Origin of the sequence: Embleya scabrispora DSM 41855 (assembly GCF_000372745.1) — a bacterium.
In the GTDB taxonomy this organism is placed as follows: Bacteria; Actinomycetota; Actinomycetes; order Streptomycetales; family Streptomycetaceae; genus Embleya; species Embleya scabrispora.
The window spans coordinates 1-115,343 of the sequence record NZ_KB889607.1 but is presented as its reverse complement, the minus strand read 5'-3'; the positions used below and the strand labels follow the sequence as shown (position 1 = coordinate 115,343).

The 115,343-nt window shown below is 71.2% G+C and carries 86 protein-coding genes, 1 tRNA gene and 1 pseudogene (1 of these 88 running past the window's edge); 52 read left to right on the top strand and 36 right to left on the bottom strand.

The annotated features are described in order from the left end of the window. The 3 genes from A3IC_RS0111480 to A3IC_RS0111470 all read right to left on the bottom strand — a co-directional run. Nucleotides 1-391, bottom strand: the 5' portion of a protein-coding gene (locus A3IC_RS0111480) for an MFS transporter (protein ID WP_158695911.1). Its footprint begins 29 nt before the window's first position; the window shows 391 of its 420 coding nt (coding positions 1-391); it begins with the start codon at nt 389-391; its stop codon lies off the left edge, out of view. Between the two features lie 61 nt (nt 392-452). Next, entirely contained in the window at nt 453-1,133 is a 681-nt protein-coding gene (locus A3IC_RS0111475) for a 4'-phosphopantetheinyl transferase superfamily protein (RefSeq protein ID WP_020550193.1), read from the bottom strand. Beyond that, nucleotides 1,130-2,029, bottom strand: a complete 900-nt coding sequence (locus tag A3IC_RS0111470) for a metallophosphoesterase family protein (protein ID WP_052173407.1) — start codon at nt 2,027-2,029, stop codon at nt 1,130-1,132. Before A3IC_RS0111470 ends, A3IC_RS0111475 begins: the two co-directional genes overlap by 4 nt. A 196-nt stretch (nt 2,030-2,225) precedes the next feature. On the opposite strand from A3IC_RS0111470, the gene A3IC_RS0111465 reads away from it, so the two are divergent. The 7 genes from A3IC_RS0111465 to A3IC_RS0111435 all read left to right on the top strand — a co-directional run bounded on the left by A3IC_RS0111465 (nt 2,226) and on the right by A3IC_RS0111435 (nt 7,147). Then, a complete protein-coding gene (locus A3IC_RS0111465) occupies nt 2,226-3,008 on the top strand; it encodes an AfsR/SARP family transcriptional regulator (protein ID WP_020550191.1) in 783 nt (260 codons plus the stop codon). Between the two features lie 130 nt (nt 3,009-3,138). Beyond that, nucleotides 3,139-3,909: a thioesterase II family protein gene (locus tag A3IC_RS0111460; protein ID WP_020550190.1), complete on the top strand. Its 771-nt coding sequence runs from the start codon at nt 3,139-3,141 to the stop codon at nt 3,907-3,909. 167 nt (nt 3,910-4,076) lie between these two features. Beyond that, complete coding sequence (gene ligD / locus A3IC_RS0111455; protein WP_020550189.1) at nt 4,077-5,045, top strand: non-homologous end-joining DNA ligase; 969 nt, start codon at nt 4,077-4,079, stop codon at nt 5,043-5,045. Between the two features lie 49 nt (nt 5,046-5,094). Then, nucleotides 5,095-5,433: a hypothetical protein gene (locus tag A3IC_RS0111450; protein ID WP_020550188.1), complete on the top strand. Its 339-nt coding sequence runs from the start codon at nt 5,095-5,097 to the stop codon at nt 5,431-5,433. Between the two features lie 219 nt (nt 5,434-5,652). Continuing rightward, nucleotides 5,653-6,462 (top strand): SGNH/GDSL hydrolase family protein, encoded by an 810-nt coding sequence (locus tag A3IC_RS0111445; RefSeq protein ID WP_020550187.1) that lies wholly within the window; start codon nt 5,653-5,655, stop codon nt 6,460-6,462. Nucleotides 6,463-6,614: 152 nt separating this feature from the next. Further along, nucleotides 6,615-6,908 (top strand): hypothetical protein, encoded by a 294-nt coding sequence (locus A3IC_RS0111440; protein WP_020550186.1) that lies wholly within the window; start codon nt 6,615-6,617, stop codon nt 6,906-6,908. Next, nucleotides 6,905-7,147 (top strand): hypothetical protein, encoded by a 243-nt coding sequence (locus tag A3IC_RS0111435; protein WP_020550185.1) that lies wholly within the window; start codon nt 6,905-6,907, stop codon nt 7,145-7,147. The genes A3IC_RS0111440 and A3IC_RS0111435 overlap by 4 nt, the downstream gene beginning before the upstream one ends. Nucleotides 7,148-7,195: 48 nt before the next feature. Here A3IC_RS0111435 and A3IC_RS0111430 read toward each other — a convergent pair whose 3' ends face one another. Continuing rightward, the gene (locus A3IC_RS0111430; protein ID WP_020550184.1) at nt 7,196-8,335 is read right to left on the bottom strand and encodes an acyl-CoA dehydrogenase family protein; all 1,140 of its coding nucleotides are present in this window, start codon (nt 8,333-8,335) and stop codon (nt 7,196-7,198) included. A gap of 103 nt (nt 8,336-8,438) precedes the next feature. Beyond that, on the bottom strand, nt 8,439-11,945 hold the full coding sequence (locus A3IC_RS53790; protein ID WP_020550183.1) for an indolepyruvate ferredoxin oxidoreductase family protein: 3,507 nt from the start codon (nt 11,943-11,945) through the stop codon (nt 8,439-8,441). 375 nt (nt 11,946-12,320) lie between these two features. Between A3IC_RS53790 and A3IC_RS0111420 the strand changes: the two genes are divergently transcribed. Together A3IC_RS0111420 and A3IC_RS62160 are read left to right on the top strand one after the other, a co-directional pair. Beyond that, a complete protein-coding gene (locus tag A3IC_RS0111420) occupies nt 12,321-13,229 on the top strand; it encodes a GNAT family N-acetyltransferase (protein WP_205353502.1) in 909 nt (302 codons plus the stop codon). Beyond that, on the top strand, nt 13,217-13,759 hold the full coding sequence (locus A3IC_RS62160; protein ID WP_321184043.1) for a GNAT family N-acetyltransferase: 543 nt from the start codon (nt 13,217-13,219) through the stop codon (nt 13,757-13,759). Before A3IC_RS0111420 ends, A3IC_RS62160 begins: the two co-directional genes overlap by 13 nt. Nucleotides 13,760-13,767: 8 nt before the next feature. Here A3IC_RS62160 and A3IC_RS0111410 read toward each other — a convergent pair whose 3' ends face one another. Further along, nucleotides 13,768-14,328, bottom strand: coding sequence for a hypothetical protein (locus A3IC_RS0111410; protein WP_020550180.1), 561 nt, complete (start codon nt 14,326-14,328; stop codon nt 13,768-13,770). 67 nt (nt 14,329-14,395) lie between these two features. Further along, entirely contained in the window at nt 14,396-14,710 is a 315-nt protein-coding gene (locus A3IC_RS53780) for a Rossmann-fold NAD(P)-binding domain-containing protein (RefSeq protein ID WP_020550179.1), read from the bottom strand. Between the two features lie 199 nt (nt 14,711-14,909). Here A3IC_RS53780 and A3IC_RS0111400 point away from each other — a divergent pair, with 199 nt between their 5' ends. The 14 genes from A3IC_RS0111400 to A3IC_RS0111330 all read left to right on the top strand — a co-directional run bounded on the left by A3IC_RS0111400 (nt 14,910) and on the right by A3IC_RS0111330 (nt 32,468). Beyond that, the gene (locus A3IC_RS0111400; protein WP_020550178.1) at nt 14,910-15,170 is read left to right on the top strand and encodes an HU family DNA-binding protein; all 261 of its coding nucleotides are present in this window, start codon (nt 14,910-14,912) and stop codon (nt 15,168-15,170) included. 181 nt (nt 15,171-15,351) lie between these two features. Next, a complete protein-coding gene (gene glmS, locus A3IC_RS0111390) occupies nt 15,352-17,175 on the top strand; it encodes a glutamine--fructose-6-phosphate transaminase (isomerizing) (protein ID WP_020550176.1) in 1,824 nt (607 codons plus the stop codon). A 298-nt stretch (nt 17,176-17,473) separates the two neighbouring features. Continuing rightward, nucleotides 17,474-19,162, top strand: a complete 1,689-nt coding sequence (locus tag A3IC_RS0111385; RefSeq protein ID WP_040876456.1) for an AMP-binding protein — start codon at nt 17,474-17,476, stop codon at nt 19,160-19,162. Next, nucleotides 19,159-19,653 carry an acyl-CoA thioesterase gene (locus A3IC_RS0111380; RefSeq protein WP_020550174.1) on the top strand — a complete coding sequence of 165 codons (495 nt, stop codon included), beginning with the start codon at nt 19,159-19,161 and terminating at the stop codon, nt 19,651-19,653. Before A3IC_RS0111385 ends, A3IC_RS0111380 begins: the two co-directional genes overlap by 4 nt. A gap of 128 nt (nt 19,654-19,781) precedes the next feature. Next, nucleotides 19,782-22,172 carry an oxidoreductase gene (locus A3IC_RS0111375; RefSeq protein WP_052173415.1) on the top strand — a complete coding sequence of 797 codons (2,391 nt, stop codon included), beginning with the start codon at nt 19,782-19,784 and terminating at the stop codon, nt 22,170-22,172. Between the two features lie 22 nt (nt 22,173-22,194). Further along, nucleotides 22,195-23,244, top strand: a complete 1,050-nt coding sequence (locus A3IC_RS0111370) for a carbon-nitrogen hydrolase family protein (protein WP_020550172.1) — start codon at nt 22,195-22,197, stop codon at nt 23,242-23,244. Next, the gene (locus A3IC_RS0111365) at nt 23,241-24,350 is read left to right on the top strand and encodes a cupin domain-containing protein (protein ID WP_020550171.1); all 1,110 of its coding nucleotides are present in this window, start codon (nt 23,241-23,243) and stop codon (nt 24,348-24,350) included. Before A3IC_RS0111370 ends, A3IC_RS0111365 begins: the two co-directional genes overlap by 4 nt. Nucleotides 24,351-24,462: 112 nt before the next feature. After that, nucleotides 24,463-25,368 (top strand): fumarylacetoacetate hydrolase family protein, encoded by a 906-nt coding sequence (locus tag A3IC_RS0111360; protein ID WP_020550170.1) that lies wholly within the window; start codon nt 24,463-24,465, stop codon nt 25,366-25,368. Between the two features lie 104 nt (nt 25,369-25,472). Next, nucleotides 25,473-26,234 carry a maleate cis-trans isomerase family protein gene (locus A3IC_RS0111355; protein ID WP_052173413.1) on the top strand — a complete coding sequence of 254 codons (762 nt, stop codon included), beginning with the start codon at nt 25,473-25,475 and terminating at the stop codon, nt 26,232-26,234. A gap of 26 nt (nt 26,235-26,260) precedes the next feature. Beyond that, nucleotides 26,261-26,647: a carboxylesterase family protein gene (locus tag A3IC_RS72480; RefSeq protein WP_158695909.1), complete on the top strand. Its 387-nt coding sequence runs from the start codon at nt 26,261-26,263 to the stop codon at nt 26,645-26,647. Next, entirely contained in the window at nt 26,548-27,417 is an 870-nt protein-coding gene (locus tag A3IC_RS62150) for a carboxylesterase family protein (RefSeq protein ID WP_321184045.1), read from the top strand. The genes A3IC_RS72480 and A3IC_RS62150 overlap by 100 nt, the downstream gene beginning before the upstream one ends. Before the next feature lie 150 nt (nt 27,418-27,567). Then, a complete protein-coding gene (locus A3IC_RS53770) occupies nt 27,568-29,148 on the top strand; it encodes a helix-turn-helix transcriptional regulator (RefSeq protein ID WP_052173405.1) in 1,581 nt (526 codons plus the stop codon). A 158-nt stretch (nt 29,149-29,306) separates the two neighbouring features. Next, nucleotides 29,307-30,638, top strand: a complete 1,332-nt coding sequence (locus tag A3IC_RS0111335; RefSeq protein WP_020550167.1) for a serine hydrolase domain-containing protein — start codon at nt 29,307-29,309, stop codon at nt 30,636-30,638. Between the two features lie 282 nt (nt 30,639-30,920). Then, complete coding sequence (locus A3IC_RS0111330) at nt 30,921-32,468, top strand: MFS transporter (RefSeq protein WP_026218137.1); 1,548 nt, start codon at nt 30,921-30,923, stop codon at nt 32,466-32,468. Between the two features lie 21 nt (nt 32,469-32,489). Here the strand turns inward: A3IC_RS0111330 and A3IC_RS72475 are convergent, their stop codons facing one another. Both A3IC_RS72475 and A3IC_RS0111320 read right to left on the bottom strand, forming a co-directional pair. Next, entirely contained in the window at nt 32,490-32,702 is a 213-nt protein-coding gene (locus A3IC_RS72475; RefSeq protein ID WP_040876455.1) for a CDGSH iron-sulfur domain-containing protein, read from the bottom strand. 381 nt (nt 32,703-33,083) lie between these two features. Then, on the bottom strand, nt 33,084-33,833 hold the full coding sequence (locus A3IC_RS0111320; RefSeq protein WP_020550164.1) for an SDR family oxidoreductase: 750 nt from the start codon (nt 33,831-33,833) through the stop codon (nt 33,084-33,086). A 128-nt stretch (nt 33,834-33,961) separates the two neighbouring features. On the opposite strand from A3IC_RS0111320, the pseudogene A3IC_RS70815 reads away from it, so the two are divergent. Then, nucleotides 33,962-34,258: pseudogene (locus tag A3IC_RS70815) on the top strand (low temperature requirement protein A); the annotation flags it as partial. Between the two features lie 169 nt (nt 34,259-34,427). Then, nucleotides 34,428-34,655 carry a hypothetical protein gene (locus tag A3IC_RS70810; protein WP_020550163.1) on the top strand — a complete coding sequence of 76 codons (228 nt, stop codon included), beginning with the start codon at nt 34,428-34,430 and terminating at the stop codon, nt 34,653-34,655. Between the two features lie 142 nt (nt 34,656-34,797). Here A3IC_RS70810 and A3IC_RS70805 read toward each other — a convergent pair whose 3' ends face one another. The 4 genes from A3IC_RS70805 to A3IC_RS0111290 form a co-directional block, all read right to left on the bottom strand. Next, complete coding sequence (locus tag A3IC_RS70805) at nt 34,798-36,909, bottom strand: serine/threonine-protein kinase (protein WP_052173403.1); 2,112 nt, start codon at nt 36,907-36,909, stop codon at nt 34,798-34,800. Nucleotides 36,910-37,010: 101 nt separating this feature from the next. Next, nucleotides 37,011-37,271, bottom strand: coding sequence for a hypothetical protein (locus tag A3IC_RS0111305; protein WP_020550162.1), 261 nt, complete (start codon nt 37,269-37,271; stop codon nt 37,011-37,013). 555 nt (nt 37,272-37,826) lie between these two features. After that, nucleotides 37,827-37,910, bottom strand: a tRNA-Leu gene (locus A3IC_RS0111295). 66 nt (nt 37,911-37,976) lie between these two features. After that, nucleotides 37,977-38,594, bottom strand: a complete 618-nt coding sequence (locus A3IC_RS0111290) for a TetR family transcriptional regulator (RefSeq protein WP_020550160.1) — start codon at nt 38,592-38,594, stop codon at nt 37,977-37,979. A gap of 244 nt (nt 38,595-38,838) precedes the next feature. On the opposite strand from A3IC_RS0111290, the gene A3IC_RS0111285 reads away from it, so the two are divergent. Together A3IC_RS0111285 and A3IC_RS0111280 are read left to right on the top strand one after the other, a co-directional pair. Further along, a complete protein-coding gene (locus A3IC_RS0111285) occupies nt 38,839-40,395 on the top strand; it encodes an APC family permease (RefSeq protein ID WP_079026381.1) in 1,557 nt (518 codons plus the stop codon). Between the two features lie 149 nt (nt 40,396-40,544). Further along, nucleotides 40,545-41,417, top strand: a complete 873-nt coding sequence (locus A3IC_RS0111280; protein ID WP_020550158.1) for a carbon-nitrogen hydrolase family protein — start codon at nt 40,545-40,547, stop codon at nt 41,415-41,417. 159 nt (nt 41,418-41,576) lie between these two features. Here A3IC_RS0111280 and A3IC_RS0111275 read toward each other — a convergent pair whose 3' ends face one another. Then, nucleotides 41,577-42,533, bottom strand: coding sequence for an NAD-dependent epimerase/dehydratase family protein (locus A3IC_RS0111275; RefSeq protein ID WP_020550157.1), 957 nt, complete (start codon nt 42,531-42,533; stop codon nt 41,577-41,579). Between the two features lie 118 nt (nt 42,534-42,651). On the opposite strand from A3IC_RS0111275, the gene A3IC_RS0111270 reads away from it, so the two are divergent. Further along, nucleotides 42,652-42,861 carry an RNA polymerase sigma factor sigma-70 region 4 domain-containing protein gene (locus A3IC_RS0111270; RefSeq protein ID WP_026218136.1) on the top strand — a complete coding sequence of 70 codons (210 nt, stop codon included), beginning with the start codon at nt 42,652-42,654 and terminating at the stop codon, nt 42,859-42,861. Further along, nucleotides 42,861-43,433, top strand: coding sequence for a Clp protease N-terminal domain-containing protein (locus A3IC_RS0111265; RefSeq protein WP_020550155.1), 573 nt, complete (start codon nt 42,861-42,863; stop codon nt 43,431-43,433). Before A3IC_RS0111270 ends, A3IC_RS0111265 begins: the two co-directional genes overlap by 1 nt. A gap of 299 nt (nt 43,434-43,732) precedes the next feature. Here A3IC_RS0111265 and A3IC_RS0111260 read toward each other — a convergent pair whose 3' ends face one another. Together A3IC_RS0111260 and A3IC_RS0111255 are read right to left on the bottom strand one after the other, a co-directional pair. Beyond that, a complete protein-coding gene (locus A3IC_RS0111260) occupies nt 43,733-46,255 on the bottom strand; it encodes a Tex family protein (protein WP_052173412.1) in 2,523 nt (840 codons plus the stop codon). Between the two features lie 202 nt (nt 46,256-46,457). Continuing rightward, nucleotides 46,458-46,991 (bottom strand): Lrp/AsnC family transcriptional regulator, encoded by a 534-nt coding sequence (locus A3IC_RS0111255; RefSeq protein ID WP_020550153.1) that lies wholly within the window; start codon nt 46,989-46,991, stop codon nt 46,458-46,460. Nucleotides 46,992-47,191: 200 nt separating this feature from the next. Here A3IC_RS0111255 and hppD point away from each other — a divergent pair, with 200 nt between their 5' ends. The 4 genes from hppD to fahA all read left to right on the top strand — a co-directional run bounded on the left by hppD (nt 47,192) and on the right by fahA (nt 51,698). Beyond that, a complete protein-coding gene (gene hppD / locus A3IC_RS0111250; protein ID WP_245599223.1) occupies nt 47,192-48,271 on the top strand; it encodes a 4-hydroxyphenylpyruvate dioxygenase in 1,080 nt (359 codons plus the stop codon). Between the two features lie 112 nt (nt 48,272-48,383). Then, the gene (locus A3IC_RS0111245; RefSeq protein ID WP_020550151.1) at nt 48,384-49,586 is read left to right on the top strand and encodes a homogentisate 1,2-dioxygenase; all 1,203 of its coding nucleotides are present in this window, start codon (nt 48,384-48,386) and stop codon (nt 49,584-49,586) included. After that, nucleotides 49,583-50,455: a hypothetical protein gene (locus tag A3IC_RS0111240; protein ID WP_063744825.1), complete on the top strand. Its 873-nt coding sequence runs from the start codon at nt 49,583-49,585 to the stop codon at nt 50,453-50,455. Before A3IC_RS0111245 ends, A3IC_RS0111240 begins: the two co-directional genes overlap by 4 nt. A gap of 22 nt (nt 50,456-50,477) precedes the next feature. After that, the gene (gene fahA, locus A3IC_RS0111235; RefSeq protein ID WP_020550149.1) at nt 50,478-51,698 is read left to right on the top strand and encodes a fumarylacetoacetase; all 1,221 of its coding nucleotides are present in this window, start codon (nt 50,478-50,480) and stop codon (nt 51,696-51,698) included. Nucleotides 51,699-51,838: 140 nt separating this feature from the next. Here the strand turns inward: fahA and A3IC_RS0111230 are convergent, their stop codons facing one another. The 3 genes from A3IC_RS0111230 to A3IC_RS0111220 all read right to left on the bottom strand — a co-directional run bounded on the left by A3IC_RS0111230 (nt 51,839) and on the right by A3IC_RS0111220 (nt 55,083). After that, nucleotides 51,839-52,330 (bottom strand): hypothetical protein, encoded by a 492-nt coding sequence (locus tag A3IC_RS0111230; protein WP_026218133.1) that lies wholly within the window; start codon nt 52,328-52,330, stop codon nt 51,839-51,841. A 205-nt stretch (nt 52,331-52,535) separates the two neighbouring features. After that, on the bottom strand, nt 52,536-53,423 hold the full coding sequence (locus tag A3IC_RS0111225) for a CAP domain-containing protein (RefSeq protein ID WP_020550146.1): 888 nt from the start codon (nt 53,421-53,423) through the stop codon (nt 52,536-52,538). 22 nt (nt 53,424-53,445) lie between these two features. Then, a complete protein-coding gene (locus A3IC_RS0111220) occupies nt 53,446-55,083 on the bottom strand; it encodes an ABC-F family ATP-binding cassette domain-containing protein (RefSeq protein WP_020550145.1) in 1,638 nt (545 codons plus the stop codon). Nucleotides 55,084-55,168: 85 nt separating this feature from the next. Between A3IC_RS0111220 and A3IC_RS0111215 the strand changes: the two genes are divergently transcribed. Together A3IC_RS0111215 and A3IC_RS0111210 are read left to right on the top strand one after the other, a co-directional pair. Continuing rightward, nucleotides 55,169-55,915, top strand: a complete 747-nt coding sequence (locus A3IC_RS0111215) for a PIG-L deacetylase family protein (protein ID WP_020550144.1) — start codon at nt 55,169-55,171, stop codon at nt 55,913-55,915. Nucleotides 55,916-55,949: 34 nt separating this feature from the next. After that, nucleotides 55,950-56,621: a hypothetical protein gene (locus tag A3IC_RS0111210; protein WP_158695908.1), complete on the top strand. Its 672-nt coding sequence runs from the start codon at nt 55,950-55,952 to the stop codon at nt 56,619-56,621. A 23-nt stretch (nt 56,622-56,644) separates the two neighbouring features. On the opposite strand, the gene A3IC_RS0111205 is transcribed toward A3IC_RS0111210, so the two are convergent. The 7 genes from A3IC_RS0111205 to A3IC_RS0111175 form a co-directional block, all read right to left on the bottom strand. After that, nucleotides 56,645-58,837 (bottom strand): phosphoinositide-specific phospholipase C-related protein, encoded by a 2,193-nt coding sequence (locus A3IC_RS0111205; protein WP_020550142.1) that lies wholly within the window; start codon nt 58,835-58,837, stop codon nt 56,645-56,647. Between the two features lie 130 nt (nt 58,838-58,967). Continuing rightward, nucleotides 58,968-60,149: a DegT/DnrJ/EryC1/StrS family aminotransferase gene (locus A3IC_RS0111200; RefSeq protein WP_020550141.1), complete on the bottom strand. Its 1,182-nt coding sequence runs from the start codon at nt 60,147-60,149 to the stop codon at nt 58,968-58,970. Further along, nucleotides 60,140-61,630, bottom strand: a complete 1,491-nt coding sequence (locus A3IC_RS53755) for a hypothetical protein (protein ID WP_052173401.1) — start codon at nt 61,628-61,630, stop codon at nt 60,140-60,142. The genes A3IC_RS0111200 and A3IC_RS53755 overlap by 10 nt, the downstream gene beginning before the upstream one ends. 94 nt (nt 61,631-61,724) lie before the next feature. Beyond that, nucleotides 61,725-62,810: a GNAT family N-acetyltransferase gene (locus A3IC_RS0111190; protein WP_020550139.1), complete on the bottom strand. Its 1,086-nt coding sequence runs from the start codon at nt 62,808-62,810 to the stop codon at nt 61,725-61,727. Beyond that, nucleotides 62,807-63,910, bottom strand: a complete 1,104-nt coding sequence (locus A3IC_RS0111185) for a glycosyltransferase (protein ID WP_020550138.1) — start codon at nt 63,908-63,910, stop codon at nt 62,807-62,809. The genes A3IC_RS0111190 and A3IC_RS0111185 overlap by 4 nt, the downstream gene beginning before the upstream one ends. After that, nucleotides 63,910-65,832: a CpsD/CapB family tyrosine-protein kinase gene (locus A3IC_RS62135; RefSeq protein WP_052173399.1), complete on the bottom strand. Its 1,923-nt coding sequence runs from the start codon at nt 65,830-65,832 to the stop codon at nt 63,910-63,912. The genes A3IC_RS0111185 and A3IC_RS62135 overlap by 1 nt, the downstream gene beginning before the upstream one ends. Nucleotides 65,833-65,979: 147 nt before the next feature. Then, entirely contained in the window at nt 65,980-67,176 is a 1,197-nt protein-coding gene (locus A3IC_RS0111175; RefSeq protein WP_020550136.1) for a glycosyltransferase, read from the bottom strand. Between the two features lie 129 nt (nt 67,177-67,305). On the opposite strand from A3IC_RS0111175, the gene A3IC_RS62130 reads away from it, so the two are divergent. The 6 genes from A3IC_RS62130 to A3IC_RS0111145 all read left to right on the top strand — a co-directional run bounded on the left by A3IC_RS62130 (nt 67,306) and on the right by A3IC_RS0111145 (nt 73,718). Then, on the top strand, nt 67,306-68,430 hold the full coding sequence (locus A3IC_RS62130) for a glycosyltransferase (protein ID WP_020550135.1): 1,125 nt from the start codon (nt 67,306-67,308) through the stop codon (nt 68,428-68,430). Between the two features lie 122 nt (nt 68,431-68,552). After that, nucleotides 68,553-69,674 carry an ABC transporter permease gene (locus A3IC_RS0111165; protein WP_158695907.1) on the top strand — a complete coding sequence of 374 codons (1,122 nt, stop codon included), beginning with the start codon at nt 68,553-68,555 and terminating at the stop codon, nt 69,672-69,674. Further along, nucleotides 69,664-70,884 (top strand): ABC transporter ATP-binding protein, encoded by a 1,221-nt coding sequence (locus A3IC_RS0111160; protein WP_020550133.1) that lies wholly within the window; start codon nt 69,664-69,666, stop codon nt 70,882-70,884. Before A3IC_RS0111165 ends, A3IC_RS0111160 begins: the two co-directional genes overlap by 11 nt. A 6-nt stretch (nt 70,885-70,890) precedes the next feature. Continuing rightward, nucleotides 70,891-72,162, top strand: a complete 1,272-nt coding sequence (locus A3IC_RS53740) for a glycosyltransferase family 4 protein (RefSeq protein WP_020550132.1) — start codon at nt 70,891-70,893, stop codon at nt 72,160-72,162. Further along, a complete protein-coding gene (locus tag A3IC_RS62125; protein WP_020550131.1) occupies nt 72,159-73,238 on the top strand; it encodes a glycosyltransferase family 4 protein in 1,080 nt (359 codons plus the stop codon). Before A3IC_RS53740 ends, A3IC_RS62125 begins: the two co-directional genes overlap by 4 nt. A gap of 33 nt (nt 73,239-73,271) precedes the next feature. Continuing rightward, nucleotides 73,272-73,718 carry a group II truncated hemoglobin gene (locus A3IC_RS0111145; RefSeq protein WP_020550130.1) on the top strand — a complete coding sequence of 149 codons (447 nt, stop codon included), beginning with the start codon at nt 73,272-73,274 and terminating at the stop codon, nt 73,716-73,718. A 108-nt stretch (nt 73,719-73,826) separates the two neighbouring features. Here the strand turns inward: A3IC_RS0111145 and A3IC_RS62120 are convergent, their stop codons facing one another. The 3 genes from A3IC_RS62120 to A3IC_RS0111130 form a co-directional block, all read right to left on the bottom strand. Then, entirely contained in the window at nt 73,827-74,972 is a 1,146-nt protein-coding gene (locus tag A3IC_RS62120) for a glycosyltransferase family 4 protein (RefSeq protein ID WP_020550129.1), read from the bottom strand. Further along, nucleotides 74,969-76,045, bottom strand: coding sequence for a GNAT family N-acetyltransferase (locus tag A3IC_RS0111135; protein ID WP_020550128.1), 1,077 nt, complete (start codon nt 76,043-76,045; stop codon nt 74,969-74,971). The genes A3IC_RS62120 and A3IC_RS0111135 overlap by 4 nt, the downstream gene beginning before the upstream one ends. 78 nt (nt 76,046-76,123) lie before the next feature. Then, nucleotides 76,124-77,050 carry a polysaccharide deacetylase family protein gene (locus A3IC_RS0111130; RefSeq protein ID WP_245599216.1) on the bottom strand — a complete coding sequence of 309 codons (927 nt, stop codon included), beginning with the start codon at nt 77,048-77,050 and terminating at the stop codon, nt 76,124-76,126. 337 nt (nt 77,051-77,387) lie between these two features. On the opposite strand from A3IC_RS0111130, the gene A3IC_RS0111125 reads away from it, so the two are divergent. The 5 genes from A3IC_RS0111125 to A3IC_RS53720 all read left to right on the top strand — a co-directional run bounded on the left by A3IC_RS0111125 (nt 77,388) and on the right by A3IC_RS53720 (nt 83,386). Next, nucleotides 77,388-78,986, top strand: coding sequence for a GNAT family N-acetyltransferase (locus tag A3IC_RS0111125; RefSeq protein ID WP_020550126.1), 1,599 nt, complete (start codon nt 77,388-77,390; stop codon nt 78,984-78,986). After that, on the top strand, nt 78,986-80,563 hold the full coding sequence (locus tag A3IC_RS53725) for a GNAT family N-acetyltransferase (protein ID WP_020550125.1): 1,578 nt from the start codon (nt 78,986-78,988) through the stop codon (nt 80,561-80,563). Before A3IC_RS0111125 ends, A3IC_RS53725 begins: the two co-directional genes overlap by 1 nt. Further along, nucleotides 80,560-81,375, top strand: a complete 816-nt coding sequence (locus A3IC_RS0111115) for a polysaccharide deacetylase family protein (protein WP_020550124.1) — start codon at nt 80,560-80,562, stop codon at nt 81,373-81,375. Before A3IC_RS53725 ends, A3IC_RS0111115 begins: the two co-directional genes overlap by 4 nt. Continuing rightward, nucleotides 81,368-82,525: a glycosyltransferase gene (locus A3IC_RS0111110; RefSeq protein ID WP_026218130.1), complete on the top strand. Its 1,158-nt coding sequence runs from the start codon at nt 81,368-81,370 to the stop codon at nt 82,523-82,525. Before A3IC_RS0111115 ends, A3IC_RS0111110 begins: the two co-directional genes overlap by 8 nt. 87 nt (nt 82,526-82,612) lie before the next feature. Continuing rightward, complete coding sequence (locus tag A3IC_RS53720; protein ID WP_020550122.1) at nt 82,613-83,386, top strand: sugar transferase; 774 nt, start codon at nt 82,613-82,615, stop codon at nt 83,384-83,386. A gap of 146 nt (nt 83,387-83,532) precedes the next feature. Here A3IC_RS53720 and A3IC_RS62115 read toward each other — a convergent pair whose 3' ends face one another. From A3IC_RS62115 to A3IC_RS0111090, 3 genes are read right to left on the bottom strand one after another with little or no spacing between them, the layout of a single operon-like run. After that, on the bottom strand, nt 83,533-84,681 hold the full coding sequence (locus tag A3IC_RS62115; RefSeq protein ID WP_020550121.1) for a hypothetical protein: 1,149 nt from the start codon (nt 84,679-84,681) through the stop codon (nt 83,533-83,535). Nucleotides 84,682-84,709: 28 nt separating this feature from the next. Further along, nucleotides 84,710-87,286 carry a right-handed parallel beta-helix repeat-containing protein gene (locus A3IC_RS67355; RefSeq protein WP_020550120.1) on the bottom strand — a complete coding sequence of 859 codons (2,577 nt, stop codon included), beginning with the start codon at nt 87,284-87,286 and terminating at the stop codon, nt 84,710-84,712. After that, nucleotides 87,283-94,800: an RHS repeat domain-containing protein gene (locus tag A3IC_RS0111090; RefSeq protein WP_158695906.1), complete on the bottom strand. Its 7,518-nt coding sequence runs from the start codon at nt 94,798-94,800 to the stop codon at nt 87,283-87,285. The genes A3IC_RS67355 and A3IC_RS0111090 overlap by 4 nt, the downstream gene beginning before the upstream one ends. Before the next feature lie 192 nt (nt 94,801-94,992). On the opposite strand from A3IC_RS0111090, the gene A3IC_RS0111085 reads away from it, so the two are divergent. From A3IC_RS0111085 to A3IC_RS53710, 3 genes are read left to right on the top strand one after another with little or no spacing between them, the layout of a single operon-like run. Next, nucleotides 94,993-95,799, top strand: a complete 807-nt coding sequence (locus A3IC_RS0111085) for a hypothetical protein (protein WP_158695905.1) — start codon at nt 94,993-94,995, stop codon at nt 95,797-95,799. 52 nt (nt 95,800-95,851) lie between these two features. Continuing rightward, nucleotides 95,852-96,163: a hypothetical protein gene (locus tag A3IC_RS0111080; protein WP_158695904.1), complete on the top strand. Its 312-nt coding sequence runs from the start codon at nt 95,852-95,854 to the stop codon at nt 96,161-96,163. A gap of 41 nt (nt 96,164-96,204) precedes the next feature. Beyond that, on the top strand, nt 96,205-96,531 hold the full coding sequence (locus A3IC_RS53710) for a hypothetical protein (protein ID WP_020550116.1): 327 nt from the start codon (nt 96,205-96,207) through the stop codon (nt 96,529-96,531). Between the two features lie 74 nt (nt 96,532-96,605). Here A3IC_RS53710 and A3IC_RS0111070 read toward each other — a convergent pair whose 3' ends face one another. The 3 genes from A3IC_RS0111070 to A3IC_RS53705 all read right to left on the bottom strand — a co-directional run bounded on the left by A3IC_RS0111070 (nt 96,606) and on the right by A3IC_RS53705 (nt 104,778). Continuing rightward, a complete protein-coding gene (locus A3IC_RS0111070) occupies nt 96,606-101,168 on the bottom strand; it encodes an FtsK/SpoIIIE domain-containing protein (protein ID WP_020550115.1) in 4,563 nt (1,520 codons plus the stop codon). A 31-nt stretch (nt 101,169-101,199) separates the two neighbouring features. After that, the gene (locus A3IC_RS72470) at nt 101,200-103,113 is read right to left on the bottom strand and encodes a hypothetical protein (RefSeq protein ID WP_026218129.1); all 1,914 of its coding nucleotides are present in this window, start codon (nt 103,111-103,113) and stop codon (nt 101,200-101,202) included. A gap of 609 nt (nt 103,114-103,722) precedes the next feature. Then, complete coding sequence (locus tag A3IC_RS53705) at nt 103,723-104,778, bottom strand: O-antigen ligase family protein (protein WP_020550114.1); 1,056 nt, start codon at nt 104,776-104,778, stop codon at nt 103,723-103,725. 99 nt (nt 104,779-104,877) lie between these two features. On the opposite strand from A3IC_RS53705, the gene A3IC_RS0111055 reads away from it, so the two are divergent. Continuing rightward, complete coding sequence (locus A3IC_RS0111055) at nt 104,878-105,495, top strand: NeuD/PglB/VioB family sugar acetyltransferase (RefSeq protein WP_106668858.1); 618 nt, start codon at nt 104,878-104,880, stop codon at nt 105,493-105,495. On the opposite strand, the gene A3IC_RS0111050 is transcribed toward A3IC_RS0111055, so the two are convergent. Next, on the bottom strand, nt 105,488-106,423 hold the full coding sequence (locus A3IC_RS0111050; protein WP_026218128.1) for an NAD-dependent epimerase/dehydratase family protein: 936 nt from the start codon (nt 106,421-106,423) through the stop codon (nt 105,488-105,490). The genes A3IC_RS0111055 and A3IC_RS0111050 overlap by 8 nt on opposite strands. A 230-nt stretch (nt 106,424-106,653) precedes the next feature. Between A3IC_RS0111050 and A3IC_RS0111045 the strand changes: the two genes are divergently transcribed. Continuing rightward, nucleotides 106,654-109,881: a N,N-dimethylformamidase beta subunit family domain-containing protein gene (locus A3IC_RS0111045; protein WP_040876461.1), complete on the top strand. Its 3,228-nt coding sequence runs from the start codon at nt 106,654-106,656 to the stop codon at nt 109,879-109,881. Nucleotides 109,882-110,105: 224 nt separating this feature from the next. Then, nucleotides 110,106-114,854 (top strand): DUF4082 domain-containing protein, encoded by a 4,749-nt coding sequence (locus A3IC_RS62110; RefSeq protein WP_026218127.1) that lies wholly within the window; start codon nt 110,106-110,108, stop codon nt 114,852-114,854. The last annotated feature ends 489 nt before the right edge of the window (nt 114,855-115,343 follow it).

The following is a 115,343-nucleotide window of genomic DNA, read 5'->3' as shown; positions in this document are numbered from 1 at the left end:
GCAGCCTGCCCTCCGCCGGCAACGCGTCCGCGTCCGGCTCGGCGGGCGTGGACGCGGCCGGTGCTCGGCGCAGCAGCAGGCCGACCGCGCCGACCACCACCGCGATGGCGATCAGGTAGCCGAAGGTGCCTTGGAAGGCGGGAACCACGGCGTGGCTCTCGGTGCGGTTCTGCAGGACCAGTGCGGTGATCGCGATGCCGAGGGTGCCGCCGATCTGGTTGCCGAGGTAGACCGCCGCTGTCGCGCTGGGTACCGACTCCGGGGCCACCGAGCCGAAGACGGAGGACATCGCGGGCGCGCCGACGAAGCCCAGGCCCGCGCCGGTCACCAGCGAATAGCCCACCAGGATCGGGGCGTTCGGGCGGCCCCGACCAACGGATGCGGACGGCACCGACCGCCGTGTCCGGGTGGGGCCGGCGGGCACGCCTCGGGCCGAGCCCCACCCGATCGGCTCAGTCCCGGCGGGCCACCGCGATCGTGGTCAGGGCGATGCCCGCGTCGACCTGCCAGCGCCCGGCGAACCCGTCCAGCGGGCGGTCCTCGATCAACAGCCGGGCGGCGAACGTGCCGGCCGCCGGGTCGAACTCGATCTCCGCCTCGGCGAAGTCCAACCAGCGTTCGGTGAGCGGGAACCACGCCTTGTAGACCGACTCCTTGGCGCTGAACAGCAGCCGGTCCCAGGCGATTTCGGGTCGGCCCGCGGCCAGGTCGGCCAGGTGCTTGCGCTCGGTCTCCGAGGAGACGGTCGTCAATACCCCTTCGGGCAGCGGCAACGCGGGTTCGGCGTCGATGCCCAGAGTCAGCAGCACGGCCCGGTCCGCGACGGCCGCGGCACGGTATCCGGCGCAGTGCGTCATGCTGCCGACCACGCCGGCAGGCCAGCCGGGCGCTCCGCGCAGCCCCGGCAGCAGCGGCGCGGCCGGCACCCCCATCCGGGCCAACGCGCGTCGCGCGCACCTGCGTACGGTGGTGAACTCGCGGCGTCGCTTGTCCACCGCCTTGGTCAGCAGCGCCTCCTCGGCCGGGAACAGCGGCGGCCCGTCGGGGTCGTCGAAGCTTTCCTCGGCGAAGACCTCGGGCGGCAGCACACGGGCGATCATCGAACCTCCGGCGTCGGCTTTCGAGGTGGTCATCGGGCGCCCGCCTGCCGGCCCGGGCGGGCGGTCCCGGCGGACCCGTCGGTCTCGGGGGGCACGATCCGGCGCGGGATCGGCCGCCGCAGCCCGTTCTTGCGCTCGCGCGGGTATCCGAGGGAGACCTCCTCGAAGCGCACCCCGTCGTACCACGTGGTCCGCGGGATGTGCAGGTGGCCGTACACCACGGCGGCGGTGGGGAAGCGGCGATGCCAGTCCGCGGTGAGGTCGGTGCCGCACCACTGGACGAACTCCGGGTACCACATCACGTCCGTGGGCTGCCGGACCAGCGGGAAGTGGTTGACCATCAGCAACGGTGCGGCCGGATCGACGGCCGCCGCGAGCCGGCCCTCGCTGTACGCCACCCGTGCCCGGCACCACTCGCCGCGGCTCGAATAGGGGTCGGGGTGCAGCATGAACTCGTCGCTGCACACCACGCCGGCCTCGTATGCGGCGTCCAGCGCCTCCTGCTGGGTGGCCGCGCCCGGTGGGCGCCAGCTGTAGTCGTAGAGCACGAACAGCGGTGCCACGGTGACCCAACCGCCCGGCCCGTCCCAGACCGCGAACGGATCCTCGGGGGTGAGCACGCCCAACTCCCGGCACATCGCCACCAGATGCCGGTACCTGCGCTCGCCGCGCAGTTGCACCGGGTCGTCCGGCGCCGACCACAACTCGTGGTTGCCGGGCACCCACACCACCTGCGCGAAGCGGTCGGCGAGCATCCGAAGGGTAGCCCGGGTGTCCTCGACGTGCTCGGCCACGTCACCCGCGACGATGATCCAGTCGTCGTCGGTGCCGGGCCGGATGCCGTCGACGAGTGCGCGGTTGGACGGGATCGCGGCGTGGAGGTCGCTGACGGCGTACAACGCGCGCTCGGGCGAACGGGCAGTGCTCATCGATCGACCATAAGCGCGTCGAGGGGTGCTGGGAAGGCAGACGCGGCCGAGAGCGGTTACCGCGTAATTCCCGTGCAAGGTCACGTAGGGGTTGGTGAGGGGTACGCGACGCGCTCGCCATATGCCACCGTCGTCAGTGAGCAAGACCGGACTGCCGGTGAGCATGACCCCGACTGCCAGAGAGAGGGAAGAGCCGTTGCGGTACGAGATTCTCGGCCCCGTGCGGATCGTCGACGGCGCCGAGCCGCGGACGATCGCGGCGCCCAAGCCGGAGACCCTCCTGGCCGCCCTGCTCGCGCGCCGGGGCCAGTTGTTGACGGTCGACCAGATCGTCGCCGAGATCTGGCCCGGTGCCCGACCGCAGCGGGCCAAGTCCACGGTGCACGTGTACGTGTCCCGCCTGCGGGCGATGCTCGGTGCCTCGGGGCCCGCGCGCAGCGGCCCGTTGGCCACGTGTGCCGGCGGGTACGTCCTGCACACGGGACCGGACCGGTTGGACGCGGACGCCTTCCACGGCTTGGTCGACCGGGGCCGGGCCGGTCTGCGGGCCGGGCGTCAGCACGAGGCGGCGGAGACCCTCACGAGCGCGCTGGACCTGTGGCGGGGGCCTGCCTACGCGGGTGTCGCGCACGGCCCGATCGTGCGGGCGCACGCCGCGCGCCTGGAGGCGTCCCGGCTGGAGTGTCTGGAACTGGTGGTCGAGGCCGACCTCGCCCTGGGCCGCTATCGGGAGAGCGTCGCCCGGCTGTACGCGCTGACCGCCGAGTATCCGCTGCACGAGAACTTCGCCCGGCACCTGATGGTCGCGCTGTACCACTGCGGCCGCCGCGGCGACGCGCTCGCGGTGTACCACGGCACCCGCGGCGCACTCCGCGAACTGCTCGGCCTGGAACCCTCCCGGGCGCTGCGCGAGGTCCAGCACGCGGTGCTCACCGGCGTGGAACCACTGGGCGCGCGTACGGACTCGCTGGCCGGCTGAGCACGGTCGCTTCGCCGGCGACGACAGCGGCGACGACAGCGCCGACCAGGACAGCGACCACAGCCACGACCACGGCAGCCACGACCACGGCAGCCACGACCACGGCAGCCAAGATCAAGAAGGGCTCGTCATGACGACCGTCTCCGCCGTATCGGACGCCTGGATCCGCCGATTCCACCCGGCGCCCGATCCGCTCCCGCGCCTGGTCGCCCTGCCGCACGCGGGCGGCTCGGCGAGCTTCTGGTTCCCGCTGTCGGCGGCGCTCAGGGGACGGGCCGAGGTGCTGGGTGTGCAGTATCCCGGCCGCCAGGATCGACGCGCCGAACCGCTGATCGACGACATCGGCACGCTCGCGGACCACATCACCGCCGCCCTGGACCCATGGCTGGACGAGGAGCGCCCGCTGGTCCTGTTCGGTCACAGCATGGGCGCGATCATCGGCTTCGAGGTGGCCCGTCGGCTGCGTGTGCGGCCGGCCGCGCTGATTGCCTCCGGCCGGCGGGCCCCCGACCGGCGGCGCGACGAGCGGCTGCACCTGCTGGACGACGCGGGGCTGGCCGCGGAGCTGCGCTCGATGAGCGGCACGGACGCGAGCCTGCTCGGGAACGAGGAGGTGTTGCAGATGGTGCTGCCCGCGCTGCGTGCCGACTACCGCGCGATCGAGACGTACACCTGCACGCCCGCCGCGCCGTTGCAGTGCCCGATCACCGTCCTGACCGGCGACACCGATCCGAAGGTCACCCTGGACGAGGCGATGTCCTGGCGCGACCACACGAACGGCACGTTCGCCCTGCACAGCTTTTCCGGTGGCCACTTCTATCTGACCGACCACCAGGCGGCGGTCACGGCACGCATCGCCGAGGTGATCTCGGCGACCGCGGACCGGCCGCGGACCCGCTGAGCGGCCGGGCGCCGGGTACGACGGCGCCGCGCTCGCTCGAATGGCTCCCGGCGTCGGCGGGGCGTCGGTCCGGGACGAGCGGGTCGCGAGCTTCGGATCGAACAGGCGTACGAATCCCGGCGGGGGCTCCGCCGGCGGCTCCGGGATGCCCCGCCGATGATCGAGGCATGGCCGGTCAGGATCAAGTTCACGCGGTGTTGCCCGAGATCGAGCCGATGCTGGCCACCGAGGCGCCGTTGCCGGGCGAGGGATACGACCTCGACTGGGGTTTCGAGATCCAGTGGGACGGCGCCCGTACCGTGGCGTACTGTGCGGGCGACCGGACCGTACGGCTGGTGTCCGGCGAGGGTACCGACGTCACCCGCACCTACCCCGAGCTGGCCGGGCTGGGCGAACAGCACGGGCAGCGGCAGGCGGTGCTCGACGGCGAGCTCGTGGTCCTCGACGACCGGGGACGGCCCGACGGCGAACTGCTCCGGCAGCGGATGGGCGTGGTCAACCCGCGCAAGGTGGCCCGGCTGACCATGGACGCGCCGGTACACCTGATGCTCTTCGACGTGATGTATCTGGACGGCCGGTCGCTGCTGTCGACCCCCTACCGCGAGCGCCGGATGTTGCTGGCCGGCCTCGACCTCGCCGGTCCCCGGTGGTCGACGCCCGAGTGGACCGATGGCGACATGCAACTCGCCTGGGCGACGAGCCTGCGCAACGGCTACGAGGGCATCGTCGCCAAGCGCCTGTCCTCGGACTATCAGCCCGGACGGCGCTCACCGGACTGGATCAAGGCCAAGCACATCGAGACGCACGACGTGGTCATCGGCGGCTGGGTCGAGGGCCGAGGCGAGTTGCGCGGTCTCCCGGGCAGCCTGCTCGTGGGTGTCGACGCACCGGACGGGCTGCGCTTCGCCGGCACCGTGGAGTACGGCCTGACCGCCGCCGAACGCGGCGAACTCGGCGAATACCTGGGCGCGCTCTCCCGTCCCGACACACCCTTCGCCGACTTCGTGGACGTCCCCGGCGCCCAGTGGGTCCACCCCCGCCTGGTCGCCGAGGTCACCGTCTCCGGCCGGACCACGACCGGACGACTCCGCAACCCCACCTGGCAACGCCTGCGCCCGGACCTGACGCGCCGCTGAGCAGCCCCGCGGCCGGGTCGCCGCAGGGGTTCGACGGACCGTGGAAGTAGTGGCCCTCGTCGAGGTCGTCGACCAGGCCGGGGCCGGTCGGCCGCCGGTTCGGCGGTTCGCGGGTGAGCGCGCTGGAAGTGGGGACGTCGGCCGCGAAGAAGGCGCTCAGCCGGCCGAAGTGCTCGGCGGCCCGCTCGGGCGCGATGGCCGCCGTCGGGACGTCGAGGTGTCGGCCGATCAGCTCGGCGATGCGCCGGATCGGGACACCCCCCTCGGCGACCCCGTGCAGGATCGAGCCCGCCGGGGCCTGTTCCGGCGCCGATCCGGCGAGCGCGACCCGGCGGCGGTCGTCCGGGAGTCGCTCGCCGAACTCAAGGCCGTGATCGCGGGCGGGTGATCGTCCGCCGCCAGGCTGAAACCCGCCTATACAGCGGTGATTCGGGCGCGGGACGATGAGTCTCCACATCGAGTGCCAAGGGCGACGACTGCGGAAGAGCCGGACGTCCAACGGGCGTTCCGCCTCGTGCGGTTCGACGGGTCAACGGATTCGGGTGCAGCAGCGCAATGCCCGTCGACGCCTCCGACGACGTCCCCACGTCCGCCGAGGAGACCATTCGTGTTCTCGCTGCCCCGCACCCTGTCCGCGACAGCCGTCGCCGTCACCGTCATCGCCGGCACCGCGCTCGTCGCGCCGACCGCCCGCGCCGCCTCCGCCACGAACTACGCGGCGCTGGGCGACTCGTACAGCGCCGGCGTCGGCGCCGGCAACTACCTCTCCGACAGCGGCGCCTGCAAGCGCAGCGCCAACGCCTATCCGGCCCTGTGGAACCGCAGCCACCCCGGCGGCTTCGCCTTCGTGGCCTGTTCCGGAGCCAAGACCGCCGACGTGCGCGCCGGCCAACTCTCCGTGCTGAACTCCGCGACCTCGCTGGTGACCATCAGCATCGGCGGCAACGACGCCGGTTTCGTCGACACCATCAAGACCTGCGTACTCGCCTCCGACAACGACTGCTCGATCGCCGTCGCCAAGGCCAAGACCTACGCCACCGACAAACTTCCCGCCGACCTCGACGCCACCTACACGCAGATCCGCAACCGCGCGCCCAACGCCCGCCTGGTCGTGCTCGGTTACCCACGCCTGTTCGAACTCGGCTCGTGCTTCCTGGGCCTGAGCAAGTTCAAGCGCACCATCCTCGACCAGGCCGCCGACACGCTGGCCGACATCACCAGGCAGCGCGCCGGCGCCGCGCACGCCGACTTCGCCGACGTCCGCACCCGCTTCGCCGGACACGGCGTCTGCGCGTCCAACGCCTGGATCCACGGCGTCACGCTGCCCGTGGACGAGTCGTACCACCCCACGAGCAGCGGACAGAGCCAGGGCTACCTCCCCGAACTCCAAGCCGTCACCGGGATCCGGGTCGGCTGACCGGAAGTCCTCAGGACCGCCGCGACCTCCCCCGATCGTCGATGCGATCGGGGGAGGCTTGCGCCCGAAAGCGGGCGGCGCACACCCGGTCGCGTACGCCGCCCGTGTGCGCCGGCTACCGGTCGCCGGTGCCGTGGTGCCACGCTGTCGGCATGGACGACGACCTTCGCGACCCCGACCGGCCCACGATCACGACCACGATCGACGGCCGACCTGCCGAGCTCCCCGGCACTCTCAACGACATCCGCGCCGCCCTCCCCGAGGACCAGCGCGCCGAGTTCGATCGCGAGATCGGCGACGCGCCCCTGCGACTGGTCGCCGCCATCGCCGTGCACTGGGCAATCCCTCCCGAGGAGCGCGCCCGTATCGAAGCCGACGCCGACCGCATCCGGTCCGGCGACCTCACCGGCGTCGTGGACGTTCACGGAAACCCGGTGCAGCCATGAGCAGCTACTACGTGCAGTACTCCGACCGCGCCCGCAACGAGTACAACGCCATGCCCGCCGCGCTACGTCGTAGCTTCGATGCCGCCGTCAACGACATGGCCCGCGACCCCTATGCCCACGGCGCCCCCATCCGAGGCGACAAGGACCGCCGCTCGGCGAGCCTCGCGGGCGTGATCACCGAATACGAGGTCAGCAGCGGCGTGTTGGTGGTGACCATGCTCAAAGTCGTCGCGCTCTGACCCGGACCACGTGATCGCCGGCCGCGCCCGGTGACCCGCAGACTCCGCTCAGCGAGCGAACTGGCGGGCGATCACCATGCGTTGGATCTGGTTGGTGCCCTCGAAGATCTGCATGACCTTGGCCTCGCGCATGTAGCGCTCGACCGGGAATTCACGGGTGTAGCCGCAACCGCCGAAGACCTGGACCGCGTCCGTGGTGACCTTCATCGCCGCATCGGTGGCGATCAACTTCGCCACGCTGGCCTGCCGGCTGTACGGCCGGCCCAGGTCGCGGCGGCGGGCCGCGTCCAGGTAGGTGGCGCGTGCGGAGTCGACGGCGGCGGCCATGTCCGCCAACAGGAAGCCCAGGCCCTGGTGGTCCACGATCCGGCGGCCGAACGCGGTGCGTTCGTTCGCGTACTCCACCGCCGCGTCCAACGCGGCCTGGGCCAGGCCCGTCGCACACGCCGCGATGCCCAGCCGGCCCGAGTCCAGCGCGCTCAACGCGATGGCCAGACCCTGCCCCTCCGCGCCGATCAGCCGATCCTGCTCCAGGACCGCGCCGTCCCAGAACGCGCTGGTCGTGGGCACCGCGTTGAGGCCCATCTTCTCCTCGGGCCGGCCGAAGGCCAGCCCCTCGGCAGCACCGGGCGCCAGGAAGCACGAGATGCCCCGACTGCCCTCGCCGGTACGGGCGAACAGGGCGTAGAAGTCCGCCTTGCCGCCGTGCGTGATCCACGCCTTGGTGCCGTTGATCCGGTAGCCGTCGGCGACCGGGCGCGCCTTGCAGATGATCGCCGCCGCGTCCGAGCCCGCGTGCGGTTCGGACAGGCTGTAGCCGCCGATCAGCCGACCCTCCAGCATCCGCGGCAACCACCGCTCGCGCTGGGCGGGCGAACCGTAGGTGGCCACCGGGAAGCAGGCCAGCGTGTGCACGCTGGTGGCGACCGCCACCGCCGCCCAGCGCGCCGCGAGTTCCTCCAGCACCTGGAGGTAGACCTCGTACGGCTGACCGCCGCCGCCGTCCTCCTCCGGATACGGCAGACCCAGCAGGCCCACCTCGCCCAGGACGCCGAACAACCCTTCCGGGTAGGACTCCGCGCGTTCGTGTCGGGCGGCCACGGGCGCGAGTTCGCGGTCGGCGACGGTACGGGTGAGATCGAGCAGGTCCTCGGCGTCCCGAGTGGGCAGGAGGCGGTCGACGGTCACGGCTGCTCCGGAGGTCGGGGGCGGCGGGGGGATGAGGGGGTGTGAGAAGTCGGCCGGCCCGGCCCGGATCGGGCGGGCCGGCCGGAGCGAACGAGCCGGCGGGTCAGCCGGCCGCGACGAGCTCGGTGTCCGAGGCGTCCGAGGAGCCCGAGGTGTCCGCGACCGCCGCGGGTGCGGTCAACGCGGCCAGCGCGGTCCGCGCCGCCGTGCGGTATTCGGCGACCCGGGCGAGCTTGATCTCCTCGTAGCCGCGGATCGTCTCCGGCAGCGCCACCAATTCGACCACCGCGTCGACGTTGGTCGCGGACAGCTCGCGCAGCGCCGTGCGGACCAGGCCCCGGTACTGCGGCACCAGTTCGCGCTCCACCCGACGCACCTCGGCGTAGCCGAACAGGTCCCAGCGGGTCCCGCGCAGGCCGCGCGCCGCGCGCAGCGCCCGAAAGGCCGGACCGGCCGTGCGGCGCAGTCGGATCTTGCGGTTCACTCCCAGGTAGCGCAGCACCGGCGGGTGCAGCAGCACCGAGACCGCCGCGTCCGGACCGAACTCCGCGTCTCGCCGGGCCTGTTCCACCGGGTCCAGGTGCAGGCGGGCCACCTCGTACTCGTCCTTGTACGCCATCAGGTGGTGCAGCGCCTTCGCATAGGCCACCGCGACCCGCTCGCCGGCCGCCGCGCCCGCCCGCTCGACCGCCAGGGTCCGGATGGCGCGCACGTCGTCGGCGTACCGGCGGGCGTAGGTCGTGTCCTGGTAGCCGGTCAGGTCGGCGATCCGAGTGCCCAGCACCTCGCGCAGCTCCGCGTCGCCGCCCGTGCCGTCGGCCAGCGCGATCGAGGCCGCGTCGACCTCGACCACCGCGCGCGGCGGCGCCGCGACGGCGGCGGCCAGTACCGCGGCCGGGTCCACGGCCATCGCCCGACCCCAGCGGAACGCCGCCAGGTTCTTGGCCACGGCCGCGCCGTTGAGGGTGATCGCCTGCTCGATCGCGTCCGCGCTCAGCGGCAGGCAGCCGTGCTGGAACGCGGCGCCGATCAGGATCATGTTGGCCGGCATGTGGTCGGCGAACAGCGCCTCGGACAGGCCCAGGGCGTCCAGGTACAGGTTGTCGGCCCGCCGGGTGGCCGCGTCGATCCGCTCCAGCGTCTCGGTCGGCGAACCGGGCAGCGCGATCTGGTTGGTGACCATCGCGGCGGTCGGCACGATCGCGGTGTTGACCACGGCGATCGTGCGCTCCGGGTCGGCGGTGGCCAGGTTGCTCGCCGCCGCGGTGCCGAGCAGGTCGAAGCCGATCAGCACGTCGGCGCCGGCCCGCGAGGCGCGCAGGGCGCCGTCGATCGGCCGGTTCGAGATGCGCAGGTCGGACACCACCGGGCCGCCCTTCTGGGCCAGACCGGTCTGCTCCAGGCCGGCCGCGTGCAGCCCGTCCAGGTGCGCGGCCATCTGGAGGATCGAGGACACCGTCACCACGCCGGTGCCGCCGATGCCGGGCATCCGCACAAGCAGGTCGGCGTCGGCGAACCGGGGTTGCGGCAGGCCCGGTTCGAGGGGCAGGTCGGGTATCTCCCGGGCCTTGCGGGTGCCCGGCTCGACCAGCAGGAAGGACGGGCAGTCACCCTTCAGGCAGCTGAAGTCCGAGTTGCACGAGCCCTGGTGGATGTGCGTCTTGCGGCCGAACTCGGTGTCCACGGGCTGCACCGACAGGCACGTGGACTTGTCGCCGCAGTCCCCGCAGCCCTCGCAGACCCGCTCGTTGATCACCACCTTCTCGGCCGGCGTCGGCAACTGCCCACGCTTGCGCAGTCGGCGCTCCTCGGCCGCGCAGCGGTCGTCGTGGATCAGCACGGTGACCCCGTCGAGCGCGGCCAACTCGACCTCGGCCGCCGAGAGTTCGTCGCGGTGTCGGACACTGGCGATCGGGTCGAGCCGAACCCCGCGGTAGCTGCGCGGGTCGTCGGTGGTGACCACCACCCGGCGCACCCCCTCGACCGCGAGCAAGCGGGTCAACGCCGGTACGTCCAGGCGCCCTTCGGCCTTTTGGCCGCCGGTCATCGCGACCGCGTCGTTGTACAGCAGCTTGTAGGTCATCTTGGCGCCGGCCGCGACGGCGGCCCGGATCGCCAGCGAGCCCGAGTGATGGAAGGTGCCGTCGCCGAGGTTCTGTACGAAGTGTTTGTCGTCGGTGAACGGCATCAGGCCGATCCACTGCGCGCCCTCGCCGCCCATCTGGGTCAGTCCGAGCTGATGCCCTCGGCCCTTGCCGTCCAGTGCGATCATCACGTGGCAGCCGATGCCGACGCCGACCAGGGTGTCGTCGGCGGTGCGGGTGGACGCGTTGTGCGGACAGCCGGAACAAAAGTACGGGGTCCGCGAGGCCAGCATCGGCAGCGCGATCCGCGACGGGCGCTTGGGCGCGAGCGTGGCCAGGTACGCGGTCGCGGACGCGGGCAGGTTGTCGGTGCCGATCCGGGCGGCGACGGCGCGGGCCACGTCGTCCGCGCCGAGTGTGCCGCGCGCGGTGAGCAGCGGGCGGCCGGTGTCGTCACGGCGACCGACGACGCGCGGCGCGTCCGGCCGGCGGTACAGCGCCTCCTTGAGGCGGGCCTCCAGGAACGGAACCTTGTCCTCGACCACCAGGACCTCGTCCAAGCCGGCGGTGAGTTCGGCCAGTTCGGCGTCGTCCAGCGGGAACGGCATGCCGATGCGGATCAACCGCACGCCGAGCGCGTCGTCGGAGTCCAGGCCGAGGTCGGCGAGTGCGCGGCGGACCACCGAGAACGACACGCCCGCGGCGAGGATGCCCAGGCGGGCGCCCGGGGCGTCGTGCACGATCCGGTTGAGGCGGTGCTCGCGGGCGTACGCGCGGGCCAGGTCGAGCCGCCGGGTGATCAGGTCGTGCTCGGCGTCGAGCGCCGCCGGGCCGACCAGCGTGGGCAGCGTGCCGCGCTTGGTCGCCACCGGGACCGGGATGTCCTTGCCCCACTCGGACACGTCCACCGTGGTCGACGCGTCGGCGATGTCGGCGACGATCTTCAGGCCGGTCCACAGGCCGCAGGCGCGAGACATGGCGACCGCGTGCAGGCCGAACTCGACGATCTCGCCGACCGTTCCGGGCGCGAGCAGCGGCATCGACAGGCTTTCCATCATCGGCTCGCACGAGCTGGGCACGGTCGACGACTTGCTGCCCGGGTCGTCGCCGATCCACGCGACCGCGCCGCCGAGCGGGGCGGTACCGGCCATCGTCGCGTGCCGGATGGCGTCCGCGGCCCGGTCCAGGCCCGGGTTCTTGCCGTACCAGAAGCCGGTCACCCCGGCGTACCGCGCGCCCGGGGTCTGGTCCACCAACTGGGTCCCGGCGACGGCGGTCGCGGCCAGTTCCTCGTTCAGCCCCGCCTGGAACACCACACCGGCCGGGTCCAGGAATCGCTTGGCGCGGCCCATCTCCAGGTCCACACCACCGAGCGGCGAACCCTGGTACCCGCTGACGAAGATTCGGGTGTTCAGTCCGCGCTCGGTGTCCAGCCGGCGCTGCTCCAGGGTCAGCCGGATCAGCGCCTGCACACCCGAGATCAGCACGCGGCCCTGCTCGGCGGCGTACTTGTCGTCCAAGGACACGGAGGCCGCGGCGGGCGATGCGGGGGGCGGCGATGCGGGAGCCGGAAGCGAAGGCGAAGCCTGATCTGTGCGCACGGAAGCCTCCGTCGAAGCCCCATGGGGTGGGGGCGGATGGGTGGGGGCGGGGTTCGGCAAGCACACCAACGGCGCCGTCAGGACGCAAGTACCTTGCGAGATATCGGGGAAAAGACGCAAAGATCTTGCTGATGCACGCGACAGAGGTGACTTAGTTTGCGCGCAAAGTGGTTACCGATGAGTTGTGTATCGGTGCGCGTCGTTCGGACCGGGTGCTCTCGGGGTAGCCGAGGCCCCGGTGGGCCCGGCGAGAATCGCACACATCGTGGGGCGGGCCGAGTGAAGGGCGGTGCGGACGAAATGGACGATTCGAAGGCACGAGGGCGGGGCGACACGCAGGCACGGGCGCGGACCACGCGGCCGCAGCCGGATACCCAGCCGGAGACGCAGCCGGATACGCAGACACCCGCGCGGGCACGCGCGCAGGACGTGGAGGTGCGGGAACTGCGTACGCTCGGCGAGTTTCGCGACGTCGAGCACCTGTACGGCGGTATCTGGCCACCCGTGCCGGGCCAGGGGCCGCCGGTGGGCATCGAACTGCTGCGGGCCTTCGCGCATGCCGGGAACTACGTCGCCGGGGCCTATCGGGACGGCGTGCTGGTCGGCGCGGCGGTCGCGTTCTTCGGCGCGCCGATCGGCGAGACGTTGCACTCGCATGTCACCGGTGCGCTGACCGGGAGCGGGGTGGGCTTCGCGCTCAAGACGCACCAGCGGGAGTGGGCGCTCGCACGCGGGCTGCGCCGGATCACCTGGACGTACGATCCGCTGGTCCGCCGCAACGCCCACTTCAACCTGGCCAAGCTGGGCGCGCGACCCGTGGAGTACCTGCCGAATTTCTACGGCGACATGGTGGACACCGTCAACAGCGGGGATGCGAGTGACCGGGTCCTGGTGGTCTGGGAGTTGAACGACCCGAGGGTACGGGCGGCCGTGCGGCGCGAGTGGATGCCGATCGAGCCGCCCGCGGATGCCGTGTCGGCGCTGACGGTGCGGGACGGGTGGCCGGTGGTCGGGGACACCCGGGCCGACGTCGTGCTGGTCGCGGTGCCGGCTGACATCGAGGCCATGCGCCGTACGGACCCCGAGGCGGCCCGATCCTGGCGGGCGGCAGCGCGCGAGGTGCTGGGCGGTCTGCTCGACGAGGGCGCCACGGTCCTGGGCTTCGACCGGGAGGCGGGATACCTGGTGTCGCGGGGGTGGGTCGGGTGAGGCCACCGCGAACCCTCGTCGTTCGGAGCGTGCGGGCCACCGATCTCGACGCGTGCGCGGCGTTGCTCGCGCTGCACGACGGTGGTCCCGCGGGCGCCGAACCCGACCTTCGGGCGCGCGTCAGGGCATGGTTCGACCGTCCGGACGGCTGCTTTCTGGTCGCGACGCAGACCTCGGACCCCGCCGACCCGGTGGTCGGCTACGCCCGCGCGGTACACCTCGATCCGTCACCGACGGCCCCCATCGGCTACTACCTGGCCGGAATAGTGGTCGCCCCCACCGCCCGCCGCACCGGCCTGGGCCTGTGCCTGACCCGGGCCCGCCTCGCCTGGATCGCCGAACGTGCGGATTCCGCCTGGTACTTCACCAACGCCCACAACACCGCCTCGCTGCGCCTGCACGAATCCCTGGGCTTCCACGAGGAATCCCGCGACTTCGCCATCCCGGGCGTCACCTTCGCCGGCGGTCGAGGCGTCCTGGCTCACCTCACCCTCGACGACTCCACGTGCCCGACCGCGAACCGACGGTAGCCCGCGCGTCATGCGCCGGGTGCGGGTCCGAGGACCGGGGCGAAGGTCCAGGCCGGGTGTTGTTTGGTGAGGTAGGGGAGGTGGGTGGTCCAGTCGGTGGGGGTGAGGGGTCGGGCCGGGGGTATGGCGACGGTCTCGGTGCGGTCGATGGAGAAGCCCCAGGAGAAGCCGACGAGTGGGATGACGTGCGGTTCGATGCTCTCGGCCATCGGAGTCCAGGCCAGGAAGGTGTGGGCGAGCCAGGTCATCGGGACGCGGGTGTGCCGGGCCGGCGAGTCGAAGAGGGTTGGTGTGACGCCGAAGTAGCAGTAGGGCGACCCGGTGTCGGTGAAGAGCGAGAAGGGGTCCATCTCGAACTCCGCGCCCGCCGACGCGCCGTCGGTGGAGCGGACCAGTTGCACCCACCCGAACAGCGCGCCGTAGCCGCGGGCGGGGTAGTCGATCCGCGCGGTGAGACACGGGAAGTCCCGGGCCTCGGCGGTCTGTCCGATCGCCGACGGGTCTTCGACGCGCTCGACGATCACCTGGATCGAACCGGTCTTACCTTCGCGTACGAACGGGAGGATCATCCCCTCAACCTGCCCGCGCGCCCGCCCCGCGACAAGGTCGGAAGTGGCCGGCGTGTGGCCGTGGCGCTCAGCGTGTGAGCGTGACGGCGATCGTCTCCGCGAGGGGAGTGGTCGGGCGGCCGAGCAGGCGGGACAAGTGGCCTGTGGTGGTGCCGAGTTCGCCGCGTCCGATGGCTGCCTCGGTGTCCTCGAATACGGGGACCATGAACTCGGGCAGGCCGCCGGCGAGGAGGGCTCGGCCGTACTCGGCGGCGGGCAGCCGTCGGTAGGTGATGGGCGTGCCGGATTGCCGGGTCACCTCGTCGGCGTACTCGGCCGGGGTCCAGGCGGTGTCGCCGGCGAGTTCCCAGGTCGTGTGTTCGTGGCCCGTGCTGGCCGGCACGATTGCGGCGGCCTCGGCGTAGTCCGCGCGCGGGGCGGTGGCGAGTGGGCTGTCCGGGGCAGCGCTGCCCAGGATCGTGCCGGTGGCCAGGACGCCGGGGAGTTGGGCCGATCGTCCGTCTGAGTGTTGTCCGGCCGGAATCTGCCCGAAATCGGGCAGATTCTTGCCGTCGGTACGAGGTGGAGGTCAGGATCGTGGGGTGGCTGACGGCGAGTTGGTGGAGCGGATCGCGGCGACGACCGGCCTGGCGCCTGCCGAGGCCGAGCGGATCGTCGAGGACGTGCTGGCGTGGTACCGCGAGCCGGTCGAGGAGTACGTCCGGCGGCGGCATCGGCACCACAAGGTCTACGGCAAGCGCAACGCGCAGATCTATCGCCTGATCGCCGCCGAACTGAACGAACGCCTCGTCGCGCCACCGAAGTTGACCGAACGCCAACTGCGGCGCGTCATCTACGGCTGAGCCGATCGGGCCGGCCCGTGGCCGGTTGCGGTCGGCGGGCCGCGATCGAGGTGGCCGGCTGCGCGCGTCGAGGCGGTGCCCATCGAACCGCGTCGGTCGAAGTCGTGCCCGCCGGACCGGCCGCGGAAGCCGTCGGCGCGAGTGAACATGTCGACCCGCCAGGAGCAAGGAGCGCAGCATCATGTGCGGAATCGTGGGCTACATCGGCGCGCAGCAGGCCGCCCCCATCCTGCTCGAAGGTCTGAGCCGACTGGAGTACCGAGGCTACGACTCGGCCGGCATCGCGGTGTCGGGCGCGCGCGGTGCGGCCAAGGTGTTCCGGCGGGTGGGCCGGGTGCAGGCGCTGGCCGCCGCCGTGCCGGCCAAGACCTCGGGGCGGGTCGGCATCGGGCACACCCGTTGGGCCACCCACGGCGCACCCTCGGAGGCCAACGCGCATCCGCACGCGTCGTCGGACGGCCGGATCCAGGTCGTCCACAACGGCATCATCGACAACGCGGCCGCGCTGCGGGCCAGGCTCACGGCCGAGGGGGTCGAACTGGCCTCGGAGACCGACACCGAGGCGCTCGCACACCTGATCGCCCGCTCGACGGAGGACACGCTCGAGGCCGCGGTGGTGTCCACGCTCGCCCAGGTGACCGGTACGTACGCGATCGCCGTCGTGGACGCGGCGAATCCGGACCGGATCGTGGTGGCCCGGCACGGGTCGCCGCTGGTGATCGGGGTCGGCGAGCGGGAGATGTTCGTCGCGAGCGACGTCTCGGCGCTGGTGCGGCACACCAGTTCGGTCGTGCACCTGGAGGACGGTGAGCTGGCCACGGTCACCGCGACCGGCTTTCGTACCTTCACCCGGGAGCACCAGGACGTCACCAAGACGCCGACCACCGTCGAACTCACCGTCGAGGAACTCGAACTCGCGGGCCACGAGCACTTCATGCACAAGGAGATCCACGAACAGCCCTCCTCCGTCGAGCGCATGCTGGGCGGGCGCCTCGACGACCGGTTCGGTTCGGCTCGGCTGGACGGTCTTCGGATGGAGCTGCGCGAGCTGCGCGGGTTCCGTCGGGTGAAGATCCTCGGGTGTGGATCGGCGTACTACGTGGGCCAGTTGGGGGCCGGGCTGATCGAGGACCTGGCCCGGGTGCCGGCCGACGCCGAACCGGCCTCGGAGTTTCGCTATCGCAATCCGGTGATCGAGCCGGACACGTTGTACGTCGCGGTCAGCCAGTCCGGCGAGACCGCCGACACGCTGTTCGCGGTGCGCGAGATCCAGCGCAAGGGCGGTCGGGTGGTCGGCCTGGTCAACGTGGTCGGCTCGTCCATCGCTCGCCAGTGCGACGGTGGCATCTACCTGCACGCGGGACCGGAGGTCTCGGTCGCCTCGACCAAGGCGTTGACCCACATGTCGGTGGGCTTCGCGCTGCTGGCGCTGGCGCTGGGCCGGGTGCACGACCTGTCGCACGCGGACGGCGCGCGGATCCTGGCCGGCCTCCAGGCGCTGCCGGGTCGGATCGCCGAGATCCTGGCGGACGAGCAGTTGATCGCCGACGCGGGTCGGCGGCTCGCGGACGCGCGCAGCCTGTTCTTCATCGGCCGGGTACGGGGCTATCCGGTCGCGCGGGAGGCGGCGCAGAAGTTCAAGGAGATCACCTACCGGCACGCCGAGGCGTACCCCAGCAGCGAACTCAAGCACGGTCCGCTCGCGCTGATCGACGCGGACCTGCCGACGGTGGCGATCATTCCGGACGACGACCTGGTCGGCCGCAACCTCGCGGCGGCACACGAGATCCGGGCGCGGGGCGGTCGGCTGACCGTGATCACCCACAAGGGTGTGGACCTGGGCGACCTCGACGCCGACCGCATCGACGTCCCGCGCAGCGAACCCGAACTCGACCCGATCCTCCTCACCATCCCCACCCAACTCCTCGCCTACCACGCGGCCCGCACTCTCGGCGAAGACATCGACCGCCCCCGAAACCTCGCCAAGTCGGTGACGGTCGAGTAGTGCGAACGCGGGCCCGCGCTCGGGTCCGCACATGGGTCGAGCCCGTCTCCAGGGCAGTCGGAGACGGGCTCGACCCATGTCCGGTGCACGTCGGCGACTCGCCCGAGGAGAACCCCACCCGGCCGTCCCCGCGCTGCATCCCCCGAGGTCGCCGCGCCGTGTTTGCGTGGATTGTAGGTATCCCGGGCATGCGCACGGGGTTGTTGCCCGTAAATCTATCGCGTTACATTGACTGTCGTCAGGATTGGTAGATACTGGCTCCGCGACTCCCGCTGACACCAGGATGAGGTGCGCGCACATGGAGCTGTTTCCTTCTGCTCACGTCGACACGTTTTGTCGTGATCGACTGCCACCGGCCGAGTTGTGGCCCGAACTGCGTTTTGAACTACCGGAATTGCGTTATCCGACTCGGCTCAACTGTGCTCGGGTCCTGTTGGACGACACCGTGGCGCGGCTCGGACCCGATCGGCGGTGTCTGGTCACGCTGGACGACCAGTGGACCTACGGTGACCTGCTGCTTCGGGCGAATCAGGTGGCCCGGGTGCTGACCGAGGACCTCGGAGTGGTCCCCGGCAACCGGGTCCTGTTGCGCGGCCCCAACAACCCGTGGCTGGTCGCCTGCTGGTTCGGCGTGCTCAAGGCGGGCGGCGTCGTGGTCACCACGATGCCGCTGCTGCGCGCGCACGAGCTGACCACGCTGTGCGAGATCGGCACACCCACGGTCGCGCTGTGCGACCACCGGTTCATGGACGAGTTGGCGGCGGCCCGAGTGCCCGGGTTGACCACCGTGGCCTACGGCGGCGACGCGGCGACCGACCTGACCGGCCGCTGTGCGCAAAAGAGCGGCGAGTTCGAGGCGGTGGACACCTCGGCCGACGACGTCGCGCTGATCGCGTTCACGTCCGGGACCACCGGTCGGCCCAAGGCCACCATGCACTTCCATCGGGACGTGCTGGCCAACTCCGACACCTTCGCCCGGCACATCCTCAAGCCCACTGCGGACGACCTGTTCGCGGGCACGCCGCCGCTGGGCTTCACCTTCGGCCTCGGCGGCCTCGTGGTCTTCCCGCTGCACGTGGGCGCGGCCAGCCTGCTGCTCGAACACGCCACGCCGGAGCGGCTGGCCCGGATCGTCGCCGAGTACGGCGTCACCGTGCTGTTCACCGCGCCCACCGCGTACCGGGCGATCATGGGGGCCGGCCTCGCCGACCTGCTCAAGGGCGTCCGGCGGTGCGTGTCGGCGGGTGAGGCCCTGCCCGCGCAGACCTGGCACGACCTGCACGCGGCGACCGGGATCGAGCTGATCGACGGAATCGGCGCGACCGAGTTGCTGCACGTCTTCGTCTCCGCCGCCGACCAGGACATCCGTCCCGGCGCGACCGGTCGCGCGGTACCCGGCTTCGAGGCCGTGGTGCTCGACGCCGACGGCCGGCGGGTCCCGGACGGTACGCCCGGGCAACTCGCGGTCAAGGGCCCGACCGGCTGCCGATACCTCGACGACCCGCGCCAGGCCAGCTATGTGCGGGACGGCTGGAACATCACGGGCGACACCTACATCCGCGACGCCGACGGCTACCTCTGGTACCAGGCCCGCAGCGACGACATGATCGTCTCGTCCGGCTACAACATTGCCGGCCCCGAGGTCGAACTCGCCCTGGCCGCACACCCGGACGTCGCCGAGTGCGGCGTGGTCGGCGCGCCCGACCCCAGACGCGGCCTGATCGTCAAGGCGTACGTGGTGCTGCGCGAGGGGGTGCCCGCCGACGCGGACACCGCCGGCCGCATCCAGACCTTCGTCAAGCAGGCCATCGCGCCGTACAAGTACCCGCGCGCCGTCGAGTTCGTGGCCGCCCTCCCGCGTACCGGCAACGGCAAGCTGCGGCGCGGTGAACTGCGCGCCTGGGCCCAGGCCGGCGCGCCACCGGCTCCGGCCGGGCCGATACCGCCGGCCGCAACCTCGAACTCCCTTGCCCCGGAGCCCTCGTGAAAGGCAACGAGATGCAGGAATCCCGCCCGACCCGAACCGACCCGGTCGACCCGGCCGAGGACTCGGCGGATGCGGCGACGCTGCCCTCCGTGGTGATCGAGCGCCGGGTCGAATGGCAGGACACCGACGCCGCCGGCCACTACCACTACTCGTCCGTGCAGCGCTGGGTCGAGGCGGCCGAGGCGGTGCTGCTGCGCCGGCTGGGTGTGGCCGAACTGTTCGGCCGGATCCCGCGGGTGCACTTCGAGGCGGACTACCGCGAGCGCCTGTGGTTCGGCGAATCCGTGCACGCCGCGCTGCGGGTCGTCCGGGTGGGCGCAAGCTCGCTGCACTACGCGTTCGAGGTGCGCGGCACCCAGGGCGTGGCCGCGACCGGGCGGCTGTCCGTGGTGCACTGCCCGCCGGACGCGAAGGGCGCCTCGCCCTGGCCGGACGAGATCCGGGCCGCGCTGTCCCGGGGCGGCCCGCAACGGCCGGAGTCGTACGCCTGACCGCACGCCGGTACGAGGGCTCGGGCGCCGCGCCGGCGACCTCGGTGCGCCGGCGGATATCGCGCCCTGTTGACGATCGTGGAATTTATTACATACGCTCGGGTAGGCCGGGAACATTGGAGGACGCTGTGCGCATCGCAGTCATCGGTGGTGGGCCGGGTGGGTTGTACTTCGCCGCCCTCGCCAAGCAGCTCTCGCCGGCCGCGGAGATCACCCTGTGGGAGCGCAACGCCCCGGACGACGTGTTCGGCTTCGGTGTGGTGTTCTCCGACGAGACCCTGGATGGCATCGCCCAGGCCGACCCGGAGATCTTCGCCGCGATGTCGGAGGGGTTCGCCCGCTGGACCGACATCGACATCCGCTACGGCGGTCGCACCCTCACCTCCGGGGGGCACGGGTTCGCCGCCCTGGGCCGGGAGCGACTGCTGCGCATCCTCCAGGAGCGGTGCGCCGCGCTGGGCGTGGACCTGCGCTACCGCACCGAGGCGCCGGACGTGGCCGAACTCGCGCGCACCCATGATCTGGTGGTGGCCTCGGACGGCGTGCGCTCCACGGTGCGCGAGCGCTACGCCGACACCTTTCGGCCCAGCCTGGACGAGCGCGGCTGCCGCTACATGTGGCTGGGTACCGACAAGGTCTTCGACGCGTTCACCTTCATCGTGGACAAGCACGACTTCGGCGTGGTGCAGGTGCACGCCTACCCGTTCGACGACCGGCGCAGTACCTTCATCGTCGAACTGGCCGAGGACGCCTGGCGGCGCGGCGGATTCGCCGAGTTCGCCGGGCGCGACCTGCCACGCGGTGCCAGTGACGACGCGGGCATCGCGCGCTGCGAGGCGCTGCTGGCCGAACACCTGGACGGCCACCGGCTGATCCCGAACAACTCGCGCTGGATCAGGTTCAGCACGGTGCGCAACGCCACCTGGCACCACGAGAACGTGGTGCTGCTCGGCGACGCCGCGCACACCGCGCACTTCTCCATCGGTTCGGGCACCAAGCTGGCGATGGAGGACGCGCTCGCGCTGGCCGCCTGCCTGAACGAGCACGCCGGCATCCCGGCCGCGCTGACCGCCTACGAGGCCGAACGCAAGCCGGTGGTGAGCTCCACCCAGCGCGCCGCGCAGGCCAGCCTGGAATGGTTCGAGAACATCGACCGCGCGGTCGGCCAGGCCCCCGAGCAGTTCGCCTTCAACCTGCTCACCCGCAGCCGTCGAGTCACCCACGCCAACCTGCTGGAGCGCGACCCCGAGTTCGTCGCGCGGGTGGACGCGGCGTTCACCGCCGGCCGGCCGGACCGGATGGACGCGGCGCCGATGTTCCAGCCCTTCCGGCTCGGCTCGGCCCGACTGCGCAACCGCGTGGTGGTGCCGCCGATGGCCACGTACGCGGCCCGCGACGGCGTCCCGGGCCCGTTCGAGTCCGCGCATCTGGGCGCGCTCGCGCTCGGCGGCGCGAGCCTGGTCTTCGCGGGCATGACGGCCGTACTGCCCAACGGCCGGGCCACCGAGGCGTGTCCGGGCCTGTGGTCGGACGCGCACGAGGCCGCATGGCGCGACGTGGTCACCCGGGTCAAGGAACAGGCGCCGGACGGACCGCTGTTGGGCATCCAGCTCAGCCACGCCGGGCGCCGCGCGGCGACCACCGTGCCGGACGCCGACGGCCGGAGCGTGCCGCTGGGCCCGAGCGGCTGGCCGACGGTGGCCGCGTCGGCGATCTCCTGGGACGCGGACAGCGACTTTCGGCCGCGCGAGGCGGACCGGGCGGACCTGGACGCGATCACCGCCGGGTATGCCGCCGCCGCCGCGCGGGCCGACCGGGCCGGTTTCGACGCGCTCGAACTCCAATACGGACACGGCCACTTGCTGTCCGGCTTCCTGTCCCCGCTGACCAACCTGCGCGAGGACGAGTACGGCGGCTCGCTCGCCGGCCGGCTGCGCTTCCCGATCGAGGTGCTGTCCGCGGTGCGCGCGGTGTGGCCGACGAACAAGCCGCTGGTTGTGCGGATCTCGGCGAGCGACTGGGCCGAGGGCGGCACCACCGAGGACGACGCGGTCGCGATCGCCCGGGCGCTGGCGGCGGCAGGCGCGGACGCGATGGACGTGTCCTCCGGCGAGGTCGTGCCGCACGAGCGGCCCGCCTACGGGCGCGGCTACCAGACCCCGTTCGCCGATCTGATCCGCAACGCGACCGGGGTGCCGACCATCGCGGTCGGCGCGATCTCCACCTACGACGATGTCAACTCGATCCTGCTCGCGGGCCGCGCCGACCTGTGCGCGGTCGGCCGCGCGCACCTGTACGACCCGATGTGGACGCTGCACGCCGCTGCCGAACAGGGCTACACCGGAAGCGCCGCTCCGTGGCCGAACGCGTGGCGCCCGGGCAGCCGCAAGCCGCCCGGCGCGGGCAGCGACCGCGTGCCGCCCCGACTGCACCTGCTGCGCGAAAGCGTCGAAGCGGTGCCGCGGCGCTGGCGACCGAAGTGCGATTCCCCTTTGGTGACCGTACCCGGCCGGCGCTGACCCGGACCACGAGGAGCCCGACATGGACAGTCCCACCCCGCCGATCGTGTTGACCAGCGAACAGCGCGACAACCCGCCGAGGTTCAAGGCCGCCGCCGTGCAGGCTTCGCCGGTCTACCTGGACGCGGCCGCCACCGTGGCCAAGGCGGTCGACCTGATCCGCGAAGCCGCCGCCAACGGCGCCGAGCTGGTCGTCTTCCCCGAGGTGTTCGTGCCCGGGTACCCGTACTGGAACTGGACGATGAACCCGGTCCAGGGCTCGCCCTGGTTCGAACGCCTGTACCGCTCCTCGGTCGACGTGCCCGGCCCGCACGTGGAGGCGCTGCGCGCCGCCGCCCGGGCGGCCGGCGCGGTGGTGGTGATCGGCGTCAACGAGCGCGGCCCGCACAGCATGGGCGTGCTCTACAACACGATGTTGACCATCGACGCGGACGGCGAACTGATCGGGGTGCATCGCAAGCTGGTGCCCACCTGGGCGGAGAAGCTGACCTGGACCGGCGGGGACGGCAGCTCGCTGCGCGTGCACCCGACCGGGATCGGCCCGCTCGGCGTGCTCGCGTGCGGCGAGAACACCAACACGCTGGCCCGCTTCACCCTGCTGGCCCAGGGCGAACTCGTGCACGCGGCGAGCTACATCGCGCTCCCGGTCGCGCCCGCCGACTACGACATGGCGGACGCCATCGCGGTACGCACCGCCGCGCACAGCTTCGAGGGCAAGGTGTTCTCCGTCGTCGCGTGCTCGACCATCTCGCCCGAGATCGTCGACGCCATCGCCGGCGACGACGCGGAGGTGCGCAAACAGCTCGGCCGCGAACGCAGCGCGCTGTCCGGCATCTTCGGCCCGGACGGCCGCCCGGTCACCGAGCCGCTGATCGACGACGAGGGCATCGTCTACGCCGACATCGACCTCGCCAAGTGCATCCAGCCCAAGCAGATGCACGACATCGTCGGCCACTACAACCGCTTCGACATCTTCCGGCTGAACGTCGACAACCGGCCCAGATCGCCGATCACGTTCACCCACGAGGACGCCCGCACGCCCGTCGCACCCGCCCCCGAGGAGGAGAAATGACCACCCAGGACGACAACATGCTCGGCCGGGCCCGAGTCGCCGACACCCCGGAACTGAGCGCCTACTACGCCGAGTTGGCCGCGCGCGAGGCCGGTGCACTGTGGACCGTGGCGAATGAGATCGAGCCGTGGTATCCGCAGCCCAAGTCGGTGCCCACGCTGTGGCGCTACGCCGAACTGCGCCCACTGGTACGCAAGGCGCTCGACCTGGTCAAGGCCGACGACGCGGGCCGCCGGGTGGTGATGCTGGTCAACCCCGGGCGACGCGACGTCAGTGCGGCGGCGGGTCTGCTGTACACGGGTCTACAGATCATGGGACCGGGCGAGTCGATGACCGCACACCGACACCAGGCCGCCGCACTGCGGTTCGTGCTGGAGGGCACCGGTGCCTGGACCATCGTGGACGGCGAGAAGCTGAAGGTCGGCGCCCGCGACTTCGCGATCACCCCGAACGGGACCTGGCACGAGCACGGCAACGAGGCGGACGACGCGCCGGTGATCTGGCAGGACGGCCTGGACATCCCGCTGGTCAACGCGCTGGACGCGGGCTTCTATGAGGTGCACCCCGACGTGTACCAGGTGCCCGGCAAGGTGGTGAACAACTCGGTCCTGACCTACGGCGGCAACCTGGTGCCGTACGGCACGGAGCGGTGGACCCGGCCCTACTCACCGCTGCTGGCCTGGCCGTGGGAGCCCACCTACCAGGCCCTGCTCGACCTGGCGAAGGCGAGCGAGGGCTCGCCCTACGACGGCGTGATCATGGAGTACACCAACCCCGCCACCGGCGGCTCGGTGATGCCGACGATGAGCGCGCACATCCAACTCCTGCGCGCCGGACAGGCGACCAAGGCACACCGGCACACCGGCTCGGTCCTCTACACGGCGGCCAAGGGCCACGGCGTGTCGATCGTCGGCGGGCAGCGCTTCGAGTGGCGCGAGGGCGACGTCTTCGCGGTCCCGGCCTGGGCCTGGCACGAACACGCCAACCTGGAGGCGTCCGATGACGCGGTGCTGTTCTCGTTCAACGACTTCCCGGTGATGCGCTCGCTCGGCTTCCACCGGGAAGAGGCGTACGTCGACAACGACGGCCACCAGCCGACCCCGTGATCCCCGGTCGGCCCGCGCGAGCGCCGATCGTCGACCCAAGATTCCCGACCCCCATGACGACCCGGGCGCCGCGAGTGCGCCGCCCGGGCGCAAGGACAGTGAGGACACCCCCATGCGCCTGGTCACCTACACCGTCGACGGTTCGTCGTCCCGCCTGGGCGCCGAGGACGGCGCCCACGTGATCGACCTCGTCGCGCTTGCCGCCGCCTCGGGCAGCGAACTCCCCGGCGATCTGCTGTCGTTCATCCGTGCCGGTGCCGAGGCGTTCGACACCGCGCGGGACCTGCTGAGCGGCGACCCGGCGGGCCGACCCGCCGACGCCGTGCACGCGAGCACCGACGTTCGGCTGCTGGCGCCGCTGCGGCCCGGGAAGGTGATCGGCATCGGGCTCAACTACGTCGAGCACGTGGCCGAATCCAACCGCACCCTGGACACGGCGAAGGAACTCCCGGAACGCCCTGTCCTGTTCGGCAAGCCCGCCACCGCCGTGACCGGCCCCGGCGCGCCCATCCTGCACAACGGCAACCTGACCCGGCAGCTCGACTGGGAGTGCGAACTCGCCGTCGTGATCGGGCGGACCGCCTACAAGGTGAGCGAGGCCGACGCGTGGGACCACGTGTTCGGGTACAGCATCATGAACGACATCAGCGCCCGCGACCAGCGCCGCTCCGGGCAGTGGTTCTTCTCCAAGGGCCAGGACTCCTACGCCCCGTTCGGCCCCGCGGTGGTCACCGCCGACGACATCCCGGACGCGCACGCGCTCGACCTGTCGCTGCGGGTCAACGGCGACGTCAAGCAGAAGTCCAACACGCGGCACATGCTCTTCGACATCCCGCGCCTGATCGCCGACATCTCCTCCGGAATGACCCTGGAGCCGGGCGATGTGATCTCCACCGGCTCGCCGTCCGGCGTCGGCGCGGCCCAGGTCCCGCCGCAGTATCTCCAGCCCGGCGACGTGGTCGAGGCGACCGTGGAGCGGATCGGCACCCTGTCCAACCCGGTGATCGACGCCCGCTGACGCGCGGCTCGTCCCCACTCTCGTTTCCGGTATTCAGCAGGAGGACCTCCGTGCGCCAACACCCCTACCGCATCGGCCAGATCGTGCCGAGCTCGAACGTCACGATGGAAACCGAGGTACCCGCGATCCTGCGGGCGCGCGAGACGGTCGCGCCGGAGCGCTTCACGTTCCACTCCAGCAGGATGCGGATGACACACGTCACCCCCGAGCAACTCAAGGCGATGGACGCCGACTCCGACCGCTGCGCCGTCGAACTCTCCGACGCGCGCGTGGACGTGCTCGGCTACGCGTGCCTCGTGGCGATCATGAGCATGGGCCTGGGCTACCACCGGGTCTCTGAGGAACGACTGCACAGCCGCACCGTCGAGAACGGCGCGCCGGCGCCGGTGGTCACCAGCGCCGGCGCGCTCGTGCACGGGCTGCACACGATCGGCGCGCGCAAGGTCGCCCTGGTCGCGCCGTACATGCTGCCGCTGACCCGCACCGTCGTGGAGTACCTGGGCCACGAAGGGATCGAGGTGCTCGACTTCGAGGCGCTGGAGATCCCGGACAACCTCGATGTGGCCGCGCACGACCCGCTGCGCCTGCCGGGCATCGCCGAGCGGCTCGAACACGCGGACGCGGACGCGGTGGTGCTCTCCGCGTGCGTGCAGATGCCATCGCTGGCCGCGATCGAGGAGGCCGAGCAGCGGCTGGGCAAGCCGGTCGTCTCGGCCGCGGTGTGCACCGTGCACCAGATGCTCCGCGCGCTGGACCTGCCGGCCTTCGCGCCGGGCGCCGGACACCTGCTGTCCGGGAAGTTCGCGGACGCGCCCCTGGCCGCATTCCCGGACGGCGCCTCGGCCGACCAGGGCTCGGTGACGTGACCCCGGGCCGGGGCGACCGCGATCCCGTGGTGAAGCCGACCGCCGGCACGCTGCGCGGTCGCACCGAGAACGGCCTCGCGGTCTTTCGCGGCATCCCGTACGCGGCTGCCCCGGTCGGCGACCTGCGCCGGCGACCGGCCCGGCCGCATCCGGGTCGGCACGGCGTGCGGGACGCGGCCCGGTACGGACCGAGCGCGCCGCAGATCGGGCGCGCCGACGCGGTCCTCGGCGGCCACGGCGCACCGCCGTTCGACGAGGACTGCCTCACGCTCAACGTCTGGACGCCGGGCCGGACGACGCCCGACGCCCGGTCCTGGTCTGGATCCACGGCGGCGGCTTCGTCAGCGGCTCCGGCACGCTGCCGATCTACGCGGGAGACACCTTCGCGCGCGACGGCGACCTGGTCGTGGTGAGCATCTCCTACCGGATCGGCGCGCTGGGCTACCTCTGCGTCGGCGCCGAGGAGGAGTGCGGCAACTTCTGGCCGACCGATCAGCTCGCCGCGTTGCGCTGGGTCAGGGAGAACATCGCGGCCTTCGGCGGCGACCCGGACGACGTCACCGTCGCCGGCCAATCGGGCGGTGCCTTCTCCACGGCGGCGCCGGCCGTGCACCCCGAAGGACGCGGCCTCTTTCGGCGCGCGATCCTGCAGAGCCCACCGTTCGGCGTGGCCACACCCGATCGGGCGCAGTCGCTGCGCACCACGGCCGCGCTGCTGGACGTGGCCGGCGTCGCCGACATCGCGCAACTGCGCGCGCTGCCGTGGGAGCGGCTGGTCGAGGCCACGATCGCGATGTTCGGCGTGCAGGCCCGCTGGGGCCGGTGGCCGGTGCCGTTCGTACCGCTGATCGACGGCTCGACCATGACCCGGCATGCGCTGGCGGCGCTGATCGACGGGGCGGCCGACCGAGCGGAGGCCGATCGGCGGGGGATGGAGAGCCGGACATCCTGCTGGGCTGGACGGCCGACGAGGCCGGCTTCGCGTTCGGCGCCGACGACATGTACGCGAACGCCACCGCCGACCAGGTCCAGGCGCGCTTCGCCGAGTCGTTCGGCGCGCGAGCCGGCGAGGCGTACGAGGGCGACCATGCGCTTCGCGGCGACGAGCACGGCGGGGACGGACCCGGTCGGGGCGGCCAAGCGTGGACTGTACGGGGATGGCGCGGGGGACGGCGGGGGCTGAGCGGCTGGGCCGGTTGCCACCGGGGGCCGGCGCGTCGGGGCCGATGCCGAGCGGGATCCGGCGCGTCGGTGGTGGTCGATTCGCCCGCTTCGACCAATGATCGTCGCGGTGGAATACTGGCACGCCGTTCTCCATGGAAGGAGGCCCTGGATGGGCTTCGTGCCCAAGTCCATGGCCACGCTCGGCAAGGCGATCACCGGTCGTGATCTGCCCGCCACGGATTCCGCGGGAGCATTCGGGTCGTCCCGTGCGCGTCGGGTCTTCCGGGGCCGCAATCGGGCGGACGTCCTGGTCGTGCTCGTGGCGATGGCCGTCGACCTGCTCGGCTACGCGGTCACCGTCCGCGGTCCCGGCCCCGGCGAGACCGCGGGCAACATCGCGTTCCTGGTCGCGTCGGCACTGTGCCTGATCGCGCGTCGGCGCGCCCCGGTCCGGGTGCTGCTGCTGGTGCTCGTCCTCCAGGTGGGATTGAACCTGTCCAGCGACATCGGGCAGCGTTTCGGCTTCACGTTGGCGATCGCGCTGTACACCGTCGGGCTGTCCTGTCGGCCCAGGACGATCGCCGCGGCCGCGGTGCTCACCATGGCCGCCCAGACCTCCGGCTACCGCGACGCGGACGTGCCGCTCTTCTACAGCATCAGCGGCGACCTCGTGGCGACCGCGTTGGTCGTGGGCGCGAGCGCGGCGGTGCGGCACTGGCAGGACCAGGTCGAGGTCAACCGGGAGCTGCTGGCCGAGCGGGCGCTGACCGAGGAGCGCCGGCGGATCGCCCGCGAGCTGCACGACATCGTGGCGCACCACATCACCACGATGCATTTGATGTCCGGCGGCGCCCGGGCCAGTCTCGAACGCGACCTCGACGGCGCGCGCGGCGCGCTGCTCACGTTGGAGGCATCGGGCCGGCTCGCGCTCGACGAGATGCGCCAGCTGCTCGGCGTACTGCGCAGCGACAAGGATCCGGAAACCGCGCCGTCGGCTCCGCAGCCCGGCGTCGACGACCTCGACCGGCTGATCGCCGAATCCTGCCTGGCCGGCCTCCCGACCGAGCTCCAGGTGGCCGGCACGCGCCGCGAGTTGTCGCTGCCGGTCGGGCTCGCGCTGTACCGGATCACCCAGGAGGCACTCACCAACGCCCGCAAACACGCCGGCAGCGCGGCCATGGCGCTGGTGCGGCTGGAGTACCTGCCGGATGCGGTCGCCATCGAGATCCGCGACGACGGCGGCGGCGACCGGGTCGGCTCCGGCTACGCGATGACCGGCGGCGGGCACGGGCTGCTCGGGATGCGCGAGCGGGTGGCCGTGCACGGCGGGGCGTTCGAGGCCGGGCATGTCGCGGGCGGCGGATTCCGGGTCGCGGCGAGCATTCCGGTGACGAGCCGCCCGGTGTCGACGGTGGAGTCGGCCGTGGAGCCGATCGCGGGGGCGGACGCCGGGTCGGCGGGGGAGCCGGTGGGCAGGTCGGTGGCGGAGTCGGTCGGGAAGCCGGTGGTCGGGGCCGTTCCCGCCGCTCTCACCCGCCTGAGCCCGGTCGAGATCGAGGTGCTGCGCCTGGTTGCCGCGGGCAAGGCGACCGGCGAGATCGCCCACGCGATGCGGGTGGACGGCGCGGCGGTCGAGCGGTACGAGAGCGAGCTGCTGGGCAAGCTGGCGCTTCGGGATCGCGCCCAGGCCGTGGTGATGGCCTACGAAACCGGCCTGGTGCGGGTCGGCCACACCACCGCGGCGCGCTGACGCCGACGGGTTGGTGGCGGTGTGCCCGTGGTTGTGCGGCCACTTGTGCGTTCGCACCAAGGGTGGCTCCGGGGTTCGTCGTCACGGCCATGAGCCGGAGCGCCCGGTCGGCGTAGCGTGCCGGTACACCCGCCCGGCCCACCTGCGAAAGAGGTCCCATGACCGCAATCGTCGAACCCGCGTACTGGAATGCCCGCCTCGCCGAGCTGATCGCCGAATACGAGGTGCCGGGCGCGAGCCTGGCTTTCCTGCACGAGGGTGAGGTGCACTCCTTCGCCGCCGGAGTGCTCAACAAGGACACCGGGACGCCGGTCTCCACCGACTCACTGTTCCAGATCGGCTCGGTGTCCAAGGTCTGGACGGCGACCCAGCTGATGCTGCTCGCCGAACAGGGCCGGCTCACGCTGGACACGCCGGTCGTCGACCTGCTGCCCGAGTTCAAGGTCGCCGATGCCGAGGTGACCAAGACGGTGACCGTGCGGCACCTGCTGACGCACACCTCCGGCATCGACGGCGACCTGTTCCTGGACACCGGACGCGGCGACGACTGTCTGGAGAAGTACGTCGCGGCCTGTGCCGAGCTGACCCAGAACCACCCGATCGGCGAGTCGTTCTCGTACTGCAACTCCGGCTTCGTGATCGCGGGGCGGATCATCGAGCGGCTCACCGGCAAGTCCTGGGACGAGGCGCTGCGCGAGCAGATATGCGAACCCCTGGGCCTGACCCACACCTGGACGCTGCCGGAGGACGTGCTGCGCTTCAGCGCGGCGACGGGGCATGTCGAGGACGGCAACCCGACCCCGGTGTGGGGCCTGCCGCGGGCGATGGGGCCGGCCGGGCTGATCTGCGCGCGGGCGAGCGACGTGGTGGCGTTCGGCCGGGCCCACCTGGGCACCGAACTGCTGGCCGCCCCGGGCGCGATGACCGCGCCGCAGGTGCGTCTGCCGAACCCGTACACGCTCGCGCCGGAGTGGGGGATCGGCTGGATCCTCGACGAGTGGGCCGGGCACCGGGTGATCATGCACGCGGGCAACACCATCGGCCAGTCCGCGATGCTCTGGGTCATGCCGGACACCGGCACGGTGATCTGCCTGCTGGTCAACGGCGGCGAGTCCGGCGCGATTCAGCGCGATCTGGGCCGCGAGCTGTTCGCCGCGCTCGCGGACGTCGAGATGCCGGAGCTGCTCGGCCCGCCCGAGACGCCGGTGGACGTGGACGTCGCGGGGCACGTCGGGACGTACGAGCGCGTGGGCTGCCTCTCCACGGTGAGCGTCAACGACGACGGCAAGCTGCACCTGCACATCGAGGTCACCGGCGCGCTGGCCGACATCTCGCCGCCGATGGACTGGGACCTGATACCCGTCGACGCGACCACGTTCGTGGGTCGCCGCGAGGGCAGCCCGCTGTGGGACAGCGTGGTCTTCTACGAACTCGCCGACGGCTCGCGGTACGTTCACATGGGCGTACGCGCCACACCGAAGACGGCCTGACCCGCGACCGAGCCGCCTGCGGATCGCCTTCGTAAGCCCGGACCCGACCGCGTCCTTCGGCGCGTGGGACCAGCGCCCGAGTGGTACCGGCTCCGGTCCGGGCTTACGGTCGAACGAGTGAGCGGACTCGCCCGGCCGGGCGCGCCACCGCCCAACCGCCGGGGACCGCTTGCGCACGCCGGATCGTCGGGGACCGCCGAACCGCACCGGATCGGCCCGGCACCGTCGATTTCCGCCGGACGGCGCCACGTGGCGTGGCTCTCGGCAACCGCGGGACCCATCATGGCGAATCCTCACGCGACACCCTCGCAGACCGCCGACGGACCGAAAAGCAGCGGCGGGAACGCCGCCGCGCTCGCGGTGATCGCCTCGTGTCAGCTGATGGTGGTTCTGGACATCACCATCGTGAACATCGCGCTGCCACACATCCAGCGCTCGTTGGAGTTCTCCACCACCAGCCTGTCCTGGGTGCTCAACGCGTACACGCTCACCTTCGGTGGTCTGCTGCTGCTCGGCGGGCGGGTGGGAGACATCCTGGGCCGCAGGCGGGTGTTCATCTTCGGCGTGTTGCTGTTCGTGATCGCCTCTCTACTCGGCGGACTCGCCCAGAGCGCGCCGCAACTGCTCGCCGCCCGGGCGCTGCAAGGCGTCGGTGGCGCCATCGCCTCCCCGACCGCACTCGCCCTGATCACCACGACCTTCGCCGAGGGCCCGGCCCGCAACCGGGCCTTCGGCGTCTTCGCGGCGGTTTCCGCCGGCGGCGGGGCGATCGGGCTGCTGGCCGGCGGCATCCTGGTCGAATGGCTCGACTGGCGGTGGGTGTTCTTCGTCAACGTGCCCATCGGCGTGCTCATCGCGCTGGCCACGCCGCGCTACATCAGGGAGTCCGAGCGCCATCCCGGCCACTTCGACCTGCTCGGCGCACTCACCTCCACGCTGGGCATCGGCTCGCTCGTGTACGGCTTCATCCGGGCCGCCCAGGAGGGCTGGCGGGACAGCCTGACCATCGCCGCGTTCGCGACGGCCATCGTCCTGCTGGCGGTGTTCCTCTCCATCGAGCGCAAATCCAGGCAGCCGATCACTCCGCTGGCGATGTTCGCGGACCGCAACCGAGCGGGCACGTACGGCATCATGTTGTGCCTGGCCGCGGCGATCTTCGGGATGTTCTTCTTCCTGACCCTGTTCGTTCAGGACGTCCTCGGCTTCAGTCCGATCGAGGCCGGTCTGGCCTTCCTCCCGATCAGCGCGGTGATCGCGCTCGGCGCCGGTGCCACATCGCAACTGCTGCCGCGCTACGGACCCAAACCCTTCATGGTCGTCGGCGCCCTCCTCGCGGCGGCCGGCCTCGCCTGGCTGACGCGTACCGACGTGCACAGCACGTACGCCGGCAGCATCCTGGGCCCGACGCTGGTCTTCGGCGTCGGCATGGGCATGCAATTCGTGTCGTTGACCCTGATGGCCGTCTCCGGCGTCGCCGTCCACGAAACGGGTGCCGCCTCGGGCCTGCTCAACGCCACCCAACAGGTGGGCGGTTCCCTCGGCCTGTCCATCCTGGTCACCGTCTTCGGCACCGCCAATCGCAACGAGGCCAAGGACCAGGTCCCCGCCTTCCTCGCCCAGGCCACCCCGGCGGAGCGGGCCGCCTTCGAACGCACCGGCGACCTACCTGCCCCTTGGAGCCACCAGATCCTGACCACCGGGATCTCCGCTGCCTTCGTGACGGCCGCCGTCTTCGCGGTGATCGCCGCGGTGATCGCCCTGTTCGTCATCCAGGTACGTGCCTCGGACCTGGAACGGCTACGCGGCGGAGCGCCCGCGCCGCTCGGCTGATCCGCCGCCGGGCCATGAGGGTCACGGTGTCTCTTCCTTCTCCGCGGTGGTCGGCTCCTCGTGGAAGCCGATCGCCCGGTGGGTTCCGTCGCACAACGGTTTGCCGGAGGAGTGGCCGCATCGGCACAGGGTCATCCGGTTACGGGGCTCCAGGGGCCTTTCGTCCGCGCGGTGCACCTCGCGAGGGCGCACAGGTACGGCGGCAGGGTCGCGTGCTCCAACTCGATTGCCCATTGGAGGTGTTCGCGCAGATCTTCGAGCGTGCCGATCCGCGCCGCCGCGATGGGAACGCCTTCGGGTCGCTGTTGTGCCGAATGATTCACAGCTGCTCTCGTTTCACCGATCGAAGGGCTGGTTCTCACCGGCGCGGACGGCCGGGACGTCGGCCGACCGTGCACGCCGTCCACATCTCGGACCGCGCCGACCGGAACTCGGCTCCCGTCGCCACGGCGGTCATGGCGGACCCTTCCCCGGGTCTGCGGCGCCGTGTCCTCGGCGGTCGGACGCCGATTCGAAGCCGTGCGCCGACGCGACGCGCAAGAGGTCGACGCCGGGGGATGCGGCGCGTGGACGGCTCCGCCGCATCCCCCGGCGTCGGCACGGGTGTCCCGGGCCCTAGGCGCCGGACGCCTGCAGCCAGTCCTTGTAGGTGATCTCGCCGAGGACGGCGCCGTCACCCGGCACGAGCGTGGACTCGTCGGGTTCGGCACCGAAGTAGTGCGCGTGCGGGTCGGTGACCACCCGGCGCGCATCGCCCCAGGTCGCGAGGGCCTCCCGGAAGAACTCGTCCATCCGGTACCGGGTGGGGCCGGCGATCTCGATCGTCCGGTTCAGCGGCGTGCCCACCGCGGTCCTGCCCACGTACCGCGCGACGTCGTCGCCCGCGATCGGCTGGAAGGCGACCGGGGCGATGTGGACCTCGTCGCCCGTCGTCGCCTCGTCGGCGATCCGCCGGGCGAACTCGAAGAACTGCGTCGCGTGCACGATCGAGAACGGGATGGACGACTCCCTGATCAGCTGCTCCTGGGCGATCTTCGCCCGGAAGTAGCCGATGTCGGGACGCCGCTCGCTGCCCACCACCGACAGCGCGACGTGGTGGCCCACACCGGCCTCCCTCCCGGCGGCCAGCAGGTTGCGGGTGGAGGTGGTGAAGAACTCCAGCACCGCGGCGTCCTCGAAGGACGGGGAGTTCGACACGTCGACGACCACGGACGCGCCCTGCATCACCTCGGCCAGCCCCTCGCCGGTGAGGGTGTTCACGCCGGTGTTCGGCGCGGCCGCGACCGCCTCGTGTCCGTGCTCGCCCAGCTTCGTCACGAGCTTCGAGCCGATCAGCCCGGTACCCCCGATGACCACGATCCTCATGCCAGGTCCTTCCGATTGCCGGGACTTCGTCGTCGCCCGGTCGACAGCTAAGACCGCACACCCCGAGCGGCTGTGACAGCTCCGCCGAAATTTCTTGCCGCGGATCGAAATGTCCGGTCTTCTTCGCCGTGTGGTGGGCGTGGATGAACTTCACCTGGTTCGCCTCGTCGTACGACACCGACGATGTCGCCTACCGGCTGCTGACGATGGTGCAGATGGCGGGTGTGCTGGTGCTTGCCGCCGGCGTGCCGGCCACCGCCGCCGACTCCGACTACCGGCTCATCACCACCGGCTACCTGGTCATGCGCGTCGCGCTCGTCGCGCAATGGCTGCGGGCCGCCGCCGAGCACCCGGCGGGCCGCCGCACCGCCCTGCGGTACGCCGCGGGCATCGCGCTCCTGGAGGCGGGCTGGATCCTGCGTCTGGTCCTGGCCGAAGCGGACGCCCTGCCGTCCCCGGCCCAACTCCCGTCCTTTGGGGATACGGCCACTACGGCCTCTTCGCGGGGCTCGCTGCCCTCGGCGCCGGCCTGGAGGTCGCGGTCGAGCAGGCCGGAACGACGTCGCGGCCGCGCCGCTCGCGATCTGTTACGCCGTGGCCGTCCCGCACGCCGTCTTCGTCGTGCTGCTGCGGCTGATCCACACAGCCGTCCTGGCCGGGCACGTCATCCGTCCCCTCGCGGCGCTGTGCGGCGCGGCGGCCGTCCTGCTCCTGCCGCCGGCCGCGCCGTACATCGGGGTGGCCGCCGTCATCGCCGCGCTCGCGACCATAGGTGTCCTGATGGTTGTCATCACCTTCCCCGCCGCGGCCCGACGCCACTGAACGCCCCCGCAGTCCCGGCTCCACAGGTACCGACATGTTGCCTGACCTGCACGGATGGATTATTCGGTACCCACGGTCCGGAGCAGGCGCCCTACTCGGGCACCGGCGCCGGACGCGCCGGCGGGGGATGCGGCGTGATGGCTCAGCCACCGAGCCCGTCGGTCACCAGTTTGAAGACGGTGTCGGCCAAGGCGCAGGTGTCCAGCGTGGCGCCGCCCTTGTTCGACTCCTGGTTGACGTCCACGCTGATGAGTTGGGCGTCCCACGCCGTGCCGGATGTCTCGCGGACGTAGGTCAGCGACGCGATGCAGAACGACGTCTTTCCAGCGTCGGACAGTTCGATGCCGTTCATGCCGCGCACCGAGATCGGCTTGGCGTCCGCGGCCACCTGCTCGGCGTCGCGCTTGTAGCTGATCGCGACGGTGTAGGTCGAGTCGCCGTTCACCAGTTTGACCGAGCAGCGGTAGGGCAGGTTGCGGCTGATGCCGTGGTATGTCCAACCCTGGACCCTGGGCGCCGACGCGTCGATCGCGTTGCACGGGTCCTTGCCGATGAGCGTGTGTCCGGTCGGGGCCGTCGCGCGCGGTGCCGGCTTGGTGACCTTCGGGGCGATGAGGACCGCGTACGACTTGGCCGTTGCGCAGCCCTCGGTCCACGGTGCCTGGTCCGACCCCTTGTTGGGGTAGTGCTGGTTGACCTGCACCGCCGCCCCGAACCCGGTGTTCCCGAAGGGGAGGGTGACCGTGCAGGTGTTGGCCGACGCGGACACCTGATCCTGGAAGAGTGCGACGCCGTCCACCGTGACGGGCGTCAGCTTGGCGCGTTCCTCGGCCGTGAGCAGGACGCCCAACTCCACCCGGAACCGCACACTGAGGTCGGTCGCACCGCCGTTGCTCGCCACGATCTGGCACTCGGTGAACTTCTGGGCCTGGCGTGCCGTCTCGACGACGACCGGGCCGAAACGCTTCGGGAACTCACGGTCGAGCATCGCGCAGGGGTCGGTCGCCCGGATCTGCGACATGAGCGGGACGGTCGCCTCGCGGGCCTCGGCTTCCTTGAAGGTGGCAGGGACCGCGTCGGCTTTCGCCCCGGATCCGCCGGCGGGCGGGGCAGCGGGTGAGGTCGAGTCCTGTTTCGCGTTCGGGTCGGCACCGGGGTTCGTACTCGAGCCCGACCGGCTGCCTGCGGCGCCCTTGCCTTTGTTCCCCGAGCCGTCGCCGTCCGTCCACCGGACGGCGAGGGCGATCGCAAGTGCCAGCGCGACAACGGCCGCGACAGCGCCGATGACGAACGTGCGGCGCCGGGCTGCCGGCTCGGGCGCGGGCGCCGAGCCGGGCAAGACAGGGGCCGGCGGCATCATCGGAGGCACGCGCGGAGGTGCCGGGATACCGCCAGGGGCACCACCCCCGGCACTGCTGTCGGCCCCGATGGCGGCCAGGCGTTCGCGTACCTCCACCGCGCTCTGCGGCCGGTCCTCGGGCGCCTTGGCCAGCAACGCGAGAATCAGCTGCCGCAAGTCCTCCGGCAGCTCCCGACGTTCCAGACCCGGCGGGCGGGGCGGCGCGGTAAGGTGCTGCATGGCGATGCCGTACATGGACTCGGCGTGGAACGGCGGCTGCCCGTCGACCAGGGCGTACAGCAGGCAGCCCAGTGAGTACAGGTCGCTGCGGTGGTCCGCCTTCTCGCCGCCCGCCTGCTCCGGGGACATGTAGTGCGGGGTGCCCAGGATCGCGCCGGTGACCGTCATCGGCGTGTGCCCGGCGTCCGGTTCGACGATCCGGGCGATGCCGAAGTCGAGCACCTTGACCGACCCGTCGGCGCACAGGAAGACGTTGGCGGGTTTGATGTCGCGGTGGACCACGCCGCGCGCGTGCGCGTGTTCGAGCGCGATGCACACCGCGCTGCCCCAGGCCACCACGTCGGCGACCGGCACCGGAACTCCGGTCATGAGACGGGCATTCAGCGCGGTGCCGGCGAGCAGTTCCATCACCAGGTATGGCGTCATCCGCCCGCCGACCTCGGCCCGTCCGAAATCGTGCACGGTCACGATCGCCGGGCTGCCCAGCGCACCCACGATGCGCGCCTCGCGCTCGAAGCGGTCGGGTGCGCCGCCGGAGTTCGCGGCGTACGACAGCAGCTTGACCGCGACATCCCGCCCGATGCGCTCGTCGCGGCAACGCCACACATCGCCCATCCCGCCGCTGCCGATACACACGACGCAGCGGTAGCGGCCGTCGAGGAGCAGACCTTCCACGTGAATCCCCCGGTAGTGGTTTGGGCACGCCCGTCGCGGCCGCGCCGCGATCAGGGTACGGGCACCGCGGGAAGCCCTCTCGGGCACTGGGACGCACCGTCTCAGGAGCCCACGCCTGCGGCGAAACCCGCGCTGTCCGCCTCGGTCGATCCCGCGCGGGCCGCCGCCTCGATGCGGGTCACGTCGCCGCGTTCCCCCTCCGGGAGCGGCGCGCCGACGGATGCGCGCAGAGCGGTTGCCCGGCCCAACAGGTGGGCGGCCCGCGTCGCGTCGCCCGCCGGGGCCTCCGCGCCGGCGAGGCCCTCGGGCGCCAGAGTCTTCGCCCGGGGGTCGGCACCCGCCTCCGCCGCCGTCAGGCCCACGTGCGAGGTCGAAGTCGCCGCACAACAGGGCGATCCGGTGCCGAGCGCCGCCGCGATGCCCTACGCATCGTCGGATGCGCGGAACCCGTGCAGCGCGCGATCGGACCAGTTCGCCGCCGGTCGTGGTGTCGCCCATGTGCAGGTGGGCCAAGCCCGGGAACCACAACGCCCGGTCACGGTACGGCTCGGTGACGTCGATCGTTTCCGGAGCGTCGATGGGCCGAGCGCGACTTCCTCAAGCCCCTCGACCGCTGGATCGCCGCCTTCGCCCCCGACCGCCTGGCCGACACCATCGACCGGATGTACGCCTCGCAGCCCACCCCCGACACATCGCCCGCACCCGCGTGGTCAACGACCGTCGCCGCCTGGACAAGGAAGAGATCGAAGTCCTCGTGAAGGACATCGGGAACATCAAAAAGGCACTCGGTGAGGCCGAGCCGCAGCCCAGGGCCGACACCTACAGCGCACTCGGACTGAAACCCACCTACGAGCCCGAAAACCAAAAAGTGCGAGTCGAGGCAATCCTCGACCCGCACACGTTGGGGTTATGGTCTGTGTCCGAGGGGGGACTTGAACCCCCAAGCCCTTTCGGGCACTAGCACCTCAAGCTAGCGCGTCTGCCAATTCCGCCACCCGGACTGGGTGGTCTCCGCTGGTGTTCCGTGCGGCGACGTGGAGAACCATATCAAAGATCCAGGTGGGGGCTTACCCGGGCAGGGGCAGGGGTGGGCGCAGGTCGCAACCGGTGACGGACTTGGCTTGGCTGTGGAGGGCTCGGAGGATTTGGATTCGGGTGAGGCGGCCGGAGAGGACGTCCATCTGGCGGCCGTCCTCGAGGGCGACGAAGTTTTCCGCGAGTAGGCGGGCGCTGTCGGTCAGGTGGAAGTGGCCCTGGGCCTCGCCGAGGACGAAGACGCCGTAGTAGACCGCGATCTGGCGTTCGGTGAGGGTGTTGTCGAGGGCAGCCACCCGGGGATCGCGCAGGGTCATCGGCCAGAACTCGAAGAGAAGGCGGGGGAGGGTGTCCTCGGGGCCGGTGGCGACGCCGGTGGAGATGACCGTGCGCAGGCGGTCGCGGGCGTCCCCGAGTTGCTCGACGGCCTGTTCGCGCTGGTGGCAGAAGCGGTCGATGGCGTTGCGGTAGGTCTCCTGGAGGAGGTCCTCGACCGCCTCGTAGTAGTACAGGACCGCGCCCGAGGTGAGGCCGGCCTCATCGGCGATGTCGCGCAGGCGGAGATCGGCGAGGCCTCGATTGAGGACGGCGCGTTCGGCGGCTGCGGCGATCTGGGCCCGGCGGCCCTCCTGGTCCTTGCGTCTGGCCATGAGGTCGATTCTTCCCTGTCCTGGGAGGACGGGTTCCTTGGTGGTTCCTTGAAGATTCTTTGAAGGTTCTTCAGATTACTACAGAGGGTGCTGCGTCGGTCCAGGAAACGGGTCTTGACCGGGTGGATGTGAGTTATTTGAATGTGCGTTCAAAGAAACCGGTCGCTGCGACACGGCCCGCGACACGCGTCGCGGCGCGCCCTTCGACTCCGTCCCATCACGTCCCCGGCACCCTGGAGTACGCATGAGCACGGCCCAAGCGCCCGGAGCGCCCGGAGCATCCGGAGCGGCCGAACCCCCGGGAACACCCGTGGCGCCGGAAGCCTCCGCCAAGGGTCTGCGGTCCGGATCGGTCGGCCTGCTCGGCACCGTCGCGCTCGGCCTGGCGTCGGTCGCGCCCGCCTACAGCATCGCCGTCACCCTCGGCTTCGTGACCCTGGTCGCCGGAGACCTCGCCCCCGCCGCCCTGCTGGTCGGCTTCGTACCGATCCTGCTCACCGCGTTCGCCTTCCGGGAGCTCAATCGGTCGATGCCGGACTGCGGCACGACGTTCGTGTGGGGGACACGCGCGTTCAGTCCCTACCTGGGCTGGCTGTCCGGCGGCTGGGTCGTGCAGGTCTGCACGGTGATCGCGATGACCGCGCTTGCCCAGGTCGCCTCGGCCTATCTGCTCGACGTGGTCGGACTGGACGCGTTCACCGACGACACGTGGGCGGTGGCCGGCACCGGCGTACTGATCCTGGCGCTGGTCACCGTCATCGCCTATCGCGGCATCTCGATCGCCGCCGGCATCCAGTACTTCCTGCTCGGCCTGCAACTGGCGGCGCTGCTCACCTTCGGCATCGCGGCGTTCGCGCAGCACGGCGAGGCGACCGGCGCGCTGTCGCCGTCGTTGTCCTGGCTCAATCCGCTCGGGTTCGACGGTTGGGGTGTGTTCGCGCAGGCGGTACTCCTGTGCCTGTACATCTATTGGGGCTGGGACGCGCTGATCACGGTCAACGAGGAGACCAAGGACAGCGCGAACACGCCTGGCAAGGCCGCCGTCATCTCCACCGTTGTACTGCTCGCGACCTACCTGTTCACCGCGTACGCCGCGATCTCGTACGCCGGCGTCGGCACCGACGCGCTGGGGCTGGGCAACGAGGACAACGCGGCCGACGTGGTCGCGACACTCGCGCCGGGGCTGGTCGGCTCCGGTCTCGCCGCCGTACTGAAGCTGTCCGTGGCGATCTCGGCCGTCGCCGCGCTGCTCACCTGCGGCGTCTCCACGTCGCGCGGGACGTTGTCGATGGCCGCGCACGGGGCCGCGCCGGCGCGGTTCGGCCGGATCCACCCTCGGTACGCCACACCCGGGTTCGGCACCGCGTTCTTCGGTATCGCCGCCGCGCTCGCGCTGGTGGTGCTGTCGGCGCTGTCCGGGCACTTCCTCGGCGACGCGATCGGCTCGGTCGGCCTGCTGATCGCGTTCTACTACGCGATCACCGGCTACGCCTGTGTCTGGTACTTCCGGCGCGACCTGCGCGACGGGCCGCGCGAACTGCTCTTCAAGGGCGTGCTGCCGCTGATCGGCGCGACCATGATGCTCGCCGCGTTCGGGCGCAGCGCGTACGACATGTGGCAGCCGGACTATGGGCACACCTCGATGTTCGGGGTGGGCGGGGTGTTCCTGCTCGGGATCGGCTCGATCCTGCTCGGTGTGGTGGTGATGCTCGCCTACCGGCCCAGGGCTCGGCGCTTCTTCGCGTCCGGCCGGACGGAGGTCGCCCGGGTGACGGTGACCGAAGACGCGCTCGCGGGCTGAGCCCGACGCGACGCCCCCAGCCGAGTACTCGACTCGCCGCCCGGCCCACGACCCGATTCACGAGGCGGTCGGTGTGCCGTTCGATCAGTGAACGAAGTGCCGACCGCCCATCCGTCGACGCCCCTTCTCCCACAGCATCAGGGAACCTCATGCGCATTCTGAACATCGCCGCGATCCAGACCACGGCCGTGCCCCTCGACGTCGAAGCGACCTGGACCCGCTTCGCCGAGCAGGTACGCACCGTGCGGAAGCTCTTTCCACACGTGCAACTCGTGCTCGCGCCGGAGCTGTTGCTCGCCGCCCCCGGGTCGATGTGGGACACGCCCGCGTCCTGGATGACCGACACCGCCGAGCCGATCGACGGACCGACGGTGCGCCGGGTTCGGGAGCTGGCCCGGGAGACCGGCCTGTGGCTGGTGCCGGGCTCGTTCTTCGAACGTGCCGAGGACGAACGGATCTTCAACACCGCGATCGCGGTCTCGCCGACGGGTGAGGTGGTCGCCGCGTATCGCAAGGTCTTCACCTGGCAGCCCTACGAGGACGCCGAACCGGGCGACTGCTTCGAGGTGTTCGACATCCCGGACGTGGGCCGGATCGGGCTGGCGATCTGCTACGACGGCTCGTTCCCGGAGACCGTGCGGCAGTTGGCGTGGATGGGGGCCGAGGTGATCCTGCAACCGGTGCTCACCACGACGCGCGACCGGGAGATGGAACGGGTCTGCGCGCGGGCCAACGCGTTCAGCAACCAGGTGTACGTGGTCAACCTGAACATCGCCGATCCGGCCGGAGTCGGGGAGAGCCTGATCGTCGACCCCGAGGGGATGGTTCGGCAACAGGCGGGCGGTGGCGAGGAGGTGTTGGTGGACGCGCTCGACCTGGACGCGGTCACGCGGGTACGCCGGTTCGGCTCGGCGGGCCTCAACCGGCCGTGGACCCAGATCGCGAAGGACGGCGCGAAGCTGCGACTGCCGGCGTACGGCGGCGGCGGGATGGTCGCGCCGGAGTGGGTGGCGCGGGACTGATCGGCGCGGGACGCCCGGGACGCCCGGTGCCGGAGGGAACTCCGGTGCCGGGTGGTCCTGTTACCGTCTCCGTTCCGGTCCCCGTCCACGGCCGCGGGAGCGCGGCTCACGCCTCGACCGCACGAGCACGGCTCACGCCTCGACCGCGCGGAGCGCGGCTCACGCCTCCTCGATCAACCGGGCCTCCTCCTTCGCCGACAGTCCGACGGACAAGGGTGGTTCGCCCCGAGCGCGGTCCCAGGCGAGTACGTCGGCGGCGGTGACCGACAGCGGCGTGGCCGGCATTCCGGCGGCGCGGGCGCGCCCGGCGTCCCGTTGCCGGGCGGGCCACTGGTTCTCGGGGCAGACCAGTGGGAACGGGCCGGGTACCGCGTCGGGCGGGACCGGGACGATCTCCACCTCGGTGCCCGCCACCTGCGCGCAGACGCCGATCAGGCCGGCGAGCGTGGTCGGTTCGGCCGGGCCCACCGCGTGGAACGCGCCCGGTCGGTCGTCCATCAGCAGTCGGGTGACCAGGCGGGCCAGGTCGCGCGAGTCGACCACCTGGATCGGCTGTTCGGGCCGACCCGGCAGCGCCACCCGTCCGCCGCGCGCGGCTCGGCGGGACCAGTACGTGAAGGTGTCCTGCACGTCGTGCGGCCCGGCCACCTTGCCCGGCCGGACGATCGTCGCGCGGTCGCCGTACCGGGCGAGCACGTCGTCCTCGCAGGCGACCTTGCACGGTCCGTAGGTGTCGTCGTCGAGCACCTCGGTGTCGCGAACCGGTGCGCGTCGGGGGGTGTCCTCGTCCGAGCCGGGGTCGATCCCGGACCGGACGTAGACCGCGTGGCTGGAGAGGAACAGATACCGACCGATCCGGTCGCCGAGTACCGCCATCGCCTGTCCGACGTGGCGCGGTACGTATCCGCTGACGTCCACCACCGCGTCCCACTCGCCCTCGCGCAGCGCCGTGTAGTCGCCGGTGTCGCGATCGCCGATCCGTCGGGTCGCGTCCGGGAAGAGATCGGTGCCGGTCCTGCCTCGGCCGAACAGGGTGACGTCGGCGCCCTCGCGCAGCGCGTCCTCGACGATCGCTCGACCCACGAATGCGGTGCCTCCGAGTACAAGAATTCGCATGGTTCGCGACCGTACCGGGTCGGACGGCGGCGCCGCGGGGGTCCGGGCGCGCCATGGGGTCCGAGTGTCTGTCAATCACAGTTGACAGGCAGGCTTGCGTCAACGTAGGTTGACAGTCATGACCGAAGCAACGGACCTCGCCAGTCGGGCGGGGGATCGCGATCCACGGGTGGGCCTACGGGCCGTGGCCGCGCTGCGCCGGCTGCTCGAACAGCTCGAGGCCGTGCAGGTGCGTAGTGCGCGCGTGCAGGGCTGGTCGTGGCAGGAGATCGCCGCGGAGCTCGGGGTGAGCCGGCAGGCAGTGCACAAGAAGCACGGGAGGAACTGATGTTCGAGAGGTTCACGGACAGTGCCCGAGGCGTGGTCTACGGGTCCATCGAGCAATCGCGGCGCGCCGGGGACGCCTGCGTGGAGGAGAGGCACATGCTTGCGGCGCTGTTGGACGCGGAGGGTACGCGGACCTCGGTCGCGCTCGCCACGATCGGCTTCGTGGCGAGCCGCGACGAGATCGAACGCGGGTTGGCCCGGGCCCGGCGCCGCGGCGGCATCTCGCAGGCCGACGAGGCCGCGCTCGCCGACCTCGGGATCGACGTGGGCGAGATCGTCGCGCGCGTCGAACAGACGCACGGCGAGGGCGCGTTGGCGCCGGCTCGGCGGACCCGGCGGTTGTGGCCTTTCGGCGGTCGGACGGGGCACGTACCGTTCACGCCGGGCGCCAAGAAGGTGCTGGAGCAGTCGCTGCGCGAGTCGGTCGCGCGCGGTCAGCGGCACATCGGCGACGAGCACATCCTGCTCGCGCTGACGGCCCGGCCGGGGGTGGTCGCGGACCTGCTCGCGGAGTACGGCGTCACCCACACGGCGGTACTGGGTGCGCTGGCGCCCAGGGCCCAGGCGGGCTGACCAGGCACCCTCGTCCGGCGGCCGGCCGGGGCCGCTTCACGCTCGCGCCCGCCGGGTGTGCCGGGGTCACGTCGGCGGAGCGGCCGGGCCGACGTCCGCGCAGTACCGACCGCGCCGCCGCCCCGGCCACATCGGATTCACCCGCTCCGGCCGGACCAGGCCATGGACCGCGCCTTCGCCCGATCCCCGACCCGCCCGGTGCACTCGCACCCCGCACCGGTACCCCGCACCGGCACCCCGCGCCCACGACGCCCGGCCGCTCCGTGAACCCACCCCTCACGCGACCGCGACCACCGACCTCACTCCACCAGCCCGGCCCGCCGCAGCGCGTCCGCGATCGCCCCGCCGCCCCCGGCCGGCCCCTGCGGACCCCGGGACTGCTTCGGCGGCGTGGCGGCCCGTCGTCCCTGGCCACCGCCACCCCCGGCCCCCGCGCCACCGTTGCCGCCCTGGCGCGCACCGCCCTGGCGCCTGTCTCCCGACCGGCCGTCTCCCGACCGGCCGTCACCCCGCCGCCCGTCGCCCTGCGGCCGGCCCTCGCGCGACCCGCGTTCCGGACGCGGGCCCCGGTCGGCGCGGTCCCCGCGGTCGGGACGCGCCCCGCGCTGTTCCGCCTCGTCCTCCAGCCGCAGCGTCAGCGAGATCCGCTTGCGCGGGATGTCCACGTCGAGCACCTTGACCCGGACCACATCGCCCGACTTGACCACGTCGTGCGGGTCGCTCACGAACGTCTTCGACATCGCCGAGACGTGCACGAGGCCGTCCTGGTGCACGCCGACGTCCACGAACGCGCCGAACGCGGCCACGTTGGTGACCACACCCTCCAGGAGCATCCCGGGCTGCAGGTCGGACAACTTTTCGACGCCCTCCTTGAAGGTCGCCGTCTTGAACGCCGGTCGCGGGTCGCGTCCCGGCTTTTCCAACTCGCGCAGGATGTCCGTCACCGTCGGCAGGCCGAACTTCTCGTCGGTGAACGCCTTCGGGTCCAGCGCGCGCAGCCTGGGCGCCGCGCCGATCAGGGTCCGCACGTCACCACCCGCCGCCGCGGCGATCTTGCGCACCACCGGGTACGCCTCCGGGTGCACGGAGGACGAGTCCAGCGGGTCGTCGCCCGCCGGGATCCGCAGGAAGCCCGCCGCCTGCTCGAACGCCTTCGGACCCAGCCGCGCGACGTTCCTCAGATCGCGCCTGGTCTTGAACGGGCCGTTGGCGTCCCGGTGTTGCACGATGTTCTCGGCCAGCGTCGCGCCGATCCCGGATACCCGGGTGAGCAGCGGCGCGGACGCCGTGTTGACGTCGACGCCGACCGCGTTCACGCAGTCCTCGACCACCGCGTCCAGCGAGCGGGACAACTTCAGTTCGGAGAGGTCGTGCTGGTACTGGCCGACGCCGATCGACTTCGGGTCGATCTTGACCAACTCGGCCAACGGGTCCTGGAGTCGGCGGGCGATGGAGACTGCACCTCGCAACGACACGTCCAGGTCCGGGAGTTCCTGTGAAGCGAAGGCCGAGGCGCTGTACACCGACGCGCCCGCCTCGGACACCATCACCTTGGTCAGGCCCAGTTCCGGGTGCTTGGCGATCAGTTCGGCGGCCAGCTTGTCGGTCTCGCGCGAGGCGGTGCCGTTGCCGATCGCGATCAGGTCCACCCGATGCGCGGCGGCCAGCTTCGCGAGCGTGGCGATCGACTCGTCCCACCGGCGGCGCGGCTCGTGCGGGTAGATCGTCTCGGTGGCGACCACCTTGCCGGTGTCGTCGGTCACCGCGACCTTGACCCCGGTACGCAGACCCGGGTCCAAGCCCATCGTGGCCCGGGTGCCGGCCGGCGCCGCGAGCAGCAGGTCGCGCAGGTTGGCCGCGAACACCCGGACCGCCTCGTCCTCGGCCTCCTGCCGCAGCCGACCGCGCAGGTCGATGCCCAGGTGCACCAGGATCCGGGTACGCCAGGCCCAACGCACCGTGTCCGCGAGCCACTTGTCGGCCGGGCGGTCGCGGTTGACGATGCCGAAAGTGTGCGCGATCGAGCGCTCGTACTCGGTCGGGCCGTCGACCTCCTCGTCCGCCGAGGGGGCGAGGGTGAGGTCGAGCACGTCCTCCTTCTCGCCGCGGAACATGGCCAGGATCCGGTGCGAGGGGAGTCGGGTGAACGGCTCGGCGAAGTCGAAGTAGTCGGCGAACTTGGCGCCCGCCTCCTCCTTGCCCCCGCGCACCTTGGCCACGATCCGTCCGCGGGTCCACATCTTCTCGCGCAGTGCGCCGATCAGGTCGGCGTCCTCGGCGAACTTCTCGACCAGGATGGAGCGCGCGCCGTCCAGTGCCGCCTGGGCGTCGGCGACGCCCTTGTCCGCGTCGACGAACGCCTCGGCCGCGGCGACCGGGTCGCGTGAGGGGTCGCCCAGCAGGCCGAGCGCGAGCGGTTCCAGACCGGCCTCGCGGGCGATCTGCGCCTTGGTCCGCCGCTTCGTCTTGTACGGGAGGTAGATGTCCTCCAGTCGGGCCTTGGAGTCGGCCGCCAGGATCTGCGCCCGCAGCGGGTCGTCCAACTTGCCCTGCGCCTCGATTGCGGCGAGCACGGCGGTGCGGCGCTCCTCCAGCTCCCGCAGGTAGCGCAGGCGCTCCTCCAGATTACGCAGCTGCGTGTCGTCCAGGGTCCCGGTGACCTCCTTGCGGTACCGGGCGATGAACGGCACGGTCGCCCCACCGTCGAGCAACTCGACCGCGGCCCTGACCTGCCCCTCCCGAACCCCCAGCTCCTCGGCGATCCGCCGATGCACGTCCCACTGCGCGACCTGCTCCGAACCCTGCTGCCCAGACACCGACATCGTCACGTCCCGATCCACCTCATCACCAACCATGCCCCGGCATTCTCCCGGGCTCGCCCACGTTTGTCGTGCAGCAGGGGCGCGTGGTGCGGGAATGCCCGCGTGGGCTTCTGATCCGAGTCGGGCGATGCCGTGCGTGCGCACAGGTGCCGGAATCGGGCTATCGGTGGATGAACCGCACCGATGCCGCACGTGCCGGCCGCTACGCCGGGTCCTCGCGCAAGGCCGGGACGCGGCTGGGGCGGGGGCGTTTTTGGGCTTCGAGGAGGGGGAGGGTACGCATCGGGACGACCTCGGACAGGACGATCACGCTGGTGGAGCGGACCACCTCGGGGATGCGGTTGATGTCGATCAGGATCTGTTGCAGGTCCTGGTTGGAGGTGGCGGCGATGCGGCAGTGCACGTCGCCGATGCCGGTGGTGCCGTAGGCCTCCAGCACCTGGGGGACCGCGCTCAGGGCCGTGGCCACGCCGGACAGACCGCCCTGGGCGATCTCCAGTGTGACGAAGGCCAGAACCGGGTATCCGGCGGCCACCAGGTCGACCTCGGGGCCGTAGCCGGTGATCACTCCGGCGGCCTCCATGCGCTCCAGGCGTGCCTGGACCGTGGCGCGGGACACCCCGATCACCCGGGACAGTTCCAACATGCCCGCGCGTGGGTGTTGCCGGCCCGCTCGGATGAGACGCACGTCCAGTTCGTCGAGCGTGCTGCGCGAATCCTGAAGATCGTCCCGCATATGGCCGCCTCACCTAGGCAATCTGTACAGCTCCCGAGCTTGATGTTGTCAGATGTTGCATTCGCAAGTGTACTTCCGGCATCCGTTCCTTTCCGAGGGGATCGCGCGTCATGAGCACCTTCACCACCCTTGAGGACACCGACGCCCTCGTCGGCGCCGTCGAGCACGACCCGGCGGGAGACCCCTTCCCGGTCGTCGCGATGGACCATGTCCGTTTCTTCGTCGGCAACGCCAAGCAGGCCGCGCACTACTATTCGACGGCGTTCGGGATGACCTGTGTCGCCTACCGCGGGCCCGAGACCGGGTGCCGCGACGTCGCCGAGTACGTGCTCGTGTCCGGCAAGGCACGTTTCCGCATCACCGGCGAGGTTCACGCCGGCACCGAGGTCGGCGTCGCGACCGCCGCCCACGGTGACGGCGTTTCCGACATCGCCATCGAGGTCCCCGACGTCGACAAGGCGATCGCCTTCGCCCGGGAGAACGGCGCGACCGTGCTGGTCGAGCCGCACGACGACACCGACGAGCACGGCACGGTGCGTACCGCGGTGCTGGCCACCTACGGCGAGACCCGACACACCCTGGTGGACCGGTCCGGTTACAAGGGCCCGTTCCTGCCCGGCTTCGTCGCCGCCGAGCCGCTGTTCCGGGGCAAGCCGGCCGACCACCCCAAGCGCTATTTCCAGGCCATCGACCACTGCGTGGGCAATGTCGAGTTGGGCCGCATGGACGAGTGGGTCTCCTTCTACAACCGCGTCATGGGTTTCACCAACATGAAGGAGTTCATCGGCGACGACATCGCCACCGAGTACTCCGCGCTCATGTCCAAGGTGGTCACCAGTGGCAACCACCGAGTGAAGTTCCCGCTCAACGAGCCCGCGGTCAGCCGCAAGAAGTCGCAGATCGACGAGTACCTCGAGTTCTACGGCGGCCCGGGCGTGCAGCACATCGCGCTGGCCACCGGCGACATCGTGGCCTCGGTGCGCGCGATGGCCGAGATGGGCGTCGAGTTCCTGTCCACTCCGGACAGTTACTACGACACGCTCGGGGAATGGGCCGGCGAGACCCGGGTACCCGTCGAGACGTTGCGCGAACTGAAGATCCTGGTCGACCGCGACGAGGACGGCTACCTGTTGCAGATCTTCACCAAGCCCGTCCAGGACCGGCCGACCGTGTTCTTCGAGCTGATCGAGCGGCACGGTTCGCTCGGCTTCGGCAAGGGGAACTTCAAGGCGCTGTTCGAGGCGATCGAGCGCGAGCAGGAGCGGCGCGGCAACCTCTAGGTCCCGTCCGGGAGGACAGGATCCAGGTCGCGGGCCGGCCGTCGCGCGCGGCGGCCCGCGGACGGCGGGCCGGCAGGGCGGCACGGGGAGCAGACGGAGGAGTCGGGCAGTCATGGCGTACTACCGCAGCGTGGGCGAGGTGCCGCCGAAGCGGCATACCCAGCACCGCCGCCCGGACGGCGGCTTGTACTACGAGGAGCTGATGGGGGAGGAGGGCTTCTCCTCCGACTCCTCGCTGCTCTATCACCGGGCGATCCCGTCGGCCATCGCCGACGCGAGCGTGTGGGAGGTCCCCGACCAGAGCGTCACCGCCAACCATCCGCTCAAGCCGCGCCATCTCAAGCTGCACGAGCTGTTCGCGGACAACGAGTGGAAGGCGGTCGACGCGGTCACCGGCCGCCGGCTGGTGCTGGGCAACGGCGACGTACGGATCTCCTACGTGGTCGCGGGCAGCCCCTCCCCGCTGTACCGCAACGCGCTCGGCGACGAGTGTGCGTACATCGAGTCCGGCTCCGGGACGGTGGAGACCGTGTTCGGCGCGCTCACCGTCGGCCCGGGCGACTACGTGATCCTGCCGCGTGCCACCACCCACCGGTGGGTCCCCGGCACCGAGGAGCCGCTGCGCGCGTACTGCATCGAGGCCAACTCGCACATCACGCCCGCCAAGCGCTACATGTCCCGGTTCGGCCAACTTCTCGAACACGCGCCGTTTTGCGAACGCGACCTGTGCGGGCCGGTCCAGCCGCTGCTGGCCGAGGGCACCGACGTCGAGGTGCTGGTCAAGCACCGCGGCCTGGGCGGCGAGATCGCCGGCACCCGCTACGTGTACCCCACCCACCCGTTCGACGTGGTCGGCTGGGACGGGTGCCTGTATCCGTACGTGTTCAACATCTCCGACTTCGAGCCGATCACCGGCCGAGTCCACCAGCCGCCGCCCGCGCACCAGGTGTTCGAGGGGCAGGGCTTCGTGATCTGCAACTTCGTGCCGCGCAAGGTGGACTATCACCCGCTGTCGATCCCGGTGCCGTACTACCACTCCAACGTGGACTCGGACGAGGTCATGTTCTACTGCGGCGGCAACTACGAGGCCCGCAAGGGGTCCGGGATCGGCCAGGGCTCGATCTCGCTGCACCCGGGCGGGCATTCGCACGGACCGCAGCCCGGTGCCTACGAGCGCAGCATCGGCATCGAGTTCTTCGACGAGCTCGCGGTCATGGTGGACACCTTCCGACCGCTGGGCGTCGGCGAGGGCGGCCTCGCGAGCGAGGACCCGGGTTACGCGTGGACCTGGGCCGGGAAGGCGCCTCGACCATGAACGCAGCCACCGACGCCCCCGAGACCCTGTACCAAGCGCTGTTCACCGGACTGTGGGACGACGCGGCGTTGTTCCCGCCCGGCAACGCGCCGATGGCCGAGGCGGTGCCCGCGCACCGGCTGTACCGCGCCGAGTGGTTCGCGCCGTTCGTGCGCAACTTCCTGGTCGGCGCGGCACACGTGCCCGACCTGCTCGCCCTGGCCGATCCCGACGCGCCGTTGCGGATCGTGCTCGTGGCTCCCGGCGGCCCCGCCACCGTGGGGACCGCCGTACGCACCATCCTGGACACCCCCGGGTTGTTCCTGGAGGGCATCGAGGTCGCCGGCGACGGCGAGATCGGCAAGGCGGTCGCGGCGCTGCACGAACACCTGCCGGAGATGACGGCGGGCTACGTCGAGGTCCTCAAAGGCGCGGGCCTCGACGCAGACCTGGACAATCTCGCCGGCACGTACGGGCGGCCCAAGTTCCGCACCGGCGGGACCGCCGCGCACGCGTTCCCCGACGAGGCCGAGCTGGCCGCGTTCGTGTACGCGTGCCGGATCCGCGAACTGCCGTTCAAGGTCACGGCCGGGCTGCACAACGCCGTGCGGCACACCGACCCGACCACGGGTTTCGAGCACCACGGTTACCTCAACCTGATGCTCGCCACCCACCACGCCGTCGCCGGCGCCGAACCCGACGCGATCGCGGACGTACTCGCGCTCCGCGACAGCGCGGAACTCACCCGGATGGCGCACGATCTGACCCTGACCGAGCGCACCCGCCTGCGCGGCTACCTGACCTCGTACGGCACCTGTAGCGTCGCCGAGCCGCTCCAGGACGCGCTCACGCTTGGTCTGCTCGGCGAACCCCCGCATCACCGCGACTGATCCGATCGAGGAGCCCCACGCCATGCCCACCACCTGGGTCCCGCTGCCGACCGACACGGTGTACGGCGTCGACAACCTGCCGTACGGCGTGTTCACCACCGACCGCGAGCCGGATCGGCCGCGCGTGGGGGTGGCGATCGGCGACTTCGTGCTGGACGCCGGCGCGGCGGCGCACGCGGTGGGCGCACCGGTCGACGTGCTGGACGCGCCGAGCCTGACCGGGCTGATGGCGGCCGGCCGGGCGACGTGGAGCGCGGTGCGCGCCTCGCTCACCACCTGGCTGACCGACCCGGACCTGCGGGCGAGCGTCGAACCGCACCTGATCCCGCGTCGGGAAGTGGTGCTGCGACTGCCGTTCGAGGTCGCCGACTACGTCGACTTCTACGCCTCCGAGCACCACGCGAGCAACCTGGGCAAGATCTTCCGGCCAGGCTCCGAGCCGCTGACGCCCAACTGGAAGCACCTGCCCATCGGCTACCACGGCCGCGCCGGCACCGTGGTCGTCTCGCACACGCCGATCGTGCGACCCAGCGGGCAGCGCAAGGCGCCCACCGACGCGGCACCCTCGTTCGGGCCCACCCGCCGACTGGACATCGAGGCCGAGGTCGGCTTCGTGGTCGGCGCCGGCTCCGAACTCGGCACGCCGGTGGGCCTGGGCGACTTCGCCGAGCACGTGTTCGGCGTCTGCCTGCTCAACGACTGGTCCGCCCGGGACATCCAGGCTTGGGAGTACGTCCCGCTCGGCCCGTTCCTGGGCAAGTCCTTCGCCACGTCGGTGTCGCCGTGGATCGTCCCTCTCGAAGCACTCGGCGTCGCGCGCGTGGCACCCCCCGCGCGCGACGTCGAGCCACTGCCCTACCTGGACGACCGCGCCGGCGAACCGTGGGGCCTGGACCTGGCCCTGGAGGTCCGGCTCAACGGACACCTGATCTCCCGGCCGCCGTTTTCGGCGATGTACTGGACCGCCGCACAGCAGCTCGCACACATGACCGTCAACGGCGCGGCGCTGCGCCCGGGCGACCTGTTCGCCTCCGGCACGGTCAGCGGCCCCGAGGCCGACCAGCGCGGCGCGCTGATCGAGATCACCTGGAACGGCGAGAACCCCCTCAAGCTCCCGGACGGGTCCATCCGGACCTATCTGGAGGACGGCGACGAGGTCACGATCACCGCTACCGCCCCCGGTCCGAACGGCACTCGTATCGGATTCGGCGAGGTAAGCGGGCGAATCCTGACGGCGCGCTGACTCGATGCCGGCTCCCGCAACTTGCGGGAGCCGGCATTGCGCCGTGCCGCGACCGCGCTTCGGCCCCACGTCACGCGGAGCGCCCGCGCCGATCCGAGTCATCCCTTTCGGGTCGTTCGTCCAAGATCATCTGTTTCGGGTCATCCGGCCTGGATCGCCCGATGCGCACCGCTTTTGTCGTAGTAGCCGGGACCGGCCACCAGCGCGGTGCGGAAGTACAGGCCCTCGCCGACCACGCCGTTGTTGTTGCCGTGGCCGGGCACGAACGGTTGCCACAGGGCCACCAGCAGGTCAGGGGCCACCAGCGACGCGCCCTCGGTCTCCACCCGCACGGGTGTCAGTTCACCGAGCAGTCGGGTGACGTCGACGGCCGGCGTACCGAAGACGTCGACGCCCAGACACAACACCGTGTCCGCGAAGTCGTCCTCGGACCGGTGCACCTCGATCGCCTCGACCAGCCCGTCCTTGTCGCTCACCACATGAATCGAGAGGTCCGCACCGAAGTGGGCGAACCCACGAGTGCGTCCCGACAGATCTCCTCCGAGTTCGCGCAGAGCCGCCTCTGCCTCGTCCATGGACATGCCGATCTTGATCGGCCCTACGCCGTAAGGCGGATCCAACTCAAGCTGCACGTGATCTCCCTCGCCTCGAACAACCGAGTATGGCGCACCGTCAACGAGGCCCCTCGCACCCGGTTGCCGGTTCGGCGCGGCTGGGTGGCCCGGTACCCGTAGCCGAACGACAACATTCCGGTCGGCGTCGGCGCCGGGTTCGCTTTTGTACCCATTCGGGCCAATTCTAGCCGACCGCCGACTGCCGCTACCGGCTCCGGGGGCGTCAGCGCGGGGTGCCGAAGACCTGGGTCCACGAGGTGCCGTAGGTGCCCCCGGTGACATACCCGACACCGATCTCGGTGAACTCCGGGGTGAGGATGTTCTTGCGATGGCCGGGGGAGTCCATCCAGCCCTGCACCACCTCGGCCGGGCTCTGCTGGCCGCAGGCGATGTTCTCCCCGATCCGGCTGTACAGGTAGCCCGCCGCGATCGCCCGGTCCCACGGTTCGCGGCCGTCCGGATCGGTGTGCGAGAAGAACGCCCGACTGATCATGTCCGCGCTGAACGCCTGTGCACACGCGGTCAGTTGTGGCTGCGAGGTCAGCGGGCGCAGGCCGTGCCGGACCCGTTCGACGTTGGTCAGCTCGACCACCCCGCGCTGGAACTCGGTGAGCCCCGACGGGGTTTGCGTCTCCTCCTCGACCTCGACGCCGAAGTCCCGAGCGATCCCGGCCAGCCCGTCCGCATAGCCCTGACCCAGCGCGCGTACCTTCCAGGCCGCGCCGCGCCGGTAGATCTCCGCCAACAACAGCACCGTCTCGGTGCGCGGTCGCGGCGGGGTGAACCGCGCCAGCAGCGTGCCGCCGGCGCCGGTGAGCGTCATTGCCGGCGGCGGCAACTCGCCCAGGGTGTGCGTGGTGTCGGCCGGACTGATCACCACCGTCACGCGCGTGGCGCCCGCCCGCAGGCCGCTCGGGTCCACCGTGACGGTGTCCCCGCCCAAGTGCACCCCGGGGGCGCGGAGCTGGTTGAAGAAGACGAAGTCCGCGTCGCCCGACACCCGTCGATCCTCACCCGTGATCAACGCGGAGATGTCGAACGGTCCGGGCACACGCACGCGCACGACGCCGCCCGGCAAGGATTGATTGGCGCCCGGCGGCAATTCGTTCATGACCTCGGATTCTAACGACGGATCAGACCTCGGTGACCCGGCCGTCCACGACTTGGATCCGCCGGGTGGTGCGCACCGCGTCCAGCATCCGCCGGTCGTGGGTGACCAGCAACAGAGTGCCCTCGTAGGACTCCAGGGCCGACTCCAACTGCTCGATCGCCGGCAGGTCCAGGTGGTTCGTCGGCTCGTCCAGGACCAACAGGTTGACTCCCTCGGCCTGAAGCAAAGCCAGCGCCGCACGGGTGCGCTCGCCCGGGGACAACGTCGCCGCCGGGCGCAGCACGTGCGCCGCCTTGAGCCCGAACTTGGCCAACAGCGTGCGTACATCGGCCGGAAGCAGGTCCGGCACCACCGCGCAGAACGCGTCCAGCAGCGGCAGCTCGCCCAGGAACAGTCCGCGCGCCTGATCCACCTCGCCGACCACGACGCCCGAACCCAGCGCGCCCTGACCGGCCGTCAACTCGGCCCGCCCGAGCAACGCCGCGAGCAGCGTGGACTTGCCCGCGCCGTTCGCGCCGGTGATCGCGACCCGATCCGCCCAGTCGACCTGCAGCGTCACCGGACCCAGCGTGAAGCCGCCGCGCTCGACCACCGCGCCGTTGAGCGTGGCCACCACCGCGCCCGCCCGCGGGGCCGCGGCGATCTCCATCCGCAGCTCCCACTCCTTGCGCGGCTCCTCGACCACCTCCAGGCGCTCGATCATCCGCTCGGTCTGCCGCGCCTTGGACGCCTGCTTCTCGCTCGCCTCGGATCGGGTCTTGCGGCTGATCTTGTCGTTGTCGGTGGACTTGCGGCGCGCGTTGCGGGTGCCCTTGTCCATCCACCCGCGCTGCATCCGGGCCCGGGCCTCCAGGTCGCCGCGCTTGTCGGCGTACTCGTCGAACTCCTCGCGCGCGTGCCGGCGGGCCACCTCGCGCTCGGTCAGATACGCGTCGTAGCCGCCGCCGTAGCTGTGGATCTGCTGCTGGACCAGATCCAGCTCGACCACCCGGTCCACCGTGCGGGCCAGGAACTCGCGGTCGTGGCTGATCACCACCGTGCCCGCCCGCAGACCGGTGACGAACTTCTCCAACCGGTCCAGACCGTCCAGGTCCAGGTCGTTGGTCGGCTCGTCGAGCAGGAACACGTCGTAGCGGCTCAACAGCAGCGACATCAGACCCGCGCGCGCGGCCTGACCGCCCGACAGCGCGGTCATCTCGCGATCCAGGTCCACCGCCAGGCCCAGATCGGCGGCGACCTCCTCGGCCCGCTCCTCCAGGTCCGCGCCGCCCAGGTCCAGCCAACGATCCAACGCGACGCTGTACTCGTCGTCGGCGCCCGCGCGGCCCTCGACCAGGCCCTCGGTCGCGGTGTCGAGCGCGGCCTGCGCGGCGGCGACACCGGTACGCCGGGCCAGGAACGCCCGGACCGTCTCGCCCGGCCGCCGCTCCGGCTCCTGCGGCAGGTGGCCCACCGACGCGGTCGGCGGGCTCAGTTGGATCGACCCCGCCTCCGGCTCGGCCAGGCCGGCGAGCAGCCTCAACAAGGTGGACTTGCCCGCGCCGTTCACCCCCACCAGGCCCACCACATCGCCCGGGGCGATCACCAGGTCCAATCCGGAGAACAGGACACGGTCCCCGTGTCCGGCGGCAAGGTCTTTGACGACGATCGTGGCGCTCATGAGGATACGAATCCTATCGGCCGCTGAAAGGATGACCACGTCCGCGTAGCACCGGCCCGTGCGGCCACCTGGGAAGGACCATGCAATGACCACCGAAGCCCGGCCCGAACCGTACGAGGCGCTGCCCGAGGACTGGGAGCGCGCCGTCGCCATCGTCGCGCATCCGGACGACCTCGAGTACGGCGCCGCCGCCGCGATCGCCCGCTGGACCCGGCAGGGCAAGCACATCACGTACGTCATGGTCACCAGCGGCGAAGCCGGCATCGACGGGCTCGATCCGGACGAGTGTCGCCCGCTACGCGAGGCCGAGCAGATCGAGTCGGCGCGGATCGTCGGCGTGGACACGGTCGAATTCCTCGGCTACCCGGACGGCGTGCTCGAATACGGGCTGCCGCTGCGCCGCGACCTTTCCCGCGTGGTCCGCAGGCACCGGCCCGAGATCGTGATCACCGGCAACTTCCGCGACACCTGGGGCGGCGTGATGCTGAACCAGGCCGACCACATCGCGGTCGGCCGGGCGGTCGTGGACGCGGTGCGCGACGCTGGCAACCGATGGGTGTTCCGCGACCTGCTCGCCGAGGGGCACGAGCCGTGGGGCGGAGTGCGCGCCGTGTGGGCGGGCGGCTCGCCGCAGGCGCGGCACGCGGTGGACACCACCGAGGACTTCGCGCTCGGCGTCGCCTCGCTCGAGGCGCACGCGGCCTACCTGGCCGGGCTGGGTCAGACGCAGATGGCGGACGCGGGGGAGTTCCTGGAGGGCATGGGCCGCGCGGACGGCGCGCGCCTGGGCACCCGGTTCGCGGCCTCATTCGAAGTCTTTCCCATGGCATGACGATCAGCTGACGAACGCTCGGTACGCTGCGCGAATGAGCCGTAGGCAGCATCCTTGTGGCCGGGTCCTCGCCGTATGCGCGGCGGGGGCGCTGGCCGTCACCGCAATCGTCGCGTGCAGCGGCGACGGTGACGACGTCGTCCCTCGGTCGTCGAAGCGGTTGAACATCGAGAAGTTCCGGCAGGCGGTCCGGCCGATCGGCGAGAGCGGTTCGCAGTGCCCGCTGCCGTTCGACGTCGCCGCGGCCGCCGCGACGATCCACCTCGACGGGGCCGTCGCCCCGGGCGATCCGGCCGCGGACGGCAGCGAGGGTTGGTCCGACGACGACGCGAAGGCGCGCGACCTGTACTCGGACCTCACCGCGATGCAGCGATCCAACGGCGTCGAGGTCACCTGTCGCTACAAGGTCGGCACCGTCGAGATCCACGTGGACACCTGGGCCGCGCGCCGCGGCCCCGCGATCAATCCGGCGCTGCCACTGATCCAGCGTGATGCCGGCGTGAGCGTGGACACGCTGAGCGAGTTCGCCACCCGGATGACCAAGATCGCGCCCCAACAGGTGGTCCCGGTCGGTGAGGGCGGGGTCGCGGTCGTCCGGCTGAACGTGGACGGCCCCGGCGAGGCGGTGCTGTTCGTCTCCGCCGAGACGCTGGCGCCCGATCGAATAGCCACGCTAGCGAGTACGTTCGCCAAGCAACTCGACTGAGCCGCAGACGGCGTCGCCTCGGCTCAGCCCGACCCGCCCCGGGTCGCGTTGAGCACCTCCACCGCACCCGCCGCGTCCCCGATCGTGGCGTAGTCCACGGCGACGAAGTTCACCGGCCGCCCGCGTTGCGCCTCGCACGCGCGGGCCCGGTCCAGCACGTACTGCCGAGCGTTGACCCGACCCGCGTCCAACCGGCTGCCGCCCAGGTTGGTGACGAAGTGGTTCAGCAGGAACAGCCGCTTGTCGGTGCCGCCGCGGTTGGGCACGCACGACATCTCGGCGGGCGAGGCGAACGCGAACGGCGTCTCCATGCCGTACTCGTAGAAATTGCGGTACCACGGCGCGGGACCGCCGCCCTGCTCGGCGAACACCACCAGGCGTTTGTCCTCGCGGACCATCTCGCCCAGCTTGGGCCACTTCGCCGCCGGATCCGGGGACGGCGTGTACAGCAGCCGCTCCACGCCCGCCTCGCGGAACGCCTGCTCGGTCTGCTCGCCGGTGATGTCGTTCTGCAGGATCAGCGTCACCACCTCCCCGGGATTCTTCTCCAGCCAGGTGCCGATCCTGTGCAGCGTCGGGGCCAGCGCGAGCGCACCCGCGCGGCACAGCGCGTGGCACAACCACAGGCCCGGACGCGGCGGATTGGCCAGGTCGATCAGGTGCAGGATCTCCGCCTGCATGTCCGGCGCGAAACTGGAGACACTCAGTCGCGGCTGGACCTGCTCCGGCAACTCCCATGTATAGGTGTCCAGTTGCAGCCCGCGTACGCCCGCGTTGAGCTGCCCGACGATGTCCGGGTCCTGGAGCGGGCCGATGAACCGATCGGCGGTGCTGGCCATCGCGTTGTGTGTGGTCAGGTAGGCGACCTCGTCGTAGCGGCGATCGCACAGCTCGATCGAGCCCAGACAGTGCCGCGCCTCGGTCTTGCCCGCCGCGACCGGGACCACGGTCGCGCCCAGCACCACGGCCGCCACCGCGAATGCGCCCACCGTCGCGGCGATCGCGATCCGGTGCCGCGGCGGCAGGTTCAGCGCGCGGCGCGCGGCCGCCCGCCGCCAACTCCACGCGCCCGAGACCAGGGCCAGACCCAGCACGAGCGGGACCAGTGCGGCGAACAAACCGACACCGGTCAGCGAGGAGATCGCGGCGTGCTGGACGTCGCCCACCAGCGCGTTGACCGAGTGCGGCCAACTCGGGGCGGGCTGGGCCAACATGCTCGGCAGGCGCGAGCGGATGAGCAGCACGAGCGCCCCGGAGAGCACCCCGCCGACCACGAGCGACCAGGCGATCGCGGGCACCCGACGCGACCAGGAGCGCGGCCCGGTGAACCACAGCAGGAGCACCGCGGCGATGCCGAGCACGGTGGCCAGTGTCTGGACCGGGCCCAGCGCCAGTTTGGTGAAGGTGCGCGCGGTCGAGAGGCTGTTCAGGTTCAGGCCGGCGTGCTTCAGCTCGGGGAGCAGGTCCCACTGTCCGTCGTCGGTACGGGCGGCCAGGTCGGAACGGGCCGAACCGGAGCTGCCGCCCAATACATGGGGCCCCACCACCGCGAGCGCACCCGCGATGTCGCCGGTGGCCAGCGCGGCGGTGACCTGGGCACGCACCTGTGCTCTGGCGTCCACGGGCACGATCGCCACCAGTGCGTCGGTGGTCGTGGCGATGCTCGGGCCGTCCAACGCGAAGGTCGGGAAGTCGGCCGGGCGGCGCCCGGCGGCCAGGTCGTCGAGGGTGGCGTCCAGACCGGACCGAAACGCGGCGAAGTCGGCCGACGGGCGGCCCTGCACGTTGGCGATCAGATCACCGAGGTAGAGCTCGGCGAGGTCGCCGACGTTGGCCAGCACCGGGCGCAAATCCACGGTCAGCCGCAGCGTCGATTGCTCGCCGCGCAGATAGCCGATGGTGTTGGCGATCTGCTGGTCCACGATGCCGCGCAGGGTCGCGGGCGGCAGCACGCTCTTGAGGTTGGCGGTGACCACGGACGGCGGCACCGGGATTCGGGCCAGCAGATCCCGGGTGACCTGCTCGGCCGCCGGGTCGACCAGGACCTCGTCGTACATCCGGGTGTAGGCGCGCTCGTCGTCCAGGGCCGCCTGATAGAAGGCCCGGTTGAGCACGGTGCTCCGGGCGGTGCCCGCTGCTGTGAGTACCACCACCGCGAGCACGACCACGGCACCTGCGGCCGCGCGCAGCGCGATCAGCCATCGGCCTGAAACCATCTCCCGACGGTCGCCCCGCTCCGGGGGCCTCAAACGCCGGCCGGGCCGAATTCACACCGGCCGGCGCCCAGGCGTGCCCGGCGGCGCGGACCCCCCGGATCCGCCGGGACACGCCCTGTAGGCGAGCCTGCTAGGCCGAGGCCGCCCGTACCTCGCCGGCGTGCTCGTGCACCCGTACCACCGCGTCCGCGACCCGGCGGATCGTCGGCTCGTCCATGTGCGACCACAGCGGCAGCGTCAACACCCGCGACGACACGTCGTCGGTGATCGGCAGCGGCCGCGAAGGCAGGTGTGCGTACGCCTTCTGCCGGTTCACCGGCGGGTGGAAGTAGCGGCGCGAGTCGATCCCGTCCGCCTTGAGCGCGCCGGCCAGCGTCGGCACGTCCAGGCCGAAGGCGTCGGGGTCCACGATCAGGGTCAGGTCCTTCCAGGTGGACACGTCGCCCTCGGCGAGCGCCGGCAGCCGCAGCCCCGGTACGTCGCGCACCGCCTTCGCGAACACCCCCACCAGGTGCGAGCGGGTGGCCACCCGCTCGGGCAGGCCCCGGAGCGAGACCAGCGCGAGCGCCGCGTGCAACTCGGACATCCGCGCGTTGAGCCCCGGGAACAGGCAGTCGTAGTCGCCCGGATTGCCGTACCCGCGGCCCAGCCGGCAGGCCTGCGCCAGCCCCTCGTCACGGGTGGCGATCAACCCGCCCTCACCCGCGATCACCACCTTCGTCGGGCTCAGCGAGAACACCTCCGCCGCGCCGAAGCCGCCGATCGGCGTGCCCGCGCGCCGGCTGCCCAGCGCGTGCGCCGCGTCATAGACGATCGGTACGTTCGCGTCGGCCGCGACCTTCGCCAAATCCTCGACCCGACACGGCGTCCCGTACACGTGCGTGGCCATCAACGCGGACGCGCCCGACTCGGCCAGCAGCGCCGCCGCGTCGGTCGGGTCCAGGGTCAGGCTGTCCGGGTCCACCTCGGCGAACACCGGAGTCGCCCCCGCCCAGTGCGCCGCGTGCGCGGTGGCCGAGAAGGTGAACCCCGGCATCGCCACCGCACCGCTCACCCCCAGCGCCTGCAGCGCGAGCATCAGCCCGCTCGTGCAATTCGACACCGCCACCACGTACGGCACCTCCAACTGCGCCGCCGCGGCCTCCTCCAGCTCGCGCACCGTGGACCCGTCGGTCAATTGACCGCCGGTCAGGATCGCGTCCAGCCGCCGAGCCAACTCCTCACGCTCGGGCACCCGCACGCGTGTCAGCGGCAGGCCCTCCGCGAACATCGCGTCCCCACCGAGCACCGCCGGCTTGCCGGTCACCGCCATACCCCATCCCCCCTGGATTCACCGGGATACCCCGGACTGGTCGAACTCACTTCTCCACTCATGGCATCGGCCGCGGGGGACGGCGTATGCCGCCCCATCGTCCGCCGCCGCCTGCGCTCCGAACTCCCACCCTTGTCGGTATCGGTGCGATCCGGCTTCGACACCGCGAGCAACACCAGCACGAAGGGGAACACCTGGACCCGTTCGCGGGTGAGGATGCCGAAGTTGCGGATGTTCGCGAACGCGAGCGCGAACACCAGCGTGTAGACGATCACGAAGGCCACGTAGGGTCTTCGGATCAGCAGACCCGGAATGCGTTTCAACCGGGGCAGCGCGACCACGAACAGGCCCATCAGCACGACGCCTTCGAGTGACGCCACCAGGGCCTGGATGTTGTGCGCCTCGAAGGGGAACGGCCGGAACAGCACGGTCACCAGCGATTGCGGCAGCGCGGCCGGCGAGATGGACAGCGCCGCCGAATCGTCCACCGCCTGCGCCGAACCGCCCTGCGCGGTCTGGGTCTGTGTCTTGGCGATCACCTGGTTGGCCTGCGCGGCCCCGATGCCCGGTGTCCCGAAGAAGGTGCCGACCTGCTGGAGCGCGAGCACACAGCCCACGCCGAGCACCAGGATCCCGAACCCGGCCCGCAACGGGCCCAACGCGGACGCCTGTTGCGGTCGATTGCGCAGCAGGTAGCCGACGCACAGCCCGCACAGCAGCAGCACCGTCACATGCGGGCGCACCATCGTGGTGCCCACCGCGCCCAGGATCAGGAACACGAACGCCCCGCGCCGGCGCACCAGGAGCAGCGCCACACCGTAGGCCGCCATGCCCAGCGTGAACATCATCCAGGTGTCCTTGCCGATTCCGGACGGCCAGAACAGCAGCGACGGCAGGAAGAACAGCAGCTTGCCGTAGCGGCGCCGGTCACCGTCCGGATAGGCCACGTTGAACGCGCGCCAGAACAGGTACAGGCCCCAGAACCCCAGCCACGAATAGACCAGGTAGCCGGCCAGCAGCGACTGCCCGACGATCGCGTACACGATCCCGGTGACGATCATGATGAAGCCGGTGCCGATCACCTTGCGGCCGATGTCCACGGTGAAGTCGCCGTCCCGAAAGTGCGGCGCGATGGCCCGCCCGACCAGGTCGTAGGTGGCCGCGTCGGCTCGGCCCTCGTAGAGCACGAAGGACATCCAGTACCGGGCGAAGCACGCGAGCAGCTTGGCCACCAGCGCGCCGATCACGAGCCGGCGTACCCACGGCGGCTCGTCCCGAGAGAACCGGGACAACAGCGGCACACTGATCGTCAGCAGCAGCGGGAAGACGATCAGCGCGCCCCATGTGTCGTACGGGCGGTACTCCATCGCCCACGCGAACACCGAGACGTAGCAGCCCACCGCGGTGAGCGCGAGCAGGGAACCCCACGGCAGCCGCGACGGAGGCACCCACCGGGTGTACGGCGCAAGACGGGACGACAACGGAGCTCCTTGCGGGGACGGCGTACCTGTGCGGCGTCGGGCGGGCGGCGGTGGGAACCGGCTCGGGGCCGGCCGGCGGCTGCCCGCCGGATGGCTAGAAGACCTCCAAATCCCCCAGGGAGAGCTGCCACGAGCGCAGGTCGTGGACGTCGATCGGCTGCGGATGCACGGTCCGGGCGACCAGCAGCATGCCGGTGCGCGGAGGCGTCGCGTATCCCGCGTAGCGGGCCGCCCGCGCCGCCTCGGAGCCGCGTGCCAGATGCGTGGCGACGTGGTCGCAACCGGACATGGCCACCCCGGAGAACAGCTTGCGCGCGGTGTCCCGGTCGCCGGGGCGCACCACCATCTGGGACAGCGTGAATTCGACCAGCGGACCGCGCAGCCGCGGGCGGCCGAACACCACGCCGGTCAACTCGCCGTTCTTGTACGAGGCCACCACCCGATAGTCCAGACCCGGCGCGTCGCCGTAGCGCCAGCGCAGGAAGTCGCCGGTGAGCGCGGTACGCAGCTTGTCGTGCCCGATCGCCGCGTCGCCCGCGTCCGCCTCGGCGACCAACTCGTCGAAGCCCACCGCGGCCTTGGGGTCGGAGAAGAACTGACGAGCGGTCGGGAAGCGGCAACGAGCGGCCGGATCGACCGAGTTCCAGGCTTGCGAGGTGCCGGACAGATCGCCGGTGGCGCGCAACTCCTTGAGCCCGCGGGCGAACGCGATCGGCCGGATCGGGTGCAGCGACACCGGCACCTTGCCGACCTCGTGCCAGCCCATCTTCAGATAGCCCGGCAGGCTGTTTCCGTTCGGGGTGTTGAACACCAGCGAGGTGTCCGCCTCGATGTGCTCCAGCAGTTCGGTGGTCAACCGGCGGAACAGGCCGCGGCCCTGGACGTCCGGGTGGGTCGCGGTGTCCACCGCCCGCACCGCCCGGATCACCTCACCGCCGAGCACGAACTCCCAGCGCAGGAACAGCCGTACCGCCACCACCCGGCCGGCCGCCTCGGCGACCAGACCCGGGCTGGCGCCGAACGGGTTGTCCCGATGCTTCCACCGAAAGAACTCCGAGGTGCGCTCACCGGTCGGCCCGCCCGACAACGCGTCGCCGAGCAGCGCCAACACCCGGGGCTCGTCGTGCTTACCCAACTCGCGCACGGTGAACGGCGAACCGCCTGCCTGTGGCCCACTCACCGCGATCCCTCCAGCACTGACGCGTACACGTCCTCGATCCGCCGCTGCGCGCCCGCGACGTCGAACGCGTCGGCGCGTTCGGCCGCGGCCTCGCCGCACGCCCGCCGGCGCGACGAATCGCCGGCGAACGCGGTCAACGCGTCGGCGAACGCCGCCGGATCACCGGCGGGCACCACCGTGCCCTCGACCCCGTCGGTGACGATCTCCGGCATACCGCCCACGGCGGTCACCACCGAGGGCAGGCCGACCGTCATCGCCTCCATCAGTGAGACCGGCAGACCCTCCTGGCGCGAACTCAGCGCGAACACGTCGAACGCCGGCAACAGCGTCGGCACGTCGCCGCGCGAACCGGCGAAGACCACCGCGCCCTTGAGGTCGGGACGACTCGCCCGCTCGCGCAGCGTCGCCTCCAGCGGCCCTGAGCCGATCAGCACCAGGACCGCGTCCGGATGCCGGGCCCGCAGCAGGGCATGTGCGTCGAGCAGACCCAACTGGTCCTTCTTCGGCGTGAAGTTGGCCACCGTGCCGACCGTGAACGCGTCCTGGTCCAGGTCCAGCGCCTGCCGGGCCCGCTCCCGCGCACCCGGGCCGGCGAACGCGTCGCCCAGGTCCGGGCCGTGGTGGATCACCGTCGGCGCGATTCCGCGCCGCAGCCGGGCCGGCTCGATGCTTTCGGCCACCGCGCCGGAGACCGCGATCACCCCGCTGTTGCGCCGGTAGGTCAAGGCGTTGGCGATCCGGGTGGGGCGCCGATAGCGCGGCCACATGTTGTGCTCGGTGTGCACGATCGGCACGCCGCGCGAGAGCACCCGCGCGGCGACCGCCGGGACCGGCATGTGTGTGTGGATCAGGCCGTATTCGCGCGCCCGCAACAGCGCGCGCAGCCGCAGCGGCCAGGTCCGGCCACCGCCCAGGCAGTGCACCGTGATGCCCAGCGCGCGCAGGTTCGGCACCAACGCGTCCTTCCACGGCAATACGTAGGCCACCTCGACCTCGTAGCGTTCGCCGTCCAGGTGCCGCGCGCAGTTGACCAACAACTGCTCTGCGCCACCGCGTCCCAGACCCTTGGCGAGCCACAGGACGCGAACGCGGTCACCCATCAGCGATCCTCCGAGCCGAGTTCGACGGTGGACCACGTGTCGAAGTGCGGCCCCAGATGCGCTCCGTCACCGGCGCCGTTGCGCAGCGCCCGCTCCGACGCGGACTGCACCCGGAAGCCGGGATCGGCCGAGTCCTCGGCCGAGGGGAGAGAGTCGGCACGGTGTGTACCCCGACCGCTTTGCGGCGATTCGTGTTCGCCCTCGCCGAGTTCGCGGCGCTTGGCCCAGCTCGGCGCGGGCCGCTCGGCGTCCTCGTCCTCGACGGGGCTCGCCTCGGCCGAGCGGCCGCGCAGCACCAGGCCCGCGGTCGAGCCGATCCGGCCCACCGGGCCGGTGCGAGGTCCGCGCTTGAGTCCGCCGCCCATCGAGCGCTGCGGGTCCACCCCGAGCAGCACGACCCCGGCGATCGGCACCCCGGTACGGGTCAACAGCTCGCCCACCCGTGATGCCTGATCGGCAGTCAGGTTGCCGCTGCGGGCCACCACCAGCATCGCGTCGGCGTGCTGGACCAGGTCGTTGGTGTCGTTGGCGTACAGCAGCGGCGCACTGTCCACCAGCACCACGTCCGCGTGGTGTCGGGCGCGTTGCACCACCTCGCCGGCGCGCAGCAGCAGCGCGGCCGGGTAGGCGGCCGGTGCGCCCGCGGTGATCACCCGCACGTTCGAGATGTCGGTGCCGCGCACCACGTCCTGAAGGTCTATCTCCTGCTCGGCGAGCAGCACCTCGGACATGCCCTTGCCGGGCTTGGCGCCCAGGTAGAGGTGGGTGGCCGGATTGCGGAAGTCGCAGTCCAGGACCAGCACCGAGCGGCCCGCCTCGGCCAGCGCCGCGGCCAGGTTCGCCACCGTGCTGGTGCGCCCGTCGCCCGGCCGCGGTGACACCACCAGGATCACCGGTGCCGGGTCGCTGATCCGGCGGACCGGCATCGCGGTGGCCCTGGTCTGGCGTGGATCGGTGCCGCTGAGCCGATAGGCCAGCCCGGGCGGCCCGGACAACAGCAGCGCCGACCGCAGCGTGCGATACGCCTCCGCGACCGGGCTGTCCGGGCGACCGGCGACCAGCACCGCATGCCCCGCGCGCTGACGCCGGGTCGCTCGCGGCACCTCGGCGATCACCGGGAGGCCGAACGCGTCCTCCAACTGGATCCGCCCGCGCAGCCGCACGTCCATCCGATCCACCATCAGCGCCGCGATCAACCCGAGCGCGAGCCCGAGCGCCGCCGCGAGACCGATCCGCAGCGGACGCGAGGTCGGCGCCAGAATGCTCGTGGTCGAGTCGGGCGTGCTCTTGAGGCCGTCCATCACCTCGACCTTGGGGTCGTTCAGCGGATTGACCAGCTCCTGCTGTTGACCCACCAGCGTGGTGTACTGCCCGCGCTTGGCGTCGAACTCCGCCTGGAGCGTGGCCTTCTTGCCCACCGGCGCGTTGGTGGTGCTCTTCTCCAGACCGTCGATGTCGGTCTTGAGCTTGTCCAACTGGCCGGTCATGCTGTCCGCTTGACCCTGACGGGTCTTGCGCTGCGAATCGCCGAACGCGGCGACGGTCTCCTGCGCCCACGCGGTGGCCAGATCCTCGGCCGCCTTGCGACTGGGCGCCTTGGCCGCGATCTGGACCAGACCCAGGTCCGGGTTCAGTTGCGAGGTGACCTTGGACGCCAGGACGGCCGGATCCGGGTTGTTCAGTCGCTTCGCCACCCGGCGGGCCACCTCACCGCCGTCCGTCATCAGTTGTACGGGCGCCAGATTGAACTCCTTCGCCGAGTTCGGCGCCGGGACCACGTTGACCGAACTGGTCCACTGATTGCCCGTGCCCTTGGGGTCCGACGGGGTCAGGATCAACCCCGCGAGCAGTCCGATCGCAAGACAGGCGAGTACCAGCGGCCAACGGCGCTGGAGAACGGAGAAGTAGCTAGAGGTTTCCACCGGTCCCCCTCCGGTTCGAGTTGCCGCCCTGCGCACAGACCGCGGGGCAGGCCAAACGTAGAGCACTCGCGGTCCCGATCGGTCCCGGGACTGTGCCGGAAGTGTGGAGATTCCGTCGAGATCCAACCGGATGTGTTCGCGTGGCCGTCACCGCACCGGACCTGACGACACGTCACGGCCGGCTCGTGGGTCGATGGCCCGGGCATAGAACGCGACCATCCGGTCGCAAACGCTGTCGATCGTGTACTCCTCGCCGAAACGTCGATACGCCGCTTCCGTGCGCATCGCGGTCTTCTCCCGCTCCGTCAGGGCCGCAACCAGCGCCGTCGCCAGCGCTTCGGGCGAGTCCGGCGGCACCAGCGCCGCGCAGTCGCCCGCTCCGGTGATCTCGCGCACCGGAGGCAGGTCACTGGTGACGATCGGCGTCCCCACCCCCATCGCCTCGATCAGCACGCTGCCCAGCCCCTCCCAGCGCGAGGGCAGCACGAACACATCGGCCGCGCCCATCAGATCGGGCACGTCATCGCGATGTCCCAAGAACCGTACGGGCTCGGCGCGGCCGGCGGAATCCCCGATTCCGCCGGTTTCGGCGGCCAGTCGGCGCAGCGACTCGGTCCGGCTCCCGTCCGGCCCGGCCAACAGCAGGACCGCGTCCGGGACCTCGCGGCGCACCCGGGCGAACGCGGTGATCAGCACGTCCAGACCCTTCTGGTACTCCTGCCGGGCGGCCGTGACCAGGACCGGGACGTCCGCCCCGATGCCCAACGCGGCCCGGGTGAGTTCGCGGCGATCCCGGGCGGCGGCCAGCAGTTCACGGTCGCGCCCGCGCGGCACCACCTCGATGCGCGAGCGGCGCACACCGAGCCGGCGGGACATCACGCCGGCCACATGCTCGGTCAACGCGTGGAAGCGGCGCACCCCGCGCGCGCTGGCCGCGTCCAGGCCCTGGGCGGCACGCAGCTTCCACGGCCGGATCCCGGGCTGGGCCCGCATCTCCGCGCCGTAGGAGGTGTTCACCAGGCTGGACACCACCGGAACACCGGTCGCCAGGGCGGCGATTCGCCCGGCGATGTCCGCCTCGTACAGGGTCGTGTGCACCAGGTCCGGTCGGCGATCGCGGATCACCCGCGCCAGCCCGCGCGCCGAGCCGGCCCGCGAGCCGTGATGCACGCCGAACAACGACACGCCGGCCTCGGCCAACTCCGGTTGAAATCCGTCCAGATCCAAGAGATACGCGATGTCCAGCGTGATCCCCCTGCGGATCAACTGCGGGGCCATCGCCACCGCCGCCCGCTCGGCCCCACCGACTCGATCCACGCTGTCGATCACCTGGAGCACGTGCACTGCATCACCTCTGCCATCCCCGCCGTCTCCCCGGCAAGCCGCCGCCCACAGGGCGCCCCCACCCCACACGGCTGAGCATGTCATCGATACGCCCCCGACGGGGCGGGATTCGTGACAACCTGTCACCTCATGGGGACACCGACGGACCGGCGTGCGGTCCTGCACGTCGTGACCGACCCCCGACGCCGGGGCTCACAGGCGTTCGCCCACGATCTGGACACGGCGCTGCGCGAGCGGGGCCGGGCCTCGTCGATCGTCGCGCTCGCGGGCACCGGCGAGATGGACATCCCGATCCTGGGGCCGGGCCGGCTGCACCCGCGCACGCTGCGCGCACTGCGCCGGCGCGCGGTGGCAGCGGGCCTGGTCGTCGCCCACGGCTCGACCACGCTGGACGCCTGCGGGATCGCACTCGCGGGCGCCGGGACGCCGTTCGTCTACGTCAACATCGGCGATCCCCGACACTGGGCCAGGGACGCGCTGCGGCGGGCCCGGGTCGCACTGATGCTGCGTCGTGCGGCGGCGATCGCGTCGGTGTCGCCGATGGGGCGCGAACTTCTGCTGGACACCTACCGGTTGGCGCCGGAGCGGGTGCGGGCGATTCCCAACGGCCGCCGACCGGAACGCTTCCTGCCCCCGGACGAGAGCGATCGGGCCAAGGCCCGGGCCGAGTTCGGGCTGCCGGCGGAGGCGACGGTGCTCGCGGTGGTCGGCGCGTTGGCCGACGAGAAGCGGGTCGCGCTGGCGATCGAGGCGTTCGGGCTGCTCGCGGACGCCGAGCCCGCGACCGGAGCGGGCCATCGCCAAGTCCCGACCCACCGCCTGCTCGTGGCCGGAGAGGGCCCCGAACGGGCGGCCCTGGAGGCGCTCGCCGAGCGGCGGGTGCCGGGCCGGGTCACCTTCACCGGCAACCTCGCCGACCCGGGCCCGGTGTACCGGGCCGCCGACATGCTCGTATTGTCCAGCACCAGCGAGGGCGTCCCGGGCGTGCTCGTCGAGGCGGCCCTGAGCGGAGTCCCGGCCGCGGCCACCGATGTCGGCTTCGTGCGCGACGTGGTCGTGGACGGGGTCACCGGCGCGCTCGCCGACGTCGGCCCCGGCCCCGGGGATCCGCGGGCGCTGGTCGGCGCGATCCGCCGGGTGTTGGGCGATCGGGACGCGATGGGGCGTGCGGCCAGAGCTCATTGCCTGGAACGGCACGCCATGGAGACCGTGGTGGACGCGTGGATCGCGCTGCTCGACGAGCAAAGCCGATGACGCTGCGGGGCCGCGTGGAGGGGAAGAGGTAGAGCGGGAGCGCCGATTCCCGTACGGCCGAATGCGACTCGTGGGGAGATCGCATGTGCCAAGGTTGTTGTCGAACCAGGGAGGGGGAGTCCGTGGGGGAGTATGTGGGGGGTGCCGTCGGCATGCCCGGCGACGGCATGGGCCGGGTCGACGATGTCGGCCGGGTGGGCCGGCACGCGCGGCCGGGCGGCAGTGTCGACGAACCCGCCGACCACCGAACACACGTCAACGGAGCGCCCATCGCGGGCCACGGGGGAGCGACCACGCCGACCATCGACAGTCGCACCGGCACCGGACGACACGCGGCGCCCATGGCGGGCGTCGGCAGCGGAACCGGCCGGATCGCCGCAGCACAGGCACCCGACCCCGAGATCAAGGGACCACCACCGGAACTCAAGTTCAAGCGCCGCACCAGCCTGATCCGAGGCATCCGCGAACTGTGGCACTCGCGCGAACTCGTGCGCACCCTGGCCGAGCGCGACCTCAAGGCCCGCTACAAACAAGCCGTTCTCGGCTTCGCGTGGGCGGTCATCACGCCCGTGTTGCTGATGCTGGTGTTCACCGTCGTCTTCCAGCGCGTGGGCAACCTCAGCGAGACCGCGCACAAGTACGACGTGCCCTATCCGCTGTTCAGCTACCTCGGATTGCTCCCCTGGACGTTCTTCATGTCCTCGGTGACCCAGGGCTCCTCGTCCCTGGTGTCCAACGGACCGCTGTTGAACAAGGTCTACTGTCCGCGGGAGGTCTTCCCGTTCGCCACCGTGATCGTGGCCACCGTGGACATGCTGATCGCCTCCTCCGTACTGGTCGTGCTCTTCGCGGTGTACACCACGCCACCCGCGGCGACCGCCTGGGCGCTGCCGATCCTGCTGCTCATCCAGTTCGAGGTCACCCTGGGCGTCGTGCTCGTGCTGTCCGCTGCGGTGGTCTACTTCCGCGACATCCGACACGTGCTGCCCCTGCTCATGCAGATGGGCATGTTCGCCACCCCGGTCGCCTACGGGATGGACCAGATCACCAAGGACTGGCTGCTTCCGTACGTGATCTTCAACCCGCTCGCCGCCGTGATCGACGGCTACCGACGGTCGATCCTGTACGGACAACAACCCGACTGGGAACTCACCGGCGCCGCCGCCGGATCGGCGACCGTGCTCCTGATCGTCGGATACAAGATCTTCAAGAAGCTCGAAGCGGGGATCGCCGATGTCGCCTAGCCCGACGACGACCAAGGCGCCGGCCAAGCCGGGCACCCTTCCGCTGGGCACCATCCGGGCCGAGCACCTGTGGAAACGATTTCGCGCGGACAGTCAGCGCATGCTCCTGCGGGACAACCTGGGCCGCATCGCGCGCAAGATCTCCGGTCGCGACCAGGCCGACTGGCGCTGGGCGTTGCGCGACATCGACATCCACATCGACCCCGGCGAAGCGGTCGGCCTGATCGGCTCCAACGGGTCGGGCAAGTCGACGCTGCTCAAGATGCTCACCGGGGTGATGTACCCCTACGCCGGCCGACTCCAGGTGCGCGGGCGGGTCGGCGCCCTGATCGAGGTCCGCGCGGGCATCCACCCGGACCTGACGGGGCGTGAGAACGCCTTCCTGTACGGCTCGCTGCTCGGCCTCAAACGGGCCGAGGTGGCCAACCGGTTCGACGACATCGTGGATTTCGCCGAGTTGGGCACCGCGATCGACCGGCAGGTCAAGTGGTACAGCTCCGGCATGCAGATGCGACTCGGCTTCGCGGTCGCCGCGTTCCTGGAACCGGACGTGCTCCTGGTCGACGAGGTACTCGCGGTCGGCGACGCGCTGTTCCAGCAAAAGTGCCTGGACCGGATGCGGGTGGTGCTGGAACAGGGCACCACGCTCGTCCTGGTCTCGCACGACCTCGCGTCGGTGGAGTCGATCTGCACCCGCGGAATCTGGCTCGAACAGGGCGAGATCCGCACCGACGGCCCGATCCGGCAGGCGCTGCGCGGGTATCGCGACAGCGTCGAGGAGGAGACCGAGGCGCGCACCCGCACCGACGAGGCCATCCGCACCAGCTACGTGGACGTGCGCGGCGTGGACACGGCCGGCCCCACCACGAACCGGTCGATGGTGGTCGAGGCGGAGTTCACGGGCGACCACCGCGGACCCGCCACGGTGCACATCGGCGTCACCGAGGGCACCGCGAGCCCGGTCTTCACCACCCGCCGGGAGGTGCAGTTCGGCCGATCGGGCAACCGGGTCAGGTGCACTCTGGACCGACTGCCGCTGCCGCGTGGGCGATACGCCCTGTGGATCGGGGTGTACGACCAAGACGGCCACCCGCTGACCACGTGGCATCCGGCGAAACAGTTCGACGTGGCCGGGCCCGAGCTGGACACTCCGCCGCGCGCGGTGGTGCTGGCCGCGCCGGTCTACGTCGACCACACCTGGGAGGGGTGACCGGCCGTGCGCATCCTGGTGTGTCCGCACGACATGCAACTCGGCGGCAGCTCGATCAACGCCGTGGACCTGGCCCGCGCGGTTCGCGACCTCGGCCACGAGGTGTGGGTGATGGGCCGTCAGGGCCCGCTCCGGCAACGGGTCGCCGCTGCCGGGCTGCCGCTGCTCGCACTGCCCGAGCGGGCGCGCGTGCGGCCCTCGCCCGCGGTCTCCCGCACGATCGCCGCGGCGGTGCGCCGGCACCGGATCGACGTCGTGCACACCTATGAGTACTGGCCGCTGGTCGAGGCGTTCCTGGGCGCGTTCGTGCCGCGCGGCACCCCGGTGCTGGGCACCATCATGTCGATGGGCAGCCTGCCGCCGTACTTCCCGCGCACCGGCGTGCCGCTGACCGTGGGCTACGGCGAGTTGTACGAGGAGACCGGGGAGCTGCGCGGCCTGGAGGGCGCTCGGGTGCATCTGCTGGAGCCGCCGGTGGACACCGCGATCGACCATCCGATCGGGTCGGCGACCGCCGACGGCGAGCCGGAGGTGGACGTCGACGCGTTCGCCGCCGAACACGGCCTGCTCAAACCGGCACCCACCGTGGTGGTGGTGTCACGGCTGGCCAGGCACCTCAAGCAGGAGCACCTGGAGCGCACCATGGACGCCGTCGCCCGGCTGGCCCCGGAGGTGCCCGGGCTGCGGCTGGTGATGGTCGGCGGCGGCTCGATCGAAGGCGAACTCCAGGCTCGGGCCGCCGCACTGAACGGCGACCTGGGTCGGCGCGCGATCGTGCTGACCGGTGAGATGGCCGATCCGCGCCCGGCCTACGCGCTGGCGGACGTCGTGGTGGGGATGGGCAGTTCCGCGTTGCGCGGGATGGCCTTCGGCAAGCCCACCGTCGTGGTCGGCGAGCAGGGCTTCAGCAAGGCGGTGGCACCGGAGACGATCGGCGACTTCGACGCGCTCGGCTTCTACGGCCTGGGCGCGGGCCGGGTGCCGGTCGAGCAGGACCCGCTGCTCGGTCACCTCATCGCGTTGCTGCGGGACGAGGCTGAACGCGAGCGGATCGGCACGTGGTCGCTGGACCTGGTGCGCCGGCGGTTCGCGCTGGACGGTCAGGCCACCCGGTTGGTCGAATGGTACGAACAGGCCCGGGCGGAGCGTCCGGTGGCTCGGGGCCGGGTGGGCGAGGCGGTCCGGGTCGGCGGGCGGCTGGTGGGCTTCAAGGCGACCCAGCGCGGCCAGGCCCTGCGCCGGCGCACCCGCGGCCCGCGCCGGGCCACGACCGGATGAGCGAGCCGACCGGCCTGACCATGTTGCACGTCGGGGCCTTCTCCGGCTCGGCGCCGGCGCTGCGCCGGGCGCTGGCGGACCGCACGGCGGTCGAGGCGCACGACCTGATGCCGCTGGCCCGCGCGCCGGGCCTGGCCGGCGCGCGGTTGCGGGCGGTGCGCGAGGCGCGCCGGGCCGGGCCCGGGACGCCGTGGACCAAGACCGACGCCTGGACGGCGGCACTGGACCGAAGGGCGCGCGCGCGCGGACTGCTCGGCCCGCGCCGCCCGGTGCTGATCGTGCAGACGCTGCCCGCGTTGGTGCCGCCGGCGGGGGTGCGCTACGGCGTGTACACCGACCGAGTGGGCCTGGAGGGCGCGGCGGTCGGCGGCGTACACCGATCCCGGTACACCGACGGGTGGTTGGCCCGCGAGCGGCGTCTGTTGCTGGGCGCGCACCGGGTGTTCGTGATGGGACCGAGCACGGCGGACGTCCTGGTCACCGAGTACGGCTTGGCCGCGGACCGGGTGCACGTGGTGGGTGCGGGTACCAACGTGGAGCCGGCGACGGCGGATCCCGGCCCGCGCGCGGCTGATCCGCCCCGGTTGTTGTTCGTCGGCACGCAGTGGGAACTCAAGGGTGGCCCGACCCTGCTCGAAGCCTTCGCCCGCCTGCGCGCACGCGACCCGCGGGCGACGCTGACCCTGGTCGGCAGCCGCCCGGAGGGTCCGCTGCCGCCCGGCGTGCGCGCGCTGGGCCGGGTGCCGCACGCCGCGATGGGCGCCGCTTACGACGAGGCGGACGCGGTGGTGATCCCCACGCACATGGAGGCGTTCGGGATCGCCCTGGTCGAGGGCCTGACCCGCGGCCTGCCGTGCGTGGCCTCCACGGTCGGCAACCAACCGTGGATCGTCGGCGACGCGGGGCTGACCGTACCCCCGGGGGACGTGCACGCCTTGGTCGCGGCACTCCACCGACTGAGCCGCGACTACGCCGACTTCCGTAGCCGAGCACTCGCACGCGGGGCGGGGCTGCGCGCGACGATGACGTGGCCGGCGGTCGCCGACCGCATTCTGGCCGAGTTGTGTGGTGGTTGACAGCAGCCTCGTCCGCGTCTGAGATGTGGGGGCATGGAGACGCTTTTCGAGCACGCGGGCGGACACGAGGGTCTGCGCCGGTTCATCGACATCTTCTACCGCAGCGTCCTGGCCGACCCGGTGCTCCAACCGCTGTTCGGTGCGGGGCGCCCGGAACACGTGGACCACCTGACCGCCTTCACCGCCGAAACGTTCGGCGGTCCGGACGATTTCACCCGGGACATGGGCGGCTTCCTGCATCTGATCGAGGTCCACCGGGGCCTGAAGATCACCGAGGAACAGCGCCAACGCTTCGTCGATCTGTACCTGGCCGCCGCCGACGCGGCCGAACTGCCGTCCGACGCACCATTTCGGGAGGCGCTGCGCTCGCACGTGGAGTTCGGCACCCACGTGGCCAAGCAGAACTCGCACGCCGAAACCGACGACGAACTGCACCCGCTCCGCGAAGTTCCGCAATGGAACTGGCCGTCGACCGAATAGCACCGCTCTTTCTCCGACCGCGGTCCGGCCGGGTACGAGCCGGACCGCGGACGAGCGGGCGATGGTGCCCGCACTCGCTCGTCCGCAGCGATCCCTCGTGGTCACGCCCTAGCGGCGCCGAAGTGCCGCGCGTTCGTAGACCTGGGCGAACCCGTCGAGCATGTGCCGGCGGGTGAACCGGGCCAGGGCCCGCTCCCGGCTCGCCGCGCCCATTCGGGCCCGCAGCGCGTCGTCGGTCAGCAGTTCGCGGCACGCCGTCACCAGGCCGCCCCGATCGCCCGCGCGCAGCAGGCGTCCGGTGACTCCGTCCGCGACCACGTCGGTCACCCCGCCCACCGCCGTGCCGACCACCGGTACGCCCGCCATCATCGCCTCGGCGACCGCCAGCCCGAAGCCCTCGTAGTGCGACGTGGACAAGAACAGGTCGGCCGCGTCGAAGGCGTCGCTCAGCCGCGCCAGCGGCGGAACCACCCGAACGTGCTTGCCGACACCCAACTCCTCGATCAGCGCCGGGACCTCCGGCTCCTGACGGCCGATCACCAAGAACACCACCGGCGGCCCCGCGTCGCCGAGTTCGCGCACCACGTCCGCACCGACCCGCACCATCAGCGGGATGTTCTTCTGCGCCGCCCGGCCGACCCCGACCACGACCAGCGCGTCGCGCGCGATGCCCAGCTCGGCGCGCAACGCCAGGCCCGCCGCCGGGTCGGGCTCATGCACCGGAACGCCCAACGGCACCAACGGGATCCGGTCCGGTCGCCATCCCACGATCGCCGCCGTCGCGTCGCGCACATGACTCGAGTGCGCGAACGGGCGGAATCCGGCCGCCTTGACCATGCCGACCTCGATGCCGTTGGTCAACCGCGAGTGCAGGCCGTCCTTGAGCGGCTCGTGCACCTCCAGGACCCGCGGCGTTCCGGGGGAGCCGAGGGCGGAGGGCAGCGAGAGGCGGGCGGTTCCGCTGTGCGCGTGCAGCACGTCCGGACGCAACCTGCGCACCCGGGAGGCGATGCGCAGTCCGAGCCGGATCTCGTCCTGGGGTCGGGCGGGTCCCTCGTGGTCGAGTGCGTGCACCGTTACATTCGGCCCCAACTCGTCGAGTCGGTCCTCCGCCCAGGCCGGCCTGGCGATGATCGCGTGGCAGTCGAAGCGTTCCGGGTCGAGCCCGGCCAGCACCTGCCGACTCACCTGCGGGATTCCACCGCCGACGCTGAGCCGCCACACCACGTGCACGAGCCTGATGCGATCCTTCACGCTTCCCCCCGAACCGGCCGCAGCCGGCGATCCCTGACCCGGCGAGCGGCGGACTTCGCGCCCAACAGCGCGCCGCCCGCTCCCCGGGCCACCAGCCATGTCGTGTCGTATCGATCGATGGCACCGAATCGGTGCTTGAACTCCTCGGCCCCGCGCAGGAAGTCGAAGGTGCGTACGTCGCGGGCGGCCAGCGCGGTGAGCGTCTCGTGGAAGAGCACGGTGCCCAGACTCGCCTTCGCATAGGCCGGATCCCAGCCCAACTGGTAATAGGCGAAGGTGTCCTGCCACAGGAACCCGTACAGGATCCCCACCGCGTGGCCGGCCGGATCGCGCGCGATCAGCGCGCACGGCCCGCGATCGGCCTCGGCGCGCGCGGCGAGCGCCGCGTGCAACGGACGCCGCGTGGCGTCGAACGCGCTCGACCCGCCGATCGCCTCCCGACGCAATCGGTGCAGCCGCAGCAGGTCGTCGAAGAGTTGCGGGGTCATCGCGTCGGGTGTCACCCAGTCGAAGGTGATCCCGTCCTCGGCCAGCTTGCGCGCCTTGCGCCGTACCCCCTGCCGATGCCGGGCCGAGCCGAGTGCGGCCGGGTCGGCGGGCATCACCGGGCAGGCGGTGCGCTCGATCTCGCGCGCGCCCGGCGGCAGGAACGGATCGCCGGTGGTGGCATCCAGGTGCGGGAAGACCATGCTGCGCCGCCGGGCGAGCGAGGCCAGCCACGCGCGTACGTCCTGGTGTCGGCGCGGATCGACGGCGAACCCGCAGTGGTCCGCGGCGCCCGGCCCGGTGCCCAGCAACGTCCAACTCAGCACGCCGCCGGGCAGCCGCGGATGCAACCGCTCACGGGTGCGCAGCAGCGGTACGACCGCCTCCGCGGCACCGTCCCGGCCGCGCCAGACCGCCACCACCGCGCGACCGGCCTGCTCGCGGCCCAGCGACTCGGTCCAGCCCAACACCCAGTCGGGCGTGGTGAAGTACGACGTCCCGGGCGTCGCGGCCACCAGCGCGCGCCAGGACGGGACAAGGGCCGTCAACTCGCCGGGCGAGCGCAACAGCGTGGGCAGAGCAAGCACGATGATCCCCCCGGATCTGTCCGTCGACCGGATCCGCGCAGTGAGTGCCGATCCGAACGACGCGCCGATTCAAGCAGGTCAACGCCCGCCGCGCAGCGAGTGCAGGGCCGGGTGCAGTCCGGACAGGATGGTCGCGAAGCGATCCGGGCGGGTGTTCGACCCCACGCGCAGGCGGGAGATCCGCAACGCGTGGTTCGGCAGCCGCGGCCCGAGCCGGTGATCGAACAGGAACGCGGTGCGGTAGCCGAGCTCGACCAACAACCGCTCGGCCCGCACGTCCCAGTTCCCGTTCGGATACGCGAACGAACTCGGGGCGCGACCGAGCAGTTCGGTCAACCGCTCGTGTGCCCGCAGCACTTCCGAGCGTACGTCGGCGTCGGAACACCGGTCCAGGAGCGGGTGGGTGAGCGAGTGGTTCTCCACCCGCACGCCGCCCGACTCCAGGATGCCCAGATCCGCGCCGGTCAACTGCGGGGTCCGGACCGGCTCGTGGTGCTCGCGCAGCGCCGCGAGCAGACTCAGACGTCGCTCCTGCGGCACCGTCTTCAGGTACGCCACCCATTCGCTCGGCGAACGCTCCGGCTCACCCGCCACCCGCGCCCCGGCGGCGACCAACCGGTCCGCCTCATGCCACCAGAAGGGCGTGCGGGAGTCGATCGCCGAGGCCACCACGTACGCCACACCCGGGATGCCGCGCTCGCGCAGGAGTGGCAAACCGTGTTCCACGATGCTGCGTTCACCGTCGTCGAAGGTGAGCAACACCGCCTTCGCGGGCAACGCGCGTCGCGTCGCCAGCGCCGTCTCCACCTCGTCCAGGGACACCGGCCGAGCGATTCGGCGCAGCCGGTCCAACTGCCCCGCGAACGTGGTCGGATCCGAGATCCCGTGATATCCGAGCACCGCGAGCCGCAACCGGGCACGATGCGCGAACCACACCTGCGCCGGAGACCGGCGCAGCAACGCGTCGCCCCCGGACCGTACCGAGCCCACCATCGAACCGCCCACCCAAGCCTCCCCAGCCCCGCGGCTCCCGTAGCCGGAACCGTAACAGCGGGCACACGTCCCGTCAGCCGGTCGCCGAACGCGCGCCCACGGCCGGTCACCCGACGTCCATCCACCGGTCACATCGGGGCAAGCCGGTGCCGCGTCCCCGAACCCCGGATATCGGGGAACATCACTGACGACTCGTGGACGGATTGCGAAACACCCTTCACGCGTGACCCATCCGGCCTAATCTGGTCGGCGGGCGACTCGCGTCCCGGCCGTGTGGGGGCGGGGGACGCGGTCGGGCACAAACGTTCCGATGCTGCTCACATCGGGACCGCGAGGTGGGGGCCGGGCGATGGTCAATCGTGCATCGACCCTGCGCGCCGAGGAGATCGATGCCGATCTGGCTCGCGCGTGGGACGAATTGGTGGGGGGACGGGGGGTCCAGGCAGACGTCTTCGATACGCACGCGTGGATGTCCTCGTGGGTGGCGAGTCGTCCCGAACGCGCCGAACATGTACGCATACCAGGCGTATTCGCCGCCGGTCGCCCGCTGGCCCTGCTCCCGCTGGAACTCGACTCGGCCGGCCGCGCACACGAACTCGGCCGCGGCCAACGCGAACGGACACGTGTCGTGCTGGGCACCCCCGAGCCGCAGCCCGCCGTACTGCGCCAACTCGTCGGGGAACTGCTCCGGATCGGCATTCGGGAACTGACCCTGTATCGCATGCCCAGCCGAGACCCGGCCACGCACGCCCTGCTGGCCGCGCTGCGCGAGGCGGGCTACGCGGTGGACGTCCGCGAACGCATGACCGACATGATCGAGGCCACCCCCGACGGCTGGGCCGGCTACCGGGCCCGACACCGAGGCTTCGACAGCGCGATCGGGCAGACCACCCGGCGGGCCGGACAACTGTGGAAACTGCGGGTGACGGCCTTCGGCGCGCCGGGCACCGCGCCGCTCGCGGCCGGTCTGGCCGACCACGAGGAACTGTTCGACCTGAGCTGGAAGGGCCGACTCGGCGCCTCGCCCGAGCGCCGCAGGCTGCTCACCCAGGCCCTCGACGCACGTGGCATGGCTCGGCTGTACGTGCTCTACGCCGACGACCGCGCCATCGCGTCCTGCCTGGGCGTGCGCATCGGCCCGGTCGTGCACTGGCACACCGTCGCCTACGACCCGGCCGCCGCACTGCTGTCCCCGGGCAACGTGGTGCACTGGCGGGCCCAGGAACTGGCCTTCGCCGAAGGTGGGTTGGCGTTGATCGACCTGCTGCCCGGAGAGAGCCCGCTCAAGGACCGGATCAGCACCGAACGACCCGCGCTGCTGGACGTGTGCGCCGCCCGGGTGCCCCGCCGGGTGCTGCCGCTGCTGCGCGGCGCCCGCGAGGTACAGCGCGCGGTCCCCATCGCCACCCGAGCCCGGGTCCGCAGCCTGCGTGCGCGGGTGAGCACCGCCGACGCCGGCACCTCCGGCACCGCCCGCCGGTTCGAGGCCAGACCCGCGACCGACGTCCCGACCCGGGCCGGCGTCGAGCTGACCATGGACCAACCCACGCTGCGCCTGCTCACCGTGGCCTGCGCGCGCAAGGGACCGCGGGAGATGCGGGCCGACTGGGGACCGGACGACCGCTGGTACCGGATCGGCGCCGGCCCGCTGGCGGTGGCCCGTGTCGATCACCACGAACCCGTACCCACCCTGCGCGAGGTCGTGCGCTACGACCCGACCTACACCCTGGAGGCGATCGCGCTGATGCTGGCCGACCTGCTCGCGTCGCCCGTCCGCTACCTGGACGAGGTGCCCGTGCGCGACCCGCGCCTGCGCTGGCCCCGCGGGTGGAGCCCGCCCACCGCCGGTCCCGCCTCGACGGGAGCCGGCCCGCTCGCCAAGGTGCCCGCCGGGTCCGCCGCCGGGGCGAAAGCGCGCGGTGCGCTCAGCCGCGTCGAGGGGGTCTGATGCGGGCCCGCCCGATGCATCCGCTGGAGATCGATTCCACGTTCGCCGCGTCCTGGGACCGGCTGGTGGCCGCCCGGGGCGTGCACGCCGACCCGTTCGACACCCACGCGTGGTTCGCCTCCACCCTGCACGGCCACCACGACCCGCTCGACGACATCCGCGTGGTGTCCGTGCTCGACGACGCCGACCAGCCGCGCGCGCTGCTGCCGCTGGAGCGGATCGGCGCCGAACGCTGGGGGGTCTTCTCGGCACACCGCAGACCCCGCAGCCACGTGGTCGTGCACCCCGACGAACCGCACGGCGCCGACTCGATCGCCGACGCCCTCGCCCGCACCGGCATCCGCGAACTGCGCCTGCACCGGATGCCCAGCCGGGACCCGGAGACCCACCGCCTGATCGCCGGACTACGCGCGTGCGGCTACACCGTCTCGGCCCGGGAGAAGGCATGCGACATGCTGGCCGGCGTCGAAGGCGGCTGGGCCGGCCACAAGGCCCGGTTCCGCAGCTTCGACCGCTACGCGCACCGCTTCGCCACCCGGGTACGCGCGCACTGGGACCTGACCGTCGAGGAGACAGCCGGCTTCGGCGCCGCGCACGGAAGCGACCCGGACGCCGCATTCGCCATCTACACCGACCTGTTCGCACGCAGTTGGAAGGGCCCGCTGCAACCCGCCGCCGCCGAGGCCCGCCGCGAACTGATCGCCCGCGCCGCCCGACACGACTGGGCCCGGCTGTACATCCTGCGCGTGGACGGCATACCCGCGGCGATGCACCTGTGGTTCCGCCTCGGCGACGTGGCCACCTGGCACTCCACCGCCTACGACGAACGCTTCGCCGCGCTCGGCATCGGCACCGTGGTGCAATGGCAGGCCCAGGAACGGGTGTTGACCGAACCCTGGCCGACCGGCAGCAGCCCGCGGCTGGTCGATCTGATGCCCACCCGAACCCCGCAGAAGTTGCGACTGGCCCCCGAACGCCCCGCGCTGTGGGACATCGAGGCGATCCGCGACCGACGCCTGCTGGCCGCCACCCTGCCCGTGCGCGGCTTCGCCCGGGCCACCCGGATGTCGATCGAGCAACACCTGCGGGTACGCCGCGCCAAGGCCACCGCCGAAGCAGCCACCCCGGTCGCCGAGACGGTGATCCCGCCCGCGATAAACCCGCACGGCGAAAGCGGCCACAAACTCGACCCGGTCCACGAAGCCGGCGTCGAGGACAACCGGCCCATCGCGCTGGCCTGTGGCTATCGGGGCACCGACGCGGTCGACGGCGGCCGGACCCGCGGCGAGACGTGGTGGCTGGTCGGCGAGGAGCCGCACACCCTCGTGCACCTGGGCGCGGACCGCATCGTGCACACGGTCGCCGCGCTGGGCGCCGACCGCGAGCGACCACGCGCGTGGCAGCCCGACGAGGCGGTACGCAGCGTGGCCACCGCCCTCGGCGAGACCCTGCGCCTGAACCTGCCCGACCCCGCCGGCGGCGCCGGCACCCCGCTCCGTCAGGAATCCGAACCGGTCCCGTGGCCCCTCGCCCGCACCGGTCCCACCCGGCTCACCTCGAAGGGCACCACCCGATGACCGCCATCAGCGGCGACCGCGTGCGCGCCACGCTCAAGCGCGGCCTGGCCGCCACCGCCCTCGACCGCGACCCCGCACCCGGCGCGACGCTGCTCATCTACCACCGGGTCGGCGGCGGCAGCCGCGACGAACTCGACCTGCCCGCAGACGCGTTCCGCGCCCAGCTCGACCTGCTCCCACGCGCGCACGTGGTCTCCCTCGACACCGCCGTGGACCGGCTCGCGGCCGGCGACCCGACGCCGTCGATCGTGCTCACCTTCGACGACGGCTTCGCCGACGTGTACGCCAACGCCTGGCCCGAACTGCGGGCCCGAGCGCTGCCGTTCACCCTCTACCTGGCCACCGGATGCATCGGCGAACAGATGCGCTGGGAGGGATCCACCGGCACCAGCGGCGGATCCGCCGCGCTGAGCTGGGACCAGGTCGCCGAACTGGCCGACTCGGGCCTGGCCACGATCGGCAACCACACCCGGAGCCACGCCCGCCCCGAGGCACTGACCGCGACCGAACTCGACGACGCCTCCGACGACATCGAGCGCCGACTCGGGCTGCGCCCGGCGCACTTCGCCTATCCGTGGGGGATCGCCGTCTCGGACATGGAGCACGCGCTGCGCTGCCGGTTCCGCAGCGCCGCCACCGGCGTGCTCGGCCGCAACCTCCCGGGCTGCGATCCGATCCGGCTGCGCCGGGTCCCGGTCCGGCGCACCGACCCTCCCGCGTTCTTCCGCGCCAAACTCGGCGGCCGGCTCGTGCAGGAACGCGCCTACGCGGCCGTGGTCAGCCTGGGCAAGAGGGCCGGTGCGCATGCGTGAGCCGCGCGGGCCGGGCGGTCGACCCCTGCGGGTCGCCCACCTGACCACGATAGACATGAGCCTGGCTCTGCTCCTGCGCACCGAACTGGAGGAGGACGTCGCGGCGGGCTTCGAGACCTACGGGATCAGCGCCGCCGGCCCCTACGTTCCCGAGATCGAGGCGCTGGGCGTCACACACGTGCCGCTGAACTCGCTGACCCGTGCCTGGAGCCTGCGCAGCGACGCGGTGGCCGCCGGAGAACTGGTGCGCACATTGCGCCGATTGCGCCTGGACGTGCTGCACACACACAACCCCAAGACCGGGGTGCTGGGTCGGATTCTGGGCCGCGCCACGGGCGTTCCGGTGGTGGTCAACACCTGCCACGGCCTGTGGATCCGACCGGGTGACCCGTGGGCCCGCCGGGCGTTCGTGCTCGGCACCGAGGGCCTGGCCGCCCGCGCCTCGCACGCCGAGCTGTACCAGAACGCCACCGACCACACGACGCTGCGCCGGGCCGTGCCCGGGTGGCGCTCGCGCGTGGTCGGCAACGGTACCGATCTGACCCGCTTTCGACCCGACCCCGCCGCTCGTGCGGCCGTTCGGCGGGCACTGAACGTGGCCGAAGACGAACTGCTCGTGGGCGGAGTCGGGCGGCAGGTCGCGGAAAAGGGCATCCTCGAATACGTGGAGGCAGCCGGACTGCTCGCGGGCAAGGCCCGATTCGTCTGGATCGGACCGGAGGACCCGGACAAGGCCGACGCGGTGACCCGTGCCGTGCACGGCTCCCGGGTCGAATTCATCGGTGCGCGCTCGGACATGCCCGCCGTGTACAACGCGCTCGACGTGTTCGTGCTGCCCTCGCACCGCGAGGGCTTCTCACGATCGGCCATGGAAGCCGCGTCCTGCGCGCTGCCCATGGTGCTCAGCGACATCCGGGGCTGCCGGGAGATCGGCACCCACGGTGAACATCTGCTCCTCGCGCCACCCGGCGAGCCCCGGTTGTTGGCCGCCGCGATCGACCGCCTGATCACCGAACCGGACCTGCGCGCCGAACTCGGCGCCGCGGCCCGGCGGCGCGCACTGGCCGAATTCGACCAGCGCAGGGTGGCGGGCATCTCGATCGACACCTATCGGGCCGTGGCCGGGCGCCGCGGCCTGGGCTGGACTTGACGCACAGCGGGCGACGGCCGGTGAGGGAGACACCGCCGGCGCCCGAAGGACGCCACACCGAACGCCACACCAGGGGAGGGGCATGGCATGCGACGACTGTTCGACATCACCGTGGCCGTGCTGGCATTGGTTCTGTTGGGACCGGTCCTGCTCGCGATCCACGTGATGATACGCGCGAGTATGGGCGGACCCGTACTGTTCCGCCAGACACGCAGCGGCCTGCACGGCCGCGACTTCGAGATCCTCAAGTTCCGCACCATGCACGACCCGCGCCATCCGGACGAACCCGATGCCACCCGGATCACCCGTACCGGGCAACTGCTGCGCACCACGAGCCTGGACGAACTGCCGCAGTTGATCAACGTGTTGCGCGGGCACATGGCGATCATCGGGCCGCGGCCGACGCTGCCCGAGCAGGTCGTGCACTACACGCAACGCCAGCGCGGCCGGCTCGACGTGCGACCGGGACTGACCGGCTGGGCACAGGTGCAGGGGCGTAACGCGCTGAGCTGGCCGGTGCGGATCGAATACGACCTCTGGTACGTGCGCAACCGCAGCACTCGGGTCGACCTGGTCATCCTGTGGCGCACGATCGGCGTGCTGCTGCGGCCGACCGGGATCACCGCCGCCGGTGGGGTCAATCCCGGCTTCCCGGTACCGGTCGCGACGCTGCCCCAGGAGGATCCGGGACGCGAGTCGGCGGCCCGAGGCGGCACGGTCCGCCAGGACCGCGGTGAGACGTTCCCGCTGCCCAGGCCCATCGTCTGGTCCGCGCCGATCACCCACTCCCCGGTCGACCCGACCCGGATGTTGCCACCACAGCGGCCGGCGGGCGACTCGTTGGCCGAAGAGGTCTCCTGAGGCCGAGCGGCTCGACGTGCGCATGTCCGTGCCCGATCGTGGGGATCGAGCACGGACATCACGCCGTCAGGGGCCGGTGAGCCCCGTGAGCCCCAGCCCCGTGAGCCCGGCGAGCCCGGTGCGTTCGGTGGGCCCGGGCCACCCGGTCAGCCCGTGCAACTCGCCTGTACCTGGCCCGCCGCCAGATGCGCTCCGGTGGTGCCGCCCCAGTCCACGCCCCGCGTGACCAGCTTGACGGCGATCCTGCCGTTGCTCACCGGGAAGGTACCGGCGCTCACCCAACGGCCCTTGTCGGCCACCTGGTCGACGGTGAACTTGTCGTACCAGGCGCCCGTCTTGTCCTCCTCCTTGCCGCGCAACACGTAGTACTGCGCGGGATTGCCGCCCACGTCCCGGCCGCTGCCGGCGGGTACGTACACGCTGAGCCGGCAGCTCCGGGTGGCCGCACCGACGTCGAACCACCACAACACCCGGGCGCTGGCGTCGTCCTTGTTCTTGTCGCCGGACATCGGCACCGCGACGAACTTTCCGTTGCAGCCGTCCTTGGTCCACCCGCCGCTGCCGACCGTGTACCAGCCCTTGGAGCCGTCGCTGTAGCGGCCGACCTCGGCGAAGCCGCTCGTGCCGCTGTTCGCGCAGCCGTACCCCGAGGTCCCGGTAAAGGTCTGCTTGGGCGCCAACGAGCCGGGTTGGGCGGGCGGCGCGACCGGTGGCTTCGCGGTGGAGCCGCCCGGTGTGCCGCCGGGCGCCGGCGCGGTGCCACCACCGGGGGCTCCGCCGCCGGGAGTACGCGCCCCGGGCGAGGAACCGCCGCCACCGAACGTGCCGTTGGAACCGGCCGCCGAGCCGCCGGACCGACCTCCCGCCGAGCCGGAACCGCCCGAGGCGCCGCCGGAGGAACCATTGCCCCCGGTGGAGTAGTCCGGCGGATACGCCGAGCCACCACCCGGCGTTCCGCCGCCCGGGCCGGGCTCGCCGGGCGGGGCATCGGTGCTGTTCCCGGTGGTGGAGCCGTTCGACGGCGTCGCCGAGGCGCCGGGCGCGACCACCTGGACCGGCTTGTCCTGCATGGGCGCCGCCTGGGCCACCGGCTTGCGGTGACCTCCGTCGTCGTCACCGCCGAACTCGATCGCGGAGGCGATGGTCACCGCGGCCAGACCGGCCGCCGCGAGAGCGGGCATGCCCAGGCCCACGGTCCACACCCGGCGGCCGGGTCGGAGCGGCCGCCGAGGGGTGCGCACCGAGCGCGCGAACGCCTGCCCGAAGTCGGGGTCCTGGTTGTGGGGTTCGGCCATGTCGTGCCTTTCGGGTCGGTTCGGCCGCTCACGCCTGATCGGGGGCGGCCGGAACGAGATCGGGAAGGTCGGGGGCTCGCAGCGAGACCAGATCCTCCGGCGCCACCTCGGCCGACCCGGAGATCCGCCGGGCGTGCCGCTCGGTCATCTCCTGGAACGCCTGCCTCGCGGAACGCCCGTTGCCGAAGCGCCGATCGCGCGGGACCGACTCGAAGTAGGCGAACAGACCCGCGCGTGCGGACTCGTCCAGGGTGTACTCGTAGGCCGCCGCCTGGTGTTCGACGATGCGGACCAGGTCGGTGGAGGTGTAGTCCTCGAACACGACGGTGCGGTTGAAGCGCGAGTCCAAGCCGGGGTTGGAGTCGATGAAGCGGTGCATCTCGTCCGGGTAGCCGGCGACGATCACCACCACGTCGTCGCGGTGATCCTCCATCAACTTGACCAGCGTGGCGATCGCCTCCTGACCGAAGTCGCCGCCGCCGGCCGAGGTGAGCGAATATGCCTCGTCGATGAACAACACGCCGCCGAGCGCCTTGCGGAACACCGCCGTGGTGCGCGGCGCGGTGTGCCCGACGTACTCGCCGACCAGAGCGCCGCGATCGGCCTCCACGAGGTGACCGCGCGTCACCATTCCGAGCGCGGCCAGGATCCGGCCGTACAGCCGGGCCACCGTGGTCTTGCCGGTGCCCGGGTTGCCCGCGAAGACCAGGTGCCGGCTCAGCGGGGGCGGGGTCAGCCCGGCCTCCTCGCGGCGCCGGACCAACTGCATCAACTGCACCAGCGTGGCCACGTCGTGCTTGACCCGGGCCAGCCCGACCAGATCGTCGAGTTCGGCCAGCAGCGTGGTCAGGTCCGCGGGCGACTCGCCCGGGTCGGCCGGCTCGGCGGGTTCGGTGCCCGGCGGCGTCGACGCGGTTCGCCCCGAAACCACGGTGTCCCCGACCCCGCGCGCCACACAGTCCGCGAACACCGCCGCCGTGTCGTCCGGATCCTCCAGCGTCGCGTCGCTCGGACAGTCCCGGAAGGCACAGTCCCGCAGCGTCGGCGCCGCCCCGGCGGCCACGTACACCGCCGGATAGGCCGAGCCGCCCACCACACAATCGGTGAACTCGCCCTTGGCGCCACCCTTGAGGTAGATGCCGTTCTTGCCCGCGCCGGTGAGGATCCCGCCGCGGACCACCGGCGCCGCGTCCGTCCACACCACCAGCGCCGAACCCGCGCTGTCGGTCACCGTACAGTCCTCGAACCCGGGCGCCGCGCCCTCGTGCACGACCATCCCGGCGGTCCCGGCCCGGGCCACCCGGACCCGGCGCAGCGTGGGTCGGGCACCGGGGCCCACCTCGATCCCGGCTCGTCCGGTGGTGCCGAACGCGCAGTCCTCGACCTCGGCGTCCAGGTCACGCTCCAGCCGCAGTCCGGTGCCGCAACGGTGCGCCGCGGACCCGGCCAGTCGCGCGCTGCCGGTGCCGCCGAGGTGGATGCCGGTCATCTCGGCGCCGCGCACCAGCAACCCGTCCGCCGCCACGACGGCCGCGCCCGCCAGGCACAGGCCGTGTTCGGGCGTGGGGCCCAGGACGATCGCGGCGAGTTCGCCGTGCGCGTGCTCGTCCAGGTGCACCGCGGTGAACGCGGTGTCCGCGATGGCTACCCCGTCCAGGCCGACCCGGGCCGACCCGCGCGCGAAGACGCCGTTGGCGCCGGTGGAGCGGATCACCCCGCCCAGTACGTCCAGGCGGGACTCCTCGTCGGCGACCAGGCCGCTGAGCGTGGCCGCGACGATTCGGCAGTCCGACACGCTCGCCGCGGCCCGGCCGAGCACGGCCAGCCCGGAGGCGCCCGCGCGCTCGATCGCGCTGCCGCGCACGGTCAGCTTGGCGGCGCCGCGCACCAGCACCGCGTCCTCGCCGCTGTCGGCGCAGCGGCACCCGTCCAGAACGACCGCCGATTCGTCCTCGGCGAGCACCGCGTTGTGCGCACAGCCCAGGAACGCGCTACCGCGCACCCGGACGCTCGCCGAGTCCCGCACGCCCAACCCGACCACGGCCTCGGTGATCACCGAATCCGCGAGGGTGACCGTGGCCGAGCCGGCCGACAGCACGCCCGGTCCGTCCACGGCGAGCACCCGGCAGCCGGTCATCGACAGCCGTGCCTCGCCGGCCACCGACACACCGGCCACCGCGGCACCGGATACGCGGCAGCCGGTCAACCGCACCCGGGCGGCGTCGACGATCTCCAGGCGGCCACCGACGATCCGGCACTCGTCGAAGGCGACCTCGCTCGCGCCGGTGACCCGGACGGCGGGCGCGTCCGCGTCCGCGGCGATCAGGACGACGCCCTCCACGCCGGCCCCGACAGCGCCGGCCACGGTCAGCGCGACATCCTGAGTCCCCGTCAGACGCACGCTGCCGGGCCCGTGTTCGGCGACCAGCACGACGGGCCGATCGAGCACGACGTGTTCGCGGTACTCACCGGGAGCCAGCAGCACGCGTCCGCCGTCCGGCGCGGCGCGGACCAGGTCGGCGATCGTGTGGCGCGTGTTCGCGCCCCGATTGGCGCGGTCGCCGCGATTTCCGCGGGCGCCACCGCGGTTGCCGAACACACTCACGGCTGTCGTCCGTTCTCGGGTGTGGGGTGGTAGAGGTACTTGTCGTTCAACCCGAGCCAGTTCTGGAAGAACTTGTTGATCTGCGCGTCGATGAGCTTCTCGCCGAACTTGATGCCCAGGTCCAGGAGTCCGGCCTTGCGCCAGAAGCGGCCCGCCAGGTAGGAGTCGAGGCCGAACTTCAACGCGCCCGGACCGAACGCGCCGGTGGCCAGCGAGCCCAGCGCCGCGACGCCGCCGAACTTGAGGGCGTCCAAGCCGTAGTGCTTGACACCGTTCTTGTCGCCGAACACCGCGGCGTTGATCGAGCCGTTGACGAACGCCACGATCGGGTTGACCGCCAGGCCCAGGCCGAATTTGTACAGGCCCGAGCGCCAGCGCAGCGCGGTGTCGAAGTTGGACCAGTCCGTCTTCCAGTTGTCGCCGAAGTACGGGTTGGTGTTGAACGGCTTGCCGAAGTCGTTCGCGGTGAGCCCGTCCTTGAACTGCTTGGGGGAGAACGAGCCCGGGTGGAACTTGAGTTCGTGCAGGCGGGCCATCAGGCCGGCGAAGCTCGCGGATACCGCCGAGTTGAGGAAGATCCGTCCCCAGTCGGAGCCGGAGATCTCCTTGTCGTTGATCAGCTCGGTGATCATGCCGGCGAGCACCGAGAAGCCGAAGTCCTGCATGAACTCCATGCCGACCTTGGTCCAGACCTTCTGCTCGAAGGTCCATTCCCGGGTGCCGTTCAGTGCGTCGGGTGCACCCCAGTGCCGTCGGTTGGTGTCCGCGAGGCCGCGGTTGTAGCCGCGGAACTCGGTCAACGCACCGTGGTGGTCCACGGCGCGGCCGACGAGTTTGAACCGCGAGTCGACGCCGGCCGCGCCGAGCTTGTCCGGATGTGCCCAGGACTTGATGCGGTTGAGCACGCCCGATTCGGCGGTCGGCAGCTTCTCGAAGATCTTGGTGGAGAAGCCCTGGTGGACCACGATGTCGCCGTCCGCGTCGTACAGACGCTGCTGGAGGTAGGCGAGGTCCTTCTCCAGATAGCCGACCACGTCTCCCTGGTGGGTGATCGGCTCGAACGAGCGGATCTTCGTGCCGTTGCGGAAGTCGTCCCAGTGTCGGGTGTTCGGGATGCCGTTCGCGTCGACCCGGTATTCACGGATCGCGTCGCCGCGACCCTCGCGGATGGTGTGCGTGTCGCCGTTCACGTGGATCTCGTCGCGCCAGTACTTGCCGTCCGCACCGACGTGGCTCACCCGGTGCTCGCCGGGATGCGGGTCGGGGGCGCCCGCGCGGTTCCTGACCGTGGTCGTGTAGTTGCCCGCGGCATCGCGTTCGATCACCGCGACCCGGCCGTCACCGAGCATCTTGTGCTCGTACACCAGGACGTCCTGGCCGTTGATCCGGCGGAAATCCTTGAACCCGTCGTCGAATCCCTCGCCCCACATCCGGGCACCGCCGCGGTTGGTGGTGCGGTGACCGGTGTTCTCGACACCGGGGAGGCCGACGCCGTCGGGGCCCTGCCGGTGCCACGTGAAGGGGCCGTCGGGCTTGTGGTCCATCCTCGCGTGCCGGAAGCCGCCGCCTTCCAGCGCGTCGCGGCGTTCGACGATCTGGCCGAATCGGTTGCGGTCCACCCACGGTCCGTTCGCCCCCGGATCACCGGCGTACTCGCGCACCGTGCCCTTGCCGTCCACGACTTCGCGGACCACGATGCGCTGCTCCGAACCGGGGACGGTCCGAAAGTCGGTCCAGCGGTGGTCGGCCCCGAATTCGCGGACCCCGGTCCCGGTGCCACCGACCTCTCGCCAGGTTCCGTTTCCACCCGGAGTGGTGGCGGTGAATTCGATCTTGCGACCGTCCAGGAGCACTCGGCTCTCGCGAAGCAGTCGGCCGTTCGCGTCGAAGTCCTGCCACGTGCCGTCCAGCCGCTGGAAGCGCACCGAACGCTCGATCGTCTCCGTGCCGCCGACGCCGCCCTTCTTCGAGACCTCCCAGTGCCGGAAGAGTCGGTCGTCGCCGGTGAAGAAGGCCCCGGGGAAGTCCGGCTTGCCGGGGAAGAACGGGACGTCGAAGCGCTGTTGCCAGATCCGGCGCGCCTTGAACTCGTCGTCGCCGAACTTCGAGAAGGTCGCGACCTCCTCGTTGACGTAGTTGCGCTCGATGTAGTGCTTGAACTGGTTCGCGGGCTGCGCGGTCGGCTCGAACGTGTACTGCCTGGTGCCCCGGGCCTTGTCGGGTGCCGAGAAGAACTTCCTTCCCAGCCCGCCGCGAATCGGTGCGAATTTCTCGAAGGCGACGAGCCCGCTGTCGCCGACGTCCCGCAATGCCGCGTCGGTACCGTCCTTGACATGGGTGACCCGGGCCTTGAACCCGAAGTCCAGGCTGAACCGGAAGTCGAGCCTGCCCTTGGCCTGAAGCGCGCCGTCCGACCCCCATTTCTGCCAGTTCCAGCCCCCGAGAGGGGACTTCTCGCTGATCAGGACGCCACCGTCCAGTTGCGGGAAGAAGTCGCGTACCTTCCCACCGAACAGGTGCCGGGCGTTGAGCTCGAAGACGCCGTCGATCACGTCGTACGAGGTGTTGTCCCAGCGGACGTAGCGGCTGCCGGATGCGATCGGGCGACTGTGGGTGGTCTTCTCGACCCATGTCCACTTGCCCCGGTGATCCCGGGAACCCTCGATCCAGCCGCCGCCCTCGATGCTCGACGGGTCTCGGGTGTAGACGGGAGTTCCGTCGCCGTCGACCAGTCGGCGGATCCCGTTGTCCGCGCCGTCGGGGCCGGCCGGCCACTTCTCCACCACGCCCTTGCGGAACGACATGTGTTCCCAACCCACGTTGTGGCCGACCACGGTGCCCGGGGGGCGCTTGTCGTGCCAGGTGAGGGTCTCGTGATCGATCCGGCGGGTGACACCGGCGATCGGGCCGTCGAGGGGGTACTCGACGAGCCGGTGCCGGACCGGGTCGGGGCTGTCCCACTGCTCCCACGTGTTGCGCATCCGGTCGCTCACCTTGAACTCGCCGCTCAACGGCTGGTATTCGCCGATCTGGGTGACCCGCCTACCGTGCACGCCACCATTGCGGTCGAACTTGAAGGCGTCGTCCGCCCACACCTCGAAGTTGCGTTCCGTGGCCCAGGGCGCGTTGTCGAAGACCTGATACCGGCCGTCGCCCAGTCGGCGGGCGTCGGCGAGCACGGCCTGGGGGTTCCCCTCCCGGGGTCCCCAGATCTGGAAGCCCTCGACCTGGTCGTCGACACCGGTGACCCGGAAGCGCTCACTGCCCGGGATCCGGGTGCCGTTCTTGATCGGGACACCGTCGTGGTTCCAGATCTGAAAGTCCTGCGCCGGGCCGGTGCGCGGCCGGGAGTAGACCTGGTGGCTGCCGTCCGGAAGCGCGCGGGCGTCGTTGAGCACCGGGTGGGGGCTGCCGTCCGCGGGGCGTGGTCCCCAGATCTCGTAGTCGGCGTTGCCGGGCTCGGCGACTTTGAAGTCATCGGTGTGGGGCCGGTATTCGGCGTGTTTGAGGACCGTGCCCTCGCCGTTCCGGATCTGAAAGTCCTGAGTCGGTCCGGTCCGTGGCGCCTCGACCACCCGATAGGTGCCGTCGCCGAGGGACTCGGCCACCTCGAGTACCGGGTGGGTGCCCCCTTCGGCCGGTGGACCCCAGATCTCGAAGTCGCGCCCGCCGGGCACGGTGACCTTGAAGTCGCCGCTGAGGGGCCGGTATTCGCCGGCCTTGAGCACGGTGCCGGTCCCGTCCTGGATGCGGAAGTCCTGAGTGGGTCCGGTGGGCGCTCCGTCGACCACCCGGTAGGTGCCGTCGCCGAGGGATCGGGCGTCGCCGAGTACCGGGTGCGCGCCGTGCGCGTCTGCCGGTCCCCAGATCTGGAAGTCGTCGCCGGTGGCGCCGGTGACCTTGAAGGTGTCGGTGCCGGGGAGGTGCTCGCCGGTCTTGAGGACGGATCCGGTGGTGTCCCAGACCTGGAAGTGCCGGTCCCCGACGTTGGTGACCATGAAGTCCGCGGTCTCGGCCCGATACCTGCCCGCTCCGGTGATGTTGCCCTGGGCGTCCCGGATCCGGAAGTCCTGGGTGGGGCCGAGCCGGGGCCCGTCGTAGACCTGGAAGATGCCGTCGCCGCGTGTGTACACGTCCTGGAGCACCGGGTGCGCGCCGTCGGCGCCGCGTGGTCCCCAGACCTGGAAGTCGTCGGGTGCGCGCCCCGGCAGGCCCCGGATCTCCCAGGTGCGATCGGGGAGTCGGTGGGCATCGCCGAGCACGGGGTGGATGCCGTCGGCCCCTTCCGGCCCCCAGACCCTGAAGTCGTCCGAATGCCCGGCGGGGCCGTAGTGCACGTGGAAGGTGCCGTTCGGGCCGGGGTGGGCGCTCAGGATGGAGGTGCCGTACGGGTCCCGCCAGATCTGGAATCCCGTGCCGGGTCGTTCCGGGCCGTCGAAGACCTTGAAGTGCCTGTTGTCGAGGCGCCGGGCATCGGCGAGGACGCGGTGGTCGCCGTGGGCGTCGCGCGCGCTCCAGAGCTGGAAATTGCCGCCCTCGACATCGGTGACCCGGAAGGTGTGCCCGTCGGCCCGCAGTTCACCGCGCCTGAGGATGGTGCCGTCGGTGTCCGCCCAGACCTGGAACGCGCTGTCGGCACGCGCGGGACCGTCGAAGACCTGGTGGGTGCCGTCGGGCAGGCGATATCCGTCGTGCAGGAGGGCACGTGTGCCGGTCGGGCCCATCGGGCCGTGGATCTCGAAGTGGTCCATGCCGTCCGGGCCGTCGAACCGGACGATGACGGACTCGTCGGTGCGGGCGGCCCGTTCGGGGTGGCGCCAGGAGTCGGTTGTGCGCGGTCGGACGTCGGGGCCGCCCCCCACCGGGCGCGTCCCGCCGCGCAGGCCCGGCAGCTTGGCCAGCGCTTCGGCGATCGCCGGGGCGGCGACCGCGGGGTCCACGCCCCACGCCTTCAACGCGGTTGTGGCATCCGCCAGCGCGAGCCCGGCATTGGCCCGGCTCGCGGTGGCGATCATCAGCTCGGCCCGCACCGTGCCGCTGCTGGTATCGCCGGTGAACTGCCCGACCCGCAGCGCCTGCTCTGCCGCGGCCGCCCGCTCGAAGGTGTGCTTGGCCCGGGTGTAGTCGTGCCACGCCTCGATCCGTGAACCGGGCAGCGGGATCGTGGACTTGGCACCGGGGCCGGGTCCGTCGGCCAGGTCGTCGAGCACCTTGGTCACGAGATTGCGCTGTTCGGCCCCGAAGTCGGCCAGTGCGTTCGGCGGCGGCGACGGATGCCCCACGCCGACGGTGGAAGGGGGCGAGGCGGGCGGTACGGGCGTGGGATCGACCCGGGGCGGGTCGGCGCGCAGCGGGATCTTCTCGCCGACGAGTGCCGACACGGTGTCCGTCGCGCCCCGACCACCCGCCAGGTCCGGGCGCGGGGCGGCGGTGTTGCCGCCCGCCAGGTCGACCGGGGTGAACCGGGCGGACACGGCCGGGACCTGGTCCGCGCCCCGGGATCCGCCCGCCAACAGGTCGAACGCCTTGTCCTGGTGCAGGGCGGACACTCCCGCGCCGCCCGGACCCGCGGGCGGGACCGGCGGCGGCGTCGACCCGACCCGGCCCGGTGCGGGCGCCAGCATGTCGAACACGTCCACCTTGGCCGCAGCCCCGCCGGTCGGCGCCGTGGAGAACGAGGTGCCGACCGTCGGCCGCGTGCCCGCCCCCTCGGTCAGTGGCGTCGGCGTGTGTACCGAGGTCGGCGTGCCGGGCGAGGACACGGAGTGGGACAGGCTCGGGGTGTGCGTGGAGGTCGGCGGCGGCATCTTGTTCGCGAGCGGGTCGGGGGCCGCGGCCACGAAGCGCTCCGTACCGACGCTGGTCAGCGTGGTGTCGCCGTGGGTCAGCCGGCGGATCTCCGGGAGCGGGGTCATCCGTACGTCGTCGCCCAGTGCGATCGCACTCTTGGTGAACGACTGGCTGCCCTCCACGGCGCTGCCGATCGTGTGCGGCGAGACGGCGCCCGTCAGTCCGTGCAGCGCGGACATGCCGCCGGTCGCCTGGTTGAGCACGTCGTGCAGCGAGTTCCAGTGCGTATTCGGGCCGGCCGCGTGGCCGACCGTGCTGCCCAGCGATTGCAGCCCCTCGTGCCCGAGCAGGGTGTGGTCGAAGGTGTACACGCCGAGCCCGTAGTGCGGGGTGTACAGGCCACTGGCGGCCGGGACGAACACGGCGGTGTCGAAGGAACTCCCGGCCCGGGCGATGCCGCCCGGGTCGAAGGCCCCGATGGACAGGTTGGGATGGCCGTTGAACGCGGCGAGATCCTTGCCGGTCAGGCCGGGCACCCGGTCCAGGTTGTGACCGCCGAACTTGCCCGCGCCGCCCGCCGCCGCCGGCGGCACACCCAGCGACGCGCGGATGAAGTCCTTCTGGCTGCCCAGGACACCGCGCTCCCAGAACCCGATCCTGAGTGCCCGGGCCAACCCCAGCTTGGCGATCTCGTCACCGGCGACCGGCAGGAAGACGCCCAGCGAGCCCCAGCCCTTGAGTTCGCCGAAGCCCTTCTTGCCCACCGCCCAAGCGGTCTTGCCCATCCAGACGATCGCCTTGAACGGCAGGGTGAGCAGCTTGCCGACCAGCGCGCCGCCCTTGAAGACCAGCGTGCCGGTCAGCAGGCTCGCGTAGGCCAACGCGAACTTCCAGCCGGCCAGGTTGAATCCCTTGAGCCCGGTGCTCAGCAGCGACAACAGGTCGCCGGCGCCCTTGAACAGGTTGACCGCGCCCTTGCCGAGGCCCACCAGGAGGTTCTTCAGGCCGCTGAGCAGCGCGGGCAACAGCGCCTTGGTGGAGGGGAACAGCACGCCCAGGATGTTCAGGAACAACTCCAGGCCACTGGCCTTGCCCCGGGCGAAGTCGGCGATGGTCTTGCCCAGCACGACCAGGTTGGCGCCGAACGCCAACAGGCCCAGCGGGCCGCCGAACAGCACACCGAGCACGGTCAGCACGATGGTGAAGATCTTGAAGAAGTCCCAGAACTCCTCGGCCACCGTCTTGGGACTCGTCTTGAGCGCGGTGGCCGACGCCAGCGACTTGCGTGCCTTCTCCACCGCGTCCAGATACATCGTGCGCGCCGTGGCCATGGTGGCCTTGGCCGCGGCCAGACCCGGGTCGTTCTCGGGCAGTGGGGCCGCGGCGTTCAGCGCCTCCCCGGCCCTTTGCTGAGCGGCCAGCAGATCCGTCGAGTACGTGGACAGCGCCGTGCTCGCGAGCTGGGTCGCCTGGGCCAGCTTGTCCACGAACAACTTGAGCTGGTCCTTGACGTGCGCGCGCAGCTCGCCGGCCGCCTCGCCCATCAGCGGCGCTTTCGGGCCCTCCTGGAGCAGCCCGGCGAGTTTCGTGGAGGCGTCGCCGGCTTTCTTGGTCAACGCGGCCAGATATAGCGAGGCATCCGTGATCGAGGTCGGATCACCCGGCGTAGGGTCCGTCGTGTATCCCAGCTTTTTCAACGTCGTGGCATCGACATTGCGTGGCATGGGGCCTCCGGGCGGCAGTTCGTACGCGTCGGGTGTCGCTCCTCGCGTGGCGGATGTCGCACTCGCGCGGCACGGATATCGGGACCGTTGTGGGTGCGGCTCTTTATTCTCCGGCAATCTTGGCCGATGATGAGACGCGGCGCCAGTGTTCGGGCCGCGCAGCTCGCGAAGAGCCGTCGAATGGAGTTCCCTTTGCCCGATATCTCCCTGGATTACACCGAGCTTCGCAAAATGGCCGGCGCGTTGACGGCGCTCGCCAATACCTTCAAGGACGACGCGTCGAAGTTTCGCACCTATGGTTCCGGAGTGCCCGGGCAGCACGGTACCGTTCCGGCCGGGGACATCGGTGGAGTGGCCGCTCCGCTCGGCTCCTTCTACACGGCCTGGTCGTTTCCGATGGGTAAGGCAGTCGAGGGTCTGGAGGCGCTTTCCAAACTCCTCGGCTATGTCGCGGACGGTGCCGAGGCATGGGACGACGGTGTCGCCGCGCAATTCGCCGCGACACCCGGCCGTAATCCACTGAATCGCTGGCTGGAACAGAAGAAGACCTGGGAGGAATGGCTCAGGACCCACCCGGACGGAAAGCCCAAGGAAGGCGAGACGGCGCCCCCGCAACCGAGCGCCGAACCACCCCTGCACTACACGAGCACCGACAAGTACGGCGTGACCACCGACGTCACCGTCAAGGTCGACGGCGACTACAACGTCACCGAGCAGACGGTGACCATCACCGACCACGGCACCACCTACACCGAGCACACCACATACGGTGCCCATGGCGCCTACGACACCGTCACCACCGGCCGCGACGGCTCGGTGACCACGGAAAAGGTCACGGTCGACGGCTCGGGCCGGGGCACCAAGACGGTCACCGACAAGGACGGCACGACGGTCTACACCACCCCCAACGTCAACGACCCGAAGGCCGAGTGGACCAAGGTCGTCAAGGAACCGCCCAACCGCCCACCGACCGGCGGCGGCGGGCGCGACCGGAGGTAGCGCCCGCGGATCGTTTCCCGAAGCAGCACCACCCGCCCGCGAAGGAGTTCTCGTGCCCAGCGATTTCAAGATTACCTATGACCAGGTCCATACCGCCCAGCTCGAAATGAAGCGGGTATCCGAGACGGCCACCCTGGACATCAACCGACTCCAGGCCAAGGTGGACGGATTGCTGAAGCCCGGATCCGGCCTGTGGCTCAAGCTCAGCAGCGAGGAACTCAACACCAAGTACAAGACGCTGAGCGAGGACCTGAAAAAGGCGATCCTTACCATCGCCACTTTCTCCGGCCAATTCGACAAGATTGTCGAAGCGGCGCAAAAGCTCGACGAATCGATGAAGGCGGCACTCCAGAAGTCCGCGTGATCGATTCCGGCACATCACCCCCCACCCCGAAACGGATTGACATGACCACACCCCTGGGTACGGATGTCGACGTCAATATCGCGGAGGTCCAACTGGTCTCCGACGACATGGTGCTGAGCGCGGCGAACACGCAGACTTCCCTGAAGACACTGCGCACCACCGTGACGGCGTTGCTGAACCCCGATGGTGGCCTTTATCTGCGGAAGACGAGCCCGCAGATGACCCAGTCCTATGACGAGCTGACCAACTCGCTCGACAAGGCGATGGTTTCGATCAAGCAGTTCAGCGACACCTTCCAGGTGGTCGTGAACAATTTGCGGAGCCTGGACGGCGAGGATGTCAAGCCGCCGGCTCCGCACAACATCTGAGCCGACCCGCGAATCCCGATTTTCCGCAGTGCCCCCGGCAACCGCGGAACCGCCCGCACCACGCCCCATCACGATCACCGCGCGGTGGGGCGCAGGTGCGTCTCGGGCACGAGCACCGGAGCCAGGAAGCCCTTGCGGTCCCGGATCCAGGCATGCCCGATGCGCAGCGGCTGACGGACCCGCTCGGTGGGCAGCCGGGCGCCGATCAGATCACCCTCGCCACCGAGTTGCGGCGACAGCAGGATGCCCTGCCGGTTGCGTCGTACGTCGCCCAGCCAACCGCTGAGCGACTGCAACAACGTCTCCGCGGTCGCCGCGTACGCCAGCCCGATGCCCCGGTCCCGGCCCGAGCCGATCACATCGCGCAGCGCGTACCCGACCATCGACCCCATGTCGGAGAGCAGATCCGCATCGTCGATCAACACCACCGCCGGACCGGCCAGATCCTCGACCGCCGCCGAGGTACGCGAGCCGTCCGAGTCGGCACCCTCGACCAACGTCACCAACGGATGCGCACGCAACAACCGCAGCGGCGAATCACGCGGTGTGATCGCCACCACCCGCGTCCCGCTCGCCAACAACGACACCGCCATCGTCGCCAGCGTGTTGCTGCGCCCACTGCCGGGCGGACCGACCACCGCGAAGGTGTGCTGCGCGTCGCCGAAGTCCGCCCCCACCGCGCCGACGGCGTCGCCGCCGATGCCCAACAACGCCCACAGCGGCCGTCGTTGCTCCTGGGTCACCGCCTCGTACGCCTGCGCGAAGGCGATCGTGGTGGGCAACGCGGCCAGCTCGAACGGCCGGCGCGCCGCATCCACGCCCGCGTCCCGCTCGCGCGCGTTCGCCGCGATCCGGCGCAGCGCCTCGACCTGCTCGCGCCCGCTCTCGCCCGGACCGAGCAGGCACACCTGCGCCTCGGTCCACGAGCCCGACAGCAGGATCCGCCCGGGCGGCATCGAACCGGGAATCGCGGTCCGCGGCACGCCCGCGCCCGCGTACTCGCTGCGATCGGCCAACCGCAGCAGCACCATGTCGTCGTTGACCGAGGACAACCGCCCGTTGATCAAAGCCCGTTCCGAGGTCATCACCAGATGCACACCCGCCGCCGCCCCCTCGCGCAGCAGCCGGATCACCTCGTTCATCACCCGGCCGTCGTCGTACTCGTACAGCGTCGGTGCCAGCGGATCCCACCCGTCGATCAGCAGGAACACATGCGCCGGACACGCCTGCGCGTCACCCGCGCGCAGCTCGGCCAGATTCGCGCACGCGTGCCGGGACAACAGCTCCTGACGCACGCTCAGCTCCTCGCCGAGCCGGGAGATGAGCCGGTCGATCCGACTCAGGTCGTTGCGCGGCACCACCGTGCCGCAGTGCGGCAGATCGGCCAACGCGGCCAACGCGCCGCCACCCGCGTCGATCGCCTGGATGTGCACGACCCCGCAGGAATGCCGGCCGGCCAGCGCCGCCGCCATCGTGCGCAACAACTGGCTGCGGCCCGTCCGCGGCGCGCCGACCACGAACAGGTGGCCGAACGTGCTCGGATCCAGCAGCACCGCCTTGCGCGCCTGCAGGTGCGGCACGTCCTCCATCGCCCACGCGACCGGCTCCAGCTCACCCGGCTGCCGATCGGCGGCCGGCGCCCACTCAGGCAGGTCCTCGGTCGGCACCCGATGCGGCAGCGGGGCCAGCCACGGGCTCGGCGGCTTGGTGAAATCCGGGAGCACCGCGGCCGCCGCCGAGATCGCGGTGACCAACTCCTGGAGATCGGTGGTCGGTTCCGCGTCGCCGACCTGCGGCAGCGGCTCCACCTCGCGCTCGGCCACGGGCGGGCGGGGCCGACCCAACCGGCTCCAGGACAACACCGAGGTCTGTGGCCGGGCCGGCTCCGGCGCGGCCGCGAGCGCGCGCACCGGCTCCGGCGCGGCCTTGGCATCCACCCGCTCGGTCCCCGCGTACGCGGTCTGGAACGGGATCACCGTGTGATGCGAGGTCCGCGCCAACGCCCGGCCGGGAGTCGCCGAGGAGATGGCCACCGCGTCCTTGGTGTCGATCACGTCCGAGCTCTCCCCGGCGTCGGTCACCCGCAGCGCGATCCGCAGATTCGTATTGGCCCGGATGTCCGCCGTGATCACCCCGGCCGGACGCTGCGTGGCGAGCACCATGTGGATGCCCAGCGAACGCCCACGCTGGGCGATGCCCACCAGGCCCGGAATGAAGTCCGGAACCTCCCGGACCAGCGTCGCGAACTCGTCCACGATCAACACCAGTCGCGGCAGCGCGGGCAGCTGGGCATCGCGCAGCCGCTTGCTCCGATACTCCGCGTGATCCTTCGCGCCGACCATCGCCAACATCAGCTCGCGCCTGGTCAGTTCGGCCCCCAGCGAGGCCATCGCGCGATGCACCGACTGGGTGTCCAGGTCGGTCACCATGCCGAGCGTATGCGGGAGTTCGACACAGTCCTTGAACGCACTGCCGCCCTTGTAGTCCACCAGGACGAAGGTCAGCTCGTCCGGCCGGTTCGCCGCCGCCAGGGCGGCCACGAACGACTGCAACAGCTCCGACTTGCCCGACCCCGTGGTGCCCGCGATCAACGCGTGCGGACCGTCCAGGACCAGGTCGAAGGACACCGGCCCGTCGTAGCCGACGCCGAGCAACACCCGGGTCGACGCGGGCCTGCGCCGCCAGCGCTCGCCGATGACGGCCGGATCCGGCGGATCCAGCGTCAACAGCTCCGGCAACAACACCCGATCCGGCAACGCGCCCTCGTCCGGCGAGGTGACATCGCGTACCGGCGCCAGCGCGCGGGCGATGGCGTCGCACCACGCGACGGTGGGCAGATCCGGCCGTACATCGGTCACGGTCGGCGTACCGTGCCGGCGCACCGTCGCCACCGGTCCGCCGCCGGCCGACGCATCGTTCAGCCCGATCACCGCCGTGCACTCCTGCGGCAGGAACCGCTCCTCGGTATCCACGCAGATCGAGAACACCCGCACCTGCGGGCCCTCCTGCAACACCTGGGTCATGCCCGGGATCTCACGCAGCCGGCGAGCACCGTCCACGACCAGGACGACATCCGGCTCGGCGAACACCGCGTTGCGCAGCAGCGTTTCGGACGCGGCCTTGCGGGACCGCACCACCTGGACCAACTCGGCGACCCGGGCCGCGATGGTCTCCGGATCGCTGCCGATCAACACCTCCGGCCCACCACGCACCGTGCCGCGAGCATGCGGCAACCAGGCCAACCAGCCCCACGCCTCGGCACCGGCCGCGCCGGTGAGCAAACGCACCTGGACATCCCGGGGACTGTGCAGGATCGCCGCCTGCGCCACCAACCAGCCCGCCATCCGCAACGCGACCCCGGTCGGGCCCGCCACGCCGAGCACCCCCTGCTGCGGCAGATCCACCGCGGTGGGCACATCCGGCACGGTCCAGTGCGCACGCCGATCCATCGACTCCGAGTCGGCGTCCTCGACCTCGTTCAACGACGTGTGCGCCGAGGTGCCCACGCGCAACACCAGATGGTCCGGATCGACCCGCCGCCGCTCCCACAACCGTTGGCCCGGGCCGGTCGCGAACAGCCCGGTCACCGACGGATCCGGGATCGCGTCGACCCGGCCCTGCCGCTCCACCTCGGTGCTCGCGGCGACATCCGCGAGCACCTCCGCCTTGCGGATCCGGTACGTCGCCAGGTCCTTGACGAACTGCTTGCGGCCGCTGCGCCGTGCGGAGATCCAGTTGGCCAACGCCATGATCGGGCTGAAGACCGCGAAGATCAGGAAGAAGTAGGAGTCGAAGATCTTGACCATGACCAGGCCGAGCAACATCGGCGCGAGCGTGATCAGCAGCGGGAACGGCTGCCGGAAGTTGCCGCGCGGGCGGGTCGGGATCCGGAACCGGCCGCCCTTGACCGGCTCGACGATCCGCGGCGGTCGGTTGAAGTCGAGCCCGGCACCATCCGCCGAGGGCACGATGTCCGCGCCCGCGTCGAACGGCGCGGCCGGCCGAAGCAGCACCGGGCCCACGGTCAGACCGAGGCCGAGCTCCCACGCCACCTCGCCGACGATCGGCTGCTCGGGGTCCGGCGGCGGCTCGTCCGCGAACTTCTTGTCCTTCGGGTCGATCGGCCGCTCGGGCGTGTCATCCCGGGTGCGATACACCCGACCGAGCCGTACCTCGCTGCCGGGCGGCACCGCGACCCGTACCGCGCCCGCAGGTCCGACCGTCACCCGAATCCCGTGCGCGGGTACGCCGGGCTCGTCGATGTGGATCGCACACTCGGCATCCGAGCCGATGTCGTAAGTGCCCATCGACAGCGGCCAGATCCGCCCGGCGCCGGGCCCCGCCGCGAGGTGCAACTCGACGAGTGGCGGGCCGGGACGCTCGCCATCGGGGGCGGCGGGAACCGAGCCGAGCGTGAGCTCGCTGCCCTCGCGGATGCCGCACGCCGACAGCACGTCGCCGTGGACGAGCGCGGTGTCGGTGTTCGCGAGGCGACACGGTATGCCGGGCGCGCCCAAGTCGTGCGTGTCGGCGAGATGTTCGAGCAGTTCACGAACGGTGGTGCCGGCCTCGGCCTCGATCACGATCGAGTCCCGCCGATCCCGCGCCGGTTCGGACACGGTGATGGTCAGTCGCATGCGGTCACCTCCAGGAAGACGCGGCGGGCACTCACGACCGGCGGGGTCCGGTCGGCTCGGCGGGACGGAGGGGGATGGCGGGGTCGTCGGGATGGTCCCGGGCGGCCGGGTCGCCGGGGCCGGCCGGGTCGACCGGCGGGGTCGGGTCGTCGGGCCCGTCGCGCTCGGCCTGCTCGGCCCGGTTCCCCGCGTTCCCCGCGTTCCCCGCGTTCGATGGGTCGACAGGGCCCGCCGGGGAAGGGGGGTCGACCTCGTCCGGAGCCGGCGCCCGACGCGCCGAAGCGAACGCGGCCGGCCGGCGCGGGGCGTTGCCCGCGGTCGCGGGCACCGGTGCCGCGGCGGCGGGAGCCGGGCGAGCGGGCTCGAACGCGGGTACGGTCGCCGGTGGCGAGGGTTCGGCGGCGGGCGTCGTGATCGGTGGGCTCGACACGGCCGAGGGCGCGTCGTCGGGCCGGGACGAGGCCGGAACTCGGGACCGGGACGGGACGGACGCGGCGGATGCGCTCGCGGACGACGCCCGACCCGAGTCGGACGTGCGTACGCTCCCGCCGGCCGCGGCCGACACACCGGCCCCGGAGCCGGGTGATCCGGACACCGCGGCTGCGGCCGCACCCGCAGCCGAGTCGCCCGCGCTCGCCACGCCCGAAGCCGAGGTGTGCGCGGCCCCCGCCCCGGCAACCGCCGTGCCGACCGCCGGGCCCCGCGTGGTCGGCGCCTCGGCAACCACCGCCGAGGCCCGGGCACTCGCCGCGCCCGCGGTTTCCGGTCCAAGAGCCGAGCCACCCCCGGTCGCCGTACCGGCGGTCGATGCCGCCTCAGCCGAGTTGCGCGCTGTGCCGTGCACGCCGGCCGCGGGCGCGCCCGAGCCGCGCGCAGTCGCCGGATCGGCATGGCCGGCCCCCGCCCGTGCCGCCTCCGGGCTCGGCGGCACCGGCTCCGGTGGGCGCAGTCGGCCGGAGCGCACCGCCTTTGCCACCGCGCGGGCCAGGCCGGCCGTTTCGACCGGTCCCAGGCCGTCCGCGGCGGGCAGTACCCCGAACACGTTCGGCCGCAGCGCCAGCCGGCGTCCACGCACGTCGCCCAGCACGAGCACCCGGCCGGCCCGGTCCCGGGTGAACGCGGCCAGTGCGCGCTCCGGTTCGGGACCGGACTCCGGGCAAACGCAGGCCAGGACGCGTACCGCCGGATCGGCGCACAACTCGGCGGCCGGGCGGCCGGCGAAGGCGGGATGTACCCCTCGGGCCACGCCGACCGCTCCCTCGGGCAATCGCCGTGCGAGCTGCGCGATCAGCGCGTGACCGAGATCCCGTCCGGCCGCCGGGTCCCCGGCCACCGCGAGCACCGGCGCCACCGCCGCCAGATCGAGCAGCACGACATCGGCGTCGAGCAAGCCGACCACGACCGGCAATGCCGCCCGCGCATCCGCCGCGGGCGCGCCCAGATCGGCCACCGCGGCCGACCACAGCAGGGGATCGTCCGCATCCGCCGACCACGGCCCCGTGACCTCCGGCACCTTGGCCGCCGCGAGCCGTACCGACACCCGATCGTCCGCCAGGACCACCGCCCAGGGTTCGGCGCCCGCCGAGCGCGCCTGGGCCACCCCGCGGATCGCGCGCTCGAACGTCTCGGGCGCGCCCAGGTGCCGGGTCAGTGTCGCCACCCCGCGGCGATCCCGCCGCCACGCGACGAACGGCGCCGCGAACGCCCGCCCGGTCGCCACCACCTGCTGCCACAACCCTCGGAACAACCCGCGCGGTCCCGCTCGTCGGACCAGTACCCGTACCAACACCAGGACGAGCACCACGAGTTCGAGCAGTGCCAGCCACGCGACGCCCCGGTTGCCGCTCCAGAAGTCCGCACCGAAAGGATTCGCGGCCGTTGTGCTGCTGATCGTGCCCTCCCACGGAACAGGTGAGGCCGAGGCCACCCGAAGATCAGTGAGCATTGAAGCAGTCGCACAGCGTATTCGAAAGACCTGAGGCGATATTGCGGAAAGGGCTTTCCGAGATCATCCGACACCGTTTCGGGGGTATGGCTGGACATCGGCGCACCGCGTCGACCTCATGGTCGACCGGCCCCGCGCCCACCCGGTGTAAGGGCTTGACCTGCACGTACGACGGGATGCGCAGGGCTCGTACACACCTGCGCGGCAGCGGCCCCCCGGACCGCCCGTCCCGCTTTCACTCATTCTCTGGAAAATCCCGCAACGAACTCGAAACGGGATTCCGGCAATCCTGCACGCGGATCGACAAACCTGCGAATCGACGTGACATTCCCCTTGCCTGGGAAATATGTGCGCCGTGTTGCGGCGATTCCACAAAATAGACGCGGAGTCGCCCGCGCGACACGGATCTGAGCATCATCTGAGGTTTCGCGTGCTCAGACGCGGGTGAACCCGGCATCGCGCCCGAACACCCCAAGGCCGCCACCCGGGACAATCCCACGCCACGCACCGGCCGACCCGCAGCCGTCCCGAACCCCGCCTCCGCCGAACCCCGCCCGCAGCCGAGCCCGACCCGCCGCACCCCTCGGGACCGCCCGCGACGCCCCCGCGCTACGACCCCCCGCGCGCCAACCGTGCCCGCAGCCCCGGATCAGGACCTGCCGTCGCCGCCCCCGTCAGCAGCCCGACCGCGACCAACACCACCGGGAACTCGGCCACATAGTCGATCGACGCCTGCACCACGAACGCGGTGAACGTCGCCGAACCGACCACCACCACCGCAACCGGCTGCGACGAGCGCCACAACCGCACGTACACCCACCCCACCAGCGCGACCAGACACAGCGCGCCCGGCACCCCCTGCTCGGCACTGTGCCGCAGCCACAGCGAGTGCGCCGAGTGCACATCCGCGTCCGAACTCGCGGTCGGACTGTTCGTCACGAACATCCCCGGACCCGTTCCGCGCAGCGGATAACTCTTCGTCAGATGCACGCCGTCGCCCCACAGTTGCACCCGCCGCTCGGTCAGCCCCGCCTCGGCGGCGCCCTCCACGCCGCCTGTGCGAGTACCGAGCGCCCCGAGCACCACGGTGCCCAGCGCCACGCCGACCACACACACCGCCGACACCAGTACGACCGTGCCCTTGCGATACACCGACGCCGACAACAACCCGGCCACCAACACCAAAAGCGCGCCCACCGCCGCGGCCACCGAACGCGTCGCGAATGCCGCGAGCACCAACAACCCGGCCAATAGCAGCACTTCACCCCGGCGCCGATCGGACGTGGCGAACAGGGCGACCAGACACGCACCACCCACCGCCTGCGCCACCAACGCGCCGTTCGCGTTCCCGTAGTGCAACGGCGGCGCGGTCGCGTCCCCGCTCAACGCACCCGGCCACAACACCGACATCCCCGCAACCGCGCCGGCGACCATCGCCGGCGCGAGTAACGCGGAACGCGAGCCGAGCAACCGCCCCGACACATACCCGCCGACCGCGGCCAACAGCGCGAGCAGGAACGCCTCCGGCTCACCGGCCCGATTCGCCGCCGCCACCAGCGCCCACAGCGCGGTCGCCGCGACCACGGCCGTACCCAGCAGATCGAGCCGGGACAGATACCGCGCCGAACTCCGGACCCGCTGGTCCCCTTCCCGGTCAGTCCCCACCGCACAACCCGCTTCCGCTCGACGATCCGGACCCACCCGTACCGCGCCCTCGTGCGCGTGCGCTCATCCCGGCCGCCCGGCGATGCCAGGATGTCCCTCATGCCGCTCTACATCTGCGGGGCCGGCGGCGTCGGCCGCGAAGCCCTCGACGCCGCGCTCGCCACCACGCTCACCGTCACCGCGTTCCTCGACGACGCCCGCGCCGGCGAGAAGGTGCGCGGCCTGCCGGTGCTGCGACCGAGCGAGGTCGACTCCGGTGACTACCTGGTCGGTATCGCCGCCCCGGCCGCCCGCGCCCGACTGGCCCTCCTGCTCGACGAACGCGGCCTGCGCGCGGTCACCCTCGTGCACCCGCGCGCGGTGATCTCGCCGGAGACCACGATCGCCGCCGGCTGCCTGATCCAGGCCAACGCGCACGTCTCCAGCAGTGTCACCCTGGGCCCGCACACGCAGGTCCACTACAACGCCACCATCGGACACGACGCGGTGCTCGATGCCCGCAGCACCGTGTACCCGGGCGCGAACATCTCCGGCAACGTGCACCTGTGCAAGGACGCCACCGTCGGCAGCAACGCCGTGGTCCTGCAAGGGCTGACCGTCGGCGCCGGCGCCTTCGTCGGCGCGGGCGCCGTGGTCACCCGCGACGTACCGGCGGGCACCACCGTGGTGGGCTCACCCGCTCGACCACTACGCCCGCGCGAGGAGCGGCTCAGCTGAGCCGAGACCGAAACCACGCGACCGTCTGCGCGAGCCCGTCCCGCAACTCGACCGGCTCCGCGGTCGGGAACAGTGCGCGCAGCCGCGATCCGTCGGCCTGCGAGTCGCGCACGTCGCCGGGACGCGGCGGCACGTGTTCGACCTCGACCGAATGCTCAAGCACCTGCGTCAACAAGTCGATCAGCGCGTTCAGCGAAGTCCGCGACCCGAACGCCAGGTTGACCGGGATGTCCGAGACCACCCGGCGCAGCACCGCGTCGGTGAGCACCGCACAGACGCTTCCGATGTTGGTGAAGTCGCGCGTCTGCTCGCCGTCGCCCTGCACGGACAGCGGCCGACCGGCCAACGCCGCGTCCACGAACCGCGGAATCACCGCCGCATAGGCGTGATCGGCCGGCTGACCCGGCCCGAAGACGTTGAAGAAGCGGAACGGCAACACCGGCAGGCCGTAGCAGTTGCCGTACGCGAGCAGATACGACTCGGTGGCCAACTTGCTGACCGCGTACGGGCTCAGCGGCGCGGTGCGCATGTCCTCCCGCTTGGGCAGCTCGCGATTGGCGCCGTACACCGACGACGAGGACGCGGCCACCACGTGGATGTTCCCGGCCCGCCGAGCCGCCTCCAGCACCTCCAGGGTGCCGGTCGCGTTGGCGTGATGGCTGGCCAGCGGCGCCTCGACCGAGCGCGGCACCGACGGCAACGCCGCCAGATGCACCACCGCATCCGCGCCCGCGAACGCGTGGTCGAGCAACTCCGGCTCCAGGATCGATCCCTGATGGAACGTCACCTTCAGGCCGGCCAGACTCTCCAGCGACCCCGTGGACAGATCGTCGACCACGTGCACGTCGCGCACGACGTCGTGGTCCTGCAACGCGGCGGCCAGATTCGAGCCGATGAAACCGGCACCGCCGGTGATCACTACCTTCACAAAGTCCCCCCGGACCATCATGCGGAACCATCCACGCCAGAGCCTGTGTTTCGAACTCCCCCAAGTCCGCCCCGAGGCCGGCCCGCCCCGGTTCCCGCACTGTACCCACGGCCCGCTTCACGAGAGGGCAAAACCCGGACAACAGGCCGGAACGTGCGCCACACTTTCCCCTATCTCGGACCCGGGACACCGCCCCGGTACCGAAGTTGGGGTGGGGGACACTCATGAACATGCCCAGGCTGCGGCTGCGCAGAGCAACGATTCCGACGCTGATCGCGTTGTTGCTCGCGCTGACGGTCGCGGCACCGAACACACCGAAGGCATCCGCGGGACCGTGTGACGCGCCGGTCACGAACGCGGTCGTCTGTGAGAACAGCAAGACCGGCAACCCGCGGACGGAATGGGACGTCAGTGGCGCCGGCAGCAGTTCGATCCAGGGCTTCTCCACCGATATCAGCGTCAACGCCGGTGGCCAGATCAAGTTCCGGATCGACACCACCGCGAGTTCCTACCGCGTCGACATCTACCGGCTCGGTTGGTACAACGGCAGCGGCGCCCGCAAGGTCTACACGATCCCGGCATCGGCGGTGACCCCGCGTCAGCAGTCGAACTGCGACACCGACAACCTGGTGACCGGACTGATCGACTGCTCGAACTGGACCGACTCCGCCTCCTGGACCGTACCCGCCGACGCGGCTTCGGGTTACTACATCGCCAAACCCACGCGCACGGACGGCTCTTCGGGCGCGAGCCACATCCCGTTCGTGGTCCGCAACGACGCATCGCACTCGGCGCTGCTGATGCAGGCATCCGACACCACCTGGCAGGCGTACAACGCGTACGGCGGCAACGACCTCTACACCGGACAGCCGGTGGGTCGGGCGTACAAGGTCAGCTACAACCGGCCTTTCACCACACGCGCCGACAACCCCGCGGACTCGCTGTTCAACGCCGAGTTCGCGATGTTGCGCTTCCTGGAGCGCAACGGCTACGACGTCACGTACTCGACCGGCGTCGACACCGATCGACGCGGCCAACTGATCAAGAACCATCAGGTGTTCCTGTCGGTGGGCCATGACGAATACTGGTCCGGCCCGCAACGGGCCAACGTCGAGGCGGCCCGCGACGCGGGCGTCAACCTCGCCTTCTTCTCCGGCAACGAGGTGTTCTGGAAGACCCGTTGGGAGAACGGCGGAATCAACGGCAACGGCCCCGACCACCGCAACCTGGTGGCGTACAAGGACACCCACGCCAACCAGTCGATCGACCCGCTCGGCCCGTCCGTGTGGACCGGCACCTGGCGCGACCCGCGCTTCTCGCCGCCCGGTGACGGCGGTCGGCCGGAGAACAACCTCACCGGCACCATCTTCACCGTCAACTGCTGCACGACCGACATGAACGCCAACGGCGCCGACGGCCGGCTGCGACTGTGGCGGAACACCCGCCTGGCCACCCTCGGCCTCACCGCACAGACGACGCTCGGAAGCGGAACCCTCGGCTACGAATGGGACTCCGACCTGGACAACGGCGCGCGACCCGCGGGCCTGATCCGGCTCTCGACCACGGTCAAGTCCGGCATGTCCGTGCTCCAGGACCAGGGGTCCACCTATGCCGACGGCAGCTCGAAGCACAGCCTGACCCTGTACCGCGCACCCAGCGGCGCCCTCGTCTTCGGCGCGGGCACCGTGCAATGGGCCTGGGGCCTGGACGTCTACCGCGTCGGCGCCAACGGCACCGTGGACACCGCGATGCAGCAGGCCACCATCAACCTCTTCGCCGACATGGGCGTGCAACCCGGCACGCTGATGGCCGGCATGGTCGCGGCCGTCAAGAGCACCGACACCACGCCGCCCACCTCGACCATCACCGCGCCCACCAACGGCGGCAGCCTGCCCGCCAACGCCAACGTGACGATCACCGGCACCGCGACCGATACCGGCGGCAAAGTCGGCGGCGTCGAGGTCTCGGTCGACAACGGCGCCACCTGGCACCCGGCCACCACCGGCCGGGAGAGCTGGACCTACGTGTTCACCACCGGCCCGGGCGGCTCGCTCACCATCAAGACCCGGGCCACCGACGACAGCGCCCGCATCGAGAGCCCGTCCGCCGGCGTCACCGTCACCATCGGCGGCCCGCCGCAACCGGTCGTGTGCCCGTGCACCCTGTGGACGCCGACCGACCAACCCTCCTCCGGGCCCGACCCGGACACCGCCGCCACCGAACTCGGCGTCAAATTCCAGCCCGACCGGGCCGGCTTCATCACCGGAATCCGCTTCTGGAAGGACGCCGCGAACACCGGCACGCACACCGGGACGCTGTGGTCCTCGACCGGCACCCAACTGGCCACCGCCCCCTTCATCGGCGAAACCGCGTCCGGCTGGCAACAGGTAAGCTTCGGTCAGCCCGTACCGGTCACCGCCGGCACCACCTACGTGGCGTCCTACCAAGCGCCCAACGGCAGATACAGCGCCGACCAGGGCGGCCTGACCAACGCGTACATCCGCGGGCCGCTCACCGCGCCGGCGAGCAACACCGCCGGCGGCAACGGGGTCTACCGATACGGCACCGGATTCCCGACCTCGACCTGGAACGACGCCAACTTCTGGGTCGATCCGGTGTTCACCACCTCCAACACCACACCGACCGGTCCCGCGCCGGTGGTCACCGTGACCGTCCCGGCGAACGCGGCGATCTCGGCCCCGGTCGGCGGCAACATCACCGCGACCTTCGACCCGGCGGTCCAGCCCGCGACGATCGTGTGGTCGGTCACCAGGTCGGACAACGCCACCGTCGCCGGCACCGCGAGCTACAACGCCGCGACCAGGATCGCGACCTTCGATCCGAGCACCGACCTGACGCCGGGCGCCTCGTACTCGGTCACCCTCAGCGGCGCGCAAACCGCCGAGGGCACCGCGATGGCCCCCAGAACGTGGTCGTTCACCACGGCCGGCAGCACCCCGCCGCCGACCTGCAACCCGTCCTGCACGATCTGGCCCGCCTCCGCGACGCCGGCCGTGCTCTCCGACACCGACACCACCGGCATCCAACTCGGCGTCAAATTCAGCAGCACCGTGCCCGGCACGATCACCGGACTGCGGTTCTACAAGGGTCCCGGCAACACCGGCACACACACCGGGACGATCTGGTCCACTCAGGGCAACATCCTGACCAGCGCGGTCTTCGGCAGCGAAACCGCCTCGGGCTGGCAACAGGTGAACTTCACCCAACCGGTCCAGATCGCCGCCAACACCACCTACGTGGCCTCGTACTACGCCCCCCAGGGCCGGTACTCCTCCACGGAAGGCGGATTGACCTCGGCGGGCGGCACCGGGCCGATCAAGGCATCCGCGTCCGGGAGTGTCGGCGGCAACGGCGTGTACGTCTACGGGACCGGCTTCCCGACCAGCACCTGGAACGACAGCAACTACTGGGTGGACGTCGTCTTCACCACCAACTAGCCGACAGCGGTGCCGGATCACCCGATGGACCCGGCACCGAGCCCCGAACCGACCGACGCACAGCGGTGCCGGGTCACCCCCCAGCGACCCGGCACCGGGTGCGGCACCGGCACCGATCCGTCGGCTGCCGGCCTCGGGAAGCGCACGGCGACCCGACTTCGGCGCGCCGTACGCCCACCCGAACCCACGAACCGACCGTCATGCCATTGAGGAGCACCAACTCGATGAAGGCTGCCCGCGCCAGGACCAGATCGGGTCACCGACAACGCAGAGGGACGTGGACGAGCATCGCGTTCGCCGCGATCGGCGCGTTGCTGTTCACTTTGTTCGCGCCGATCACCGCGGCGCAGGCCGCACCATGCAGTCCGTGCTCGCTGTTCGCCGGCGCCACCCCGAGCGGCGCCGTGACCGACACCGACGCGGTGGCCGTCGAGGTCGGGGTGCGCTTCAAGCCCACCGGCAACGGCACGATCACCCAGATCAAATTCTGGAAGGACGCCGGCAACACCGGTACCCACACCGGCCGGATCTGGGACACCGCGACCGGCACCGCGACCTCGGTGACCTTCATCGCCGAGAGCGCGTCCGGCTGGCAGACCGCGAACTTCGCGCCCCCGATCCCGGTCGCGGCCGGATCCACCTACATCGCCTCCTACGTCGCGCCGGTCGGCCGCTACACGGTCACCGACAACTTCTTCGCGACCGACCACACCGTGGAACAACTCGTCGCCCCGGCGAGCAACGGCAACCAGGGCAACGGCGTCTACACCTACAACCCCGGCGGCGGCATGCCGACCGACTCCTACCAGGCCGGCAACTACTGGGTGGACGTCTCCTTCGTCCCCGGCGCCGACACCACGCCGCCCACGGTCACCCAGACCACTCCGGCCGCGGGTGCCACCGGAGTGGCCACCGCCGCCCCGCTGTCCGCGACCTTCAGCGAGCCGGTACAGCCCGCCACCGTGCAGTGGGCGGTCACCCAAACCGGCGGCCCGGCCGTGGCCGGCACCGCGACGTACAGCGGCAACACGGCGACCTTCCAGCCCACCGCGGCGCTCGCCGTGTCCACCGGCTACACCGTCACGCTCACCGGCGCCAAGGACGCCGCCGGCAACACCATGGCCACCAAGTCCTGGTCCTTCACCACCGGCACCGGCAGCAGCCAGTCCGTGGAGACCAGCATCTGGACCGGCCCGGTCAGCCCGAGCACGCCCAACCAGACCGACAACAACAGCGTCGAGGTCGGGGTCAAGTTCCGCACCGCCACCGACGGCCAGATCAAGTCGATCAAGTTCTGGAAGCTCACCGCAAGCACGGGCGCCTACGCGGTCAGCCTCTGGGACAAGAACACCCAGACCCGCCTGGCCACCGTGCCCAACGTGAACCGGACCGGCAGCGGCTGGCAGACCGTCGACCTGCCCAGTCCGATCACCGTGCACGCCGGCGTCACCTACGTCGCGTCCTACTTCGCCCCCAACGGCAACTACCCGGCCAACACCGGCTCGTTCTCCCAGCCCGTCGGCAACTCGATGATCACGGCCCTGGCCGACGGCGTCGACGGCGGCAACGGCGTGTACAAGTACAACGCCGGCAGCGTCTACCCGACGGACAGTTGGAACGGCAGCAACTACTGGGTGGACGTGGTCTTCAGCACCAATGCCGAGGACACCGTCGCCCCCGCGGTCACCGACATGACACCGACGCCGAATGCCAACGGCGTGCTCTCCGGCATCCAGCCCTCGGTGACCTTCAGCGAACCGCTCAAGCCCACCGACCTGAACTTCGTACTCAAGCGCAACGGCGCGGTCGTGCCCGGCGAACTCGAACTCGACAACCCGACCACACCGACCCAGCTCACCCTCAAGCCGAACGCCGAACTGGCCTACGGCACGCCGTACACACTCACCGTGAGCGGCGTCAAGGACCGCTCCGACAATGCGATGCCGGACGCCACCTGGACCTTCACCACCGGCCAGGCCCCGCCGACGCCGCCGTGCGACGCGCCCAACACCGGCCCGATTCTGGTGATCAAGGCCGACTCCAATCCGTTCAGCTGCTACTACACGGAGATCCTGCGCAGCGAGGGCCTCAACTCGTTCGCGGTCAAGGACGCGAGCGCGGTCACCGCGACCGTACTCAACGGTTACACCACCGTCGTACTCGGCGACTTCGCGCCCTCGGCGCAACTGGTCACCGACCTCACCACATGGGTCAACGCGGGCGGCAACCTGATCGCCATGCACCCGCGCGCCGCCCTGGCCGGCCTGCTCGGCCTCGGCACCTCCGGCGGCTTCCAGGCCAACCAGTACATGAAGGTCGACAGCGGCACCGCCGCCGGCGCCGGCATCTACAGCCAACTGAGCATGCAGTACCACGGACCCGCCGACGTCTGGACGGTCCCCGGCGGCGTCGGCACGGTCCGGGTCGCGGACCTGTACACCCGCACCGGCACCACCCCGCTGGGCCCGGCCGTGACCACCCGCACCGTGGGCAGCGGCACCGCGTCCGCGTTCACCTACGACCTGGCCCGCTCGATCGTGCAGACCCGCCAGGGCAACCCGGCCCAGGCCGGCGTCGAGAACGACAACTTCTCCGACAGCGGCGGCCCGCTGATGCGCGCCGACGACATGTTCTACCCGGACTGGATCGACCTCAGCCGGGTCCACGTCCCGCAGGCCGACGAGCAGCAACGCCTGTTCGCCAACCTGATCGAACTCGGCAACCGCGCCAAGGCCCCGATCCCGCGAACCTGGTACCTGCCCGGCAACGCCGCCACGGCCGCGCCCGACCTGCTCAAGGTCGTGATGGTCTCCACCGGCGACAACCACGGTCAGAACCTCAGCGACATGCAGGGCAGAGTGACCCGCTACAACAACAACAGCTCCGACCCGGCCTGCGCGAGCCCGATCGCCGCGCTGCGCGACGCGGCGGTGCGCAACTGGAAGTGCATGCGCGGCACCATCTACGTCTGGGGTCCGGGGCCCCAGGGCACCCAGGCGCCCTCGGTGTCCGACGTGCAGAACTGGACCGCACAGGGTTTTGAGATCGCCCGCCACGTGGACGAGAACGGCAGCTGCCCGCAGCTGCGCGCCGGCGCGTCCCAAACGGACATCAACGCCGAACTCGGCGCGGTGTACGAGAACAGCCTGAGCGACTTCACCCGCTATGCGCCCCTGAAGCCGACCACCAACCGGACACACTGTCTGACCTGGCCCGACTGGAGTTCGAACGCCACGATCGCCCGGGCCAAGGGAATCCGGCTCGACACGAACTACTACTACATGCCGGATTACTGGAAGAACACGTGGGGCGGCCCGCTGATGAAGGCGAGCCCCGGTTTCTTCACCGGTTCCGGGTTCCCGATGCGATTCACCGACCCCAGCGGTCAGCTGATCGACATCTACCAGGGCACCACGCAGATCAACGACGAATTCCAGCAGGTCTACCCGGACACCTTCGACCAGCTCGTCAACGGCGCGAACAACGACGGCTTCTACGGCGCTTTCGTGATGAACAACCACACGGACTCGGCGAACGCCAACGGCGGAGTGGGCAACGTGGGCCAGCTCGACATCGAGCAGGCACTGATCGCCTCGGCCAAGGCGAAGAACGTCCCGATCGTTTCCGCCAAACAATTGCTGGACTGGACCGACGCCCGAAACGCCTCCACGATCACCGGCCTCAACCGGGTCGGCAACTCGGTCACCTTCACGGTCAACCAGAACGCGGCCGCGATCAACCTGATGACGATGTTGCCGACCACCGGCTCGGACGGCACCACCCTCACCGCGCTCTCCCGCGGCGGCTCCGCGGTCACCTTCCAGAAGACCACCGTCAAGGGCATCGAGTACGCCGTCTTCGACGGGACCTCCGGCGCGTACACGGCGACCTACGCCAACCCGGTCGCGCCGCAGATCGCCCAGGCCAAGGCGGCCCCGGCGGCGGACGGCTCGGGCACGCTGAGCTGGACCACCGACGTACCGGCGACCACCGAGATGCAGCTGGGCACCAAGCCGGGCGAGCTGCCGATCACCCAGAAGAGCGTGGAGACCGCGGGCGAGCACAAGATCGCCCTGGGCGCGCTCAAGCCCGACACCACCTATTACTACCGACTCACCTCGGAGAACGCGAAGGGCGAGCGCACGGTCTGGCCCGCCCGGAACGCCAAGCCGGCGGAATTCCGCACGCCCAAGGCCGACCGCAAGGCACCGGTGATCAGCGACGTCTCGGTCAAGACCTGGCCGGACGGCAGCGCCGACCTGTCCTGGAAGACGGACAAGCCGACGACCACGTCGGTGCTTCTGGGTGACAACCCGACGTCGGTTCGACCGGTGTACGCGGACCGGAAGCAGTCGACCACCGAGCACCACGCCAAGCTCGGCCACCTCGGCTCGGGCAGGACGTACGCCTTCGCCCTCGCGGGCGTCGACGCGGCCGGGAACGAAGGGACCTGGACGGGCGGCGGCGGAAAGAAGAAGGACACCGCGCGGCTGGTGATGCCCAGGCCGGGTGTCGCCGAGACCGGTGCCTTCGACTTCACCAACGGCACCGTGTCCGGGGGAGCGGTGAGCGGTGATCGGCCGGATGCGCTGACCCTGGACAAGGCCGCGACCGGTACGTATGTGTCGAAGCCGCTGGACGCCGGGCGAATGGTGACGTGGTTGACCGGTGACTGGCAGGCCGAGATTCCCAAGGGCGCCACGCTGCGGGTATCGGTGCGGACCGGAACGACGGCCGTCCCGGACGCGAGCTGGACGCAATGGAAGGACCTGTCCCGACCGGGCGACACGGTCGGCGGCGCGTCGCGTTTCCTGCAATACCGGGTGGAGCTCACCGGCGCCGGCCGCGCGCTTCCCATGCTCAAGGGCATCGGCTTCACCAACGACGGCACGGTCACGACCACACCTCCGGTGACCGAGGCCGGACCGAACACGGTGCCGGGCCCGAAACCCCCGACGGGGAAGGGGCGTTGACCCTCGGCTGAGCCCGCGGGGACGGTACGGGCGGCCGGGCCCGGAGCGATTTGGCGCTCCGGGCCCGGCCGTGTACTGTTGCGAAGTCCGCCCGGGAGGCGAGCCAATCCATGATCACCGATTAGGCGATCGGGAATGCGCTCCGCTAAAGTCTGCGGGCGCCGCCAAATGCCTCGAAGAATGTAAATTCCCGATGGCCGAAGCGGTGGGCGAAGCAGACCGCAAGGACTGCTAAGCTCGAAGAGCCGGAAGCCAAGGAAACGAGAGTTTCGAAGGCGGAAAGCAACGGACGAAAAGCGGGTCGCAGGATCTGCTAGAGTCCGGAAGGCGGAAAACGCGGAAACGCGGTGGAAGCCGAAAGCGAGGAAAGCGAAGCCGCCGAAACGGTGTGCTAAGCTGGAGACGCGAAAGCGAAACAAAAGAAACACAACGAAACACCTGAACGTTAAACGCCCGGAGGGCGCGGTTGACTCCGCACCAAAGGAAGCG

What these genes read in the sequence shown, in the direction of transcription:
- A3IC_RS0111475 (WP_020550193.1), bottom strand. Translation starts at nt 1,133, where the DNA reads ATGACCACCTCGAAAGCCGACGCCGGAGGTTCGATGATCGCCCGTGTG.
- A3IC_RS0111470 (WP_052173407.1), bottom strand. Translation starts at nt 2,029, where the DNA reads ATGAGCACTGCCCGTTCGCCCGAGCGCGCGTTGTACGCCGTCAGCGAC.
- A3IC_RS0111460 (WP_020550190.1), top strand. Translation starts at nt 3,139, where the DNA reads ATGACGACCGTCTCCGCCGTATCGGACGCCTGGATCCGCCGATTCCAC.
- ligD (WP_020550189.1), top strand. Translation starts at nt 4,077, where the DNA reads ATGGCCGGTCAGGATCAAGTTCACGCGGTGTTGCCCGAGATCGAGCCG.
- A3IC_RS0111440 (WP_020550186.1), top strand. Translation starts at nt 6,615, where the DNA reads ATGGACGACGACCTTCGCGACCCCGACCGGCCCACGATCACGACCACG.
- A3IC_RS0111435 (WP_020550185.1), top strand. Translation starts at nt 6,905, where the DNA reads ATGAGCAGCTACTACGTGCAGTACTCCGACCGCGCCCGCAACGAGTAC.
- A3IC_RS0111420 (WP_205353502.1), top strand. Translation starts at nt 12,321, where the DNA reads ATGGACGATTCGAAGGCACGAGGGCGGGGCGACACGCAGGCACGGGCG.
- A3IC_RS0111410 (WP_020550180.1), bottom strand. Translation starts at nt 14,328, where the DNA reads ATGATCCTCCCGTTCGTACGCGAAGGTAAGACCGGTTCGATCCAGGTG.
- glmS (WP_020550176.1), top strand. Translation starts at nt 15,352, where the DNA reads ATGTGCGGAATCGTGGGCTACATCGGCGCGCAGCAGGCCGCCCCCATC.
- A3IC_RS0111385 (WP_040876456.1), top strand. Translation starts at nt 17,474, where the DNA reads ATGGAGCTGTTTCCTTCTGCTCACGTCGACACGTTTTGTCGTGATCGA.
- A3IC_RS0111370 (WP_020550172.1), top strand. Translation starts at nt 22,195, where the DNA reads ATGGACAGTCCCACCCCGCCGATCGTGTTGACCAGCGAACAGCGCGAC.
- A3IC_RS0111365 (WP_020550171.1), top strand. Translation starts at nt 23,241, where the DNA reads ATGACCACCCAGGACGACAACATGCTCGGCCGGGCCCGAGTCGCCGAC.
- A3IC_RS0111360 (WP_020550170.1), top strand. Translation starts at nt 24,463, where the DNA reads ATGCGCCTGGTCACCTACACCGTCGACGGTTCGTCGTCCCGCCTGGGC.
- A3IC_RS0111355 (WP_052173413.1), top strand. Translation starts at nt 25,473, where the DNA reads ATGGAAACCGAGGTACCCGCGATCCTGCGGGCGCGCGAGACGGTCGCG.
- A3IC_RS53770 (WP_052173405.1), top strand. Translation starts at nt 27,568, where the DNA reads ATGGGCTTCGTGCCCAAGTCCATGGCCACGCTCGGCAAGGCGATCACC.
- A3IC_RS0111335 (WP_020550167.1), top strand. Translation starts at nt 29,307, where the DNA reads ATGACCGCAATCGTCGAACCCGCGTACTGGAATGCCCGCCTCGCCGAG.
- A3IC_RS0111330 (WP_026218137.1), top strand. Translation starts at nt 30,921, where the DNA reads ATGGCGAATCCTCACGCGACACCCTCGCAGACCGCCGACGGACCGAAA.
- A3IC_RS72475 (WP_040876455.1), bottom strand. Translation starts at nt 32,702, where the DNA reads ATGGGCAATCGAGTTGGAGCACGCGACCCTGCCGCCGTACCTGTGCGC.
- A3IC_RS0111320 (WP_020550164.1), bottom strand. Translation starts at nt 33,833, where the DNA reads ATGAGGATCGTGGTCATCGGGGGTACCGGGCTGATCGGCTCGAAGCTC.
- A3IC_RS0111290 (WP_020550160.1), bottom strand. Translation starts at nt 38,594, where the DNA reads ATGGCCAGACGCAAGGACCAGGAGGGCCGCCGGGCCCAGATCGCCGCA.
- A3IC_RS0111285 (WP_079026381.1), top strand. Translation starts at nt 38,839, where the DNA reads ATGAGCACGGCCCAAGCGCCCGGAGCGCCCGGAGCATCCGGAGCGGCC.
- A3IC_RS0111280 (WP_020550158.1), top strand. Translation starts at nt 40,545, where the DNA reads ATGCGCATTCTGAACATCGCCGCGATCCAGACCACGGCCGTGCCCCTC.
- A3IC_RS0111275 (WP_020550157.1), bottom strand. Translation starts at nt 42,533, where the DNA reads ATGCGAATTCTTGTACTCGGAGGCACCGCATTCGTGGGTCGAGCGATC.
- A3IC_RS0111270 (WP_026218136.1), top strand. Translation starts at nt 42,652, where the DNA reads ATGACCGAAGCAACGGACCTCGCCAGTCGGGCGGGGGATCGCGATCCA.
- A3IC_RS0111265 (WP_020550155.1), top strand. Translation starts at nt 42,861, where the DNA reads ATGTTCGAGAGGTTCACGGACAGTGCCCGAGGCGTGGTCTACGGGTCC.
- A3IC_RS0111260 (WP_052173412.1), bottom strand. Translation starts at nt 46,255, where the DNA reads ATGTCGGTGTCTGGGCAGCAGGGTTCGGAGCAGGTCGCGCAGTGGGAC.
- A3IC_RS0111255 (WP_020550153.1), bottom strand. Translation starts at nt 46,991, where the DNA reads ATGCGGGACGATCTTCAGGATTCGCGCAGCACGCTCGACGAACTGGAC.
- hppD (WP_245599223.1), top strand. Translation starts at nt 47,192, where the DNA reads ATGGACCATGTCCGTTTCTTCGTCGGCAACGCCAAGCAGGCCGCGCAC.
- A3IC_RS0111245 (WP_020550151.1), top strand. Translation starts at nt 48,384, where the DNA reads ATGGCGTACTACCGCAGCGTGGGCGAGGTGCCGCCGAAGCGGCATACC.
- A3IC_RS0111240 (WP_063744825.1), top strand. Translation starts at nt 49,583, where the DNA reads ATGAACGCAGCCACCGACGCCCCCGAGACCCTGTACCAAGCGCTGTTC.
- fahA (WP_020550149.1), top strand. Translation starts at nt 50,478, where the DNA reads ATGCCCACCACCTGGGTCCCGCTGCCGACCGACACGGTGTACGGCGTC.
- A3IC_RS0111225 (WP_020550146.1), bottom strand. Translation starts at nt 53,423, where the DNA reads ATGAACGAATTGCCGCCGGGCGCCAATCAATCCTTGCCGGGCGGCGTC.
- A3IC_RS0111220 (WP_020550145.1), bottom strand. Translation starts at nt 55,083, where the DNA reads ATGAGCGCCACGATCGTCGTCAAAGACCTTGCCGCCGGACACGGGGAC.
- A3IC_RS0111215 (WP_020550144.1), top strand. Translation starts at nt 55,169, where the DNA reads ATGACCACCGAAGCCCGGCCCGAACCGTACGAGGCGCTGCCCGAGGAC.
- A3IC_RS0111210 (WP_158695908.1), top strand. Translation starts at nt 55,950, where the DNA reads ATGAGCCGTAGGCAGCATCCTTGTGGCCGGGTCCTCGCCGTATGCGCG.
- A3IC_RS0111205 (WP_020550142.1), bottom strand. Translation starts at nt 58,837, where the DNA reads ATGGTTTCAGGCCGATGGCTGATCGCGCTGCGCGCGGCCGCAGGTGCC.
- A3IC_RS0111200 (WP_020550141.1), bottom strand. Translation starts at nt 60,149, where the DNA reads ATGGCGGTGACCGGCAAGCCGGCGGTGCTCGGTGGGGACGCGATGTTC.
- A3IC_RS0111185 (WP_020550138.1), bottom strand. Translation starts at nt 63,910, where the DNA reads ATGGGTGACCGCGTTCGCGTCCTGTGGCTCGCCAAGGGTCTGGGACGC.
- A3IC_RS62130 (WP_020550135.1), top strand. Translation starts at nt 67,306, where the DNA reads ATGGGGACACCGACGGACCGGCGTGCGGTCCTGCACGTCGTGACCGAC.
- A3IC_RS0111160 (WP_020550133.1), top strand. Translation starts at nt 69,664, where the DNA reads ATGTCGCCTAGCCCGACGACGACCAAGGCGCCGGCCAAGCCGGGCACC.
- A3IC_RS62125 (WP_020550131.1), top strand. Translation starts at nt 72,159, where the DNA reads ATGAGCGAGCCGACCGGCCTGACCATGTTGCACGTCGGGGCCTTCTCC.
- A3IC_RS0111145 (WP_020550130.1), top strand. Translation starts at nt 73,272, where the DNA reads ATGGAGACGCTTTTCGAGCACGCGGGCGGACACGAGGGTCTGCGCCGG.
- A3IC_RS0111125 (WP_020550126.1), top strand. Translation starts at nt 77,388, where the DNA reads ATGGTCAATCGTGCATCGACCCTGCGCGCCGAGGAGATCGATGCCGAT.
- A3IC_RS53725 (WP_020550125.1), top strand. Translation starts at nt 78,986, where the DNA reads ATGCGGGCCCGCCCGATGCATCCGCTGGAGATCGATTCCACGTTCGCC.
- A3IC_RS0111115 (WP_020550124.1), top strand. Translation starts at nt 80,560, where the DNA reads ATGACCGCCATCAGCGGCGACCGCGTGCGCGCCACGCTCAAGCGCGGC.
- A3IC_RS0111110 (WP_026218130.1), top strand. Translation starts at nt 81,368, where the DNA reads ATGCGTGAGCCGCGCGGGCCGGGCGGTCGACCCCTGCGGGTCGCCCAC.
- A3IC_RS53720 (WP_020550122.1), top strand. Translation starts at nt 82,613, where the DNA reads ATGCGACGACTGTTCGACATCACCGTGGCCGTGCTGGCATTGGTTCTG.
- A3IC_RS62115 (WP_020550121.1), bottom strand. Translation starts at nt 84,681, where the DNA reads ATGGCCGAACCCCACAACCAGGACCCCGACTTCGGGCAGGCGTTCGCG.
- A3IC_RS0111090 (WP_158695906.1), bottom strand. Translation starts at nt 94,800, where the DNA reads ATGCCACGCAATGTCGATGCCACGACGTTGAAAAAGCTGGGATACACG.
- A3IC_RS53710 (WP_020550116.1), top strand. Translation starts at nt 96,205, where the DNA reads ATGACCACACCCCTGGGTACGGATGTCGACGTCAATATCGCGGAGGTC.
- A3IC_RS0111070 (WP_020550115.1), bottom strand. Translation starts at nt 101,168, where the DNA reads ATGCGACTGACCATCACCGTGTCCGAACCGGCGCGGGATCGGCGGGAC.
- A3IC_RS72470 (WP_026218129.1), bottom strand. Translation starts at nt 103,113, where the DNA reads ATGCTCACTGATCTTCGGGTGGCCTCGGCCTCACCTGTTCCGTGGGAG.
- A3IC_RS0111055 (WP_106668858.1), top strand. Translation starts at nt 104,878, where the DNA reads ATGCCGCTCTACATCTGCGGGGCCGGCGGCGTCGGCCGCGAAGCCCTC.
- A3IC_RS0111045 (WP_040876461.1), top strand. Translation starts at nt 106,654, where the DNA reads ATGCCCAGGCTGCGGCTGCGCAGAGCAACGATTCCGACGCTGATCGCG.
- A3IC_RS62110 (WP_026218127.1), top strand. Translation starts at nt 110,106, where the DNA reads ATGAAGGCTGCCCGCGCCAGGACCAGATCGGGTCACCGACAACGCAGA.